This is a genomic window from Pseudomonas sp. Eqa60 (assembly GCF_018326405.1).
Taxonomy (GTDB): domain Bacteria; phylum Pseudomonadota; class Gammaproteobacteria; order Pseudomonadales; family Pseudomonadaceae; genus Aquipseudomonas; species Aquipseudomonas protegens.
This window is the reverse complement of record NZ_AP024342.1, coordinates 2,505,383-2,617,766: the sequence shown is the minus strand read 5'-3', so window position 1 is coordinate 2,617,766 and position 112,384 is coordinate 2,505,383. Positions and strand designations below refer to the sequence as shown.

The following is a 112,384-nucleotide window of genomic DNA, read 5'->3' as shown; positions in this document are numbered from 1 at the left end:
ATACCCTGCCGGCCAACGCCATCGAGCGCATCGAGGTGCTCAAGGGTGGCCAGAGCCTGCTGTTCGGTACACAGGCGGTGTCCGGGGTGATCAACATCGTCACCCGCAGCCCGCAGACCCGCGACGTCTCCGGCGAGGTCAACCTGGGCCTGGACAGTTTCATGGGCAGGAGCGGCGATGCCCGCGCCGAGCAGATCCTCAGCAACGGCCTGGGCGAGCTGGGGCTGTTGGCCTATGTCAGCCACAACGTCTCCGATGGCTACCAGCCATTTCGCAACAGCGCCTACAACGCCAACACCCGGGACAAGAAACGCGGCTATGAAGTGACCACCTTCGGCGCCAAGGCGATCCAGGGCCTTGGCGACGCTTCGCGGCTGGAACTGTTCTACCAGTACAGCGACGCCAACCTGGATTTCGCCCGCCCGGTGAACAACCGGAAAACCACCAACGACCGCATCCAGCAGATCGCCACCGCGACCTTCGAGCAGCGCCTGGACGAAGGCTTCAGCTACTTCGTCAAGGGCCATGTCAACGACTGGGACACCCGCTACACCAGGATCGACAGCCTCGACGACGCCAGCCTCAAGGTGCGCAACCACAACGACTACTGGGGCTTCACCGACTGGGGCCTGCAGGCCGAGGGCAAGGCCGAGCTGGACGGCGGCCACGTGCTGGTATTGGGCACCGACAACCAGTGGTTCAAGGGCCAGGACGACGTGCTCAAGATCGATAACAAGCAGGCCCAGGCCAATGCCCTGTACACCCAGCTGCGCCCGGTGTTCGACGCCCTGCCCGACTGGCACCCGAGCCTGGGCGTGCGCCACGAGAAAATCAGCGGCGGCGAAAGCGCCACCGTGGGCATGCTCACCTCGCTCTACGACCTGACGCCCCACTGGCAACTGCGCGGCCAGTACGGCAGCGCCTTCAAGCTGCCCAACGCCGAGCAGCTGTACGCCAACGAGGACTACGAAAAAGGCAACCCCGACCTCAAGCCGGAAAAGAGCCTCAATGCCGAGCTCGGCCTGGACTACAAGGGCAGCCTGCTGGCCGGCGAATTCAACGCCAGCGTCAGCGCCTTCCACCGCAAGATCGACGACCTGATCACCCTCGACGCCAACGATGTCTGGAGCAACGGCCAGGGCCGAATCAAGGTGCGCGGCATCGAACTCGACGGGCGCTGGCAGTTCAGCCCGCAATGGACCCTGCAGGCGGACATGACCCGCAACCTGTTGGAGTCGCGCAACGGCGTGACCCTGAGCAACATCCCCGGTTTCTTCGCCCGTTCGCGGCTGGGCTTCGAAGCCCCGGACCGGATGTGGGGCGTGGGTGGTGCGGTCCGCTACATCGGCCAGATCGACAGCCCAAAGAACGTCGACTACGGCCACTATTCGGTGGTCGACGCCGATGCCTATCGCTACCTGGATACGGCCCAGCAGCACCGCCTGAGCCTACTGGTGGAGAACCTGTTCGACCGCGACTACAGCACCAGCATGACCAGCACCTCGCCCTCGGTGGACAACCTGGGGCGCCCCTTCACCACCGAAGTGCGCTACACCTACCGCTTCTGAGGCCGACCGACATGCATGAGAACTATCAACGGGTGCTGTTCGTCGGCCCCGGCCTGCACGGCGGCGCCCTCGGCGAAGCCTTTCGCAAGGAGCTCGAGGCCCTGCGCGGCGACGGCGCCGACACCCGGGTGATCGACACCCTGGACGGCTTCGACAGCCTCTGGGCGGCGCTGGGCGAAGCCCTGCCCGAGGACGGCGCGAAGCTGCTGGTGGTGGACCTGGAACCCAGCTCCGACAGTGCCTACCTGGACTGGCTGCGCGATGAGCTGGGGCGCCTTTCCCAGGCCCACCCCCAGGCACCGCGGCTGTGGATCACCGCCCAGGCCCTGGGCCGGCGCGGGCTGGACGCGGCCCTGGCCTGCGCCAGCATCGGCCAGCGCGAGCGCCACCTGGCCTGCGACAACGTCAACGCGGTGCAGAGCGACCCGGACTGGTCGCGGGTGCCGCCCCATGCCCGCCAGGTGTTCCTGTGCACCGGCCCGCGCTGCGTGCGGCGCGGCGCCCTGGCGCTGTGGAAGACCCTGCGCCGCGAACTGCTGCGCCTGGAGCACATGGAGACGCCCGGTGGCGTGCTGCTGACCCGCACCGCCTGCCAGTTCCCGTGCAACCTGGGGCCGGTACTCACCGTGCACCCGGACGGCTGCTGGTACCGGGTGCGCGATGACGGCGAGGTGCTGCGCCTGGTGCAGCAGCACCTGGTCCAGGGCGAACCGGTGGCGGACCTACGGATTCCCGCGCCCTACGGAGGAACGGCGGATGCCTAGCAGACTGCTCGGCCTGCTGCTGTGGCTGGCGGCCCTGCCGGCCCTGGCGCACAGCTACCAGAACTGTGGCCGGACCTGGACGGTGGACGGCCCGCCCCAGCGCATCGTCGCCCTCAACCAGCACAGCGCCGACCTGCTGCTGGCCCTGGGTGCCGGGCCGTCGATGATCGGCGTCGCCTATCTGGACGACGATGGCCAGGCCCAGGCCGAAGGGCTTTACCACGGCGTGCCGGTCATCGCTCGCCAGTACCCGTCGGCAGAAGTGCTCTACAGCCTGAAACCCGACCTGGTGGTGGGCGGCTTCGCCTCGGCCTTCCCGGAAAACTTCAGCTCCCGGCAACGCCTGGGGGCCATAGGCGTGGGCAGCTACCTGCTGGAATCGGCCTGCGCCGGGCATGACCAGGACTACTTCGGGCATATCCGCCGCGACCTGCTGACCCTGGGCCGGCTGCTACGCCAGGAGGCCCGCGCGCAGCAACTGGTGGGCCAGATGGATGCCGACCTGGAGGCCGCCGCGGCCCTGTACCGCGGGCGCCCGACGCCTTCGGTGTTCTACCTGGACAGCGAAGTCAACGGCCTGGCCAGCCAGGGTCAGCGCGGGTTTGTCGGCGTGCTGCTGCAAGCGGCCGGTGCACGCAACAGCTTTGCCGCCATCGACCGCCCGCGCCTGACCGTGGACAGCGAGACCCTGCTGGCCAACGACCCCGACGCCATGCTCCTGGCCGACGCCCTGTGGTCCCCGGCCCGGCGCAAACGCCAGCTGCTGCACAGCGACCCTGTGCTGTCGCGATTGCGCGCAGTGCGCGAAGACCGGCTGATCGACATCCCCTTCGCCCGACTGGTGCCGGGCATCGCCAGCGGCCGCACCGCCCTGGAACTGGCCCGGCGCCTGCACCCCACCCACGACTGCCCCCCCCGTAGGAGCCGGCTTGCCGGCGAAGGGAACACCCCCGACCTCGCGGCGTACCCACAGACGCCTTCGCGGGCAAGCCCGCTCCTACAACCACCAGCGAGCCCCCCGTAGGAGCCGGCTTGCCGGCGAAGGGAACACCTCCGACCCCGAGGCGTACCCACAGACGCCTTCGCGGGACACAAGGAACAGCGGCTACAGGGAGTTGAGCAAACGCCTGGACGGCTGCTCCGGCGGGTGGCAGGTGACGTTGTTGCGGCCGCAGGTCTTGGCCGCATACAGGGCCTGGTCGGCATCGTTGAGCCAGCCCATGGCGTCGTCGTGCAGGGGGTTGAAGGCCGCCAGGCCGATGCTCAGGCTGACCTGCAGCGCCGGGCTCTGTTCATAGCCCAGGGCCCCAAAACGACCGCGCAGGGCCTCCATCAGTTCGGCGGCATGAGCCAGGGGCACGTCCGGCAGGATCACGCAGAACTCGTCGCCGCCATAACGCCCGGCCTGGTCGCTGACCCGCAGGTTCTGCCGCAGCAGCTTGCTCAACTGGCGCAGCACCACATCCCCGGCCACATGGCCGTAGGTGTCATTGATGGCCTTGAAGTGGTCGATGTCGATCAGGGCGATGGCACCACCATGGGCCTGGCGCTTGCAGCGCTGGAACTCGATCTCCAACTGGTCCTTCCAGGCGCCATGGTTGAGCAGCCCGGTCAGGCTGTCGGTGCGGCTCAGGGCCAGCAGCTCGCGCTTGTGCCGGCCCAGGGTCACCGCCTGCTGATAGCAGATGTAGCCCAGGGCCAGCGGGTACAGGGTCAGCATCGGCAGGCAGGCATACACCTGCTCAGGGGTGGTCTGGGCGACAAACGCCGGCCCGAACAGCCACAGGGCAACGCCCATGCCCAGCACTTGGGCCGCACTGCCGGCGAGGAAGAAACGTAACCCGCCCAGGGCCATGTTGTTCATGGCCATCATCCCCAGGGTGGTGGCCAGCGGCAGCGGATTGAAGTGCATGGCGCCGACCCAGAAGCCCCCCAGCAGCGAATCCACCAGCAGGTTGCGGTACTCGGCACGAAACGGCACCCGGGCCAGCCGCGCCCATTGGTAGGCCAGGTGCGGCCAGGCAAATGCATTGAACAGCATGAAGCCCCAGACCCAGGGCGCCGGTTGCAGGGGCGCCATCCCCGCGGCCACGCAGAAAAACCCCAGGGCCAGGCCCAGGGTCCGTGACCGATAAAGCCTCCTGGCCAATGACAGTCCCTTCCCTCTGGTGTCCTGCGCAGGGAGCAAGTCGCCTCCGATCAGCAATGGGTAAAGGTGGAACGAGCGGGTGGCAAGCAACCGGTGAAAGTCTATCAGTCGCGTTTCAAAGCGCCATCACTGCCAACGCCCAGTTTCGGCCTGCCAGCGCCAGCAGGTGGGGAATATTTGGCTATAACTGAGGGGCGGCCGATAACCGACTTCGCAGTGGCGAGCACGACGCGCGCCGCCCCTGAGCCGATCCACCCTGCCCCTGGAGGCCGCCGATGCTGGTGATCCTGGTCCTGCTGCTCCTTGCCGCACTCTGGTGCTACCGCACCTACCCGCGCATCGGCCACCTGCTGTACGACGCCAGCGTGGCCCTGGAAGCACGCCTGTACCGGCTGCAGAAAGTCCCGGTGCAGATCGGCGAAGAGACCCTGATGACCTACCAGGGCGGCCCGGCCCAGGCGCCGGTGATCCTGTTGCTGCACGGCCTGAGCGCGGACAAGAGCATCTGGCTGCGTTTTGCCCGGCACTTCAACCGCGACTACCGGTTGCTGATCCCGGACCTGGGCGGCCATGGCGAAACCGCCTATGCCGCCCACCAGGACTACCGTGTTCCGGCCCAGGCCCAGCGCCTTTTGCGCTTGCTCGACGCCTGCGGCATCCAGCGGGTGCAGGTGATCGGCAACTCCATGGGCGGCTATATCGCCGCCTGGCTGGCCGCCCACGCCCCGCAACGGATCAGCGGCCTGGCGCTGTTCGACCCGGCCGGCGTCGAAGCCCCCGAGACCAGCGACCTGCAGCACCTGCTGGAACAGGGCAAGAACCCCTTCCTGGTCCGCTCCCGCGCCGACTTCCAGCACTTCTACAGCCTGACCATGGCCGCCCCGCCCTGGGTGCCCGAAGCAGTGCTGGCGGCCATCGCCGAACGCTATCAGGCGCGCCGCGGGCAACTGGCGCGGATCTTCGCCGAGCTCCAGGCCAGCCCGCCCATGGAGCCCGAGCTGGCGAAGATCCAGGCCCCGACCCTGCTGCTCTGGGGCCGCGAGGACCGCCTGCTGCACCCCAGCAGCGCCCAGGTCTGGGCCAAGGGCCTGCCCCAGGCCCAGGTGCAACTCTGGGAGGGCATCGGGCATATGCCCATGGTCGAACGCCCGGTGCGCAGTGCCCGGCTGTACCAGCAGTTCCTGGAACGCCAGCGGCACTGACAGCGGCCCGCTCATGCATTCATTTGCAGAATGAAGTTCAGAGGAAACTTCGTTTGTCAGCCTCGGGCAGGCCCAGCAGAATCGAGGCCGACCCGCCCTTTCACGCCTCGCCCTCTGCCACGGGAAGCCTGTTCATGAGCAACCAGCACTTCGTCAGCCCGGACCTGATCCGCCAGGGATTTTCCCGGGCGATGTCGGACATGTACCGCGAGGAGGTGCCGCTCTACGGTGCCCTGATGGAGCTGGTGGCCGAAGTCAACGCCCAGGTCCTGGAGCGGCAGCCGGCGCTTGCCCGGCACCTGCAGAGCAGCGGTGAACTGCAGCGCCTGGACCTGGAGCGCCACGGCGCGATCCGCGTCGGCAGCGCCGCCGAGCTGGCGACCCTGGCCCGGCTGTTCGCGGTGATGGGCATGCAGCCGGTGGGCTACTACGACCTGACCCCCGCCGGGGTGCCGGTGCATTCCACGGCCTTTCGCGCGGTGCACGAAGCGGCCCTGCAAGTCAGCCCGTTCCGGGTCTTCACCTCGCTGCTGCGCCTGGAGCTGATCGACAACCCGGAGCTGCGCAGCTTTGCCGAACAGGTCCTGGCCCGGCGCCAGATCTTCACCCCCCAGGTGCTGGAACTGATCCAGCAGGCCGAGGCTGCCGGAGGCCTGGACGCCGAAGACGCCGAGCGCTTTATCCGCCAGGCCCTGGAAACCTTCCGCTGGCACCACCACGCCACGGTGACCGCCGCCCAGTACGCCAGCCTCAGCGCCCAGCACCGGCTGATCGCCGACGTGGTGGCCTTCAAGGGCCCGCACATCAACCACCTGACCCCGCGCACCCTGGAGATCGATGAAGTGCAACGGCTGATGCCTGCCCGCGGCATCACCCCCAAGGCGGTGATCGAAGGCCCGCCGCGCCGGGAATGCCCGATCCTGCTGCGCCAGACCAGCTTCAAGGCCCTGGAGGAGTCCGTGGCCTTCACCGACCAGGCCCAGAGCCAGGGCAGCCACAGCGCGCGTTTCGGCGAGATCGAACAGCGCGGCGCGGCCCTGACCCCCAAGGGCCGCGAGCTCTACGACCGCCTGCTGAACGCCGCCCGCGACGCCCTGGGCGACTTCCCCAACGAAGCCAATGCCCAACGCTACAACCAACTGATGCAAGAGCACTTCAGGGAATTTCCCGACAGCCACCCGGCCATGCGCGAACAGGGCCTGGCCTACTTTCGCTACTTCGTCAGCGAAACCGGGCTGGCCGCGCGCAACCAGCCCCAGCGGCCCACCACCCTGGCAGCGCTGCTGGCGGCCGGGCACCTGAGCGCCGAACCCCTGGTGTATGAAGATTTCCTGCCGGTCAGCGCCGCCGGGATCTTCCAGTCCAACCTGGGGGACGACAGCCAGAGCCACTACGCCGGGCAATCCAACCGCCAGGCGTTCGAAGCCGCCCTGGGCCGCCCCACCCTCGACGAACTGCAGCTCTACGCCCAGACCCAGCAGCGCTCCCTGGAGCACTGCGCCGCCACCCTGGGCCTGCCGGCGCTCTAAGGCGCAAGGCAGGCCCGCGGGTCGATGCCGGCCTTGCAGCCGGTGCGCTGCCCCCATGGTCATGGACCCGTCGCGGCGTTATTCTGCCGCCACTTGCGCCCCCATCAGCGGCGCGCCACCACCAGGGATGGACACGGCGAATGAGATTCGCGATCGGCCTGTTTTTATGCGCGGCACTCGGCGGCGCACTCACCACCCACGCCGCAGAAACCGTCAACGACATCACCCAGCTCAACCCCATAGTGGTAGACCAGGTGGTGCGCCCCACCCGCCTGGAGCAGATCGTCCAGCAGGTGGCCGAACACCCCGGCCCGATCGCCATTGGCGGCGGGCGCTACAGCATGGGCGGCCAGACCGCCACCGAACAGGCCTTGCAGATCGACATGCGCGGCTTCAACCGGGTGCTCGACTTCTCCAAGGAACGCAAGGAAATCACCGTGCAGCCGGGCATCACCTGGCGCGCCGTGCAGGACTACATCGACCCCCACGATCTGTCCGTGAGCATCATGCAGAGCTACGCCAACTTCACCGTCGGCGGCGCCCTGAGCGTCAACGCCCATGGCCGCTACATCGGCTACGGCCCGCTGGTGAGCTCGGTGAAATCCATCAAGCTGGTGCTGGCCGACGGCCAAGTGGTGGACGCCAGCCCGCAGCACAACCGCGACCTGTTCTACGGCGCCATCGGCGGCTACGGCGGCCTGGGGGTGATCGTCCAAGCCACCCTGCAACTGAGCGACAACGTGCGCCTGCTGCGTAGCGTCGACGAGATGCCCCTGGGGGACTACCGCCCCTACTTCCAGGCCCGGATCCAGAACAACCCCAAGGTCATCCTGCACAACGCCGTGCTCTACCCCGACCAGTACCAGACCCTGCGCGCGGTTTCCTACAGCCAGACCGACCTGCCGGTCACGGTCAAGGAACGCCTCACCCCCCTGGACCAGAACTACTGGAAAGAACAGAAGGCCCTGAAAGTGGTGAGCCAGTGGCCCGGCGGCAAGACCCTGCGCCAGGAAGTGATCGACCCCCTGGTGCTGAAAAAACCGCAAGTGTCCTGGCGCAACCACGAAGCCAGCCTCGATGTGCGTGAACTGGAACCCGACTCCCGGGCCAAGCGCACCTACGTGCTGCAGGAATACTTCGTGCCCCCCGACCAGCTGGAAAGCTTCGTCCAGGAGATGGGCGCGACCCTGCGGGCGCACAAGGTCAACGTGATCAACCTGTCGATCCGCCACGCCAAGGCCGACCCCGGCACCCTGCTGGCCTGGGCCAAGACCGAGGTCTTCGCCCTGGTGCTGTACTACCAGCAGAGCACCGCGCCAGAGGAACGGGAAAAAGTCGGCGTATGGACCCGCGCCCTGGTGGACAGCGCCATCGAGCGCGGCGGCAGCTACTACCTGCCGTACCAGATCCACGCCACGGCCCAGCAGTTTCGCGCGGCCTATCCACGGGCCGGGGAGTTCCTGGCGCTGAAGGCCCGGGTCGATCCGCAGAACAAGTTCCGCAACAAGTTGTGGGATGCCTATGGGCTGGGGGCCACAGGGGATGGGGCTGCCCAACCTTAAGGCTGGGTGCCATCAATGGGCCGCGGAGCGCAGTGGCGCCAATACCTTGCGTTGCTGCAGGTAAATCACTCCGTCACCGTCGAAGGCCAGCACCTTGTCGGTGGTCAGGGCGCTGGCGTCGCCGTCCTCGTACTTGAGCCAGCCCTCATCCCACAAGTCGCCACTTTCATGACGCACCTGCACAAAGAAATAAGGCGGCTCGGAGCGGGTGATCTCAATGTAATGCCCACCATCGGGGCCCCCCTGCCACCGCGCATCAGGGTGCTCGGCCAATACATGGGCCGGCGTCGTGGAGAAGCCGTTCTTGAACACGACCACCGCCAGCAATACCAGCGCCAGTACGCCCACCGACATGAGCAAACGTTTTAACCAGATCAATCCAGGATCTCCGCTATCATTCACCGCCCTCGACCTGTCCCGGTCGGGCAATCGCGCATTCTGTTGAAGGCCCGCGCAGTGTGCAATAACAAGCGCAGTGGCCGCTTGCCATCCAGCCCGGCCGCCCCCCGGAAAGCCGGCTGAACGCCTCTTGAATCCGCAGTACCAAGGAAAGGATTGGCCATGCGTATCACCCTCAACACCCTCCATGTAGAAGCCGACCATAGCCTGTGGGTCAATTTCAGCAGTGCGTTCGGCGAAGGCCGGGGCCAATGGCTGGGCACGCTGCCACAGACGGGCCAGGTGCATGAGGTGGAGTTGAGCCTGGAGGACGATTTTGTCTGGGATCACAACCTGTGGGCCGCGACCCAGGACAGGCCACGCATCAGCCGGGAACAGGCGGGGCTGCGGGTCACCGGGCAGTTGCTGCCCCGGGAAGACGAGGCTGTCGCGGCGCTGGTCATAGGTCCGAACATCATCCTGCTGTCGCTGCAGGGTGGCCACGCGCAGCCAGGCGGCTTCGTCAGCCTGCTTGCACGCCAGGTCAGCTTGAGTCCGGTGGCACTGTAGAGGGAGCACGGCAGGCTCGCGCCGGAGCATCCAGCCAGGGTCGATTCAGGGTGATGTAAAGCGGGAAAGTCGCAGGACGCGACAGGGAAGGTGTTCGCCCAGTGCTCTGGCCTTGGCAATCCTTGCACCGGTAAAGAGCCCTTGCACCGGGCGAACGGTTGGCATTCTAGTGCAACTGGCGGGGAAAGTCCGTGGGCAGATTCTGAATAAAACTGCACAGTGCAGTTAACCCGATTGCCCATTGCCTCCCCCGCTCAGTCCTGCCCCCTCAGCCTTCGTGGGCAGTGCTGACCTGCAGGATGTCGGTGTAGGTCACCAGCACGCTCTGGCCCACCTTGAGGTCCTTGAGGCGCTGCTGGACTTCGGGTTTCTCCACGCTCACCACTTTCTTGTTGCCCGCCGGGCCTTCGAAGGTCAGCTGGTTTTTCTTCAAGTCGATGGCGGTGATCTTCAACTGCACCTGCACCTGGCGATAGGCCGCGCCGCCGGGGTTGGGGTTGTCTGCGGTAGCGCGGACCACGCCGCTGGCTTCGCTGGAATCGGGCTTGCCCTTTTCAACGTCGGTGTCGAGCACCGCCACCACCGAGTGGGTGACCGTGACCTTGACCTGATCGCCGACCTTGAGGTGGCCCAGGTCCTTGGCCTGATCGCTCAATTGCACATGCACCGGCTTGCCCCCGGCGCCTTCGAGCACCACCTGGTGCTTGGCGGCGTCCACCGACAGGACCTTGGTCACCACCTGATCGGCCTCGATGGCCCCGGACAGCGGGATATCGGCGGCGTGTGCGGCAAGGCTGGCGGTGCCCAGCACAGTGGCCAGGGCGATGGCGCGGGCCAGGGTATTGAGGGTTTTCATCATGAACATTCCTTGTGGTTGAGAAACACACTGACTTTCAGTCAGGCCCTTGAGCATAGACGCCCTGCCAGCTTTCACCGGGGGATGGGTGCAAGCGTCGCGGCGCCCTCAATAACCGGTCATCTCCAGGTAGCCGCTGCCACTGTGGCTGCCAGCGAATTGCAGCGGCCCTTCCCAGTAGGGAATGCTCAGGTTCATCCAGGCCTGGGGGTTCAGGGCCCGGGTGGTGATATCCAGGCCCTTGGCGGGGATCCTCAGTTGCCAGGTGGTGGGCAGGCTGCGGCCCTGGACCCTGGACTGGGCCAGCGGCAGCAACTGGATCTGCTCCTTGCCCAGGCTCTGGGTGTGGCCATCGGTGCTGATCCACGTGCCGGTGATATAGGGCGCCTTGTCCCGCTCGCGAACCCGGAACAGCATCAGCCGCTCGCCGCTGTCCAGGTGCAGAGAGAACCAGTCCCAGCCGCTCTGGTCCGCGCCCAGGGGCTGGCTGCTCCATTCCCGGTCGAGCCAGGCCGGGCCGCTGACCTGATAGCGCTGGCCATCGATCTGCAACTCCCCCGCGGCCTGGAAGAACGGCTGGCTGTAGTAGTAGGAAGCCTGCCCCTGGTCGGACTTGCGGCTGTAGCCGCCCTCGCCCTGCAGCACCAGCGGCCGGCTGCTGGAAAGTTGCAGGCGATAGGCGAACCCCGGCCCCGCGGCCTGCACCTGCATCCGCGCCAGGGGGTCGCCGGCGCTGTTCAGGGTGCTCAACTGCCAGTCGTCGATCCAGGCCTGGAACGGCTGCGCGATCACCCCGGCCTGGCCGACGCCACCCCGGGCATAGCGCTCGGTGGCGTGGTGGCTCTGGGCCGACGTGGCCGCTGCATGGCCCAGCCACACCAGCGGCGCGCCCCAGCCCAGTTGTTCGGGAGCGGCCCGCAGGGCACTGCGAAACAGCGTCCACTGCACGCCGAAGTGGCGGCCCTGGGCGTCGCTCAGGTCTGCCGTGAGGTACCACCACTCGATGCGAAACCCGTCATGGGCACCGTGGTCGGCAGGAAAGCTGAAACTGCGCCCCGGCAACACCGGGGTGAAGGCCGCGGCCTCGCTGCCCAGGCCGGCAAAACCCTGGGGCGGCTCGGCGGGCTGTTCACAACCGGCCAGCAGCGCCAGCAGCAACCCCGCCAGGGCCCGGCCCAACACATCAGTCTTCATGGGCAAAAGTCCTCAGCAGGTCCGCCGGTTGCGCGCGGTACAAACGCAGCAGCGGCCAGGCCGATGCCAACAGAGTCGCCAGCATGGCCAGGCCCAAAAGTTGCAGAAGCTGCCCGGGGAACACCCGCAACGGCAGGCGCCAACCAAAGGCCTGGACATTGATCACGCTGTCCAGGCACCAGGCCAGGAGGATGCCCAGCGGCAGCGCCAGGACCAGGGTGAGCAAGGCCAGCAGCCAGGTCTGCCCGAGGTTCAGCAGCATCAGTTGACGCCGCCCCACCCCCAGGGCCCAGAGCGGCGCCAGCTGGCCCAGCCGGCTCTGGCTCTGGGTCAGCAGGCTGATGAACAGCGCCACCCCGGACACCCCCAGGGTCAGGCTGTTGAGGGCGGCGGTGGCGGCGAAGGTGCGTTCAAAGACCTGCTGCGACCAGCCCTTGAGCCGGGCCTGATCGATGATCCGGCTGTCGTCCAGGGCGAACTGCTGTTGCAAGGCGCCGACCAGCCCGGGCATCGCTCCCGGCGCCAGGCGCAGGTTGAAACGGCTCGGCGTCAGCGCTGGCCAATGCGCCAGCAAGTGCCCGGCATTCACCAGCAGGTGGCCCTTGGGGTTGCCATAGTCGGCGTAGATCCCCACCACCCGGGGCGCCCACTGCCCGGCGGGCACCGGCAGGCTCAGGCGGTCGCCGGGGCGCACCTTCAGGCGTCGGGCCAGCTGTTCACTGAGCATCAGGGTGTCCTGGCTCGCCAGTTGTGCCCAGGGCTCGGCGCCGTCGCTTTCCAGGAGCGGCCAGTGCTGGCGGTAGCTGGGATGGTCGATCACCCCATACAGGTCCGCCGGCCAACCCTGCACCTGCAACGCCACCTGCCAGCTGGGCAGCACCGCGGCAACCTGGGCCTGTTGCGGCAACCAGTCCAGCAACTGCCGGGCCTGCTCCGGGCTCTGCGGATTGACATACAACTCGGCGCTCAGGCGTTGCTCCAGCCAGTCGTTGAAGGTTTCGCGAAACCCTGCCGTCATGCTGCCGGCGCCGATATTCGCCGCCAGTGCCAGCAGCAGCGCCATCAGGGCCAGGCTCAGGGCCGGCAGTTGCTGGCGGCAATCGGCAAGAAACCACTGCCCCAGCACCCCACGCCGGCGCCCGAGCAAGGTTCCGAGCAGGGCATCGAGCAGCACCGGCAGGCCCAGGGCCGCCGCCAGCAGCAAGGCCGCCATCAGCACAAAGCCGCTGGCCAGGCTGTCGCCCCACTGCCACGCCGCCAGGGCCAGCAGCAGCGCCACTACGGCCACCGCACCCTGGCGGCGCAGCCAGCGGGCATGGGCCTGGTGCCAGGCCTGGGGGTTGGCCAGGGCCAGCAGCGGCAGGCGCGCCGCCCGCAGCAGGCTGGCGGCGCCGGCCAGCAAGGCCCCCAACAGGCTCAGGCCGATACCGCTGAACCACCACCCGGGGCTGAGGTTCAACTGCCCCGCCACCTCGGCGCCGTACAAGCCGCGCAGGCTGGCGGCCACGTCCGGCAGCAGCAGCCCGGCCAGCAGGTAGCCGCTGATGACCCCCGCCACTCCACCCAGCAGCGCCAGGGCCCCCAGTTCCAGAATCAGGCTGAAGATCAGCAGCCGCGCACTGACCCCGCAGGCGCGCAAGGTCCGCAGCAGGCCACGACGCTGCTCCAGGGCCAGGCCGATGGCGGCATGCACGATGAACAGCCCGACCACGAAGGACAGGAAACCCAAGGCATCCAGGTTCAGGTGAAAGCTCTCGGTCAGGCGCGCCAGGGTGTTTTCCGATTCGCCCGAATGCAGCACCAGTTGCCCCGCCAGCTCGGCCGGCAAGGGCGGCGCGCGGGCGGCAAAGTCCCGGGGCAGCAGCAGGCGGCTCAGTTGCCCCGGCTGGTCCAGTACCTGCTGGGCAAAGCCGATGTCCATCAGCAGCAGCCCCGGGGCCATGTCCGCCTGCACCTGCAACGGCGGCAGCAGCCGGCCATTGCTGGCACGGGGCTGCTGGCCCTCGCGGTAGCCGAGGCTGGCCAGGGTCTCTGGGGCAACCCAGGTACGCCCCGGCGGGCTGAAGAATTCCACCACCTGCTGCATCGCCAGTGGCTTGCCGGCCACTGCGGAACCGGCGGGCAAGGACAAAGGCTCGATGCCCATCAGTTGCAGGCGCAGCGCCTCGAAGCCCTGCAACTGCACCCGCCCTTGCAGCACCGGCGACACCGGCCAGCCGGCCCGGCGCAGGTCGACGAACCATTGCTGGGCAAAGCTTGCGCCAGTGGCCGTGCCCAGGCTGGCCTGGGGTTCACCGCCAATCAACTGGCTGGCCCGGGCATAGCTGTCCCGGGCCTGGCTGTTGAGGGCCAGGACCCCGGTCAGCAGGCTGGTGGCCAGCCACAAACCGGTGAGCACACTGAAGAACTGCACCGGGTGCTGGCGCCAGTGGCTCAACAGCGCCTGCAAGGTGCCACGCAGCACCCGCATCTCAGGCCCCGCCCGCTGCGGCCAGGCGGCCACGCTGCAGGACCACGGTGTGTTGCAAACGGCTGGCCACGCGCTGGCTGTGGGTCACCATCAGCAAACTGGTGGGGCTGTCGGCCAGCAATTCCAGCAGCAAATCCAGCACCTGGTCACTGGTGGTTTCATCGAGGCTGCCGGTGGGCTCATCGGCCAGCAACAGCCCGGGCCTCGACGCCAGGGCCCGGCCCAAAGCGACCCGCTGCTGCTGGCCGCCGGACAACTGTTCGGGGTAGCGGCGCAGCAAGTCCCCCAGGCCCAGGCGCTCCACCAACTGCGCCTGCCAGCGCGGATCGAAGCGCCCGGCCAGGCGCGCCTGGAAGCCCAGGTTGTCCTCGACCCGCAAGCTGCCGATCAGGTTGAACTGCTGGAACACCAGGCCGACTTCGGTGCGGCGCCAGTTGGCCAACTGGCTTTCGCTCATGCGCTCCAGGCGCTGGGCGCCGATGCGAATGCTGCCGCCATCCACCTGGTCCAGCCCGGCCACCAGATGCAGCAAGGTGCTCTTGCCGCTGCCGGATTCGCCCATCAGCGCCAGGCTGCTGCCCTGCCCCAGGTGCAAATCGACACCCTGCAGCACCGCCAGCGGCCCCTGGGGGGTGGCATAGCTCTTGAACACTCCTTGTACTTCCAGCATGGGCTGACTCGTCCGACCTGAAGGGGGCTCAAGGATAACCCGTGTCGCCCATGGCACCAGCGCAAACCTGCAACGCGGCAACCGATGAGCCAGGGCGCGCCCCTATCGCCCAGCGGCCACGGAATATAGTATTGCGGCCCTTTTGTTCATTGCAGGAAGCACCCATGACCTACACCAGGGCCCAATTGCAGTACCGGCTGTACATCGCCGCAGGCGCACTGTTGTTTACCGGTGCCTTGATCTCGACCTTTTTCTCGACCCTGAAAATGCTCTACTGGCGCCTGGACAGCTACACCACCATGGCCTCGACCATCAACCGCCCGATCAAGTATTTCGTGTACCAGGTCAATGCCAACACCCAGCCTTTGAACTGGTTCTGGGACAACAGCCCGACGCCCAGCTTCCTCGACCTGAGCTACTCCTCCCACTGGAAATTCCTGGTGATCTATCTGCTGATCTTCGTCGGCGCGGCGCTGTTCGCCACGGGCCGGGGGATGATACGCAAGGTCGAAGAAGTCGAGCCGCTGATCGAGGCCCAGCTCCAGGCCCCGGTGGAGGAAGGCGTCCCCGCCAAGACCCTGCAACAGCTGGAAGACTCGACCCTGGTGGGCAAAGCGCCGTCGTTCTTCAGCCAGACCCGCCTGCTGGTGGTCTGGCCCCTGGGCTGTGCAGCGGTCTACCTGGGCCTACTGTGGATGCTGCGCATCATCTGAGCCCCGCGCGGCGCATCGATTTAGCCGCCCCCCTTGCCACCACTAGCCCAGCAACTGGCTGAGCACGGCCCGCAACTTGCCCGGCTTCACCGGTTTGTTGAGCAGCGGCGCGCCCAGTTGCTGCAAGGCGCGGCGGCACTGGTCGCTGCGGTCGGCGGTGATGATCACCGCCGGCAGCGGTTGTTGGAAATGCTCGCGCAAGCGCCTGACCACCTGGCAGCCGGTGACCCCGTGATCCAGGTGGAAGTCCGCCAGGATCAACTCCGGCGCCCGGCCCTGCAGCACCTCCAGGGCCGCGGCCTGATCGGTGGCGGTCAGCACCTCGCAGCCCCACTGGCCGAGCAGCGCGGCCATGCTTTCAAGAATGCTCAACTCGTTGTCCAGCACCAGCAGGCGCCGCCCCGGCAGCGGGTTGCCGGTGCCCGGCTGCGGCGCCTGCTGGCTCAAGGGCAAGGGCACCCGGGCCGCCAGGGGCACCTCGATGCTGAACCGCGAACCGTGCCCCGGCCGCGACGCTACCTGCACCCGATAGCCGAGGATCTTGGCGATGCGCTCGACAATCGCCAGCCCCAGGCCCACCCCTTTGCGGTCGGCGGCGCGGCCTACATCTAGCTGGTTGAACTCAAGGAAAATCGACTCCAGGCGGTCGGCGGCAATGCCGCGCCCGGTGTCCCACACCTCCAGCCGCAACTGGTCGCCGCGACGGCGCGCCGCCAGCAGGATACTGCCGCGCTCGGTGTAGCGGCAGGCATTGCTGAGGAAGTTGCGCAGGATCCGCGTCATCAGCCGCAAGTCGGTGAACAGGGCAAAGTCACCGAAGCGCACCCGCAGCCCCAGCCCCGCCGCCTCGGCCACCGACTGGAACTCGGAGACCAGGGGCGCGAGCATTTCATCCAGGCGGTAGGTGGCCAGGTCCGGCTTCACCGCCGCCTGATCGAGCCTGGAAATATCCAGCAGGTCGGTGAGCAGGTCCTCGGCGCCTTCCAGGGCCTGGTGGGTGCGCTCCACCAGCAGTTGCTCCGGGGCCGGCAGGCTGCGCTCGCGCAGGGTGGAAATCAGCAGGCGTGCGGCATTCAGAGGTTGCAGCAGGTCGTGGCTGGCGGCGGCCAGGTACTTGTCCTTGCTGCGGTTGGCCGCCTCGGCGGCGTCCCGGGCCTCGCGCAGGTCGCGCTCAATGCGCTCGCGCCGGGCGATCTGCTGCTGCAGGTTGCGGTTGGCGTCCAGCAACTCATCGGTGCGCGCCGCCACCCGCTGCTCCAGCTGGTCGTTGAGCTGTTCCAGGTGCTGCTGGGCCAGCTTGCGCTCGGTGATGTCGGCGACGAACCCTTCAACCAGCCCGTCCTGGTCGGGCTTGAGCAACAGGTTCATCAGCACATCGATGCTGCTGCCGTCCTTGCGCCGCAGCTGGGTTTCGTAACCCAGCAGGCTGCGCTGGTTCTGCAACTGCTCGCCGATGGCCGCCAGTTCCCCGGCGCCGCCCACGAACAGGTTGCCCGCCAGGTCGGCCAGGGAAAACAGCACTTCCTGGGGGTCCTGATACCCCAGCATGCGCGCCAGGGCCGGGTTGGCGGCACGCATGCCGGCCTGCAGGCTGGCCTGGAAGATGCCGTGCACTGCGTTCTCGAACAGCCACTTGTAGCGGTTGCGCTCGGTTTCCAGGTCTTCCAGGCGCGCCGCCAGTTCCGGGTAATGGCTCTTGCGCGCCGAGTGGTTGCCCAGCCCCAGGAGCCCGGCCAGGGCCCGTTGCTGTTCGTCAGAGGGCCTCGCCATAGACCACCTCGACATCACGCTGGCTGGATTCACGAGGGTTGGTGAGGATGCATGGGTCGCCCATTGCGTGCTGCGAGAGGAACGGAATATCGCTGCTGCTGACCCCATGCAGGCCCAGGGTCTCGTGGAAGCCGATGGCGCGCTTGAGGGCGATCAGGTGCTCCACCAGGCGCCCGCAGATCTGCCGCTGGTTGAGCCCGCGGCAGTCGATGCCGAAAGTCTCGGCAATCACCTTGAAGCGCTCCGGCGCCGCGCTGTAGTTGAAGGCCACCACATGCTCCACCAGCACCGCGTTGCACAGCCCGTGAGGCAGGTCGAGAAAGCCCCCCAGGCTGTGGGACATGGCATGCACCGCGCCGAGGATCGCGTTGGAGAACGCCAGCCCGGCCTGCATGCTGCCGAGCATGATCTTCTCGCGCAGGGCGATGTCCGAGGGGTTGGCGATCATCTGCACCAGGTTGCCGTTGATCAGGCGCATGGCTTCCAGGGCGTGGGGATCGGTCAGCGGCCCGTGGCCGGTGGAAACGAAAGCCTCGATGGCATGCACCAGGGCGTCGATGCCGGTGCAGGCGGACAGGAACGGGTCCATGCCCTGGGTGGTTTCCGGGTCGATCAGCGACACATCAGGGACCACCGCCTTGCTGACGATGGAGAACTTCATCCGCTCCTGCTGGTTGGAGATGATCACGAACTGCGAGACATCCGCCGAGGTGCCGGCAGTGGTCGGGATCATGATCAGCGGGGGGCTGGGCATGCGGATGGTGTCCACCCCCTCGAACTCGAGGATGCTGCGCCCGTGGGCGGCGACGATGCCGATGCCCTTGCCGCAATCCATGGGGCTGCCGCCACCGACCGCGACGATCACATCGCAGGCGTTTTCCCGGTAGATCTGCGCGCCGTGCATCACCTCCTCCACCCGCGGGTTGGGCGACACCGCGCTGTACAGGCAGTACTCGACGCCCTGGGCCAGCAGGCTGGCCTCGACATCGGCGACCCAGCCGGCGGCGATCACCCCGGGGTCGGTGACCACCAGCACCTTGCGCGCACCGAAGGTCTTCGCATAGTTGCCGACATTGTGCCGGCAACCGGCGCCAAAGATGATTTCCGGAGAGACGAACTTGCGCAGCAGACTGAGATTCTGGCCCATTGGGGAAGCCTGTTTTCTTATTGTTCTGGAGAAGAACGCCAGCCTAAAGCATCCGTTGCTGAAAGCAATCCGACCATCGGCGGACTTCGCAGCCTCGGCAGCGGCTACAGGCCATGTAGCCGCTGCCGCAGGCTGCGAACGGCACGAAGGGCCGCAGCGTGCTTGAGGCCGCTGCGGGTTCGGTGGGAGATGGTCAGGCAAGGCCCTGCGGGCCTTTTCGCAGCTTCGCCAGGGCTCAGCAGCGGCTACAGGGCCAGTGCCGATCCGAGGTTGGTGTAGCCGCTGCCGCAGGCTGCGAACGGCACGAAGGGCCGCAGCGTTCTTGAGGCCGCTGCGGGTTTGGCGGGTGATCGCCAGGGCTCAGCAGCGGCTACAGGGCCAGTGTCGATCCGAGGTTGGTGTAGCCGCTGCCGCAGGCTGCGAACGGCACGAAGGGCCGCGGCGCTCTTGAGGTCGCTGCGGGTTTGGCGGGAGATGGTCAGGCAAGGCCCTGCGGGCCTTTGCGCAGCCTCGCGGGCTCGGCAGCGGCTACAGGGACCGGGTGGCGTCAGAGATGGATGTCCATGCCGTCATGCGCCACTTCGATGCCGCGGCGGGTCAGTTCGGCGCGCTCGGCGGAGTCCTCGTCGAGGATCGGGTTGGTGTTGTTGATGTGGATCAGCACCTTGCGCGCCCGGGGAAAGCGCTCCAGCACCTCAAGCATGCCGCCGGGGCCGCTTTGCGCCAGATGGCCCATCTCGCTGCCCAGCTTGTCGCCGACGCCACAGACGCGCATTTCATCGTCGCGCCACAAGGTGCCGTCCACCAGCAGGCAATCGGCGCGCTCCATCCACGCCAGCAGGGCCTCATCCACCTGCCCCAGACCCGGGGCATAGAACAGGCTGGCGCCGCTGCGCCGGTCCTCGATGAACAGGCCGATATTGTCCCCCGGGTGCGGGTTGCCGCGATGGGGCGAATACGGCGGCGCGCTGCTGCGCAGGGCAATCGCCCGCAGCGCGATGTCCGGGCAGGCCGGCAGGCTGAATTCCCGGCCATCGAGGTGGATGGGCTGCCACTGCAAGCCGCCGTTCCAGTGGCTGAGCATGTTGAACAGGGGGAAGCCGCTGCACAGGTCCTGGTGGACCATCTCGGTGCACCAGACCTGATGCGGGCAGCCTTCGCGCAGGCTGAGCAGGCCGGTGCAATGGTCGATCTGGCTGTCCAGCAGTATCACCCCGGCCAGGGCGGTGTCCCGAAGCTGTCGGGCCGGTTGCAGCACCGCAAAGGACTCCAGCTGCTGGCGAATGTCCGGGGAGGCGTTGCACAGGATCCACTCGCTGCCATGGTCGCTCAGGGCGATGGACGACTGGGTGCGGCGCCGGGCGCGCAGGCTGCCGTCGCGCACGCCGGCGCAGTTGCGGCAGTTGCAGTTCCACTGGGGAAAACCGCCCCCGCCGCGGACCCGAGAATGCGGATATGCATGAGGTGCTCCTGAAGGGCAAAAGGCTCCGGCCGACACCAGTACCGGCCGGAGCGGGACGGCTCAGCGGTTGGCGAAGTACATGGTCACTTCAAAGCCGATACGCAGGTCGGTGTACGCGGGTTTATGCCACATGGGGTCAAGCCTCTTGTTGTGCCGGGGGATTCCGGTAAAGGCATTAATGCACGGGGAGCGCGGGGGCCGAATGCTACTTTGGGACGAACCGGCGGGGTGCGTTGGTAGGGGGAAATGGGGGTGGTCTTGCGGGCCTCTTCGCCAGCAAGCTGGCTCCTACAGGGTTGGCGGTGCTGCGCCCACAACGCACACGGGGAGGTGCCCACCCATGAGCCCTCCCCGTGTCCGTCCCGCACAAGCGCGGTGGCACCCAACCCCCGCGCCTGTTGTTGCCCTTAGAAAAAGCCCAGGGGATTGATGTCGTAGCTCACCAGCAGGTTCTTGGTCTGCTGGTAGTGGTCGAGCATCATCTTGTGGGTCTCGCGGCCCACCCCGGATTTCTTGTAGCCACCGAACGCGGCGTGGGCCGGGTACAGGTGGTAGCAGTTGGTCCACACGCGGCCGGCCTTGATCGCCCGCCCCATGCGGTAGGCGCGGTTGATGTCGCGGGTCCACAGCCCGGCGCCCAGGCCGAACTCGCTGTCGTTGGCGATCGCCAGGGCCTCGGCTTCGTCCTTGAAGGTGGTCACGCCCACCACCGGGCCGAAGATCTCTTCCTGGAACACGCGCATCTTGTTGTGGCCCTTGAGCAGGGTCGGCTGGATGTAATAGCCGCTGGCCAGGTCACCTTCCAACAGCTCGGCGGCGCCACCGGTGAGCAGCTCGGCGCCCTCCTCCTGGGCGATCTGCAGGTAGGAGAGGATCTTCTCGTACTGCTGCTGCGACGCCTGGGCGCCGACCATGGTCTCGGTGTCCAGCGGGTTGCCGCGCTTGATCTTGACGATCTTCTTCATCACCTCGGCCATGAACGGCTCGTAGATCGACTCCTGGACCAGGGCCCGGGATGGGCAGGTGCAGACTTCCCCCTGGTTGAAGAACGCCAGCACCAGGCCTTCGGCGGCCTTTTCGATGAACTTGGGTTCGGCCTGCATGATGTCTTCGAAGAAGATGTTCGGCGACTTGCCGCCCAGTTCGACGGTGGACGGAATGATGTTCTCGGCGGCGCATTTCATGATGTGCGAGCCCACCGGGGTCGAGCCGGTGAAGGCGATCTTGGCGATGCGCTTGCTGGTGGCCAGGGCCTCGCCGGCTTCGCGGCCAAAGCCCTGGACGATGTTCAGCACCCCGGCCGGCAGCAGGTCGGCGATCAGCTCGGCGAAGACCATGATCGACAGCGGGGTCTGCTCGGCGGGCTTGAGCACCACGCAGTTGCCGGCGGCCAGGGCCGGGGCGAGTTTCCAGGCAGCCATCAGCAGCGGGAAGTTCCACGGGATGATCTGCCCGACCACGCCCAGGGGTTCGTGGAAATGGTAGGCGGTGGTCAGTTCGTTGATCTCTGCGGCGCCGCCTTCCTGGGCACGGATGCAACCGGCGAAGTAGCGGAAATGATCGGCGGCCAGGGGCACGTCGGCGTTGAGGGTTTCGCGCACGGCCTTGCCGTTGTCCCAGGTTTCGCTGACCGCGAGGATCTCCAGGTTCTGCTCGATGCGGTCGGCAATCTTCAGCAGCACCAGCGAACGGTCCTGGGCGCTGGTCTTGCCCCAGGCATCGGCGGCGGCATGGGCGGCGTCCAGGGCCTTGTCGATGTCCGCGGCAGTGGAGCGCGGGAATTCGGCGATCACCTCACCGTTGACCGGCGAGGTGTTGCTGAAGTACTGGCCGTCCACCGGCGGCACGAACTGGCCACCGATGAAATTGCCGTAGCGTGGCTTGAAGGACACGACGGCGCCTGGGGTTCCGGGTTGTGCGTAGATCATGCTGGGCCTCTGCTGGTCGATGCCTGTCCACGACAGGCGATGGCTCGATGGTAGAGAGCCCCGCGTGCCGGACGAATGCATCGTTGGCAGGGGGGCTCTCGTCATTTGGTCGTAGGTTGATTGCCCTGTGCGGGAGCCGGCTTGCCGGCGAAGGCGCTCTTGCGGGCCTCTTCGCCAGCAAGCTGGCTCCTACGGTCGGCAGGGATATCGCTAGGGCTTTGTAGGAGCCGGCTTGCCGGCGAAAGCGCTCTTGCGGGCCTCTTCGCCAGCAAGCTGGCTCCTACGGTCGGCAGGGATATCGCTAGGGCTTTGTAGGAGCCGGCTTGCCGGCGAAGGCGGTCGTGCGGGCGCCTTCGCCGGCAAGCTGGCGCCTACGATCAGCGTTTGCTCACCAGATCCTTGGGCAACTTGAAGGTCCAGAGCATGCCGCCCTGGTTGAAGTCCTTGACCCGTTTGGCCACTTCGCCGCCCCACAGCGGCACCGCGCCGCCCCAGCCGGAGAGCACCGAGACGTACTGCTCGCCGTCCATTTCCCAGGTCACGGGCGAGCCCAGGACCCCGGAGCCGGTCTGGAATTCCCAGACCTTCTCGCCGGTCTTGGCGTTGAACGCCTGGAGGAAACCCTCAGGCGTGCCGGTGAACACCAGGTTGCCCTTGGTGGTCAGCACCCCGCCCCACAGCGGCGCGAAGTTCTTGTGGCGCCAGACTTCCTTGCCGCTGATCGGGTCGATGGCCCGCAGCACGCCGATGTAATCCTCGTTCAGCGGCTTGATGGTGAAGCCCGCGCCGAGGAACGCCGCGCCCTTCTTGTAGGCGATGCCTTCGTTCCAGATGTCCATGCCCCATTCGTTGGACGGCACATAGAACAGCCCGGTGTCGCGGTTGTAGGCCATGGGCATCCAGTTCTTGGCGCCGAGGAAGGCCGGGGCGACGAACACCGAGCTGCCCTTGGCTTCGCTACCCGGGGCGCCAGGGCGGCTGGCCTCGTTGTAGATCGGCCGGCCGTTCTTATCCAGGCCGGTGGCCCAGGTGATCTTGTCGACAAAGGGGAAGCCGCGGATGAACTTGCCGTTGGTGCGATCGAGCACGTAGAAGAAGCCGTTGCGGTCGGCGGTGGCGGCGGCCTTGATCTCCTTGCCGCCTTCCTTGTAGTTGAAGGAGATCAGCTCGTTGACGCCGTCGAAGTCCCAGCCGTCGTGGGGGGTGCTCTGGAAGTGCCACTTGATGGTGCCGTCGTCCGGGTTCAGGGCCAGGCGCGACGAGGAATACAGGTTGTCGCCAGGGCGCAGGTGGGAGTTCCACGGCGCCGGGTTGCCGGTGCCGAACAGCAGCAGGTTGGTTTCCGGGTCGTAGTAGCCGCCGAGCCACGGCGCCGCGCCACCGGTCTTCCACAGGTCACCCGGCCAGGTCTTGCCCGCCTCGCCACCGGAAATGCCGTTCTCGATGGCCTTGCCGTCCTTGTACACGTAGCCCATGTGGCCTTCCACGGTGGGGCGCATCCACAGCAGCTCGCCGTTTTTCGGGTCGTAGGCCTGGATCTTGCCGACCACGCCGAACTCGCCGCCGGCCACCCCGGTGATCAGCTTGCCGTTGACCATCATCGGCGCCGCGCTGATGGAGTAACCCTCTTTGTGATCGGCGACCTTCTTGCTCCACACCACCTTGCCGGTGTCCTTGTTCAGGGCCACCAGCTTGGCGTCCAGGGTGCCGAAGAACACCAGGTCGCCGTACAGTGCCACGCCGCGGTTGATCACGTCGCAGCACGGACGGATGTCGTCCGGCAGGCGCGCGTCGTACTGCCAGAGTTTCTTGCCGGTGCGCGCATCCACGGCGAACACCCGGGAATAGGAACCGGTCATGTACATCACCCCGTCCTTGATCAGCGGCTGGGCCTGCTGGCCGCGCTGCTTCTCGCCGCCGAAGGAGAAGGCCCAGACCGGCCGCAGCTCCTTGACGTTATCGACGTTGAGGATATCCAGCGGGCTGTAGCGCTGGCCCTGGACGCCCAGGCCGTTGGTGACGATCTGCTGCGGGTTCTTCGGGTCCTGGAGGATCTCTTCATCGGTGACGGCGGCCAGGGCCGCGCTGGACAGAAGCATGGCGCTGAGCACCAGGCTCACGGCGAAAAAGGGACGACGTGGGGGTTGGGTCATGACGGCTACCTCGGCGGTTATTGTTGTTCCCGGGAAATTTTCCCGGTCTGCCGGGAATTCTTGGTCCCGGCCTGCCTGCCAACAATTGCCCGCAGTGCGGAGTTTTCTAGTTCCTTGGTACAGGAGCGGCCGCCGCCCCCTACAAAACCCCACGCGCTATCCCTGCCTACCGTAGGAGCTGGCTTGCCAGCGAAGAGGCCCACAAGATCGCCTTCGCCGGCAAGCCGGCTCCTACAAAGCCCCACGCGATATACCTGCCTACCGTAGGAGCTGGCTTGCCAGCGAAGAGGCCCAGCAAGACCGCCTTCGCCGGCAAGCCGGCTCCTACAGGCCGTCGATACGCTGCAGGCGCTGGCGTTCGTAACGCGGGTACAGGTGGCTGACGCTGCGGATCAGCTCATAGCGGGTCAGGCTGATGCCGGCAAAACGCTCGGGGATCGGGCGGCGGATCATCTCTGCCATGTCGTCGCCCTGGGCGGCGCCGTCGCGCATCAACCCGTCCAGCCAGCCCAGGTAGTCCCGCATCTGGTCAAAGGGCGCCGTATCGCTGGCCACCGGGCCATGGCCAGGCACGATCAGTTTCCACGGCAAGGCCTGCAAGGTGTCCAGGTCCTTGAGCCAGGCCCCGAGCCCCGGGCTGTTGGGGGTGGTCAGCGCGCGCTCGTAGAACACCAGGTCACCGGCAAACAGCACCCCGGTGTTCTCATCGAGAATCGCCAGATCAGCGCCGGTGTGCCCACTCAGGCCCAGCAAGCGCAAGCGATGCCCGCCCACCTCAAGCACCCCGGGCTCAAGCACCTGGGTCGGCAGCACCACCTCGGTGCCGCGCATCCAGTCGCCGACCATGCGGTACATGTTCTCGGCCATGGCCTCGCCCTGCTGGCGCAGCAGGTCGCCGGTGCCGGCCAGGGCGCCGATGGGCACGTCGCCAAAAGCCTGATTGCCCAGCACATGGTCGGGGTGATGGTGGGTCAGCAGCAACTGGATCACCGGCTTGTCGGTGGTGGCGGCAATCGCCCGGCGCAAGGCTTCGCCGTAGCGTTTCGACGGCCCGCTGTCGATCACCACCACCCCGCTGTCGGTGACGATGAAGCCGGTGTTGACGATGTTGCCGCCATTGGCCTTGGCGAAGTTGTCGGTGCTGCCTTCCAGCAGCCAGGTGCCCGCGGCGATCTGCCGGGGCTTGAGTGGATAGTCCAGGTCGGCCCGGGCCGGCAGGCCCAGGCAAAGCAGCAACAGCAGGATCCAACGCATGGCGCGCCTCGGCTCGGGTGGGTCAAAGGATGCGGTCAGGGCAGCCTGGCCTCGAACTGGTTGCCGCTGTTGTCGCGCAACAGCAAGCGGGTCTGCCCCGGCCCCTGGATATCGAACGCCAGGTTGGGGTTTTCGCTGACCGCCGGGAACAGTTCGAGGCTGGCCAGGCGCTGGTCGTTCTGGTCGCGCAATTCGGCGTGGTTGAGAAAGAACTCGGGGACGCCGCTGACCAGGCCGTTGTCCATCGGGTGGGACACTTGCAAGCGCAGGCGGCTGGCATCCCCACGGGGATAGCGCCCGCCCAGCACCTCGCCGATGTGCTCCTCCCAGCCGGGCTGGGTGCGCACCACGCTGGGGGCGGTACAGCCGCCGCCCGCGGCATCGATCAGGGTCGAGCCCACGTGCCACAGGCCATCGCGGGTCAGCACCGCGGCGCGCAGCGGCGTGGCCTGCTCGATACGGATGCGGATCGACAGCCAGGGCAGCACTCGCTCCCCCGGTTCGAAATCGACGATGCGCGGCAAGGGGTTGAGCTCGGCCCAGGCAAGGATGCGTACCACCTCGCCGCCAAAGGCCCGGGCGTCGATCTCCAGGGGCACCTGCCGCGCATCCTCGGCAAAGGGCGGCGCCAGCAGCTTGACCCGGTCATCGAAGACGAACGCCGCCTCCCCCAGCAATTGCTTGTGGTAGAAGGCCCACATCACCGAGGGCACCGGGTCCGGGCCCGGGGCCTGCGGATCGGCGGCCAGCACCGGGGTCGCCAAGGGCAGCCAGCACGCCAGCAGACAGGTCGCTCGCCAGTTCATCGCAGCTCCTATTGATACATCTCCGGGACCTCGTAACGCAGGCCATAACGGGCGTACAGCGCCTGCAGGCGACCGTCGCGGATCAGCCCTTCCAGGGCCTCTTCCACGGCATAGGCCAGCTGGCGGTTGCTTTCATGCACCGCCATGCCGATCTCCCACACCTGCTTGCCCATGTTCGGGTAGGCGTTTTCCGCCAGGGCCAACTGCGGATCAGCGGCCTTATGCAACTGCCAGTCGATCTCGCCGCGCATGGCCATCACCGCGTCCACCTGCCCGGCCCGCAAGGCGCCGAACGCCTGTTGCACGCTGGGGTAATGGTGGGTCTTGGCACTGAGCATGCCGTTGAACACCGAGGTCAGGTAGAACGACGGCACGCTGTCCACCTCGACGCCAATGGGGTGCTCCTGGAACACCGCGACACTGGCCACCGAATCCAGCCGGCGGCGGTCGAATGCCACCTGCCAGCGCTCCTCCTGATAGGGGCCGAACATCACCACGTGATCGTTGGCCAGCTCCCCCAGTTCGTTGCGCTTTTGCGCGTAGTCGTGGTCGTAGGGCACGCGCATCATCAGGTCGGCCAACTGCTGGTGGCGCAGCGGGCTGCCGCGCCAGATGTAGTCGCGCAAATCGTCGTCGAGCTTCTCCCCGGGGGGCGCCCAGATCAGTTGCAGGCGCACCCCCAGGGCCTCGGCCAGGGCTTGCGCCAGCTCCACATCGACGCCCCGCGGCTGGCCCTGGTCCTCGAAGCTGTAGGGGGCAAAATCCTGGTACACCGCCACCGTCAACTCACCGGAGGCGATCATCGTGTCGTAGTTGCGCACCTCGGCCTGGGCCGTGGCGCAACACAGCAGCAGGCCAGCCAGGAACAGGGCGAAGCGGCCCATGGCGATCACTCCTCGACGCGCACGCTGTCCAGGTAGGTGCGCACCGCCCACAGGGCTTCCTGGCTCAGGTAGTCGGCCATCTTCGGCATGTACACCCGGCCATCGCGCACCGCGCCGTGGCGCACCCGCTCGACGAACCATTCATCCCCGGCTTCGCCGGCGTCGAGCATGCGCAGGTCTGGAGCGATACCGCCGGACTTGGCTTCCAGGCCATGGCAGGCGGCGCAGTTCTGGTTGTAGGCCGAGGCGCCGATTTCCACCGCCTTGTCGCGCTCGGGCGAGGTGCGGTACGGGTTGACCGAAGCCCAGCCGTCGCCATCGACGCTCACCCCGGCGTCCTTGATCGGCGTCAGGCCCTTGGTTTCCACCGCCTGGGGCACCACGTTGCCATGGGCCCATACGGCACCGGTGGCCAAGGCACCGGTCAGCAGCCCTACCGCGAGCAAGGCGTTGCGTTTTGTTGTCATTGTTATGCCCTCAAGATTGCACGCAAGACCTCAGCTACAGAGGCCATGGCGCCATCTTAGAAACAGCCGGCGGGCGGCCGTATGCTGCTTTGGTGGCCGCGCCCTACTCCCTTGGTAGTAGGGCTTGTGGCGCGGGCCTAAATCAGGTGCCGCCCGGGAACTATTCCCGGCAAGGGCGGGACTTTTTCCGTATCTCAAAGCGCCTCGCGCGGCAGACCCTAGTCAGGCCAAAACCTCCACTGGGAACCGCAACCATGACAATAAGATCGCTACCCGCCCTCTCCCCCCTGAGCCTTGCCGTCCAGGCCCTGCTGCTGGCCGGCAGCCTGTCCCTGGGCGCGGCGGCCACAGCGGCCACCGCCCCGGCGGCACCTGCCGGCAAGAACGTGACCTGGGAAGACATCGCCAACGACCACCTGACCACCAAGGACGTACTGCAGTACGGCATGGGCACCAACGCCCAGCGCTGGAGCCCCCTGGCCCAGGTCAACGACAAGAACGTGTTCAAGCTGACCCCGGCCTGGTCCTACTCCTTCGGCGACGAGAAGCAGCGCGGCCAGGAATCCCAGGCCATCGTCAGCGACGGCGTGGTCTACGTCACCGGCTCCTACTCCCGGGTGTTCGCCCTGGACGCCAAGACCGGCAAGCGCCTGTGGACCTACAACCACCGCCTGCCGGACAACATTCGCCCGTGCTGCGACGTGGTCAACCGCGGCGCGGCGATCTACGGCGACAAGATCTACTTCGGCACCCTCGATGCCCGGGTCATCGCCCTGGACAAGAACACCGGCAAGGTGGTGTGGAACAAGAAGTTCGGCGACCACAGCGCCGGCTACACCATGACCGGCGCCCCGGTGCTGATCAAGGACAAGACCAGCGGCAAGGTGCTGCTGATCCACGGCAGCTCGGGCGATGAATTCGGCGTGGTCGGCCAGCTGTTCGCCCGCGACCCGGAGACCGGCGAAGAGGTGTGGATGCGGCCCTTCGTCGAAGGCCACATGGGCCGCCTGAACGGCAAGGACAGCACCCCCACCGGCGACGTCAAGGCGCCGTCCTGGCCCGACGACAAGACCACCGAAACCGGCAAGGTCGAAGCCTGGAGCCACGGCGGCGGCGCCCCTTGGCAGAGCGCCAGCTTCGATGCCGAAACCAACACCATCATCGTCGGCGCCGGCAACCCCGGGCCGTGGAACACCTGGGCGCGCACCGCCAAGGACGGCAACCCCCACGACTACGACAGCCTGTACACCTCGGGCCAGGTCGGCGTCGACCCGAGCACCGGCGAAGTGAAATGGTTCTACCAGCACACGCCGAACGACGCCTGGGACTTCTCCGGCAACAACGAACTGGTGCTGTTCGACTACAAGGGCAAGGACGGCAAGGTGGTCAAGGCCACCGGCCACGCCGACCGCAACGGCTTCTTCTACGTGGTGGACCGCAACAACGGCAAATTGCAGAACGCCTTCCCCTTCGTCGACAACATCACCTGGGCCAGCCACATCGACCTCAAGACCGGGCGCCCGGTGGAAAACCCAGGCCAGCGTCCGGCCAAGCCGCTGCCGGGTGAAACCAAGGGCAAGCCGGTGGAAGTCTCGCCGCCGTTCCTGGGTGGCAAGAACTGGAACCCCATGGCCTACAGCCAGGACACCGGGCTGTTCTACATCCCCGGCAACCAGTGGAAGGAGGAGTACTGGACCGAGGAAGTGAACTACAAGAAAGGCTCGGCCTACCTGGGGATGGGTTTCCGTATCAAGCGCATGTACGACGACCACGTCGGCACCCTGCGCGCCATGGACCCGACCACCGGCAAGCTGGTCTGGGAGCACAAGGAACACCTGCCGCTGTGGGCTGGCGTCCTGGCGACCAAGGGCAACCTGGTGTTCACCGGCACCGGCGACGGTTTCTTCAAGGCCTTCGACGCCAAGACCGGCAAGGAGCTGTGGAAATTCCAGACCGGCAGCGGCATCGTTTCGCCGCCCATCACCTGGGAACAGGATGGCGAGCAGTACATCGGCGTGACCGTGGGCTACGGCGGCGCGGTGCCGCTGTGGGGCGGCGACATGGCCGAACTGACCAAGCCGGTGGCCCAAGGCGGCTCGTTCTGGGTGTTCAAGATCCCGAGCTGGGATAACAAGACCGCCCAGCGCTGATCATCCCCGCCTTGTCTGTGGCGAGGGAGCCCGCTCCCTCGCCACACCCGCCTTCACTCCAGCCTGGAGAACCGCACCATGAACTACCTGCCCCTGGCCCTGCTGTTGGGCCTCTCCCCCGCCTTGGCAATGAATGTCGACGACGACGGCAACGATGTACCGCTGACCGTCAACGGCTGCCTGATCGCCGAAGCCAGCCAATGCCCCGGCGCCAACCTGCGTGGCGCCAACCTGGCCAACCAGGACCTGCGCAAGATGAACCTGGCCGGCGCCGACCTCTCCGGCGCCGACCTGCGCCACGCCCAACTGGACCTGGCCAACCTGGAAAAGGCCCGCCTGCAAGGCGCCAACCTGACCCGCGCCAGCCTGCAACAGAGCAACCTGCGGCTGGCGGACTTTACCGACGCCAAGCTGATGGCGATCCAGGGCTGGGGTCTGTTTGCCCAGGGCGCGCAATTCGAAAAAGCCGACCTCAGCGCGGCCTACCTGCAATTTGCCCGCCTGTCCGGGGCCAAGCTGCACCAGGCCAAACTGCGGGCGGCGGACCTGGAGATGGCCTGGTTGAGCAAGGCGGATCTGCAAGGGGCCGATCTGAGTGATGCCAATCTGCAGGAGGCGAAGTTTGGCGAGAGCAATCTGGAACGCGCCGACCTGCGCGGGGCGCGGCAGCACTATGGGAATTTTCAGGATGCCAATATGGAGGGGTGCCAGGGGTGTCCGGGGAGTTGGGATAAATAGGCCGTTGCCCCAGGCATGACCAAGCGCCTCGCTGTACCTGCTATTGGAACAATCGCCAGTTCAATAGCAGCTACAGCCACGCTAGCTGAGTCGCGCAAGGTTTTCGTCGATGCGCGCCTGAATCATGCTCAGGGTGTCCACGGTGATGCCACCCGGGAACCGGGACCGGGCGCTGCGGGTAAAGCCGCTGGCAACCTGGCAGATGTGCTCGATGATATCGGTGGCCTCCCTCACCGAGAGTTCCGCCTCCACCGCCGCGAGCCTGAGCAAGTGCTTGCGAGTGATGTGCAACGCCTCGCCCAATACGTCCATCTGGTGATAGCCGCCCGGCCCCTCGCAGAAGGTCACGTCGTAAGCCGGCGCCAGCTTCCACTGGCCGCTCGACGACATAAGGTAGGCAAAATTCTTCGGGTGGTCGTCACGGTTGTTGAACGCCACGTTGAACACAATCCGGGCAAAGGCCAGCGCCTTTTCCCGCACATCATTGCAGCAGTACTGGGTTGCCCGCAGGAAATTGCTGTAGTCCAGCGCCCCGGCTGCTCGGTAGTCCGCACCGGTAAAGGCGGCCAGGCTTTGCATGGGCACGCGCATGTCTTTGTGCCGGTCGAATCTTCGGGTGGCGAAGGCCGCCTGTCCATTGGGTAGCTCGAAGTGTTCACTGTCCGACGTTTCGATGGCGCATTCGCGCAAGCATTGTGCGTAGACAGCTTCGATAGCACAGACCTCGGGGTGTTCACCCGCTCCCGGGAACTTGATCAACCAGGCTTCCAGGCCAGATGCCGCCGCCGTGCTGAAACGCCCTCCCGCAGGGTCGCGATAGAGCAAGGCCTTGGGTCGAGCGCCCTGCGGCGAGCCGCCCATCCGCAGCAGTCGCTGCAGAAACTCCCCGCCCTGACCATGGAGCACCTCCTGAACTTCGGCAGCCAGTCGCTCAAGGGGAACCTCTTCAGGCGCCATGAACAGCTCCGGCGCCACAGGCTCGAACGACATCGCGCCCATGGCTTGGGTGCCGATATAGGTCAGTCGCTCCAAAGGACCAATCTGCGCGGGGTTGAGACCACGGCGTTTGAACAGGCGATCCATCAGCAACATGCCCCAACCGTCAGGCAGCGAGTCATAGACCGGCCCCGGCAGCCACAGTTGATGATCGGGAAAGTCCCGACGCAGCCTCGGGCCCTTGAGCGGCAAGCGCAAGGCCGACAGTTCCAGGCCGCGATCCTGTGCCTCCTCGCTGTACTCGAAGGCAATCAAGGGGCGGCCGGTCAGCGCCGTCGTGGATACCAGCGAACCCCAGCGCCAGTGCTCCCCCCAACCGTCGTAGTAGACATCGACTTGCTTAAGCATCGGCGGACTTCCTTTTGACGCGCTGCCGCTGGGCGCCCTGTTCATAACGGAGGATGTCGTCGAGGCTTTCCAGCTGCGGCAGGAATAATTGCTCCAGCTCGCGAAGACGCCCCAGCACCATCGCCACGCGAACCACGCTGTCGAATGCGACACTACGCCCGGCCTCCAGATTGGACAGGGTGCCAACCCCGATGCCGGCACGGGCGGCGACTTCGGCCTGAGTCATCTGCTGGGACAGGCGTTCCTGGCGCAGGCGGGTGCAAAGCAGCTTGAGCACCTCATCCGGCCTGGCAAGCGTTAAATTCAGCATATCGAGTGTTAAATCCTTAAATCTCACATAACACTCAAAATTATAGAGTTATGCTGGAAATTTATGAAGAACCCAATAACTTCATAAATCTGATTTTTATCCCGTGAATTAGCAAAATAATAAGCAAAATACTGAATTTATCTTGCCGCTTACCACTTGTAGCTAGCCGCTACTCACCCGCACCACCCCCATATCAATCCCCAAATGCACCAACTCCGCATGGGAGCTGACCTGCAACTTGCTCTTGAGCAAGGTCAAATGGTTGGACACGGTCTTGGCGCTGATGCACAACTGCTCGGCAATCACCCGCGCCGGGGTGCCCTTGGCCAGCATCACGAAGATCTCCAGCTCGCGCTGGGTCATGCTCTGCAAGCGCGGGTCGCTGGCGTTCTGCGCCGGGGTGCAGGCCAGTTGGGTGGCCAGGGGCTGCTCGATGTAGGCGTGCCCGGCCAGCACTCGGTGCACCGCTTCGATCAGCACCTGGGGCGCGGAGTTCTTGGTCAGGTAGCCCGAGGCTCCCGCCTCCAGGGCCTGGCGCACCAGGGGCAGTTCGTCGTGCATGCTGAAAAACAGCACCCGCAGCTGCGGCAGGCGCTGGCGCAGGCGGCGGGTGGTCTCCAGGCCGCTGATGCCCGGCAGGCCGAAATCCATGATCACCAGCTGCGGCACTTCTTCGGCGACCCGGGCCAGGGCCTCTTCGCCGCTGGCCGCTTCGCGCACCTGCATCGCCGGCAATACCGCGCGCAGCAGGCTGGCGTAACCCTGGCGGACCACGGCGTGGTCATCCACCAACAAGATGTTCATCAGGCCTCCATGGGCATGTTCAGGGGCATGTTCAAGGCCAGTGCCCAACCGGCGCCGGGACGGCTGAGGATGTGCAGTTCGCCGCCCAGGCTGCGGGCCCGTTCAGCCATCGAGTGCAGGCCGACGCCGGGGCGCTGGGGCTGGCGCGCGCCGCAACCGTTGTCGCGCACCAGCAGGCGCAAGCCCCGGGCGCTGCGTTGCAGGCGCACCCGTACCTGGCTGGCGCCGGCGTGCCGGGCGACATTGGTCAGCGCTTCTTGCAGCAGGCGGTAGAGGTGGGTCTTGCTGGCGCTGGGCAACGCTGGCAGGTCGGCGCCGACCCGCAATTGGCAGTCGATGCCCTGGCTGTCCTGCCATTGGCTCACCAGCAGGCTGAAGGCTTCGGCCAGCGGCAGGTGCTGCAGCACCACCGGGTACAGGTCCTGCACCAGGGCGCGAAAGCCTTGCTGCAAGCGCTCGCAGTTGAGCTCCAGGGCCTGGGCCGTGCGCTCCACCACCGTGGGCTGGTTGCTGACCATGCGCAGCAGGCAGGCCTGGGCGCGAATGCCCGCCAGGTATTGCCCGAGGTCGTCGTGCAGGGTCTGCGCCAGGTAGGTGCGCTCGCGCTCCTGCACCGCCAGCAGGGCCTGGGTCAGTTGCGCGTTGTCGGCGCGGGTCTGTTCCAGGGTCGCGGTCATGCGGTTGAAGTGCCCGGCCAGTTGCCGCGCTTCCGGCAGGCCGGCTTCGCGCAGGCGCACCGCCAGTTGCCCGCCGGACACCTGCTGCAAGGCCCGCAGCAAATCATCCAGCAAGCCCATGCCCCGACGTACTGCCCAGCGGATGGTCAGCAGGCTCAGGAGCAGGGCCAGGCCGCACAGGCTCAACAGCTGTTGCAGGGAATCCCAGACTTCATCGATCTCATCCCGCGCGTCCACGGCGATCAGCACTCGGCGGCCGTCGCCCAGGTCCAGCTCGCGGGCGCTGTGGCGGCGCTCGCTGAACAGCTGGCGGCCGAGCCAGGCGTCCAGCCCGGCCTCTTCCGGCATGCGGGCCGCCTCGTCCGCCGCCAGCCAGTGCACCCGTACATGGCGCAGGCTCTGGGTCAGGTGCGGTTGCAGGCCTGCCGGGTTGCGCGCGGCGCTGTCGCTCAAGTACTCCACCACCGCCTCGGCGGACTGCAACTCACGCTCGACATCGGCCACCGCCTGGTGCAGCAGCAAGCCGGCGCAGGCCAGGGTCACCACAGCAAAGAAGGCCGTCACCCACAGGTTGATCCGCCACAGCGCCGACATGCCTAGCGCCCCGGCACCAACGGCAGCGCTGGGGGCAGCACCGGGCGCGGGCCATGCAGACGGTCGACGCCGATCAGGCTGAGGATCAGCAGCAACGGCAACAGCAGCAATTTGAGGATGCGCATGACGGTGTTCTCCAGGGTCGAGGCCGCTGCAACCATGCTAAGACCGCCGCACCCGCGCCGGGCTACTACCTTGGTACTGCCCGGGCGCTACTTTCTGCATATTTCCCCGCCCCGGTACTCTTCCTATGCTGGCGCCACCTGCCGTGGAGCGCCCTATGCACCAGCCTGCCCCGCTTATCCCGACTTGCCTGCTGGCCCTGGCCTCGGTCCTGTTGCCCCTGGCCGCGAGCCAAGCCGGCGAGGAACCGCTGCAAGTGCGCATCGGCTACCTGGGCTATCGCCCCGACCCCGGCCCGCTGCTGTCCAACATCATTCCCGAGCCCGCCGACGCCGGGCTGCAGGGCGCCCAGCTGGCGATTGTCGACAGCAACAGCACCGGGCGCTTTCTCAAGCAGCAGTTCCAGCTCGACAGCGCCAGCGTCGACAGCCCGGAGGCGCTGCTGCAAGCCGCCAAGGCCCAGCATGACCAGGGCCTGCGGCTGTTCGTGGTGAATGCCCCGGCGGCCAGCCTGCGCGAGTTGTCCGCCGCCCTGCCCGACAGCCTCTTGTTCAACGCCGGCAGCCCCGACGATGCCCTGCGCAGCAGCCAGTGCCTGGGCAACGTGCTGCACAGCCTGCCCGGCCGGGCGATGCTGGCCGACGCCCTGGTGCAGTTCATGGTGCTGCGCAAATGGCAGCGGGCCTTGCTGATCGTTGGCCAGACCGAGGACGACCGGGCCTACGCCGACGCCTTGCGCCGGGCCACCCAGCGCTTCGGCGTGAAGCTGGTCGCCGAGAAAGCCTGGAGCTTCGACAACGACCAGCGCCGCAGCGCCCAGGCCGACATGCCGCTGTTCACCCAGACCGCCGAATACGACGTGGTGCTGGTGGCCGACGAGCGCGGCGACTTCGGCGAATACCTGCCCTACCAGACCTGGTACCCGCGCCCGGTGGCCGGCACCCAGGGCCTGACCCCCACCGGCTGGCACAAGAGCGTGGAAACCTTCGGCGCCGCGCAGCTGCAAAAGCGCTTCGAAGCCCAGGCCGGGCGCTGGATGAACGACCGCGACTTCGCCGCCTGGATGGCCGTGCGCAGCGTCGCCAGCGCGGTGAGCAAACTGCGCCAGACCGACCCTCGGGCCCTGCAAGCGCTGCTGCTCAGCGACCAGTTGCCCCTGGACGGGTTCAAGGGCCGCAAGCTCAGCTACCGGCCGTGGAACGGTGAACTGCGCCAGCCGATTCCCCTGGTGCAGCCCCGGGCCCTGGTCAGCACCTCGCCCCAGGACGGCTTCCTGCACCCCTTCAACGAAATGGACAGCCTGGGCTACGACCGCCCCGAAGTGACCTGCCGCTACCCCTGATCCCATAACCACAACAACAAGGAATCCGCCATGCGCCGCCCCCTTCTCTGCCGCTCCGCCCTGTGCGCGGGCCTGCTGCTCGCCGCCGGGCACGCCATGGCCGCCACCGCCTGGGTCTCCAATGAAAAGGACAACAGCCTGAGCCTGATCGACCTGCAGACCCTGGAAGTCACCCAGACCCTGCCGGTGGGCCAGCGCCCGCGCGGGCTGCTGCTGTCCCATGACAACAAGCTGCTGTACATCTGCGCCAGCGATTCGGACCGGGTCCAGGTGATGGAAGTGGCCACCCGCAAGATCATCAAGGAGCTGCCGTCCGGCAAGGACCCCGAGCAGTTCGCCCTGCACCCCAACAACCGCTGGCTGTACGTGTCCAACGAGGACGATGCGCTGGTCACGGTGATCGACACCGAGACCGCCAAGGTCCTCGGCCAGATCAACGTCGGGGTCGAGCCCGAAGGTATGGCGGTGAGCCCCGACGGCAAGTGGGCGGTGAACACCAGCGAAACCACCAACATGCTGCACTGGATCGACACCAGCACCCAGACCCTGGCCGACAGCACCCTGGTGGACCAGCGCCCGCGCTTCGTCGAGTTCAACCAGGACGGCTCAAGGCTCTGGGCCTCGGCGGAAATCGGCGGCACCGTGACCATCCTCGACGTGGCCACGCGCCAGATGCTCAAGACCCTGAACTTCAAGATCAAGGGCGTGCACCCGGACAAGGTGCAGCCGGTGGGCATCAAGCTCAGCGCCGATGGCAAATACGCCTTCGTCGCCCTGGGCCCGGCCAACCACGTGGCGGTGATCGACGCCAAGACCTACGAGATCCTCGACTACCTGCTGGTGGGGCGCCGGGTCTGGCAACTGGCATTCACCCCGGACCAGAGCCAGTTGCTGGCCACCAACGGGGTCAGCGGCGATGTTTCGGTGATCGATGTGAACAGCCTCAAGGTGCTCAAGTCGGTGAAGGTCGGGCGCTATCCCTGGGGCGTGGTGGTGACCCCATGAACGCCCTGGAGGTCAGCCATCTGAGCTTCGCCTATGGCCCGCGCCAGGCCCTCGATCAGGTCAGCCTGAGCCTGGCTCCCGGGCGCTTCGCCGCGCTCTTGGGCCCCAACGGCGCCGGCAAGTCGACCCTGATCGCCCTGCTCACAAGGCTCTACGACCTGCAGCAGGGCGACATCCGCGTCGGCGGCTGCTCGCTGCGCAACGCCGCCCGCGCCGCCCTGCGCCAGCTCGGCGTGGTGTTCCAGCAAAGCACCCTGGACCTGGACCTGAGCGTGGAGCAGAACCTGCACTACCACGCCGCGCTGCACGGTTTGTCGCGGCGCCAGGGGCAGGCGCGGATCGACGCCGAACTGGCGCGCCAGGGCTTGAGCGAACGGCGCCGGGATAGCGTGCGCGCCCTCAATGGCGGCCACCGCCGACGGGTGGAGATCGCCCGCGCCCTGCTGCATGAACCGCGCCTGCTGCTGCTCGATGAAGCCAGCGCCGGCCTCGACCCCGCCAGCCGCCTGGCGCTCAACCGGCACATTCGCCAGCTGTGCCAGGAACAACGCCTGAGCGTGCTCTGGACCACCCACCTGCTGGATGAGGTGCAGGCCGACGACCAGTTGCTGATCCTGCATCAGGGGCGCCTGGTGGCCAGTGGCGTGGCCGGCACCATCAGCCAGCAGCAGGGCGGCGACCTGGGCACAGCCTTCGCCCGCCTGACCCAGAATCCCCAGCCACGCCCGGCCCCGATCGGAGAACCGCTCGCATGAACGCCTACTGGCAATGCCTGCGCGGCATCGTGCTGCGCGAATGGCTGCGCTTCGTGCTGCAGCGCACGCGTTTTCTCAGCGCCCTGGTGCGCCCGCTACTGTGGCTGCTGGTGTTTGCCGCCGGCTTTCGCGCGGCCCTGGGCATCGCCATCATCGAGCCCTACAGCACCTACATTCCCTACGAGGTCTACATCGTCCCGGGGCTGGCCTGCATGATCCTGCTGTTCAACGGCATGCAGGGCTCGCTGTCGATGGTCTACGACCGGGAAATGGGCAGCATGCGCGTGCTGCTCACCAGCCCCCTGCCCCGGGCCTTCCTGCTGGCCAGCAAGCTGCTGGCCACCTCGCTGATCTCGCTGCTGCAGGTCTACGCCTTCCTCGCCGTGGCCTGGCTGTATGGCGTGCAACCGCCGGCCATGGGCCTGCTGGCCGCGCTGCCGGCGCTGCTGCTGGTGGCCCTGATGCTCAGCGCCCTGGGGCTGCTGCTGTCCAACGCCATCCGCCAGTTGGAGAACTTTGCCGGGGTGATGAACTTCGTGATCTTCCCGCTGTTTTTCCTGTCCTCGGCGCTGTACCCGCTGTGGAAGATGCTCGAAGCCAGCCCCTGGCTGTACTGGCTGTGCGCCCTCAACCCCTTCACCCACGCCGTGGAACTGGTGCGCTTCGCCCTGTATCAACGCCTCAACCTGCTGGCCCTGGCGGTGTGCCTGGGGCTGACCCTGGTGTTCTCCCTGCTGGCGGTGCTGACCTTCAACCCCCAGCACGCCGCCCTGCGCAAAAGCACCTGAGCCACAATCCTGCCACCCACCTCCACCCAACGTAGGAGCTGGCTTGCCAGCGAAGAGGCCCGCAATCCCAACGCCAGACCCCAGGCCCCTTTCGCCGGCAAGCCGGCTCCTACACAGCGCTTGCCCATGGGCGATCTACGACTTTGGTACTGCTTTTGCTGTCGATGGTCGCATTCACAAAAGGCCCTGCCCTGGCATGTAATGGGCCTATAACAAAAAGGATAAAAGCCTTATGCCCCGTGCCTTAGAGACCCTGGCCGCGCTAACCCTGAGCCTGGCGCTGGGCGCCGCCCATGCCGCTGCCCCGCTGTTTTCCGCCGAGGGCTATCGCACCAGCCTGTACCGCAGCCCGACCCCGCTGCAGATCGACCAGGGCCGGATCATCGACACCCCGGGCCTGCAAGAGCTGCTCAAGGAGCAACCGGCGCCCCTGCTGATCGACGTCTACCGTCGGCAATGGCTGCAAGGCCGCTTCATCGACAGCGAGCCCCACGCCAACCTCCCCGGCAGCCACTGGCTGGCCAACACCGGCGACGGCGAACTGAGCCCCGAGTGGCAGGCTTATTTCGCCGGCAACCTGCAACGGCTGAGCCACGCCGACCCGCAGCGCGCCCTGGTGTTCTATTGCCGTGCCGATTGCTGGCTGAGCTGGAACGCGGTAAAACGCGCGGCAGCCCTGGGCTATAAGAACATCTACTGGTACCGCGACGGCCTGGATGCCTGGGAGGCCGCCGGCCTGCCCGTGGAGGCGGCCCGGCCGCAACCCTTTCCCTGAGCGCCGCAGCACGGCGTTGCCGCCCCCATAACCACAATAACGAGGTGAAAGGCCATGTATAAAATTCTGATAGCCGACGATCACCCACTGTTTCGCGAAGCCATCCACAACGTCATCAGCGACGGATTTCCCGGCAGCGAGGTGATGGAAACCGCCGACCTGGACAGCGCCCTGGCCCTGACCCAGGAACACGACGACCTGGACCTGATCCTGCTGGACCTGAACATGCCCGGCATGCACGGCCTCAACGGCCTGATCACCCTGCGCAACGAAGCGCCGACCATTCCGGTGGTGATCGTTTCCGCCGAGCAGGACAAGCAGATCGTGCTCCAGGCCATCACCTACGGCGCCGTCGGCTTCATCACCAAATCCTCGGCGCGCTCGCAGATGACCGACGCCATCGAACAGATCCTCAATGGCAACGTGTACCTGCCGCCGGACATCATCCGCACCCAGAAAAGCCAGCCGGGGCGGCGCAGCAGCGAGACCCCGAGCTTCCCCCCGGAACTGCTCCAGGCCCTGACCCGCAAACAGCTGTTGGTGCTGGAACGCATGACCAAGGGCGAATCCAACAAGCAGATCGCCTACACCCTGGACATTGCCGAAACCACGGTGAAGGCCCACGTCTCGGCGATTCTGCGCAAGCTCAACGTGCACAACCGGGTGCAAGCGATCCTGAGTGCCGGGGACATCGATTTCGGTGCCTACCTGCGCCGCTGAATTGCGCTGATCGTGCACCGACCCTGTAGGAGCCGGCTTGCCGGCGAAGGCGATCTTGCGGGCCCCTTCGCTGGCAAGCCAGCGCCTACGGTTGTCAGGGATGCCGCGTTGGGCTCAGCAGGTGGCTGATGGCGGTCTTGAGTTTCATCGGGCGCACCGGTTTGTGCATCAGGGTGTGGCCCAGTTCGCGCAGTTGCTGTTTGAGCTCGTTGCTGTAGTTGGCGGTGATCATCATCGCCGGGATCGCCAGGGCGCGACGGGCGTTGATTCGCGCTACCGCATCGATGCCGTTCTGTTGCTGGTCCAGGTGGTAGTCGGCAATCAGCAGGTCGGCCTCGGCGCGGTAGTCGTCCACCTGGCGCGCCAGGTCTTCTTCGGACAAGGCGGTGATCACCTGGCAGCCCCAGCCTTCAAGCAAGGTGCGCATGCCGGCGCAGATCGCCGCGTCGTTATCCAGCACCCAGATCCGCGCGCCCTGCAAACGCTCCAGCAGGGCGTCGCCCAGCTCCGGGCGCGGCGCTGGCAAGGGCGCGCTGGCGCTGATCGGCACCTGCACGCTGAACACCGAACCACGCCCCGGCCAGGAGCGCACGCCAATGCGGTGCCCGAGAATCCCGGCAATCTTCTCGACGATGGCCAGCCCCAGGCCCAGGCCGCGGTCCTGGTCCGGGCGCTGTTCTTCGCCACGCTTGAACTCCTGGAAGATTTCCTCCAGGCGTTCGGCGGCGATACCCATGCCGCTGTCCCAGACTTGGATCGACAGCCAGCGCCCCTGGCGCCGACAGCCCAGCACCACCCGGCCCTGGCGGGTGTAGCGGATGGCGTTGCTCAACAGGTTGCGCAGAATCCGCGCCAGCAGCTGGATGTCGCTGCGCACCAGCGCCGAGCAGGCCACGAAGTGCAGTTCCAGGCCTTCGCTGCGGGCCACCTGGGCGTACTCGGCGGCGAGGTTTTCCAGCAGTTCGCTCAAGGCAAAGGGCGCGATATCGGCCTTGATCACCCCGGCATCGAGCTTGGAAATGTCCACCAGGGTACCCAGCAGGTTTTCCACGTCTTCCAGGGAGTTGCTGACATTGCGCACCAGGGCGCTGCTGGCCTGGGGATCGCGACGCTCCAGCAAGGCGCTGGTGAACAGCCGCGCGGCGTTCAGGGGTTGCAGCAAGTCATGGCTGACCGCGGCGAGGAACTTGGTCTTCGACAGGTTGGCCCGTTCGGCCTCGGCCTTGGCCTCGCGCAAGCGTGATTCGACCCGGCTGCGCTCTTCGATCTCGCGCAGCAGTTGCTGGTTGAGGGTGGTCAGCTCGGCGGTGCGTTCGCGCACCCGCAGCTCCAGGTTCTGGTAGGCCTGATGCAGCGCCTCGGCGGTGCGCCGGCGCTCGGTGATGTCGCGGATCAGCACGAAGATCCCCACCACCTCGCCATTGGCCAGGCGGTTGGGCACGTAGGAACGCAGCATGTAGCGCTCCTGATTGTTGATGTTGGTCTCGGCGAATTCGAAGGTCACGCTCTCCCCGGCCAGGGCCCGTTCCACATAGCTTTCCAGGCGCTGGTAGTGCTGCTCGCTGTGCACCTCGCGCAGGCTCTGGCCGAGCATCACGCCCCGGGGCCAGCAGTACCACTCCTCATAGACCTTGTTGGTGAACTCGTACACCAGGTCGGCATTGAGGTAGGCGATCAGCGCCGGCACATGGTCGGTGATCAGGCGGATCCAGCGTTCGCTTTCGCTCAGGGCCTCGGCGTGCTGGTAGCGCTCGGTGATGTCGGTGAAGGTGTTGACGAAACCGCCGGTGGGCAGCGGATGGGTGCGGATCTCCAGCACCCGGCCATCGCTAAGGCGCTGTTCGCATTCGTGGATCGGCCGGCCGTTGGCGTCGCGGCTGTCGGGGCTCAGCAGGCGCAGTTCGCTGTCGCCGATGACCTCGGCAAACAAGCGATGCGCGGCCACCGGGGCCAACCCGCTGAGTTCCAGGAAGCGCCGGTTCCAAAGTTCCAAGGTGCCCTCGGCGCTGACCATGGCCACGCCCTGGGACAGGTTGTCCACCGCCCGTTGCAGCAGGTGGGACTTCTGCGCCACCGCCTGTTCCCGGCGCAGGGTTTCGCTGTGCTTGACCTCGGTGATGTCGGTGAACAGGATCACCCGCCCGCCTTCCCGGGTCGGCCGCTCGCTGACCTGTAGCCAGCGGCCGTTATGCAGGCGATAGAGCAACTGCTCGTCACCGCCACTGCGCGGTTCTTCGCTGAACAACCCGGTGCTGGTCAGCAACCTGCGCACCTCCGAGAGGCGCATGCCGGCCATGATCCGCACCCGGCTGTGGCTCCAGAAGGCGCGGAAGCGGCTGTTGAACAGGACGATGCGCTGCTCCTGGTCGAACAGCACGAAGGCGTCGGAAATGCTCTCGATGGCATCGATCAGATGCTGGTGGGCAGTCTCGGCCCGCAGCCGCGCTTCGCTGAGCAAGTGGTTGCCGGCCTTGAGCTCGGCCATGGCCTGGTTCAGGGCGTCGGTACGTTCGCGCACCTGCTCGGCCAGCACCACCGAATGCTGGAACGCCGCATAAGGGTCGTTGCCCCGGGTGATGCCGGATTCGACCCGCTCGATCAGCGCGCTGTTGATCCGCCGCAGCTTGCGGTTCTCGCGCTGCAGGCAGGCGAGCTGCGCTTGCAGCTCAGCGGCGGGCCGGAGTTCGACTGCGGGCAATGGCGACCCCGGTGAAGGTCTGGTTGATGTGCATGCCATTGAACTGTTCTCCGTAGGTGTTGAACCCCATCACCCGTTGCTCCCGCAGAAAGGCGCCGATCTGCTCCAGGCTGCCGCGGTCCTCCAGCTCCAGGCGGCGCAAAAAGCAGTCGCAGCCGATGGTCAGCAACAGCCCGCCGAGGCGCTGCTGCAAGCCGTCGAACAGCTGTTGCAGGTTGGGCAGCAAAGGGCCGGGGGTCATGGCGGTGAGGACGATGCCGTTCTCCACCGCGCAGTAGAAACTCAGGCTCAGGTCCGGGTGCACCTGCTGCACGGCGCGCACGTAGTAGTGCTGGTTGATCCGCACCGCCAGCGGGTGGGCGGCAAACACCCGGTGGTCGAGCTGCGCAAGCGGCACGCCGATCAGCCGCGCATACTCTTCGGCGGCCGGCTCGGCGTTCAGTTCATAGACCCGGCGCAAGGTACTGTCGGCGCCGGTGACCACCAGTTTTTCTTCCCGGGGCAGGATGTGGTGGGTGGTGAACACCTCGAAATCCAGCCAGGTGTTGACCAGCACCACCACCGCCGCGCCGCTGTGAAATTCGCCACCGAAGTAGACGTGGGTATGGGTCAAGTAGTTGTCATCGCCGGCCGAACCGCCGAAATGCGGAATGTCTCCCAGGGCCGCGCTGAGGGCGGCCAGCACCATCTCTTCGCGGCTCGACAGGCCGTCCAGCAGGGTCAGGGCGAAGCTGTTGCCCTTGATCGGCGCCAGGGTGTTGCTGCGGCAATCCCCCACCAGACGTTCGACCATCTGCTGGGCGTCGATCAGGCTGAAGTGTTCCATCTGGTCGATCAGCTCGGCGGCGATGGAAAAGTGCCGGTGATCGAAGCCGATGGCGGTCACGCAATTGCGCCCGTAGCCCAGGGGGGTGATTTCCCCCGCGCTGGTGCAGCCCACCAGGGGGATGCCGCCAAAGCTGTGTTGCAGGGCCGGGCCGAGGGTTTGCAGGGGGTATTCGGCGGAACAGAAAAACAGCACGAAGCCCAGGTGCGGATGCAGCAACTGGCTGGCCAGGTCCTGGGCCACCTGCTGCGGATCGACGGCCTGGGACATGGCACTGACCACGCCCTCGCTCTGGGCTTGCTGCATCGTCGCCTCCGGCGCCGGTTATCTGAGGGATGAGTGTACGAAGCCGGCCCTGGGGCACGAATGCTACTTGGGTAGCGGGTAGCCGGTTCCATGGGCGTAGGTGCTGGCTTGCGAGCGAAAGTGTCGGCCGGTTTGGTGCAAGGCTGGCGGGCCTCTTCGCCGGCAAGCCGGCTCCTACAGGGGAAGGCGCAAATATGGGAGAAATGGGAATGCGCGGCGCCGGCCCGGGCGCGATGCGCACGCCAGGGCCGGCGCTGGGGTTACCAGGTCAGCACGGCACCCACGGCGAAGGTGTCGGTGTTTTCGTTCTGGGCACTGGTGTGGTGGCCGTCGATCTCGAACTGGTTGTACTCGGCCACCAGCTTGAGGTTGTCGTTGATGTCGTGGAACAGCGCCACGCCCCGGGTCTGGTAATCGGCGCCGCTGCCGACCACGCCGTTGCCGTCGTCCTTCGTCTTGCCATAGGACAGCGCCAGACGATTCTTGCCCAGCTTGTACGAGCCCTGCAGCAGGTAGCCCTTGCTGTCCACGTTGCGCAGCGTGGCTTCGCCGGCGTTGTTGGTGAAGAACGGATTGATGCCCTTGGCCTGGAACCCGGAACCGGTCAGGGACAGGCCGCCCATCTTGGCCTGCAGGCCGTAGCCCAGCCCCTTGGAAGTCACCGACTGCACGTTGGGGTCGGTGTTGTCGGAGGTCTGGTAGCTGCCGTTGAGCCAGCTGTAGAACTTGGCCCCGCCCAGGTCGAACTGGTAGGTGACCTCGCTCTCGGTGCGCGGGTTCTTCTGGTAGGCCTTGCCCAGGGCGCTGCTGTCGTTGGTGTCCACCGGGTCGAGGATGCCCACCGCCACCCGCAGGCCGTCCATCACCGGGCTGCGGTAAGTGATCTGCGACGAAGGAAAGGGATAGGGGTAACCGCTGCCGATGTTGCCGAACGACACCCCGCCGCCGTCCACCAGCCCCAGGCTGTCGCTGACCTGGCCGTACCCGGCAAGCATTTCATCGAGCAGGATGTTGGAACGGGCGAACAGGCCGAAGTCCTTGCCGATCAGCACCTCGCCCCACTCCGGGTTGGCCACGGTGCCGTAGAACTGGCGCACGTCGATGGCGGTGTCGGTGCCGTTGGTCTCGCTGTCGTTGATGGTCACCCAGAACGAGGCCCGGGCGCCGAGCTTGAGGTCGTCCACCTGCTTGCCCATGTTGAAACCCAGGTAGTTGGGCAGAAAGCCCATCTTCACCCGCGCCTGACGGCGGTCGTACTGGTCGCCGGCGCGGTCGACCTTGCTGTTGACGTAGAAGGCGTTGATGTAGCCATCGGTGGAAAAGGTGGTCTGGTCCTTGTCGTACAGCATGATCTCGGCTTCGGCGACAGAGCCCAGGCCAAGGGTCGACAGGCCGACAAGCAGGGCCGGAATCAGAGGGTACTGGCAGTTCTTATTGTTATGCATGGCGCGCTCCGCAAACGGGGGACGAAATGTCGGAGGCGATTATCGAAACGCGCCAAGGCCGCCCATAGGCTGCCTTGGGGGCAAATTCAGCATGCTTTGGAGGGGCTGGCAGGGACCGGCAAATCCGATCCACGACCGGCCCGCTACCGGGCCTACTACCTGGAGTAACACCAAGGGCTCATGGACCCGGGTGCGAAGGGATGAAGTCCTTAGTCGTCGCCCGTTCAGTCGTCGCCCGCCAGGGCCCGCAGCCGCGCCAGTTCGGCGGCGGCCAGGGGAATGCCTTCTTGCAGGGACTTGGCTCGGGTGCGGTAGCGCCGATCCCCCGGCATGCGCTCCAGGCCCACGGCCTGCATCTGCCGCACCAGCTCGCCGCTGCGCTGGGCAAAACGCCCGCCGCCCAGGTGGCTGGGGTCGATGACGATCAGCAGTTGCCCGGTCCAGGGCGTCTGCGCCCCCGGGTGTTGTGACCAGTCGAATTCGAAAGAGAAGTTGCCACCAGTGAGCGCCGCCGCCAGCAGCTCCACCATCATCGACAGCGCCGAGCCCTTGTGCCCGCCAAAGGGCAGCAAGGCGCCACCGTCGAGAGTCGCTGCCGGATCGCAAGTGGGCTGGCCGTCGCGGTCCACCCCCATGCCCGGTGGCAGCTGCTGGCCCTGGCGCTTGGCGATCTGCACATCGCCGTGGGCAATGGCGCTGGTGGCCAGGTCGAAGACGATGGGCTCGGCGCCTTCGCGGGGTGCGGCGAAGGCAATCGGGTTGGTGCCGAACAGCGGGCGCTGGGCGCCGTGGGGCACCACGCAGGTCATGCTGTTGACCAGGCTCAGGGCCACCAGGCCTTCTTCGGCGAAGGGCTCGACATCCGGCCACAGGGCGGCGAAATGGTGGGAATTGCGAATCGCCAGCACCGCGATTCCGGCGCTGCGGGCCTTGCTCAGCAGCAGCTCGCGGGCCGCCGCCAGGGCCGGCTGGGCGAAGCCGCCTGCGGCGTCCACCGCCACCACGCCGGGGGCCACATCCTCCACTTGCGGCAGCGCCTGCCCATTCACCCAGCCACTGGCCAGGGACGACAGGTAACCGGGAATGCGGAACACCCCGTGGCTGTGTGAACCGTCGCGCTCGGCGCGGGCGCAGTTGTCGGCCAGCACCCGGGCCACTTCGGCAGAGGTGCCGTGGCGAAGAAAAATGCGTTGCAGCAAGTCGGTCAAGGCAGGCAGGTCGAGGTACTCGACGGGTGCCTGCGCCAGGGTCGCCTGGTTCGCTTCGGTCATTGCAGCTCCATTGGAATTGTTATTGGAAGGTGCCTGACTATCGCGTCACGCCAGTTAACTGTCAAATGTTGACTTCATGACAGAAAACATTCATTTTCCATTGTCAACGGCCCACAAGAATGAAAACAACCATGAGCCAACCCATCAAGCAACGCCTTGAAAGCAGCCTGTCCAGCGCAACCGCGTCGGGCCGGGCGATTGCCAGCTACATGCTGGCCAACCTCTATGAACTGCCCTTCCAGACCGCCGCCGACATCGCCGAAAAACTCGGCGTCAGCGAATCCAGCGTCGGCCGCTTCTGCCGCGCCATCGGCTACAGCCATTTCAAGGACCTGAAAAACGACCTGAAGAACGACCTCGGCGAAGGCCCGTGGCTGGTGGGCGACCGCCTGCAGGAATTTCGCCAGCAGCCCAACCCGGCGGCCCAGGGCCTGCCCCGCAGCTTCGAGCTGGAAGTGGCGGCGCTGGTCAAGGTCTACGAATACAGCCTGACCCCCGCCTGGCAGACCGTGGTCCAGCGCCTAGCCAGCCGGCGCCGGGTGTACGTGGCGGGGTTCCAGACCGAGCGCGGCATCGCCGCCTCCATGGTCCACCTGCTGCAATACCTGCGCGACGGCGTGCACCTGGTGGACGGCGCCGCCGGGCATTTCGCCGACGTACTGCTGAGCCCCGCCGAGGACTGCGCCCTGGTGGTGTTCGAGGCAAGGCGCTACTCGCGCCACGCCCTGACCCTGTGCCACAAGGCCCGCGAGGCGGGAATTCCGGTGACCCTGGTCACCGATACCTTCTGCGACTGGGCCGAGCAGAACGCCGACGAGGTGTTCCGTGTGCCCACTGAATTCAACCTGTTCTGGGAATCCACCGCGGCCATGCTGTCGCTGGTGCACCTGTTGGTCAACGAGGTGTGCAAGCACCTGGGACCCGAGGTGGAAAAACGCCTGGAAGCCACCGCTGCCCTGCATAACGAGTTTGTTGGCTACACATCGTCCGCCCGACCAAAACAATAAATAACCGAGGTGCTCCATGAACAACGTCCTCCGCTTCGCCGGCGCTTGCGCCCTGGTCATCGCCGCCTCCACGGCCCAGGCCGAAACCTTGAAGATCGCCACCGAAGGCGCCTACCCGCCCTTCAACTACGTGGACTCCAACAACCAGCTGCACGGCTTTGACGTGGACATCGCCAACGCCCTGTGCAAGCAGATGCAGGTCGAGTGCCAGATCGTCGCCCAGGACTGGGAAGGCATCATCCCGGCGCTGCTGGCGAAGAAATACGACGCTGTGGTGGCCTCGATGATCGCCACCGACGAACGCAAGAAGAAGATCGCCTTCAGCAACCACTACTACCGCACCCCGCTGTCGGTGGCGGTGCCCAAGGACTCGGACATCACCGACGCCCAGACCAACTTCAAGGGCCGCACCGTGGGCGCCCAGGCCTCCTCGACCCAGGCCATCTACGCCGAGGACCACTACGGCCCGGCCGGTGCCGACGTGAAGTTCTACCCGACCCTGGACGAAGCCAACAGCGACCTGGCGGCCGGGCGCGTGGACGGGGTGATTGCCGACAAGTTCCCGCTGCTGGCCTGGGCTGAAAGCACCGGCAAGGATTGCTGCAAGATCATCGGCGACGTCAACGGCACCACCGCCGACGCTTCCATCGCCGTGCGCAAGGAAGACAACGCCCTGCGCGAGCGCCTGAACAAGGCCCTGGACGCGATCGTCGCCGACGGCACCTACAAGCAGATCTCCAGCCGCTACTTCGCCTTCGACATCTACTGACCGCCCGCCTTTGCCGCTGCCGTTGCCCCCGCGTTCCCCCGAGCGCGGCGGCGCCCTGCACGGTTCAATCCTCCAGAGGGTTCGCGCATGTTCGAACAGCTGTCACTCCTGTCCTTTGCCAGCGGCGGCTGGGGCTCGGCCCTGCTTGCCGGGGCCCTGGTGACCATCGCCCTGGCCCTGGCCTGCGTGCCCATCGGCCTGCCCCTGGGCTTGCTGGTAGCCCTGGCCGCGCGCTCGAAAAACCGCTGGGCGCGGGCCTGGGCCACGACCTTTTCCACGGTGTTTCGCGGCCTGCCGGAGCTGTTGACCCTGCTGATCATCTACTACGGCTGCCAGATCGCCGCGCAGAAGATCCTCGGCGCCCTGGGCTACCCCGGTGAAGTGGCGATCAATACCTTTGTCGCCGCGATGATCGCCTTCAGCCTGGTGTTCGCCGCCTTCTCCAGCGAGATCTGGCTGGCCGCGTTCAAGACCCTGCCCAAGGGCCAGTACGAAGCCGCCAGCGCCCTGAGCCTGTCGCGGCGCACCACCTTCACCCGGGTGCTGCTGCCGCAACTGACCCGCATCGCCCTGCCGGGGCTTTCCAACAACTGGCTGTCGCTGCTCAAGGACACCTCCCTGGTGTCGACCATTTCCCTGGTGGACCTGATGCGCCAGACCAACCTCGCGGTCAGCGTGACCAAGGAACCCATGCTGTTCTACAGCGTGGCCTGCTTTGGCTACCTGTTCTTCTCGGCGCTGTCCGGGCACCTGTTCAGCTTTCTTGAACGGCGCTTCAACCGTGCGCAACGGAGCCTGCAACCATGAGCCTGGATGACCTGCTGAACCTGTTCCTCAACCAGGACCTGCTGGAACGCTACGGCCCGCGCTTTATCGACGGCCTGCTGGTGACCGCCAAGCTGGTGGCGATTTCCTTCAGCCTGGGCGCCGTGCTCGGCCTGCTGATCGCCCTCGGGCGGCTGTCCAGCAATCAGTTCCTGCGGCGCTTCACCGGGGCCTACGTGTACTTCTTTCGCGGCTCGCCGCTGCTGGCCCAGCTGTTCATGCTGTATTACGGCCTGGGCTCGTTCAAAGGCTTCTGGCAGGACGTGGGCCTGTGGTGGTTCTTCCGCGATGCCTGGTTCTGCACCCTGCTGGCCTTCACCCTGAACACCGCCGCCTACCAGGCGGAGATCCTGCGCGGCAGCTTGCTGGCCGTCGCCCAGGGCCAGCGCGAAGCCTGCAAGGCCCTGAGCCTGTCGCGCTGGACCGCGTTTCGCAAAGTGATACTGCCGCAGTCGCTGCTGATCGCCATCGGGCCTCTGGGCAACGAGCTGATCTTGATGATCAAGGCCAGCGCCATCGCCTCCCTGGTGACCATCTACGACCTGATGGGGGTGACCAAGCTGGCCTTCTCCCGCAGCTTCGATTTCCAGATCTACCTGTGGGCCGCGGTGCTGTACCTGCTGATCGTCGAAGTGGTGCGGCGCAGCCTCAAATACCTGGAAGGCCGCCTGGGCCGGCACCTGAACTGAACCCTTGAGCGGGCCGCCCCGCGGCCCCTGTCATAAGGACTGAAACATGCATTGCCAAACCCTCGTTCTGGGCGCCGGAATCGTCGGCGTCAGCAGCGCCCTGCACCTGCAGGCCCGCGGCCGCCAAGTGGTCCTGCTGGACCGCCAGCCCCCGGGCAACGGCACCAGCCACGGCAACGCCGGGCTGATCGAACGCGCCAGCGTGATTCCCTACGCCTTCCCCCGGGAAGTGACCAAGCTGGTGCGCTACGGCCTCAACCAGCAATCGGACGTGCGCTACAGCCTGCGCCACCTGCCCAAGGCCGGCCCCTGGCTGCTGCAATACTGGCGCCACTCCTCGCCCAAGGGCCTGGCTGCCGCCACCCGCGCCATGCTGCCGCTGATCGAACGCTGCATCACCGAACACCTGGCCCTGGCCCGCCCGGCCAACATGCTGGAGCTGATCGCCGACGGCGGCTGGCTCGAAGCCTTCAACGACCAGGAGGCCTTCGACTTCGCCCAGCGCGCCGCCGCCGACCTGCGCGACTACCAGCTCAACTACCGGGTACTGGACCGCACTGCACTGCTGGCCCTGGAACCCGGCCTGCACCCCGAAGTAGTAGGCGGCCTGCACTGGCTCGACCCCAAGACCGTCAGCGACCCCGGCGGCCTGACCCGCGGCTACGCCGAACTGTTCAAGCAGCGCGGCGGCCAATTCGTCATCGGTGATGCCCTGAGCCTGACCCAGATCGAAGGCGGCTGGCAGGTGCACAGCGAACTCGGCCCCATCACCGCCCAGGAAGTGGTGGTGGCGCTGGGCCCGCAAGCCAGCGGCATCTTCGAACCCCTGGGCTACCGAATTCCCCTGGCGATCAAGCGCGGCTACCACATGCACTACGCCGCCCTGCCCGGCACCCGCTTGCAGCACCCGATCCTCGACCCGGTGGGCGGCTACGTCCTGGCGCCGATGGTGGGCGGCATCCGCCTGACCACCGGCATCGAATTCGCCGACCCGGACGAGCCGATCAACGAAATCCAACTGCGCCGCTGCGAAGCCCTGGCCCGGAACTTCTACCCCCTGGGCGAACGCCTCGACGCCGAACCCTGGCTGGGCCGCCGCCCGTGCCTGCCGGACATGTGCCCAGTGATCGGCCCCGCCCCGCGCCACCCCGGCCTGTGGTTCAACTTCGGCCACGCCCACCACGGCCTGACCCTGGGCCCGGTGAGCGGCCACCTGCTGGCGCAGATGGTCACCGGCGAAACGCCCTTCACCGACCCCACCCCCTACCGCGCCGAGCGCTTCAACTGACCGACGGAGAACCGCCATGCTGACCCAGACCGCCCCGCTTCCCGCCGCCTCCCAAGCGCCCATCCAGCCCATTGCCGACCCGCGTGAAGTGGTGATCGATATTGCCGGGCTGAACAAGTTCTACGGCGCCTTCCACGTCCTGCACGACATCGACCTCAAGGTGCGCCAGGGCGAACGCATCGTCCTCTGCGGGCCTTCCGGCTCCGGCAAATCGACCCTGATCCGCTGCATCAACCGCCTGGAAATCGCCGAAAAAGGCCAGATCCTGGTGGACCGCACCGACCTCTCGCAAAACACCCGCGAAGCAGCGCAAGTGCGCAGCCAAGTGGGCATGGTGTTCCAGCACTTCAACCTGTTCCCGCACATGAGCGTGCTGGACAACTGCACCCTGGCACCGATGACCGTGCGCGGGTTGTCGCGGAAAAAAGCTGAAGAACTGGCCCGGGGGTTTCTGGCCAAGGTGGGGATTGAGAATCAGGCGAATAAGTACCCGAGCCAGCTTTCAGGTGGGCAGCAACAGCGCGTGGCGATTGCCCGGGCGTTGTGCATGGAGCCGAAGATTATGTTGTTTGATGAACCGACTTCGGCGCTGGACCCGGAGATGGTGAGTGAGGTGTTGGATGTGATGGTGAAGTTGGCGGGGAGTGGCATGACGATGTTGTGCGTGACCCATGAGATGGGGTTTGCGCGGCAGGTGGCGGAGCGGGTGTTGTTTTTGGATGGGGGGCGGATTGTGGAGGATGCGCCGCCGGAGGAGTTTTTTGGGGCGCCGAAGAGTGAGAGGGCTAAGGCGTTTCTTGCGCAGATTGTGCATTGAGTGGATAGGCGCCGCGTATTGTGCGGCGCCTGTTTAGCTTAAGTAGAGGTATTTATTGCTGCACTTAGTGAAAGACTGCTATCGGCCAAAAGCGGACGTCTGCTTCCTACCCTTCCTCTTCCAAAAGCTCATTATCCGGCTGCATCTGGCCGTTTGGCAGATTCAGTTTGGCCATCTCGGCAAGGCAGACGGCGATGTAAGCTAGCTCCTGAGTCAGCTCATCTGCCCGCCTGCGCAAGAGTCTCAGGCGCGCCTCAGCGTCCTTTTGCACCCCTTCTGGGGCCTGGGCAAGTTTGGCAAGCTTCCCTACCCACTGATCGATCTTATCGTTCACTTCAACCAGCAATGCCTTACATGCAATTTCCTTCTTGAGAGGGAAAAGCTGGCATTCAAGTAAGCGAATCGCGTCGTAGATCCTGACCACTTCCTTACTGGTTTTTGAATGTACGAAGTTTAAACTTCCCTCATCAAATGCGTGGTGTTCTTGGTTCTGGCCGGCCCAGTTCACCAGATCATTTTTGATCAGATTGAAGTGGACAGGATCGTAAGCGAGCACCGGCTCGAGCAGTGAGAAGGTTCTCTCCAAGCTGACCTGCAGATATACGTTCTTCTTCAGCTGAGACTTACCGAACTGAGCAGTGATAAACACGGCATTTTCCAGGCAGTACTCGATCACAATCGACTCGAACCAAATCCGGCAATAGATCAATGCCTGCCTCACGTCATAAACGCGCAATGCATCGTGCACCTTGCCTTGAAACCCACCGGAGTGGTCGAGCGCCACGATGCCTTTGTTCGTATAACTCAAAACGCAACTTGTATGCTGATCGGCTTGAGGGTGCCGATCAGCGATGATGCAGAAGCGCTCCCAGAACAGACGGTCATGTGTCGTCACGACCATCTGAGTACGCCGAAGGTAACGGTCAGAGAAGAATAGATCGATGATGTTCGACCGATGATCGCTATCGATCGCGTTCACGACGTCATCGAAGACAATCAGTGGGAGCTGATTCTTCTCTGCCATTGCCAGCAGAAGCGAGAGGCCGAGCACACGAAGGTGCCCTTCGCTCAACACCGAGAAAGCATCCTGCACTGTGCCGTTTGCACCGCTGATCTTGATTCGATAGTTGTCGTTGATCTTCTCGAAGCGGATAGAATCAATACGCTCATGCTCATCGTCATGATCGTTGATGGCTTTGTAGTACTCAGCCGCTTTCGTCTCGATCCCAGTAATACGTGCTTTCTCAAGGTGTAGTTTGTACCCCTGCAGATCTTGATAGAGGTTGCTGTACTCATCCTGCAACTGACGAATGAGGGTATTGAACCGAGCCGTATCGGCATCATCACGTTTTAAACTATTTCGTCGAACAATGAGGCCCGCGATTTTTTTGCCTGCAGTCTCAATCAGTTTTCTGCAGGTATTTTTGGCACCAAACAGGTCTTTGATTGCATCTTGCTTCTGCTGGAGTAACTCGACCGAACTACCCAAGCGGGAGATCTCCTCCGAAGCTTGCGCAAACACTTCGGCCTTCTGTTCACAAGCCTGTAGGTAGGTCTCGATCTCGGCTGCCTCATCTCTAACAAGCGAGTCAAAGTGACTTAGCACGGATGCCGCACACGCTCCTCGATCGGCAGATGTCTGGAGGTTGGCCAGTTCGCTTTTGAGGTCGTCTAGATGAAGACGACAAGGGATATCCAGCCGGGTGTTCTTTTCGACTCCCATAAGCCCAGCGGCCACCGCTCTAACGACTTGAAGAATCTTCTCGTCATTGCGTTGGTCAGCAGCTCTTAAGCGCTCCAGCCGGCTTAAGGCCTGAAGCTCTCGTTTTGCCTTTTCAAATGGGTTCTCCACGACGAGTTGCAACGGAGTAGAGCATGCTGGACAGGTGCCATTTTCTTCCACTTGGCCCAGGTCTTTAATGGCCAAGTAAACGGCTTCGTAGTTAACATCCTTGGCACTTTTAAAAAAAAGAGCCTCGATCCTCGACTTTCGGGCAAGGAGGTAGCGAGCGGCACGTGCTGCGCGCTCGATTCGAACGAAAGAATCAACGACCGGAGCTTCTGCAAGTTTCAGTTGCTCAGCCTTGCGGATCTTCAGCTCAATCTCGCTCTTCAGCCGCAAAAATCTAATTCGAACAGCAGATTGCTGATCCGACTGCAGACCGAGCGCCTCGCATACTTGGTCATTGATCTCAGTCATGCTTTTGAAGTGACCCTGGCGTTCGGCAAGAAGGTCTTTTCGGTCTAATTCAACCTGGGTCAACGCTTCGGCCTGGTCTGGCTTCAAGTACTGGGTGAGATTGAAGCTCTCCGGTTTCACGAACCGCCCGATGACCTCTTGAAACTCTTCAAGGCCGAAGAGGCTGGCCACTACATCGCTTTCAGCGCTCCCAGTATCCTTAGAGCCGAGCAATGAGAACTCTTGAAGACGGTTGCGATCAATGAAGCACGCTGACCAAGCTAGACTCTTGGTCACGGCTTTTCTGTCCCGGCCCACCAACGACAGCGTCGGCTTTACACTGCCCCTCGCAATATAGGCCTTCACCTTCGTTTTCCGGCGATCTGCTTCTTTGATATGCCCGGTCGTGCCGTACTCAATCGCCTCGCAAAGCGAAGACTTCCCCCCACCATTAGGTGCGTAGAAGATGTTCTTCATTTTGCTAAAACGCAGAAAGCATCCCCTGTCATCCGCACTCAACTCGCCGAAGCCCCTGAAGTTTTTAACCTGCAAATCCAGCAATGGGCTGAGGCCTGAAAGCGCCACCCAGTCCAGTTCCGGCCTAGACTCCAGCCCCCTTTTAAACAGCGCACCAATACGTTGAAAATTAGTATTCAGTAGTTGGTCAGCGTTCGACGCGAGATAGGACTTGATGTGGTCTGAATAGCGTCCGCGATCCTGGCTCGCCTTGGCTATGCACCAGAGAAGGGCCAGATAACCATCCGATTTGCCACTCAAGTGGCTTCTGGCAAAGTTCAATAGATATTGACTCATTCGCATGCCCTCCCTGAAGTATCTTCAGCCTAGCCGGAGCGGGGCATCTCGCCATCAGGCAGGCACCTGCAGTAACTCAGCTCAGCAGTCCTACCGGCCGCTTTTGGCCGAAAGCTGCCTTTCAAGTCTGTCCACAAGGTCATGGGCAACTCACCTGATTCAACAGTCGCTAATTGTTACGACATAACCGCTCAAACATCTCACCAAATGCACGGTTGTCGCCCTCAAACCCCGCCCCTATAGTTCCCCCTCGCAGCAACATCCGCGACGACCTTGGCCGGTCGAATTACAACGCAACATCAGCGTCCACAACACCTTTGCAGTCGCCTTTCCGGTGCCGCGACAGGATGTTATGACGGCTGTGCGCGGTGATTCTCCGGTCGTCATAGGCGCGCACAGCGGTCATTTTCTTCGTCGTCGGCAACCCAGGTGATTGCTCCATAAACAGGAGCTGTACCGATGAATGACCAGCCACTCTCGCGCTTTACCGCCGTCGACACCCACGACGCCAACCAAGCCGTTTTCTACCTCGACACCCAAGCCTCTCTGAACGATCTGGCCAGCAGTGCGGCCCATCGTTTCACCGTGGTGCGGGATCTGATGGACACGCTGTCCACCCTTAACCTGAAAGACATTGCCGACTGCGATCTGACGCGGGTCACCCGAGGGGTGCATCTGCTCACCCGGGAGGGTTGCGCGGTGCTGGAGGTGATTCAGTGGCGAACAGCGCAAGAGGCTTGAAGGCCATTGAACTCAACCAGCGCGTAAAACGCGCTTGGCTTTGGCCCGGCCTTTGATCTTGCTTTGGCTTTTGATCTTGATCTTCCTGCCCCCTCCAGAAGGCCGAACGTAGGCGTTGCGCAGGGGGCAGCTCGGCATGGATGCCGAGCTAGCCGCCCCAGGCCATGGATGGCCTGTGGCGGCGTGCCCCCGGAGCAATGCCGGAGTGAGGGAACGCCGAGCCTAGGCGAGGCGCCGGATGCGGGGGCAGGAGCGTTTTGCTTACTTTTGCGCTCTTCAAAAGTGAGTCGCCGTAAGGGCGAAACCCTAAGCAGCCGTGACCGCAGCAACGGATATGTACACAAAACCGTATGCAGCCAGGTGAAAAGCATCGGCAGGTTTGGCGAGGACTGCGTCCTCGTGCGCAGCCTCACTGCGCTCGACAGCGGCTACAGGTTTCGAATGATGAGAGGCAGTGATCAACAAGCAGCTCATTCAACCGCGACACTGTACTCATCAACTACCCTCGCCCCTTGAAACTATGGGCCCATAACCAGGACCCTATTTGCAGCTATGCGCATGAGTATCGAAAGTAACGCAGCATCACCGAGCACCAAGGCTTTTCGTACAAAGCCTAAGGAAAGCGGACACTCGATCCAGAGGCTGCTGCCGACATGACCGCGTTACGCACGGGCAAAGGGGCTTGCTCGGGGTGTTGCTGCAAAAAATGCTTGATCGCTTGATCCTGGCGATCCACCACGCATACGTTCACGTTAGGGCTAGGGACGGTGCATTCGCCAAGCGCGAGGGCCCCGCAGTTCAATACGCCGTACACCGCAGCCGGTTGCGCGACGGCCGAGCAGCCGTAGACCATCTCGCCAAGGTAATTGAGCTGCCCTTGGGTGACGGTGAAACGCAGCGGTTTGGAGTAAGCCCCCATGGCCCCGCGACGGTGACCCAGGCGGCTCACTTCATAGTCACCGGCAGGTAGCCATGCCGAGTAGTCATCCTTGGGTCCCCAGCCATAAGTCTTGCCGCTCTTGATATCGCGAAACTCAAGGTAGGTTCCGTAGGGGCCGCCTTCCAGCAGCGCGCCGACCACTAGGCCCGCGTTTTGCGCGTTGTATACGGGTGAATTCAAGGCCATTTCAGTTGGCATTGACGAACAACCGGCCAGTAATCCAATCAGACCAATTGCAAAGATGTTGCGCGAGCCAAACATTCCGCTACCTCGGTGGGAGACAAAGAAAATCCCCAGAAAATTCAGGGACGACAGGCGCGCTGGACGGCGGCGACTGCCTTCTTTAGCATGATGGCCTTTCGCCCACTCGAGCATCAAGGACGATCTATCAACATGTTCTGTTTTTCCCAATGGCGCGTGCGTGGCGCTGTAAGCATTGCCGCGCTGGTACTTGGCGGGTGCAGTTTCAATGGCACCTACCCGGACGCCAGTGCCCCCGATGCGGCGAAGCTGCGCTTTATCAGCAGCAGTGACAGCTCGACGCTCGACTTGTTCGATGCCGAACACTGCGGCGGCCAAACCACGGGGCTGCTCAATAACCTGTTCAGCGCCAATACCCGGCGACGGGCAGACATGAGTGCCGCTGCACCCGAGGATGCCAAGGCCTACTTGGAAGTGCGGCTGCAACCGGGCCATGAGCTATTCGCGCGAGCCAATACCTTGAGCACCGGCAGCGTGTGCACCGTGGGGTTCAACTTCACCCCGCAGAGCGGCGGCGAGTACGAAGCGGACTTCCGCCAAGTAGGTCGCACTTGCCAGGTCACCCTTAGCCGTCTGCGCCAGATCGATGGCAAGACTGTGCGTTCGCCGATCGTGCTGACCAAGAAAGGCCTGCCCGCCTGCGCCGGCCACAACCCTATTTTCCCCAAGCCCACCGAAGCACAACCGCAGTCAGCGGAGCGTGCAGCGCTGATCGCGCAGATCGTCGACGCGAGTGTTATCGCGAAAATGAAGCCCGACGCCGAGGATTCCCCTTCGGTCCAGAAAACACTGCTCGACAAATCCATAGCGGAACGCAAACGGCGCCTCGACTTCAGCCTGCCCGATGCCTATTGGACTGAATACCAGCAGAACCTGGAGCAGTTCGCCAAAGAGATGAGTGGCACCAAGGCCCGTTCATTGCAGTTGTACAAGGACTACTACACCAACCGTCTGGGCCTGCTCGACACCCCGGCGATCAAGGAACTGCTGCCCGACAGCGAAGCGGCCGACCGTAGCAAGGCAATGTCGACCAATAATGAAATGCTGGAGTATTACTACCGAGCCCAGCAAGCACTGCTGAAGGAAACACTGAGCGCACATCAGGCACGCATGGCCGATCTGGATCAGCGCTTTGAGGTGTGCAAGCGTTTCGCGGCCTGCTGGCAACGTTGAAGCGGAGTGCGGCTTGAAACGCACGTATGCCGCCTTCGCCCTGAGCAGGGGCAGCTGGGCATGGATGGCCTGTGGCGGCGTGCCCCCGGGAGCAATGCCGAAGTGAGGGAACGCCGAGCCTAGGCGAGGCGCCGGATGCGGGGGCAGGAGCCCTTTGCTGACTTTGGGCTGGGCCGGCATTCCGGTTTTTTCCAAAGTGACCCGCTGTAAGAGCGAAACCCTAAGCGGCCATGACCGCAGCAACGGATATCTACACAGAACCGTATGAAGTCAGGTAGTGCTAGCGCCGACCATTCGAAAGCCCATGAGAGAAATCGTTATCTGGACGACCAGAACCAGACACAGCAATACCGCTGCCATTCCCCAGTCACCGTGGTCGGCGATAACCCCCAACGTCGCGATCATTATCGTGGCGCCAATATTGCCGACTAACCAGAAAATTGAGGTCGCCGTCCCAGACCTGGAGAGTCCGGCAGTGTCGGCTATCAGTTGCAGCAGAAGAGGCAGCGGAGATAACAGCGCGGCACCGATCACGATCCCTGCCAGGCTCAATATCCAAGGGGAACCCGAGGTGAAAAGCAGTACCGTGCCTCCCCCTGCCAACAATGAAACCCCGGACAGAATGCCCCCCACGCTTGCACCGCTGCGCACCAGTAAAGGCATGAACGTCATCCCCGCGATACCACCGGCCAACATCAGAACAACGATAAATCCTGAAACCTGGGCATCGATCCCCTGACGCAACAGGATCGGCTCCAGCCATGTCGTAATGGCGGAGAAATAGCCGTTGGTTAAAAAAATCATCAGCAAAACAGCCGTGAACGGAGCCGTGCGCAATAAATCGATACCCTCCGCCAGTAAACGCCCGCCGGACTTGGTCGAGGCGGACGTTGTTTGCACAAGAGGGCCATCTCGCGGGACATAAATGAAGGTCAATAGCGCAATCAGCCCCAGGATCGCGACGTCAATCAACAACGAACTGCTGACGTTCCCCTCCTCCGTCAACGGGACAATCATGAACGCGGAGCCTATACCCAGGAAAATCACCGTACTGAACAGCGTCGTGACCCGCACATGTTCATCTTCAGAAAACCAGGTGATCATCAACTTGACGAGCAACGACATGGTCAAGGGTTGAACAAACCCGAACAACAGTTGGCCGGCAAGCAGGTATTCATAATGGGGTTGTAACACCCGGATCAAGGCCGCCAACAACATGGCAATGGCGGTAATACGCAAGGCTGTTTGCACCGATATCCGATCAATCAGGCCACCGCTGGGAAGTGCCAGCGGTAATGCAAGTGCCGTCACAGCCAAAGACAGTGAACCGACTTCCCCATAAGTAATACCGTACTGGGTGGACACCTGATCCGTGATAGGCGCAAAGCGCATCCACTCATACTGGGTCAACGCCAGCATGCCGGAGTAAATACAAAGAATACGGTAACGTACTGGGATCACTTTAATCTCCCGCAAGAAGACACAAGTGAAGTCCGGGGCGAATGCGCCGGACATTGAGTTCACACTGTGCAATCAGAACGCCCTCTCAGGGCATTGGTTGTCAGCAACCTTAATACTTGATTCCGGTTGCCAGGCTCCAGTCACCGTATTGCGTGCGGGAAACTGTAATATCGCGAAAACCGGCGATCGTCAGCAGCTCCCTTATCTCGGTCTCTGACAATTGCTGACCCTGGGTCCACAGCAACATGTTCGCGTTATAAGCCGCGACATTATGTGGGCCGGTCTTGTCTTTATTAAAAAACATCTCATGAAGAATGATACGGCCGCCGCTGGGCAGTGCATCAAAACTCTTTTTGGCCAGAAACAGACACTTGTCCAGCGGCCAATCATGAAAGATATCACTGTAAAGATGCACATCGGCGGCTGGATACTCAGACGCCCAGATGTCTCCTTTATGGGTTGTGATGCGCCCCGCCATCCGGTACTGCTCGACGTAGGTATCGGCAATATCGCAGACATAGGGAAGATCAAAGATCACGGCATTCAGTTCAGGCCATTTCTCCAGCGCACAAATAGAGTGAACACCCGAACCACCGCCCACATCCAGAAGACAGCTATACCCGGACAGATCAATCCGACCCGACCAGGCCCTAGCCGGTCCTTTGCTTTTACTGTGCATCGCCTTGGTGAAAATTTCGCTGTGTAACTGGTCCTGCGCATTGTTCTCAAACAGATCAGTCTCACCAAACAACCCGGACTCTCCACTGAGCATCGACTCTTTGAAGAATGCATAAGAGAACGCATCTTCTTTGTGGCGTGCGGATTGCAGAACCCCACTGAACGAGGTCTCCGATTTTCGGGTCAGAAACGCTTGCGCCAAAGACGTCAGGCCATAGCACTCCCCACTCTTCTCAAGCAGCCCCTGACTGGTGCACATAGCCACAAGCGCCTGTGCTGCCCGAGGTGCCAGTTCCAATGCCGAGCCGATTTCACCCAGCCTCAGCGCTTTGCCTTCAAGCAGATCAAACAGTTTTACTTCATCCGCAAAAAACAAGGTGTAGGTATTGATAAACCCGAAGTAGATATCAAATATCTGTTTATCACTGTGATGCTCCGTGTGCCCTGTACTGTCCATGTAGATGCATATCCCATTTCAAAAATGCCGTTGAAGACCATCAACGATGCCGTGACAATAAAAACCCTCAACAACACGATCAAACGCCTGCCTGGCCTCATGCGAAGCGTTGCCCACCAGGTAACCATGTGAACAGGCCTTCAACATCTCGATGTCATTACAACTGTCCCCGAACGAGATGACTCTGGCGGGGGAAATCTCATGTTTCTTGACGATGAAATCGACCCCCTGCTTCTTTCCGCACCCCGGGTGCATGATGGCTACATCGTAGACATTCTCAGGGTCGCCGGCGGCGGCACTGGCGTAGGTAATCGAGGCCTCAAGACCCACCTGCAAACAGAGTCTATGGATCTGCTCGATGGCGATCGCTTCATTGCCATCGGCATTCAAGTAATAACCCCGAATGCGTTTTTGCTGGAAAGCCTCCGACTGCAACGTCAACTCAATACCCTCTTGCTCGAACAGGGTGCTCAGCCTTATGACCCGCTCTGGAAAGGTTCCTGTACCTTGTAACGGCCAACCCTCATCCTCCAGAACACTGTCCGGGTGATTCCAGTACAACTCGGTTCCCAGACTGGTCAGTGCAAAGTCCCAGGGAAACTCGGGGTATCTCTTCATCTTGTCCAGGACCACCGCTTGACTGTTTCCCGTGGCCCAACCAAACAACAGGTGGTGCTTGCGTTTCAGTTGATTCAAACAGCTTTCCAGTTTGTCTATCCCGGCATCCGCCTCTCGAGATGACAAGACCGGCATGAACGTCTCGTCAAAATCAGAAACTATCAACCAGGTGTCTTTGCTCGTCATACCTGCTCACTCTCTGATGAGTCCCATGGACTGTGAGGATATTTCAATCCGGGAAAACTCCCCGACCGCTCCCTCGGAAAAGGGCGACTGCACACTAAACCCGACGCGCACTTCATCCGGGCAGTTGCTCACATAGAACGCCCGATGAAACACCACCGCACCCTCAGAGCCACTCAGATAACACGAGAACACATCCCCACTTCGCGAAATGAACAGCCGCACAGGCTTATCGTTTACCTCGATGCCATTGACTTCATCGCTATAGGGCGATGAATGCACCGATACGATCTTCTTGTGGCTGCCGTACTCTTCAACACCGAACTTCAGCTTGTGCAGCCCGACTTCAAGAAAGAGCCCTGCAGCATCAAACTTGGCCAGGCTGAATAACTTGATGTCAGCGCCAAGGGCAAACTCTCCCGTCACCGACGTGAGCAAAGTGCCCAAGCTGTCCACCGTATGAAGCCCTGGAATATTGAACGAATCGCTACCGGGTTCGCTTCGCATTTTCAGAACCGGCGCTACATAACGCAGCTGTGCGCAATGCTCGGCAGCGAACACACGATCACTGATCCTCAGTACGGTGTTCGGGTCTTCGCGCAAAAGAGGCGTAGTGCCAACGGTGTCATCCATACAGGTTCATTCCGCCATCGACCGACAGGGATTGAGCCGTGATGTCTTCGTTCTCAAGCACCGCCAGACAGAACCGGGCAATGTTTTCCGGGATCTGTGTACGACCCAACGGGATCAGGCCCTCCATGCGAGCCCACAAGTCATCCAGCGACTCGTTGGGCTCGATGAGGCGGTTCTCCAGGTACTTCCACATATTGGTTTTGACGATGCCGGGGCAAACGCAGTTGACCCGGATATTGTGAGTGGCCAACTCCAGCGCCAAGGCGCCAGAGAAGCCCTGCAACCCGGCTTTCGCGGCGCAGTAGGAAGATATTCCAGGAAAGGCGACTTTTGCGGCAATGGAGCTGATGTTCAGGATCGCGCCGCCCTTGCCTCTCTGGATCAGTGCACGGGCAGCTTCACGCGACGTCAGGTAAGGTGCTGTAAGGTTGGTTTGCACGATCGCGTCAAACTCGCTCAGCGATGATTCAACCGTGTTGATCAGGTGGCTGCTGCCAATGGCGTTGACCAGGCCGTAAAAGTGCTCTGACTCATGGACAACGCCCGCTACGGCTTCTATGACCTGGGCTTCAGACGTTGCGTCGACCGCAATGGCCTTTGCCGAAAGCCCTTGCTCCACCAGATCCGCCGCCAGCGTGCGAGCCGCCTGATAACCACTGACATCCTGAGTTTGATAGTGGTTGATTGCATTGGGTGTCCGGTCGGTATCAAAGATGTAGACATGAACACCTTCTTTGGCCAGTACTTCAACAATCGCGGAGCCGATGCCTCTGGCACCGCCCACGACGATCATGGTTTTACCGGACAACTTGCCTTGCGCTTTATTTCCCTGCGTCATAAACCACTGCTCCTGAATCCATAGAAAGCCCGCCGAACCCTATACAGGGCTCAGAAAACCAATAAGTAGTTGAAACTGCATTTAAACGTGTGAAGTCTAATTAACTAATGCGTACGGCGGATCAGCCAACAATGCACCCAGTGCTCGAGGTGCAACATTTGCCTGGAAAGTCTCGGTTGTTGGCCACTCGTAGGCATCACTGAAGACCTTGCGAACTCGAACCAGCAACCTGGACTCAATGTATTCAGCCAGGTTGAAGCGACCACTGTTATGTTCTACGACAATAATTTCGGCACATTGGCTCAGCATCTCTTTAACCAGCTCAAGATCCGGCCGAACGGACAGGAACCGGATATGCGTGCATCTTTTTGTCGTGGCGACCTGAAAGGCTTCATACGCCATCGACTCCGATGACACTATCAATGAACCGGCGGCAAACTCGGGCTGAAAAATATAGATATCTTCAGACAGCTTCCGGTACTTCTCTCTCAGGGCACACACTCTTTCCATGGGCTGGTCGTACATTAAGTACAGGCCGTTTCCACCCTGTGCTTTCTGCCGATGAATACAGGCCAACAGATCGAGAGGGTCTGTCAGTTCGTATACGGTTTCTTCCGTCAGCAAGCTGAATACGGTTGAGGCGTACGTAGCGCCGCCCCACACACCGTTCTTCCGAGCGCCAATGACATGCAAATTACGACAGGCAATCAAAGCAGAGTGCAGTACATCTATCGCGTTGAGGTAATACTTGTCATCGGTCAGGACAAACTTCAGTTCATCATCCGGGCACCCCATCGCGCAGGTCAGCAACGCTGACTCGGCCAGGCCAGTGTTGCAATAACCGGACAATGACTTAAGGCCAAACCGAGCGGCCAGATCCGCGGTGAATACATGGACAGGTGCCCCTGAGCGAACTTCTTCGATAATGTCGGCCGTTCGACTGCAACTGGAAGCTTTCCTCAGATCATTCTTCTGCTGATCGTCCGTTGACGTCATCAAACTCTGATGGCTGGCACGTTTGAAGGAGTGAACGCCTTTTTCGGTATGACAGATGATCGCGGCCGAGCGATGGTCCTTCTCTGCCTGGCGAATGTGTTCACTGATCGCCTGGGTGTCGTGTCCATCCACTTCATAAACATCAGAGAAGTAGGCGGCCAAATACTCCGGCCTCAACTTCCCGGGAAGTGGGTCAATCCCTCTGCCATTGTTGTCCACTATCAACGTCAGGTTCTTGACCTCAAGTTCGCCAATCAGGCGAATCGCCTCGAAAGACACCCCTTCGTTCAACTCACCGTCACCCGCCACACAGATAACACGTGCATCACGATTGGTATTGGCCCGCCCCAACGCAATGCCCACTCCCTCGCCCAGGCTATGCCGCATGCTGTAGGCAAAACCGTAGTGTTTATTGACAACAGCCGGAATCTTGTCGTGAACCGCAGCCAAAAAAGCCAAAGGCATACCGTTGAGTAGATGACGATAAGCATAAAACAATGGCGCAATATGCCCCCTGCCAATCACCAGATCCTGATTGGCCACCCCTGCCGCATTGCAGAGTTCCAATGCAAACAGTGCTTCGGCAATGTTCAGTGACGACAGGCAAGATGCCAGGGTTCCGTAACCGGCAATTTCATGAATCCGCTCCAGGCACACCCTTACGTCTGAATAGAACGGCGTAAATTGTCTGGCGATGGCTACCGACAGTTCGTTGATCGTCTGGCACTTCGACGACTCGGCAATACCGACTTCAACTTCCTCATTGGCACGCACATACTCATCGTCCGTCAGGTACGCCTTCCGTTTATGCACGCTTTGACGAATGCCATATAACGGCGTCAACAGGCTGGCAACTGGCTCGAGGTCATAACTGACTAATTGATTCATTCAACACCTCGAACACGTCACTTAGCGTTTCTTCTGACATGATGTAGGCGGGCGCCAGGCAAGCCCAATCTTCCTCACCTCGGATAATCAACTTCCTTTCAAAGCACAGCCCACCCAACTTCTTGCCTGCCTGCTCCCCAAGGCTTGAGTCCAGGGTTATGCCGATCAGCAAGCCGTGGGATTCAATGCGGGCGATCCGCTCATTCCCGGCGATTTCCTGACACAGCGCCTGAGTCTTTGTAATGAGTTTTTGTAGCTGCCCTGCGGCCTCTATCTGTTCCAGCACGCGCATCGACGCATTGATGGCCGCGATCGAAACCGGGTTGCTTGCATAGGTATGCGAATAGGAAAACGGGATCCACGGCTCTGGCTTGTCAAACACCGAAGCGATTTTATGGGATGTCGCCATAGCGGATGCCGGGTAATAACCACCGCTGATGCCTTTCCCGAGCGCGACGATATCGGCAGAAACCCCAAACTGATGGGTATTCAAGAACTCTCCGGTTCGAGAGGCGCCGGTCACGATTTCATCGGTAATCATCACAATATCGTAACGGTCACACAGTTCACGAATACCGATCAGGTACTCGCCGGGAGTTTGCCGCATCCCTTTCAAATGGTTGACCGGCTCGAAAATAATGCAAGCGATCTGCTCCGCACCATAATGAAGAATAATATTCTCCACATCCGCCACGCTGTGCATTTCCAACGCCTGACCTTCGTGAACGACAGGGAATGGCGGGTTGATCCGAATCGTGTCGTAACCGCTGCAACGCAGGTCCTTGAAATCGTTCCTGCCGGTAATACTGTGGGCCCCCAAGGTGGCGCCGTGATAGGAGTGCTTGCGGCAGATCACTTTCTTCTTGAACGTATTGCCTTTGCGCTGGTGATATTCCAAGGCCATGGCAATCGACGACTCGATGGCTTCCGAGCCGCTGTTGACATACAGCAAGCCGCCATCTTCCATCTTGGCGCGTTTGAGCAGCAGCTCTGAAGTTTCAAACAGCTCGGACGAATAGAAATGATCCTTGGGGTGGAAAGGCAGATCCGTCAACGTTTTGGAAATATGCTGCTTGATGGGGTCGCACGAATACCCGAACGGTACGTTAAACATGCCCGAAATCGCATCCGTGTAGATGCCACCCTCTGCATGAACACTGACATCTTTAACAGAGCCAACAATTTGATCTTTCACGCGTGACTGATAGACAAACATCCCTTTATGCCCTCTATTGATTAGATCGGATAAACCTGAGAACCAGCGCCCAGCACTTTACTGTGTGGCGGAACCGACTTTGCCACGACAGCACCCGCACCGATAATTGACCCCTTACCCACTGTGACGCCCGGCAAGATTGTTGCGCCGCCGCCAATCCATACATCATCTTCAATGACTACAGGTGCACCCGATTCTATATAACGACGCCGCTGCTCAAGATCCTTGGCATGGTTAGAGGTATAAATACCGACATGAGGCCCGATAAACACACGGTTCCCGATGTTTATTTCAAACGCATCGAGGAACACCCCATTGGCGTTAATAAAAACACCGTCACCAATGTTTATGTTCGAACCAAACTCACAAAAGAAATTGCCCCACTGTTCAAACCCCTCACCCACTGACCCGAACAGGAGTTTATAAAGCGGCTCCCGACCATCAGGGTTATTGCTGATGGAGGAACACAAAGCACGGGCGATGCGCCTACGGGCAACTAAAGCAGGTTCCGCCGCATCGAATGTCATGAACTCACGCATACGCCACCCTGTACACACGGGCGTAACAGAGAGCACTCATGCCGTGCTGATCGGCAAGTAAACGGGGGCAAAAAAGACAATCATTAGTTCCATGAATGCCACTACCACCAACAACTAACGCCCACACTTCCCCAATAGCCTGATTCCCTTCAGCCATCATCATCTCCATCTACTATTTATTTTTTAAATATACTTCAGAACTTTCTGAAATTTTTCCACCTTCTACACTCGCCACCAGCGCTTTGCAAATTTGTTATTACGTCAGTCGTATTGTTCTGTCACTGTTTTCAGGGCCTGTTACTTCCCTTCTGGATTAAGTGTGACGGCGCCGATGGGCTGCCAATTACGCGTCGCACCTGACCAGCGATGCGTAGGCTGATAAGGGACTTGCTGCTACCGAGCCCAGCAAGCACTGCTGAAGGAAACACTGAGCGCACATCAGTCACGCATGGCCGATCTGGATCAGCGCTTTGAGGTGTGCAAGCGTTTCGCGGCCTGCTGGCAAAGTTGCTATGACGGCGCCATTTTCTACCTCGACACCCAAGCCTCCCTGAACGGCCAGCCCAACCGTCCAAGGCCAAAAACCACCCGGAACGACATGTCCCGACACATAACTCCAGACAGACAATTCAACCTGCGCCATTATGCGCCTGGAGTTATAAAGCACCTCTCGCCCCGATAAGGAGATGGAGGTGCAAAGCAGACAGTTGATCAAGGAGCTTGAAGCCACAGGATGGGTGCTGGAGCGAGTCACCGAAAGCCATCATCTGTTCAAGCATCCTTACAGGCCCAACACCGTTCCGGCGCCTCACCCGAAGAAGGATCTGCCACGGGGTACGGTCAGGGCCATCAGAAAACTGGCTGAACTGATCTAGCTCCCGCCACCTTCGCACCTATTGAGGAGATCCCCGTGCAATATCCCATCTGCATCGAATGGGGCGACGAACACACCGCCACCGGCATCCAGATTCCTGATATTCCCGGCGCAGTCACCGCCGGCGACACCTTCGAAACCGCCTACAGCGCCGCCATCGAGATTGCCCACGTCATGCTCGAAGAGCTGGCCCGAGCGGGGCACGCCATCCCCCTGCCCTCTCCCACCCGCAAGCACCGCGCCAACCCCGAGTTCGCGGGCATGGGCTGGGGCATGCTGGAGATCGACATCACGCCTTACCTGGGCAAGACCGAAAAGGTCAACGTGACCCTGCCGGGTTATGTCATCCAGCAAATCGACCGCTTTGTCCGCGAGCACAACATCAAGAGCCGTTCGTCCTTCCTGGCCGATGCCGCGCTGGAAAAGCTCGGACGCTGAAAGCGGCTGCAGAGAGCAGGCCGAGCGGTGTGAGGCCGGTTGTGGTTGCTGCGCAACCCAGCGGGAGCAAGCTCCCTTGCCACAGGGGTGTGGCCTGCCAAATGGTGAGCGCTGCCATAGGAGAGACTCCAGCCTCAGCGGCCACAACCCCCACCTCACCCAATCACCCGCCCCAACCGCACCGCCACGCTCACCGCCTGCTCCGCACTGACCACATTGGTAAACCCCATCACCAATCCCTGCCTCCCCCCGCCCCCCAGATACCACTGCGACAACGGCTCCACCGCAATCCCCACCGCCCGAGCCCGCCGGGCAATCTGCACATCGTCCCCCTCCCCCAGCCCAGCCACCACATGCATGCCCCCCGCCTGTGGGTCTATCTGCAAACGCCCCCCCAACGCCTGGTGCAACGCCTCCACCAGCCACTGCCGCCGACGCGCATACAGGCCGCGCATTTTGTTCAAGTGCCGGGCAAAGTGCCCCTCGTTGAGAAAGGCCGCGACCGTCGCCTGCTGCAGGTGCGGGCAGTGGTTGTGCAAACGATCCGCCTGGCGGGCGAACGCTGGGGTCTGTTCGGTGGGCACCACCAGGTAGGCCAGGCGCAGGCCTGGAAACAGGACTTTGCTGAAGGTGCCGGTGTAGAGCACGCGACCTTGCTGGTCGAGGCTCTTGAGCGCCGGCAAGGGCTTGCCCTGGTAGCGGTATTCGCTGTCGTAGTCGTCCTCGATGATCCAGCTGCCCTGCCGGTTGGCCCAGTCCAGCAGGGCCAGGCGCCGCGGCAGGGACAGCGACACCCCCAGCGGGCTCTGGTGGGTCGGGGTGACCACGGCAAAGCCGGCCTCCGGGGCGCGGGCGATGCCTTGGGCGACGTCCAGGCCTTGATCGTCCACGGGCACCGGCACCAACTGTGCGCCGGCTTCCAGCAGCGCGCTCCTGGCCATGAAGTAGCCGGGCTCTTCCAGCCAGCAGGTGGCGCCCGGGCGCATCAGCGTGTGGCTGATCAAGTCGAGGCAGGCGCGGTAGCCGGCGCAGACGAAAATCTGCTCCGGGTGGCAGCTGATGCCCCGGGAAATCCCCAGGTAGGAGGCAATGGCCGCCCGCAACGGGGCGTAGCCGCGCGCGTCCGGGTAGACCAGGCCTTCGACGCCCGCCTGGCGCAGTTGCCGGCCCGCCAGGCGGGTCCAGAGCTTGCGCGGAAAGGCATCCAGCGCTGGCAGGCCCATTTGCAGGGCCAGGGGCGAGGTGCCGGCATGGGTGGCCTGGTAGGTCGTGGGGGCCACTGGGGCGCGCTGCGTGGGCGCCGAAACCGGTGCCAGTTGCGGCGTGACAATGGTCCCGGCGGCCCCGCGAGCAGTCAGGTAGCCCTCGCCTATCAGCAGCTGGTAGGCCGCTTCCACGGTGCCCCGCGCCAGGTTGAGTTCCGCCGCCAAGGCGCGAACCGCCGGCACTCGGTCTCCAGGACGCAGGCGGCCATCGGCGATAGACTCGCGAAACCGCTGGTAAAGCTGGCGATAGATCGGCGCCGTCTGGCTGCGGTCCAATTCGAAAGGAAGGATCATGGCCTAGTCATTTATGCATTTTTTGGCCCTATAGCTTAAGCCATTGACCTTCTAAAGTGGCTCATCTCTTTTCAGCGGATGACGGACATGCCCTACACCCTTCAACACCTCGAAAGCGAAGCGGCCCTGGCGGCCAGTTTCGACTTGATGCGTGTCTTGCGCCCGCACCTCACCAGCCCGGCGGCCTATGTCGCCCAAGTAGCCCGGCAAACCGAGCAGGGCTACCGCTTGCTCGCCGTGTGGGACGCTGAGCGCATCGTCGGCCTGGCGGGTTACCGCGAGCTGGAAAACCTGCTCTACGGGCGCTTCATCTACGTCGATGACCTGGTCGTGAGCCCCGACCTTCAGCGCAGCGGCTTGGGTGCGCGGCTGTTGAGCGCCGTGCGGGAGGAGGCCGTGCAGCGTCAATGCGATCACCTGGTGCTGGATACCGGCCTGCATATGCCCCTGGCCCAGCGTTTCTATTTCCGTCAGGGGTTGCTGGCCCGTGGCATGCATTTCACTCAGCGACTTCAAGGTGGGGAGCCGGCATGAACAACCTTCTACTGATCAACGCCAGCCCCCGTGGGCAGGTTTCCCATGGCAACCAGTTGGCACTGGAACTGGTGAGTTCCCTGCGCCAACGCTATCCGCACCTCGAACTGGTCGAGCGCGATCTGGGGGCCAATCCGTTGCCACCCCTGGGCATGGACTACGCCCACGCCCTGACCACCCCCACGCCCTTCGACGCGCCACTGTTCGAGGTGTCCGAAGGGCTGATCGGCGAGTTGGAGCGCAGCGATGCCCTGCTCATTGCCACGCCCATGCACAACTTCACCCTGCCGGCCGCGCTCAAGCTGTGGATCGACTACGTGCTGCGCATTCACCGCACCTTCAGCTCCGGCCCGGAAGGCAAGGTCGGCCTGCTCAAGGACCGCCCGGTGCATGTGCTAGTGAGTTCCGGCGGCTTTCACCAGGGCGAACGGGCACGCCAACCGGATTTTCTCACGCCTTACCTGCGCCAGGTGCTGAACACCCTCGGCCTGTTCGACCTGCAGTTCACTTATCTGCAAGGGTTGGTGTTCGGTGACGAGGCCGTGCGTGCAACCCTCGACGAGGCCCGCAGCGCACTGTCCTTGCAGCCCCTGTTCAACCCTCTCGTTTGTGCCTGATCACTTTTTTCCCTATCGGAGTTTCACCATGAGCCAACTCAGACTGCCCTTTGCCACCCTGTCGCCAGCCGCCTATCAAGGCCTGCTCGCCACCAACACCGCCCTGGTCGCAAGCCCGCTGGGCTTGCCCCTGGTGGAACTGGTGTTTTTGCGCGTGTCGCAGATCAACGGCTGCTCGTTCTGCCTGGGCAAGCACTCACAGACCCTGCGCGAGTGTGGCGTGGCGCAAGACAAGCTGGATTGCCTGGCCGGCTGGCGCGTCAGCGAACTGTTCAGCGAACGCGAGCGCGCCGCGCTGGCCTGGACCGAAACCCTCACCTACGTCCACGACAAGGGCGCGCCGGACGAGCTCTACGAACCGCTGAAAGCGCACTTTAGCGACGTTGAAATTTCCGACCTGACCTTGGCCGTGTCCTTGATGAATGCCTTCAACCGGCTGGCGGTGGGCATGAAGCTCTGAGAGCGAAGCCATCGTTGGCGGTGTTGGCTGTTGATCTTCCTGCCCCTGCGCACAGGAGGGTCGAAGGCAGGCATTGAGCCGTGGCCAACCCGGCAGGATGCCGGGTTGGCCGCCACCCGCCCCCAGGTGCACGCGGTAAGAAGGTGGCTCCGCGTCTTCGTTGGCGAGCTTCGCTGGCAAGCCAGCCCCTACAGGGGAAGCGATATCAGGTCGGCTCGGGGTCGCCGTTTTGCCTCCCCCCTGCTCTATGCGAGAAAAGCTCCGCTGGCGCCGGCATCGGCCAATGCAAACAGCAGCGCTTCCAGCGCTTCTTCGGGCGCCGAGCCGAGGTCAATCTTGACCCTGTACCCCTCCTCCGTGGCCTCCGGGTCCGACACAAAGTGCAGCACCCCTTGCAGCCCTTCTTCGGTTGGCGGGTTTTCATCTTCGCCATCGAACCATTCAAAGAACCAGGTGCGAATAACCTCAGAGGCCTGTTCCAGGCTCAAGCCCCGCACCTCCAGCGGCAGCCAGTCCCAGCCAAAGGGCGAGATCACCACCGCCATCTGCTCGATCGCAAAGCGCACAGGCTCAAAGCCCAGCTCGGTTTCGGAATCGACCTGCACCGGCTCGCCGGCCGAAGCGCCCTCGGCCGCAATCACATCCACCCGGCAAGGCGTGGCCATGGCCCCTTCAAGCGCCAGCGAACCATCGCTGTTGCGGTAAGCGGGCTCGACATGCGCGGCCCCTTCTGCGGCGATACGCGCCAGGGTTTCGACATAGGGTTTACGAATGGCTGCAAGCAGTTCGCTGACGGTCATGGGTCTGATGACTTCCTTGGCAAGGGGTCGTCGAGGGTTCTGTCTTCGACGGGAGGGTGATGGGTGGCTGAAAGGCCGGCGCAATAGTGCAATGGGCGGCCGTGCAACGTCCATGAAAAGCCACGCTCCTCTGGCCGCTCCTCGCCGCAGGCCTGCGCCTCGAAAAATTTTGGCTTGCTCAATACATATGGATATTCGTATATTCGATTTTCCATATATAAGGAGCGAGCATGATCACGCCTCCCGAAGTCTTCAAAAGCCTGGCCGACGAAACCCGTGTGCGCGCCACTCTGCTGATCGCCGATCAGGGTGAGCTGTGTGTCTGCGAGCTGATGTGCGCACTCGACGACAGCCAGCCAAAAATCAGCCGCCACCTGGCGCAACTGCGCAGCAGTGGCTTGCTGCTCGATCGCCGCCAGGGCCAATGGGTGTATTACCGCCTCAACCCCCAGTTGCCGGGCTGGGTCCGGGAGATTCTGCAGGTGACGGCCAAGGCCAACGCCGCTTGGCTCAAGGACAACGCCGCGCGCCTGCAGAACATGGATGGCCGCCCCGTTCGCGAAGCCGCCTGTTGCTGACCCCTATCGAGTGAACCTGCATGTTTGTCGCTGTGGCTGTTTTTCTCTTCACCCTGATTCTCGTCATCTGGCAGCCCAAGGGCCTCGGCGTCGGTTGGAGCGCCACGCTCGGCGCAATCATCGCGCTGGCGGTGGGCGCGGTATCGCTGCAGGACATTCCCACGGTGTGGGCCATTGTCTGGAACGCCACCGCGACTTTCATCGCGGTGATCATCATCAGTCTGCTGCTGGACGAGGCCGGGTTCTTCGAATGGGCCGCCCTGCATGTGGCGCGCTGGGCCAGGGGCAGCGGCCATCGGCTGTTCGCTTTCTGCGTGCTGCTGGGGGCGGCGGTGTCGGCCCTGTTCGCCAATGACGGCGCAGCGCTGATCCTCACGCCCATCGTCATGTCGATGCTGCTGGCGCTGCGTTTCAGCCCCGGGGCGACCCTGGCCTTCGTCATGGCCGCGGGCTTCATTGCCGACACCGCGAGCCTGCCGCTGGTGGTGTCCAACCTGGTGAATATCGTGTCCGCCGACTACTTCCGGCTGGGGTTCGCCGAGTACGCGGCGGTGATGCTGCCGGTGAGCCTGGCCAGTGTCGCCATGACCTTGCTGGTGCTGTTCCTCTATTTCCGCAAGGACCTGCCGCCACGCTATGCCCTGGATGCGTTGCCGGAACCTTGCACGGCGATCCGTGACCGGGCCACCTTCAGGGTCGGGGGCTGGACCCTGCTGATGCTGCTGGTCGGGCTGTTCGCCCTGGAGCCCCTGGGCATCCCCATCAGCGCCGTGGCGGCGGCCTGTGCCGCACTGCTGTTTGCCGTCGCCGCCAAGGGCCACCGGATCTCCACGCGCCGGGTGCTGCGCGAGGCGCCGTGGCAGATCGTGGTGTTCTCGCTGGGCATGTACCTGGTGGTGTACGGCCTGAAGAATGCCGGCCTGACGGACCTGCTGGCCCAGGTGCTGAACCGCCTGGCCGAACAGGGGCTGTGGAGCGCCACCCTGGGCACCGGCCTGCTGTCGGCGCTGCTGTCCTCGGTGATGAACAACATGCCCAGCGTGCTGATCAGCGCACTGTCGATTCAGGCCAGCGAGGCGCAGGGGCTGGTACGCGAGGCGATGATCTACGCCAACGTCATCGGCTGCGACCTGGGCCCGAAAATCACCCCCATCGGCAGCCTCGCCACGCTGCTCTGGCTGCACGTGCTGGAGCGCAAGGGCCTGCGCATCACCTGGGGGTATTACTTCAAGGTCGGCGTGCTGCTGACCCTCCCGGTTCTGCTGGTCACCCTTTCGGCCCTGGCCCTGCGCCTGAGCCTCTGACAGCCGCCCAAAGCGGCAGGAGCCCCCCATGCGAGTCCTGTTCATGTGCACGGCCAACAGTTGCCGCAGCATTCTTTGCGAAGCCCTGTTCAACCATCTGGCGCCCAAGGGGTTCGCGGCGCTCAGCGCCGGCAGCTTCCCCAAGGGCCAGGTGCTGCCCCGCAGCCTGTCGACCTTGCAGCAGGCCGGCATCGCCACCGACGGCCTGTACAGCAAGGGCAATGACGCCTTCGCCGACAACCCGCCGGATATCGTCATCACCGTCTGCGACAAGGCGGCCGGTGAAAGCTGCCCGGTGTATTTCGGCCCGGCGCTGAAGGCCCATTGGGGGCTGGCGGACCCGTCCGATGTGCGCGGTGAAGAGGCAGCGATCGACGCCGCGTTCCGCGCCACCCAGGCGCAGATCGAACAGCGCTGCGCAGCCTTCTTCGCACTGCCCTTCGACCACCTCAGCCGCGATCAGCTCAAGACCGAGCTTGATCGCATCGGCACGCTTTAAGGAGGCCCCATGTCCGAGCACCTGCCCAACCTGGATTTGCGCCTGTTCGATGGCGCGCCCACTTCGACGCCAGACGAGCACAAGCCGCGCATCCTGTTGCTCTACGGTTCCACCCGCGAACGCTCCTTCAGCCGGCTGCTGGTCGAAGAGGCCGCGCGCCTGCTGGAGCATTTCGGTGCCCAGACGCGGATCTTCAACCCCTCCGGCTTGCCCTTGCCCGACGATGCCCCGGCGGACCATCCCAAGGTCCAGGAACTGCGGGAGCTGGTGCTGTGGTCAGAAGGCCAGGTCTGGTGTTCGCCAGAACGCCACGGGGCGATGTCGGCGGTGTTCAAGGCGCAGATCGACTGGGTTCCGCTGGAGCTCGGCGCGGTGCGTCCGACCCAGGGCAAAACCCTGGCAGTGATGCAGGTCTGCGGCGGCTCCCAGTCGTTCAACGTGGTCAATCAGTTGCGCGTGCTCGGGCGCTGGATGCGCATGTTCACCATCCCCAACCAATCCTCGGTGCCCAAGGCCTACATGGAGTTCGACGACGCCGGGCGGATGAAGCCTTCGCCGTTCTACGACCGGGTGGTGGATGTGATGGAAGAGCTAGTGAAGTTCACCGTGCTGCTGCGCGACCGCCAGGCGTTTCTGGTGGACCGCTATTCCGAGCGCAAGGAAAGCGCCGAGCAACTGATGGCCCGGGTCAACCAGCGTTCAATCTGAAGGGGCGCAAAGACCCCTTGGCGGCCTGAAGGAGAAGCCTGCCTAGCAAAAGCAAGATACATAACTCCAGACACACAATTCAACCTGCGCTATCATGCGCCTGGAGTTATAAAGCACCTCTCACCCCGACCAGGAGATGGAGGTGCAAAGCAGACTGTTGATCAAGGAGCTTGAAGCCGCAGGCTGGGTGCTGGAGCGAGTCACCGGCAGCCATCATCTGTTCCAGCATCCCTACCGGCCCAACACCGTTCCCGTGCCGCATCCGAAGAAGGATCTGCCACGGGGAACGGTCCGGGCCATCAGGAAACTGGCCGGGCTGCTCTAGCGCCCATCACCCTTCGCATCTGTTTTGAGGAGATCCCCGTGCAATATCCCATCTGCATCGAGTGGGGCGACGAGCACACGGCCACCGGCATCCAGATTCCCGACATTCCCGGCGCGGTCACCGCCGGCGACACCTTCGAGGCCGCCTACAGCGCCGCCGTCGAGATTGCCCACCTCATGCTCGAAGAGCTGGCCCGCGCCGGGCAGGCCATTCCCCTGCCCTCTGCCACCCAAACGCACCGCGCCCATCCTGATTACCAGGGGATGGGCTGGGGCATGCTGGAGATCGACATCACGCCTTACCTGGGCAAGACCGAGAAGGTCAACGTGACCTTGCCGGGGTACGTGATTCAGCAGATCGACCGCTTTGTCCGAGCGCACAACATCAAGAGCCGGTCGTCCTTTCTGGCGGATGCGGCGCTGGAAAAGCTCGGGCGCTAAGCACAGATTCAAGAGCGCACAGCACGAACGCAGAACGCCGTCGGGTAGGAGCCGGCTTGCCGGCGAAGCGGCCGTTAAGTCATGCAGCGCCTGGGCCGGCGCCTTCGCTGGCAAGCTAGCTCCTACGGAGGAACCAGACCACCGTAGGGCAAAAAACCGCGCTCAAACCTTGAACCGCGCCACCAGCCGGTTCAACTCGATCGCCAGATTGGCCATCTCCCCGCAGGCGCTGGCCGTCTGGCTGGCCCCCGCCGAGCTCTGGATCGACAGCTCGCGAATGCTGGTCAGGTTCTGGTCCGCCTCGCGCGCCACCTGGGCCTGTTCTTCCGAGGCGGTGGCAATCAGCAGGTTGCGTTCGTTGATCTGGGTAATCGCCTGGGCGATCTGCTTGAGGGACAGGTCGGCGTTCTGCGCCACGGAGATCGAGCTGCTGGCCATCTCGGCGCTGACGTTCATGGCGCTCACCGCGTGGGTCGAGTCGGCCTGGATCGCGGTGATCATCTGTTCGATTTCCTGGGTCGACTGCTGGGTGCGGTGGGCCAGGGCCCGCACTTCATCGGCCACCACCGCAAAGCCGCGGCCCTGCTCGCCGGCCCGCGCCGCTTCGATGGCGGCGTTGAGGGCCAGCAGGTTGGTCTGTTCGGCAATGGCGCGAATCACTTCCACCACTTTGCTGATGTCCTGGGCGCGGCTGGACAGCGCCTTGACCTGCTCGCCAGTGGTGGCGACGTTGCCGGCCAGGCCTTCGATGGCCTTGAGGGTCTGGGCCACGTTCTCGATGCCGGAGCGGGTGAACTCCATGGACTCGCGGGACGACTGGGCGGCGGCTTCGGCGTTGCGGGCCACCTCGTCCACCGCGGCGCTCATTTCGGTCACCGCGGTGGCCGCCTGGCTGACTTCGTCGTTCTGGCGCACCAGCCCGCGGCTGGCGTCTTCGGTCACGGCGGTCATTTCTTCCGAGGCCGAGGCCAGTTGGGTGGAGGAATCGGCGATGTGAGCGATGGTTTCCCGCAGGTTGGTCTGCATCTGCGCCAGGGCGGCCAGCAGGCGGCCGGCTTCATCGCGGCCACTGACGCCGATCTCCCGGGACAGGTCGCTGCCGGCAATGCGTTCGGCCACGGCCAGGGCGTCGCTGATGGGCGCGGTGATGCTGCGGGTCAGCACCGCCGCCAACACCACGGTGAGCACCACCGTCACCCCCATCAACACCAGCACCAGCGTCAGGCCACTGCTGTAAACCGACTCGGCAGTGATCCCCGCCTGCCTGGCGCCCTCGTCGTTGAAGTCCGAGAGTTTGTCCATCTTCTCCTGCATGGCGTTGGTCATGGGGCTGATGCGGGTGTTGATCAGGGTGATGGCCGCGGCGTTGTCGCCACTGCGCAGCAGCGGCTCCAGCTCGTCCACCAGCTTGAAGTAGGCCTGCACATCGGTCGCTACAGCCTGGTACAGCTCACGCTCCGCCGGCCCGGTGATCAGGGGTTCGTACTGGTTGATGGTGTTCTGCAGGTTGGATCGATAACCGCTCAACGAGGCGATGCGGGTCTGGCGCTGCTGTTCGTCGGTGGTCACGGTGATGCGGATGCTTTCCAGACGCAGGCGCAAGACGCTGCTCTTCATCTTGCCGATCTCGCGGATGCTGGTCATCCAGTTGGTCTCGACATCCTGCTCCGCGTCTCGCAGCTTGCCCATTTGCAGCACGGCGACAATGCCCAGGGCGAACACCACCAGGACAATGAGCGAGAAAAAGGCGGCAGACCTTGGAGCAAGATTCATTGTCCTGACGTTCATTTTTTATCTCTCTAATAGAATGGTCGGTACTTCCCTGCTGTCATTCCACGCTATCGACTGAGTGTCAGAGAGCTGCAAACAAGCCGACGACTGGGTTAGCGGCCCACCCGGCACGGCAACGTCGATACTCACTCGGGTCAATCCAGGCCTGTCGGGATCGCAGGCCCCACTGGGTCCTCCTGCGCCCATGTCCCCCTTGGCGGGTGAGCATCAGTTAAGTCGAATAACGCGGCCCGCGCCGTCTCGATTTTTCTGGGCAATGGCACCTGGAGCCCGGCATCTATCCACGGGGGGCCTAACAAGCCATAGCAGATGATGGCGTTTTGTCACTACCGTCGATCAGGCCGCTATTGAAAAGAGCACGCCGCCGCTCGATCAGGTTGCGCCTGAACGGGGCAAGCCCCGGCAGCCCACCCTGGCCTCGCCCACGGGCCGGAACCGCGACCACCGATTGCCCACTGAAGAAACCCATCGCTACGGCCTATAATGCCGCCACCCCCACGTTCTGAAGGATCAGCAATGTCCATCACCAATCCAAAAGTCATCGATATCTGGGCCATCCCCAAATCCGCGCCCGACAGCCTGCTGTTGATCATGGTCGACCCCCTCGAATGGGGTGACGAAGCGGCACACAGCGAACACCTGCTCCTGCTGCAAGAGAAGATCAACACCTACATCACCTTCATCGAAAGTGAAGAGATCTACAGCGAAATTCCCGATGCCTGCGGCAAGCACCTGATTATCCGGGTACTGGGTTTGCACGAACTGCCCGAGCAAGTCGATTGGTTTTTCAAACGCATTACCGAGATCCTCCATGAACGGAGCATCGGCTTCGATTTCGAGCTGAAAGTGAACGAAGAGGCTCCCAGCCTGTAGCTCGCCCCCTGCGCGCTCGCCGATTGAGCCGCGCGCAGGAACACCTTGTGCAGGCAGGATCAGCGCCCGATCAAGCGCAATGAAATCCACATGCGGCTCATGGAAAACGCGTCGAGCACCCCGCCAGCGTGACGGTGGGAGCCAGCAAAACGCATGGGGTCTTGCCTGTCGTCAGGCTGCCGGCCAGGGCACCGAGAGCGAGCCGGGCGCGAATGAACTTCTATTTGAACTCGAAATACTCTCTCATCATTTCAATTGGCTTCATCGGTTCCACTTTCAAGAAACCCAACACCTCAAGAAACCACGAGAGGTTATCTCCCAACACGGAAATATCGTCCTCATCATTCGACAGCAGACAAATGGCCAGTCGTGCCTTCAATACCTCCCGATCCTTGAACCCTCGTATTGCCCCTTGCTCATCGATTTTTGCCCACCAGAGTGCAGCCTGCGCCTTGCAGCGTTCAGCAGGAATTTCCCCGGCAACATAGGCTTTCGCCAGGCGCAGAGGATCCTGCTCGCAGTCGGAGAACTGGATATCCAGTTCCTCCAGAACCCTGATCAGGAATCCGAGCTGGTGTTTGAGCGCAGCAGAGCTTTGAGTGGCCCGAACAATGGAGCCGATATTGAATTTCTTGAAGTCATCCGGATTCATGCAGCAACCTTGAAACTGAGTAAAGGATCACGACGATGGGGGCCCGATCATCATCGGGAACGCGCACATCCTATGGCCAAATATCCATTACGCAACGGTTGTTGGAAAATCGCCGGGGCGGTTCTCGCCATCAGGGCCCGGCCCGGTCACTAGAACAGTTCCTGCATCGTGCGCTGCATGCCCATCCATGCCGCACGCGCAACAGCACCGCCACTAACCCCGGGGCACGTAATACAATCCCCACCCCCGCCGCCTGAAGGATCAGCCATGTCCGTCACCAATCCCAAAGTCATCGATTTCTGGGGGATCTCCAAGGAGGCTCCCAACGACCTGCTACTGGTGATGACCGACCACCTCGAATGGGGCGACAAAGCGGAACAAGGCGAGCACTTGCTCGTGCTGCAAGAGAAAATCAACAGCTACATCGCCTTCATCGAAAGTGGCGAGATCTACACCGAGATCCCCGGCGCCTATGGCAAGTACCCGATCATCCGGGTCATAGGCTTGTATGAATTGCCCGCGCAGGCCGAGTACTTCATGGCCCGGGTCACCGAAACCCTGAATGACGTGGGCATTGGCTTTGAGTTCGAGCTCAGGGCCGACGAGAGGATTCGCAACATGTAGCCGGGCCGGGCACGGCGCTGCCTCAGGCAGGCTTGATCACAGCCCGGTTGAGGGCAATCACATCCACATGCTGCTGGTGCGAGAAGTGCTCGATCACGTCTTGCAGGTGCACATGCTCCAGGCCATTGGCCGCCATGTCAGCTGAAGCGTTGATCAGGAACTCACCCAGTGCCCTGAGTGTGTCCGGCTCGGCGAGAACGGTCAGCAGCCTCCCTCAGCCCTCTTTCTGCAACCGCGCAATCAAGGTGTCGATAAAGAACGCCAGGCTTTCTGGCAATACCCGCTTGGGCATGGTCAGCACCTGAATGTCCCGATCGCCCAAGCGCGGGTTGGACAGGGGCACCGATACCAGCCCATCCATCCCCTGCCCTTCGCCGCTGATGGCGCTGGCAAAGGCCACCGTGTCGGACTGGCGCACAAACTCATGCAGGGCCCCGGAGAAGTTGCAGGTCATCACCTGATCGAAGCTCAGGCCGTCCATCTGGCACACCAGGTCCAGCAATTGCCGCTGTGTGGTGCCCTTGGGCGTCAAGGCCACGGGAAACGCCTGCACCTGCTCCAGTGACAGCACCCCGGCGCTGGCCAGCGGATGCCCGGCGCGCATCAGGGCGCGAATCGGCGAGCGGATCGAGTAGCACACGTTGACCCCCTCCACCGGCTCGGTGCTGAAGGTCAGCCCCACGTCCGCCTCGCCCCGGCGAATGCGCTGCACGCACTCGTGGGGCGAGATCACGTCCAGGCGGTACTCGGCTCCGGGCCGCAGGCGGTAATGCTCCAGCAGCACCCGGGGCAGGAAATACCGCGACAGGCCCTCGGTGGATACCAGGCGGATCACCTTGGCCCCCGGGTAACCCTCGCCCCGCAGTTCGGCGAGGATGTTCTCCTGTTCCAGCCAGGTGCGCCGGGCGTGTTCGGCCAGGGCTTCGCCAGCGGCGGTGAGTTGCATGCCCCGCGGGCGCCGCTCGAACAGCGCCACGCCAACGCTCTCTTCCAGTAGGGCGATCTGCCGGCTCACCGCGCTGGGGGCGATGTGCAAACGCTCCCCCGCCGCGGCCAGGGAGCCCGCATCGATCACCGCCAGAAAATACCGATAGTCCATCTGCATCCCCTTGCCAGGCATCCAATTTTTAGAATCATTCCTTCAAAAAACAGCAATATACAGATGCCTTTGCCAACTCCACCATGGGCCCGTTCCCTTGCCCGACCGGAGTTGCAATGACCAAGCAAGCTGCCCTCGCCGGCGTTCGCCAGTACCTGGACGACGGCCATTTTGAACAGGACCTGCGACGCCGGGTGGCGTTTCGCAGTGACAGCCAGGACCCGGCCCATGCCGATGAACTGCCGCGCTACCTGCTGGAGGAAATCCAGCCGCTGCTGCAGCGCCTGGGCTTCGACTGCCACATGCTGGCCAACCCCGAGGCCGGTGGGCCGTTCCTGATTGCAACGCGCCTGGAAGACCCAGCCCTGCACACAGTGCTCAGCTACGGCCACGGCGACGTGGTGCCGGGTTACGCCGAACAGTGGCGCACGGGCCTGAATCCCTGGCAGCTGACCCTGGAGGGCGAACGCTGGTACGGCCGTGGCACCGCCGACAACAAGGGCCAGCACAGCATCAACCTGACCGCCCTGGAGCAAGTGCTCAAGGCCCGCGACGGGCGCCTGGGCTTCAACCTCAAGCTGCTGTTCGAGATGGGCGAGGAAGCCGGTTCCCCGGGGTTGCGCCAGCTGTGCCAGGAGCAGCGAGAGTTGCTGCGGGCCGATGTGTTTATCGCCTCGGACGGCCCACGGCTGAATCAGGCCCGGCCGACGCTGTTCCTTGGCTCCCGCGGTTCAGCGCAGTTCCGCCTAGAGGTCAACACCCGGGACAAGGGCCTGCACTCGGGCAACTGGGGCGGGGTGATGAGCAACCCCGGCGTGGTACTGGCCAACGCCCTGGCCAGCCTGGTGGACCAGAACGGCCGCATCCGCTGCCGCGAACTGCTGCCGGCGAACATTCCCGACAACGTGCGCGCCGCCATCGCCGACCTGGAGATTGACCGCGACTCCCTGGGCCGCCCGCTGGACGAACACTGGGGCGAACCGGGGCTGACCCTGGGCGAGCGCCTGTTTGCCTGGAACACCCTGGAAATCCTCGCTTTCAGCACCGGCAATCCGCAAAAGCCGGTGAACGCGATTCCGCCCCGGGCCGTGGCCTTCTGCCAATTGCGCTTTGTCCTCGGCACGCCCTGGCAGCAGCTGGAAAGCCTGCTGCGGGCGCACCTGGACCGCGAAGGTTTCAGCCAGGTGGAGATCGTCATGGAGCGCTGCTCCCCGGCCACCCGCCTGGACCCGGACCACCCCTGGGTCAGGTTCGCCAAGACCTCGATTGCAGGTAGCAGTGCGCAGCGCCTGGCGCTGTTGCCGAACCTGGCGGGCACCCTGCCCAACGACATCTTCGCCGAAGTGCTAGGGCTGCCGACCCTGTGGATTCCCCACTCCTACCCCGGCTGCTCGCAGCACGCCCCGGACGAACACCTGCTGCTGCCGGTGATTCGTGAAGGCCTGGAGATCATGACGGCCCTGTTCTGGGACCTGGGGGACCTGCCCCGGACCTGAGGCATCGCTTACCCGGCCCGGCCCTGGCCGGGCACCTGTCGCTCAAAATCCAACAATAAGCAGGAGCGTCCTGTATGACAGCGTTAGCCACCACCTCGACCGCGACCCGGGTCGAACCCAAGGCCCTGTGGAAACCCATAGGCGCCGCCCTGATCGGCAACACCCTGGAGTGGTTCGACCTGTCGATCTACGCCTACTTCGCCCTGACCATCAGCCAGGTGTTCTTTCCCACCGCGGACCCGACCTTCTCCCTGCTGCTGGCCTTCGCCACCTTCGGCATCTCGTTCCTGATCCGCCCCCTGGGCGCGGCGGTACTGGGCTCCTACGCCGACCGCAAGGGCCGCAAGAAGGCCCTGACCCTGTCGATCCTGATCATGCTGACGGGCACCCTGCTGATCGCCATCATGCCCAGCTACGCCACCCTGGGCCTCGCCGCGCCGATCGGCATCCTCCTGGCCCGGCTGCTGCAAGGCTTCTCTGCCGGTGGCGAGTTCGGCACCTCGACCGCCTTCATGCTGGAACACGCGCCGCCGCGCACCCGGCACTTTGTCGCCAGCCTGCAATTCGCCAGCCAGGGCTTTGGCGTGGTCATCGCCTCGACCTTCGGCTACTTCCTGACCAAGCACCTCGATGCCCAGCAAATGCTCGACTGGGGCTGGCGCGTGCCGTTCTTCTTCGGCCTGCTGCTGGGCCCGGTGGGCCTGTACATCCGCCGTACGGTGGACGAGTCGCCGGACTTCAAGGCCAGCGAACCGGGGGAACGCCCTTTGCGCGAAGTGCTGGTGACCCAGAAGACCCTGCTGCTGATCGCCATGGGCACCCTGGTGGTGTCGACCGCCTCGAACTACATGATCCAGTACATGCCGTCCTACGCCGCCACCAGCCTGAACATCGCCCAGTCCTCGGGCTTTTTGGCGACCCTTACCGGCGGCCTGATCCTGACCATCATCACGCCCATCGTCGGCTACCTGTCCGGCCATATCGGTCGCCTGAAAATCATGCTGGCAGCGGCGGTGGTCTATGCCGTGGCGATCCTGCCGGCGTTCTTCTGGCTCAACAGCCGCCCCAGCGCCAGCTCCCTGCTGCTGGTGGTAGCACTGATGGCCCTGATCAAGGCGGTGTACTTCGCCCCGCTGCCGTCGCTGATGGCGGACATCTTCCCGGTGCGCACCCGGGTCACCGGCATGTCCCTGAGCTACAACCTGGGGGTCACGATCTTCGGCGGTTTTGCACCGGTGATCGCTACCGGATTAATTGCCCTGACCGGCTCACAGCTGGCACCGAGTTTCTACCTGATGCTGGCGGCAGCGTTGAGCGTCGTAGCCCTGTTGATGGCGCGCAAGAAACTCGGCATGACCTGAAATGCGACCGTTTTTTGCGCGGGGCAAAAGCGCCGCGTAGGGGCCGGCTTGCCGGCGAAGAGGCCCGCGAGACATGCAGCGCCTGGACGGACGCCTTCGCTGGCAAGCCAGCTCCTACAGCAGGCAGATAGTCCGTGCCGTTCCCCGTAGGAGCCGGCTTGCCGGCGAAGAGGCCCGCGAGACATGTAGCGCCTGGACGGGCGCCTTCGCTGGCAAGCCAGCTCCTACTGCACCGGCAAGAAATTCATCAGCAGCAGGCTCTGCGCGTAATTGAACCCCACCCGCCGGTAGCGCTCATCGAGAATCTGCGTGAGCAAATCCAGGCGCGCGACGATCTTGCCGAACTCCACGGCAAAACTCAGGTTGCTGCCCTCCTCGGAAATCTCGTTGGAGAACAGCAACAGCACCCCATTGGCATCCTGGCGCTGGCTCAGCAGCCAGGTGGCCTTCTCGATATTGCGCGCGGCGTTGCTGATGAACTGCGGGTCGATGGTATCGGTCATGTAGAACTCGGTGCGCCCGCCATGGGCGGTCACCAGCATGCTGCCAATGGCATAGATGAAGGCCCCCACCCGATCGCCCTGGAACTCAGGGCTCAGGGAATAGCTCAGGGCCGCCAGGTCGCGACGATCCCCCAGGGCCGGTAGCGGCTGGCGCTTTTCGATGGCATTGCGGATCTCGCGCTGGGCCGTGGTGCCATCGGGGAACCCCGACTTGCGCCACTGGCTGGGGTTGCGCAGGTAGAGCTTGCCCATCAGCAGGTACAGGCTCTGCAGGTTGTCGCGCATGCCGATGGTGGCCATGCGATCGACGCTGGTCTGGAAGAATTCGTCAGGCTTGCCTTCACGAAACTGTTTGGCAAAATCGCGCCCTTGCTGTTGGGTACAGGCCGTGGCGCCAAGCATCAGCAGCGCCACCAGGAACAGGCGCTGAAAGCGGGTTTGCATCATGCAAGAAGAGGGAGCGTAGGCCATCGGCACCGGGTCGAAATTCACGGGCTGCGGCGGGGATCGGCGCGGCCAGGCCTGGTGATAGAACGCAAAACTGTAAAAAAGTGCGATGGCCGCGGCCGGCCATCGCCAAATCGCTCGTTTACGAGCGTCGCAACTGACCGGGGGACACGATGATCTTGACGTTGTGCTCCTTGTTGTTGACCAGTTCCTCGAAGCCCTGGCCGACAATCTCTTCCAGCTGGATGCGCCCGGTCACCAGGGGCGAAATATCCAGCCGGCCATCGGCGATAAAGGCGATCACATCGGCGAACTCACCGTTGTAGGCCAGGGCCCCCAGCACCGTTTTCTCGGTGGCCACCAGCTCGAAGAAGTTGAACTCGCTGGGCTCTTCGAATATTCCCACCATCACGCACTTGCCGGCCTTGCGGATCAGGTCGATGGCCAGCTTGGCGGTGTGCTTGTTGCCTATGCACTCAAAGCTGACATCGGCCCCCAGCCCGCCGGTCAGGCGCTTGACCTCGGCCAGGGCGTCGCACTCCTTGGGGTCGAGCACGTGGGTCGCGCCCACCTCCAGGGCCTTGGCCTTGCGCGCGCCGGACATTTCCAGGGCGATCACCTGGGCCGCGCCGGCGGCCTTGGCGCACATGATGGTGCACAGGCCGATGGTGCCGGCGCCGACCACCACCACGTTCTGCCCCAACAAACTGCCGGCTTTTTTCACCGCGTGCATGCCCACCGCCAGCGGCTCGATCAGCGCTCCGGCCTCGGCGGGAAAGTTGGCCGGCAAGGCGTACAGCAGGTTGGCCGGCACGTTGACCAATTCGGCGAAGGCGCCGTTGTTCATCAGCCCGGTAAAGGCCAGGTTTTCGCAGATGTTGTACAGGCCGTGGGTGCAGTAGTAGCAGGTGCCGCAGTGCTGGCAGGCGTCGGCGGCCACCGGCTGGCCAACGCTGAAACCCTGGACCCCTTCGCCCAGGGCGACGATTTCGCCGCAGAACTCGTGGCCGAGGATGCACTGGCCCTTGATCCCGGTCAGCGGGTGCGGTGCGTCCACCGGAATGAACACCGGCCCGGCCACGTATTCGTGCAGGTCGGAGCCGCAGATGCCGCACCAATCGACGCGGATCTGCACCCAGCCGGCAGGCGGCGCGTCGGGCAGCGGTACGTCTTCGACGCGGATATCGTGGCGGCCGTGCCAGACCGCGGCACGCATGCTGGGAACAGGCTTGAGGGAAACACTCATCTTGGCTTCTCCTTATTCTTGTAGAGCTGCGACGGCCCCCTGGCCGCCGCAGAACACCTCAGTACTGCTGGATAAAGTCGAGGATCAGGCGGTTGACCTGCTCCGCCGCTTCCATCTGCAGCATGTGCCCCTGCCCCGGCAGCACCTCGATCTGCGCCTTGAGATCGGCGCTGTGGCTCACCGGAATGATCCGGTCGTCGCTGCCCCAGATCACCAGCACCGGCTGCGGGCCGTCCTGCACCACCGGGCGCAGGTCGGCCTGCTGGCGGCCGTCGGCAAACAGCTTGCCGGCCAATTGCCCGAGGGCCGCTTGCACCCCTTCCAGGCGCTTGTACTTGAGCATGTCGTCGAGCATCTGCCGATTCACCAGCTCGGCGTTGGAGAACAGCTGCACCAGCTGCGGCTTGAGGGCGTTGCGGTTGCTGGCCTCGACAAAACCTTGCAGGTAGTCGCCGTTGATTTCGCGGCCCAGCCCGGCGCTGCCGACCAGGGTCAGGGAACGCACGCGGTCCGGCGCCAGCCGCGCGGTGTTGAGGGACACCGCGCCGCCCATGGAGTGGCCCACCAGATGGGCCACGGGAATCTCCAGGTGATCCAGCAGCGCCAGCAGCACCAGGCTCAACTCGTCCAGGTCGCCCCGTTGCAGGGCCTTGGCCGACTCACCATGGCCCGGCAGGTCGAGGGCGATCACCCGGCGCCCGGCGGCCAGGGCTTCGTGGTTGAACAGCCAGTTGTTGAGGTCGCCGCCAAAGCCGTGCACCAGCAGCAGCGGCGTACCGCCTTCACCGCGCTCGAAATAGCGGATCAGGCGGCCGCCCAGTTCGACCTTCTGCGGGGCCGGGCCGCTGTCTTCATCGGCGCTGTCGCCGGGCACGAAGCTGGCCTGGAACTGCTCGATCACCGCGTCGATCTCGGCGTCACTGGCCTCGCCTTCGACCACGATGCCCAGCAGCGCGCCCACCGCCAGGGTCTCGTCCTGGCGGGCGATCTGCCGACGCAGGATGCCGGAGAACGGCGCCTCGACGCTGCTGGAGATCTTGTCGGTCTCCACGTCCAGCACTTCATCGCCCTTGCTGATGCTCTGGCCTTCTTCCTTGAGCCAGGCATCGACCCGGCCCTCGGTCATCGACAGGCCCCACTTGGGCATGGTCAGGGTATGGATCTGGCTCATCAGCGGCTCCACTCGATCACAGTGAGCACGGCTTTTTCGATCTTCGCCGCGTCGGGGATGTACAGGTCTTCCAGGGCGTCGGAGAACGGCACTGGGGTGTGGGGCGCGGTGACCATTTCAATCGGCGCCTTGAGGGAGGCGAAGGCTTTCTGCGCCACCAGGGCCGAGATGTCGGTGGCCATGGAGCAGCGTGGGTTGGCTTCGTCGATCACCACCAGGCGCCCGGTCTTCTCCACGCTTTCGAGGATGCTGTCTTCATCCAGCGGGCTGGTGGTGCGCAGGTCGATCACCTCGCAGTCGATGCCGCGCCCGGCCAAGCTGCGGGCCGCGTCCAGGGCGGTATTCACCGTGCGCCCGTAGGACACCAGGGTCACGTCCTTGCCGTCGCGCAGGAAGTTGGCCTCGCCGAAGGGAATCGCATAGGACTCTTCCGGCACTTCGCCCTGCAGGCTGTAGAGCATTTTGTGCTCGCAGAAGATCACCGGGTCATTGTCGCGGATCGCCTGGATCAGCAGGCCCTTGGCGTCGTAGGGCGACGAGGGGCAGACCACTTTCAGCCCGGGGATGTGGGTCCACAGCGAGGTCAGCATCTGCGAGTGCTGGGCCGCAGCGCGCAGCCCGGCGCCGACCATGGTGCGGATCACCAGCGGGGTCTGGGCCTTGCCGCCGAACATGTAGCGAAACTTCGCCGCCTGATTGAGGATCTGGTCCAGGCAGCAGCCGGCGAAGTCGACGAACATCAGCTCGCACACCGGGCGCACGCCACGGGTGGCGGCGCCGACTGCGGCGCCGACGTAGCCGATCTCCGACAGCGGGGTGTCCAGCACCCGCCCGGGGAATTGATGGTAGAGGCCCTTGGTCACCCCGAGCACGCCGCCCCAGGCGTCGTTGTCGCCGGGGGCGCCGGCGCCGCCCGCCACGTCTTCACCCATGATGAACACGCTGGGGTCGCGCCGCATTTCCTGGGCCAGGGCTTCGTTGATGGCCTGCTGGTAACTGATTTTTCTCGCCATGATGGTGGTCTCTTGTTGTTCTGTGGGGCGTTATGGATAAGCGACGTAGACGTCGCTGAGCAGGTCGGCGGGGCTCGGTTTGGGGTCGGACTTGGCCTTGCGCACCGCGTCTTCGATCAGCGCTTCCACGTCGGCATCGATCTGGTCCAGCTGGCTGGCCTGCACCAGGCCCGAACGGGTGGTGCGCTCGCGGAACTGCATCAGGCAGTCGTTGTGCTCGCGGTAATGCTTGACCTCATCCGGCGCGCGGTAGGTCTGGGCGTCGCCCTCGAAGTGGCCGTAGTAGCGGGTCAGTTTGACCTCGATCAGCGACGGCCCCTCCCCGGCCCGGGCCCGCTCCACGGCGGCGCCGGCAGCTTCGTGCACGGCGAAGAAATCAAAGCCGTCCACCGTCACCCCGGGCATGCCGAAGCCGGCGGCGCGGTCGGCGATGTGGTCGCAGGCCACCGACCAGTTGGAGGCCGTGGCCTCGGCGTAGCCGTTGTTCTCGGCGATGAACAGGCACGGCAGGTTCCACACCGAGGCCATGTTCATGGCCTCGAACACCGCGCCTTCGTTGGAGCCGCCGTCGCCGAAGAACACCACCGACACGCCGTCGGTGCCTTGCAGCCGGGCGGCCAGGGCCGCGCCCACCACCAGCGGCGCCCCGGCGCCGACGATGCCGTTGGCGCCGAGCATGCCCTTCTCGAAATCGGCGATGTGCATGGAGCCGCCCTTGCCCTGGCAGACCCCGGTCTTCTTGCCGTAGATCTCCGCCATCATCCCGAAGACGTCCACGCCCTTGGCGATGCAATGGCCGTGGCCCCGGTGGTTGGAGGCGATGCAGTCATCGTCCCGCAGGTGGGCCATGACCCCGGCGGCCGAGGCTTCCTCACCGGCATAGAGGTGGACAAAACCGGGGATCTCGCCGGTGGCGAATTCCACGTGCAGGCGTTCTTCGAATGCGCGGATGGTGCGCATCACCCGGTAGGCGTGGAGCAACTGATCAGTGGTCAGGGGTGTCGACATTTTTATTCTCCAGGGTGTCTTCGGACTGAAGGTTCACGGGGTGTTGCCGGTGATGGCGGTCGATGGCCAGCAGGCGCTGGCGCGCCGCGTGTTCCAGGACCGCGTTGACGTCGATGCTCAGCGGGCCGCCGGCATCCAGGGTGACCGTGGGCCGGTCGTGGGGGTTGAATTCGATCTCGCGCTCGCCGTCCAGGGCCAGGGTGCCGGCGCTCAGGCACAGGGCTTGGGGCACATCGGCTGGCAGGTAACCGGCCTCCAGCACCCCGCAGCCCTGCAGCAGGCCGGGAGCCAGGGGCACCAGCAGCGCCTCGGGGGATTGCGGGTCCAGGCGCATCCAGGCGCCGTGGGGTTCCTGGCGAGTCACCGGCAGCCACAGCCCGCAGAGCGCGGAAATGCCGATGGACTGCGGTTCGGCGAAGGTCACGAAGACCTCGGCCAGATCACTGGCGCGGCTGATGGCCCGGGCGCCGACAAAGGCCAGGGGCGACACCGCCACATCCACCAGGGCCACTTCGCACAGGCCCCGGGACGGTTCGCGCACCAGCAGGCGCTTGTTGCGCCGCAGGGCGATCTCGGCGGGCACCCGGCCGCTGGCGTAGAGCCCGCCGGCCAGCCCGGCGCTGGTGGCTTCGCGCAGCTCCGGAAAGGCGTTGTTGGTGCCGGTGGACAGGGTCAGCAGCGGAATGTCGCCGACCTCGGCGGCCACCGCCTTGTGGGTGCCGTCGCCACCGAGCACGGCGATCAGCGACACCTCGCGCTCGGCCATCCAGCGCGCCGCCCGGCGGGTGTCTTCGACGCTCTGGCGCAGGGTCAGGTCGAGGAATTCCAGGGCCGGCCAGTGCTGCTCCCGGGCCTGGCGGCTGCGGCTGCTCTTGTGCACCGCGGCGGCGATGCCGGTCATGTCGGTGGGCATCAGCACCTGCTCGATGCCGGTGGCGCCGAAGGCCGCCAGCAGGCGCTGGATCACCGAGACCTTGTCGGTACTGGAGAACAGGCCGGCGTTGGCGGTGAGGCGGCGCACATCACGGCCCGAAGCCGGGTTGGCGATGATGCCGACGGTGAGGGGGCGGCGGCTCATGGGCTCACCGCGGGCGGAGCACAGGCAGGAGAAAACATCGGGCACCTCGTTCTTATTCTTCGATGGGCCAGTCGGCGCGAGTTGCCGAGAACTGGTTGCCAAGAGCCAGAGCAAGGCCGGTGCCAGTTATGGAAAAACCGCTGCAAAGGCCCGTGGCAGAGCGGCTGTTGCACTCGCCTGCAGGTGTCGGGAAGCCCAGCGCCTGAGACGTTGCATGTCAGGCTGCACGGGGCCTTGGCGAGACCCTGAGACGTTGCGTCTCAGCGCCCCCACGGCGCCGCCCGGTGCTTGTCGGGAGCCGCGGATCGGCGCTTAATGCGCCCACAACGATAAGAAGCTGCAACCGGAGGCCTTCATGCTTTCCGCACATTCAAAAGCCCATGTGGACTGCGTCAGCCGGGTCCTGAAAAACGCCGATCACCTGCCCCAGGCGCCGGTGCCGAGCCTGATCCTCGATTCCTGGCGCCGCTCCATGGAGCAGCACCAACTGGACCCCGGCTCGCTGCAGGGGCCGCGCATTCTGTCCGAAAACGTGCTCAAGGAATGCCGCGAGCGTTCCGAGCTGTTCCTGCGCATCGCCAGCGAAGAAGTGGCCCGCCTGCATGGCCGGGTGCGCGACGCCGACTACTGCGTGCTGCTCACCGACGCCCAGGGCCAGACCATCGACTACCGGGTGGAGTCCACCCTGCGCAACGACTGCCGCAAGGCCGGGCTGTACCTGGGCACCTGCTGGTCGGAGGGTGAAGAAGGCACCTGCGGCGTGGCGGCGGTGCTTACCGCGCGCGCGCCGATCACCGTGCACAAGCGCGACCACTTTCGCGCCGCGTTCATCGGCCTGACCTGTTCCGCCGCCCCGGTGTTCGACCCCCAGGGCGAGTTGCTGGGGGTGCTGGACGTGTCGGCGGTGCGCTCCCCGGATGACCGCCGTTCCCAGCACCTGATCCGGCAGATGGTGGTGCAGAGCGCGCGGGAGATCGAACAGGCGTTCTTCATGAACAGCGCCCAGGGCTACTGGGTGCTGCGGGCCCATGCCAGCCCGGGCTATGTCGACAGCCAGCCGGATTACCTGCTGGCCTGGGACGACGACGGTTGCCTGCGGGCCCTGAACCCGGCGGCGCGCCATTACCTGCTGCGCCGCTATGGCCGCTTGCCGCAGCACATCGCCCAGGTGTTCGACCCGCAGCTGTTGCAGCGCGCCCGCGACGAAGCCCTGTGCCCCCTTTCCGATAACCTCCACGGCCGCCTGCAAGCGCCAAGGCGCCCGGCACAGCGCCCGCGCCTGAGCCTGGCCGGCGAACAGCTGGACCCGCGGGTGGAACAGAGCCTGCGCCTGGCGGTGCGGGTCAAGGACCGCCACCTGCCGGTGCTGATCCAGGGCGAGACCGGCTCCGGCAAGGAAGTCTTCGCCCGCCAGCTGCACCAGGCCAGCCAGCGTCGGGACCGGCCCTTTGTCGCGGTGAACTGCGCGGCGATTCCCGAGAACCTGATCGAAAGCGAACTGTTCGGCTACGTTGCCGGGGCCTTTACCGGCGCTTCGAACAAGGGCATGCAGGGCCTGCTGCAACAGGCCGATGGCGGCACCCTGTTCCTCGATGAGATCGGCGACATGCCCCTGGCCTTGCAGACCCGCCTGCTGCGGGTGCTGGCCGAGGGTGAAGTGGCGCCGCTGGGGGCCGCGCAGCGCAAGGCGGTGGATATCCAGGTGATCTGCGCTACCCACCGCGATCTGGAAGCGCTGGTGGCCGAGGGCAGCTTTCGCGAGGACCTGTATTTCCGCCTGGGGGGCGCGCGTTTTCAGTTGCCACCGCTGCGCGAGCGCAGCGACCGGCTGGCGCTGATCACCCGGATTGTCGAAGAGGAATCCAAGCGCTGCGGTGCGCCGGTGCAACTGGGCAATGCGGCGCTGGAATGCCTGCTGGGCTACCGCTGGCCGGGCAACGTGCGGCAATTGCGCCATGTGCTGCGCTATGCCTGCGCGGTGTGCGAAGGGCCGCTGATCCAACTGCATGACTTGCCCGAACAACTGCGCGGCGCCGAGGCCGAAGGCGCCCTGCCCGCCCTGGAAACCGCCACCAGCCCCGAGCGCCAGGCCCTGCTGGACGCCCTGGTGCGCCACCGCTGGAAACCCGTGGCGGCAGCCAAGGCCCTGGGCATTTCCCGCGCCACCCTGTACCGCCGCGTGCAGCAGCACGGCATCCAGATGCCCGGCCGCAGCCCGGCCTAATCCACACCGACCGTAGGCGCCGGCTTGCCGGCGAACAGGCCCTTGGATGGGGCGGTGATCTTGCGGGCGCCTTCGCTGGCAAGCCAGCTCCTACGGGGGGGCTGTGTGATGTGGCGAAATCCGTAGGAGCCGGGATGTCGTGGAATCAGGCGGGGGCTGGCTGGAAACGCGCGCGGTAGCGCCCGGGACTTTCGCCGGTCCATTTCTTGAACGCGCGGTGGAAGGCGCTGGGCTCCTGGAAGCCGGTGAGTTCGGCAATCTCGCTGATGCTGGCCGCCGAGCGGCGTAGCAGCTCGACGGCGACGCCGCGGCGCACTTCGTCCTTGATTTCCTGGTACGAGCCGCCCTCGCGCTCCAGGCGTCGGCGCAGGGTGCTGGCGCTCATCTGCACTTCGCGGGCGAAGGCTTCCAGGGTCGGCCACTGGCTGTAGTGGCTGCCCCGCAGGCGCTGGTGCACCTGGGTGGTCAGCCCGTGCTGGTTGCGAAAGCGGATCACCAGCCATTGCGGGGCGCTGCGCAGGAACACCTTGAGTGAGGCCAGGTCCTGGACCACCGGCAGGCGCAGGAAGCGGCTGGCGAATTCGATCTCGGTGCGCCCGGCGTTCCAGCTCAGGTTGCTGCCCCACAGCAGCGCATCGTCGCTGAGGCTCAGGCGCGAGTGGCGAAAGTCGGCACGGTCGATGGGAATCCGTCGCCCGCCGAGCCAGCACAGCAGGCTGATGATCAGCACCAGCAGGGTTTCCTCGGCGTAGTGGCTGCGCAGCGGGTCGGCGCAGCGGCTGTCGAGGCTGATCACCGCACGCTTGCCCCGCAGGCTGAGGCTGGCGCGGACGTCCCGCAGGAACAGGCCGAAGTTGTTCAGGCACTGGCGCAGGGCCTTTTCCAGGTTGGGCTCCTGGATCAGTCCGCGACAGATCAGGGCAAAGGCCCCCGGCGGCATGCCCCGGGAGTCGAGCTGGAAGAATTCGTCCTGCAACTCGCGGATCTGGATCAGCCACAGCGCGGCAAAGGCACTGCCGGGCACCCGCGCCCGGGGCTGGTCGAGCAACGTCGGGTCGATGCCGGCCTCGCGCAGCACGGCCGCCAGCCGCGCCGGCTGCTGGCGCAGGGCGTGGGTCATCACCCGGACAAAGTAGACCGCGACCGAATCCGATTCACGCATGTAGAGGCTGTGCTCCCGTAGCTGGACCTATGGCAAAAAACGCCAGCACGCTTGACCGCTTTCGGCATAGGCCGGCCACCGCGCCGGGCTCTAGACTCGCGCTGGATAATGCGCTGTGCAAGGCAACCGCGCCATGCTCCGCGAAGGCAATGAACAAAGGAAGAGCTGAAGATGAATCTTGCGAATATCGGGGTGATCGGCGCCGGCACCATGGGCAACGGCATCGCCCAGGTCTGCGCCCAGGCGGGCTTTGACGTGACCCTGCTGGACATCGCCCAGGGCGCCCTGGAAAAGGCCCTGGCCACCATCGGCAAGAACCTCGACCGCCAGGTGAGCAAGGGCACCCTCGGCGAAGACGACAAGCTCGCCGCCCTGGGCCGGATCCGCATCAGCACCGACTACGGCGTGCTCAAGGATGCGCAACTGGTGATCGAAGCCGCCACCGAGAACCTCGACCTCAAGCTCAAGGTGCTGCAGCAGATCGCCGCCCAGGTCAGCGCCGAGTGCGTGATCGCCTCCAACACCTCGTCGCTGTCGATCACCCAACTGGCCGCCAGCGTCAGCGCGCCCGAGCGGTTCATCGGCCTGCACTTCTTCAACCCGGTGCCGGTGATGGGCCTGATCGAGGTGATCCGCGGCCTGCAGACCAGCGACGCGACCCACGCCCTGGCCATGGACATGGCCCAGCGCCTGGGCAAGACCGCGATCACCGCCGGCAACCGCCCGGGTTTTGTGGTCAACCGCATCCTGGTGCCGATGATCAACGAGGCGATCCTGGTGTTCCAGGAAGGCCTGGCCAGCGCCGAGGACATCGACGCCGGCATGCGCCTGGGCTGCAACCAGCCGATCGGCCCGCTGGCCCTGGCCGACCTGATCGGCCTGGACACCCTGCTGGCGATCCTTGAAGCCTTCTACGACGGCTTCAACGACAGCAAGTACCGCCCCGCGCCGCTGCTCAAGGAAATGGTTGCCGCCGGCTACCTGGGGCGCAAGACCGGTCGGGGCTTCCATCACTATGGCTGAGCGCTGCTCACGCTTTGCCGAAAGCCGCGACAAGGCCCTGGAGCTGTTCGCCAGCAAGGGCTTCGGCCAGGTCGGCATGCGTGAGCTGGCGAGCCATCTGGGGCTGACCCCGGGCTCGCTGTACCACCATTACCCGAGCAAGCAGCACCTGTTGCTGGACCTGATCGAGGAGTTCTTCGATGAGCTGCACAGCACCCTCAAGCGCCTGCAACGGCGCAAGTTGCAGGGCGACTGCCTGCCGGCGCTGATCCGCGCCCACCTGAAGCTGCATCGGGAATTGCCGCGGCATTTCCGCCTGGTGGAGCGCGACAGCGGCTGCCTCAATCCCGACCAGCAACTGCGGGTCGGGCAATTGCGCGAACGCTACGAACAACAGCTGGTGCAGTTGCTGGGCACCCCGACCGGCCTTGGCCCACAGGCGCAGCGCGCCGCGGCCCATGCTTTGGCCAACCTGCTCAACAGCGCCCCCAGTTGGTTCAGCGAGCAACCCCTGGCCGAGCGGGAACGCGAAGCCCTGTTGGAAAACCTGCTGAGCGGCGCCATCGAGCGCCTGCTGGGCGGCATGCCCGTGCGCAGCGCGGTGGCCTGAGCCTCAGCGCAGGTGCAGCGGGTCTACCAGCCCGGCGGCAATGGCCATGCCCACCAGTTCCGGCAGGTGTTCGGCCTGCATGCGTTTCATCACCCGTGAGCGATACAGGTCGATGGTCTTGATGCTGACCCCCAGTTGCTCGGCAATTTCCCGGTTGGTGTAGCCCTGCACCAGCGGCAGCAACACGTCTTTCTCCCGTGGCGTCAGGCTTTCCAGCAACCGTTGCACCCGGGCCTGCCCGGCACTCTGGTTCTGATGGCGGTCGGCGCGGCTCAGGGCCTGCTGCACGCTGTCCAGCAACAGCTGTTCGTTGTAGGGCTTTTCAATGAAATCCACCGCCCCGGCCTTGAACGCGCGGACCACGATGGGCACGTCGGCGTGGCCGCTGACAAAGATCAGCGGCAGGCGGATATCGCGCTGGCGCAGCTCTTCCTGGACGTTCAGCCCGCCCATGCCGGGCATGCGCACATCCAGCAGCACGCAGGCATTGAGGCTCGGGTCGCAGTGTTCGAGAAACTCGCGGCCACTGGTGAAGGGCAGCGCCTTGAGCCCCACCGACTCCAGGAGCCAGACGGTGGAGTCGAGCATGCCCGGGTCGTCGTCGACCACATACACCAGTTGCTGCGCCACACTCGTCATTGCCTTGCTCCTGTCGTTGCGGGGGAAGTTGCCTGGGACGTTGCCGAGGGGTCGGCCGGGGCACTGGCCGGCAGCCGGCAGCACATGCGCAGGCCGACGGCCTGGGGCTGGGCCTGCAAGTCGCCGCCAAAGCCCTCGACGATGCTGCGGCTCATGGACAGCCCGAGCCCCAGGCCATTGGCCTTGCTGGTGTAGAACGGGGTGAACAGCTGCGGCAGTTGCTCGGCGCAGACACCGGGGCCCTGGTCGCTGACGCTGATCTGCACCCCGCCTTCGGCCGTCGCCTCGGCGGCCAGCACAATGTGCGAGCCCTGCTGCCCATGCACTTCGCGGTTGGCCTCGATGGCGTTGCGCAGCAGGTTCAGCAGCACCTGCTCCAACAGCACCCGGTCGGCGTACACCGGCGGCAGATTATCCGCCAGCTGCAAGTCGATCGTCACCTGGCTGGCCTGGGCTTCCCAGGCACACAGGCGCACGGTTTCCCGGGCCACTTCGGCGATGTCCAGGGCCTGCACCCGGCGCCCGCCCTTGCGCAAAAAGGCCCGCAGGCGCTTGATCACTTCGGCGGCGTGGGTCGCCTGCTCGGCAATCCGTTCCAGGCCCTGGGCCACCTTGCGGGCGGCCTCTGGCTGGGTGCCCAGGGCCTGCAAGTAGCGCTGGCTGGCATTGGCGTAGTTGACCACTGCGGCCAGCGGCTGGTTGATCTCGTGGGCGATACCCGAGGCCAGTTCGCCCAGGGTCACCAGGCGCGCGGTGTGGGCCAGTTCGTCCTGGTGATGGCGCTGCTGGGCTTCGCGCAGTTCGCGCTCGCTCTGGTCGTGGGCCACCAGGGAATAGAAACGCTCGCCACTGGCCGCGCGGTGGGCCAGGAGCATCAGCGAGACCGGAACCGAGGCGCCGCCGGCCGGCGGTTGCAGGCGCGCCTCGATGCTCCAGCGGCCGCTGTGTTCAGCGCGGTCCCAGCCTTCACGTTGCAGGCTATCGAGTACCGCAGCGCTGAGGATGGCCGCCAGTGGCGGCATTGCCTGCCCGTCGCCGAGCCCCAGGGTGCGCCGCGCCGCCGGGTTGAGGTAGGTCACCGCGCCGCCGGGCTGGATGAACAGCACCGGGTCGGGGTTGGCCTCTACCACTTCCGCCAGGCGCCGCTTGTTCTCTTCGGCCTGGACCCGGGCGGTGATGTCCCGGGACACCGCCACCACTTCCACCACGGTGCCGGTGTAGGTGTCGCGAATGCCGCGGCAGGCGGTTTCGAACCACAGGTAGTGGCCGTCGCGATGGCGGATGCGGTAGGTCATGGTGTGGTAGCCGTCCTGCTCCAGGGCATCGCGGGTGCGCTGCATCAGCCCGGCCAGGTCCTGGCTGTGGAACAGGCTGCGGGCCAGACGCCCGCGCAGTTGCTCGGGCCAGTAGCCGAGCAGGGTCCAGGAGGCCGGTGAGGCGTCGAGGAAGCTGCCGTCCGGGGTGTGCCGGGAAATCAGGTCAGTGGTGTTTTCGGTGATCAGGCGGTACAGGCGCCGGGCCTTGGCCGACTCGCGCTCGGCCCGGACCTGGGCCGTGGCTTCCTGGCAGCGCGCCAGCACCCGCTGGCGATGCGGATCGGGGATAAAGCTCCAGAGCAGGATGCGCTCGCCCCACTGGGCTTCCACCTGCTCGATGGCCCGCTGCTGTTCCAGGCAGGCCCGCACCAGGGCCGGGTGGTTGACCGGCAGCAGGGCCGCGAGATCGCCAGTGGCAGCATCGTCCAGCCACTGGCGCAGTGCCGGGTTGAGGTCCAGCGGCTGCGCCTGGGCGTCCAGCAGCAGGCTGGGTTGCGGGTCGTGGCCGAGCCAGGGCGAGTCCGGCAACTGGCCTTCACGCTGCAGGCGCAGCCAGTGACGCAGGTGGGTAGAGTCGGGCATGGTCGATCAGTCTCGCGGCCGGAAGGGTAGGTTCTTTTTATAGTACAACTACTATACAACTCAGGTAGTACTTCCATATCAATCGACAAACAGTATATAAAAGACCCCGGATAAGTCACCGAGCTTTCGCTGGGTGTGCTGCGTACCTGTAAGCAACGCCGAACGTAGGAGCTGGCTTGCCAGCGAAGAGGCCCGTGGGATCGCTTTCGCCGGCAAGCCGGCGCCTACAGTCAGTGCCCCCAGGTACACAGCACGCGCCACCCAAGCCTCGGCCAATAGAGCTAATAATCAGCCACCGGGTACCCGAACCATGTCCATCTACGAGCAAGGCCTAGCGCCGACTGCCGTCAACCATATCGCCCTCTCCCCCTTGAGCTTCATCGAGCGTACCGCTGCGGTTTACCCCGATTACCCGGCGGTGATCCACGGTTCGATCCGTCGCACCTGGGCCCAGACCTACAGCCGCTGCCGGCGCCTGGCCTCGGCCCTGGCCGGGCGCGGCATCGGCAAGAACGACACGGTGGCGGTGATGCTGCCTAACATCCCGGCGATGCTCGAAGCACACTTCGGCGTGCCGATGATCGGCGCCGTGCTCAATGCCCTCAATGTGCGCCTGGACGCCGAGGCCATCGCCTTCATGCTGGCCCACGGCGAAGCCAAGGTGCTGATCGCCGACCGCGAGTTCCATGAGGTGATCCACGCCGCCGTGGCCATGCTCGATCACCCGCCCCTGGTGATCGACCTCGACGACCCGGAGTACGGCGAGGGCCAGCCGGTCAGCGAGCTGGACTACGAAGCGTTCCTGGCCGAGGGCGATCCCGAGTTTGCCTGGCAGTGGCCCGATGACGAGTGGCAGGCCATCGCCCTGAACTACACCTCGGGCACCACCGGCAACCCCAAGGGCGTGGTCTACCACCACCGCGGCGCCTACCTCAACGCCCTGGGCAACCAGATGACCTGGGCCATGGGCAACCACCCGGTGTACCTGTGGACCCTGCCGATGTTCCACTGCAACGGCTGGTGCTACCCCTGGACCGTCACCGCCCTGGCCGGGGTGCATGTGTTTTTGCGCCGGGTCGACCCGCAGAAGATCCTCGACCTGATCCGCGAGCATCAGGTCACGCACCTGTGCGGCGCGCCCATCGTGCTCAATGCCCTGGTGAACATGCCCGACACCGCCAAGGCGGCCATCGACCACCCGGTCAACGCCATGGTGGCCGGGGCCGCGCCGCCGGCCAAGGTGATCGGCGCGGTGGAGGAAATGGGCATCAAGGTGACCCACGTCTACGGCCTGACCGAGGTCTATGGCCCGGTGACCCTGTGCGCCTGGCACGCCGCCTGGGATGAACTGCCCCTGGAACAGCGGGCGCAGATCAAGTCGCGCCAGGGCGTGCGCTACCCGACCCTGGAAGGGGTGATGGTGGCCGACCCGAAAACCCTCGAACCCACGCCCCGGGACGGCCAGACCATCGGCGAGATCTTCATGCGCGGCAACACCGTGATGAAGGGCTACCTGAAGAACCCCACGGCCACCGCCGAAGCCTTCGAGGGCGGCTGGTTCCACACCGGCGACCTGGGGGTGACCCACCCGGACGGCTACGTGGAGATCCGCGACCGGCTCAAGGACATCATCATTTCCGGGGGCGAGAACATTTCCACCATCGAACTGGAAGGCGTGCTCTATCGCCACCCGGCGGTGCTGGAAGCGGCGGTGGTGGCCCGGCCCGATGAAAAGTGGGGTGAGACGCCCTGCGCCTTCATCACCCTCAAGGCCGATCATCAGGACGTGCGCGAAGCCGAGATCATCGCCTTCTGTCGCGAGCACCTGGCAGGCTTCAAGGTACCGCGTACCGTGGTCTTCAGCCCGTTGCCCAAGACCTCCACCGGCAAGATCCAGAAGTTCGTCCTGCGCGACATGGCGAAAAACTTCTAGCCTGAATACACCTACCCAGCCCTTGTAGGAGCTGGCCGGGCGGCGCTCCGCTTGCCAGCGAAGGCGTCGGCCAGGGCGATGCATGGCTTGCGGGCCTCTTCGCCGGCAAGCCGGCTCCTACAAGGTGGCGGGGTTTTCGTTGTCGATTCATGCGGCCGAGGCCGCTCAACCTCCACTTTTGCCCGAGGTTCCTGCAATGCCCGAATTCAACGCTCCGCTGCGCGACATGCGCTTTGTCCTGCATGAAGTGTTCAACGCACCCAAGCTCTGGGCGCGCCTGCCGGCCCTGGCCGATACCGTGGACGGCGACACCGCCGACGCCATTCTCGAAGAAGCGGCCAAGGTCACCGGCAACCTGATCGCCCCGCTCAACCGCAGCGGCGACGAGGAAGGCGCCAGCTGGCACGCCGGGCAGGTGCGCACCCCGGCCGGTTTCAAGGAGGCCTACAGCACCTATATCCAGGGCGGCTGGGTCGGCCTGAGCGGCAACCCGGCCTACGGCGGCATGGGCATGCCGAAGATGCTCGCGGTGCAGTTCGAGGAAATGCTCTACGCCGCCAACTCCAGCTTCGCCCTGTACTCGGCCCTGAGTTCCGGGGCCTGCCTGGCCATCGACGCCCACGCCAGCGAAGCGCTGAAACAGCTGTACCTGCCGCCGATGTACGAAGGCCGCTGGGCCGGCTCCATGTGCCTCACCGAGGCCCACGCCGGCACCGACCTGGGGATCATCCGCACCCGCGCCGAGCCCCAGGCCGACGGCAGCTACCGCATCAGCGGCAGCAAGATCTTCATCACCGGCGGCGAGCAGGACCTGACCGAGAACATCATCCACCTGGTGCTGGCCAAGCTGCCGGACGCCCCGGCCGGGCCCAAGGGCATCTCGCTGTTCCTGGTGCCGAAGATCCATGTGGACGCCAACGGCAATCTCGGCGCGGCCAACGCGGTGAGCTGCGGTTCCATCGAGCACAAGATGGGCATCAAGGCCTCGGCCACCTGCGTGCTGAACTTCGACGGCGCCACCGGCTGGCTGATCGGCGAGGCCAACAAGGGCCTGGCGGCGATGTTCACCATGATGAACTACGAGCGCCTGTCCATCGGCATCCAGGGTATCGGCTGCGCCGAGAACTCCTACCAGAACGCCCGCACCTACGCCCGCGAGCGTATCCAGAGCCGCTCCCCGGCCGGCCCGGTGGCCAAGGACAAGATCGCCGACCCGATCATCGTCCACCCCGATGTGCGGCGCATGCTGCTGACCATGAAGGCCATGACCGAAGGCGGCCGCGCCTTCGCCAGCTACGTCGGCCAGCAGCTGGACCTGGCCAAGTTCGCCGACCAGCCCCATGAGCGGCACAACGCCGAGGCCCTGGTGGCGCTGCTGACCCCGGTGGCCAAGGCGTTCTTCACCGACACCGGCCTGGACAGCTGCGTGCTGGGCCAGCAGATCTTCGGCGGCCACGGCTACATCCGCGAATGGGGCCAGGAGCAACTGGTGCGGGATGTACGCATCGCCCAGATCTACGAAGGCACCAACGGCATCCAGGCCCTGGACCTGCTGGGGCGCAAGGTGGTGGGCAACGGCGGCGTGGCCCTGCGCCTGTTCACCGGCGAGATCCGCGACTACGCCTACCTGCCCGGCGCCGCCTACGCCGCCGAGCTGCTGGACGCGGTGCAACGCCTGGAAGACCTCAGCGACTGGCTGCGTGAACAGGCGGCGCAGAACCCCCACGCGGTGGGCAGCGCCTGCGTCGAATACCTGCAGCTGTTCGGCTACGTGGCCTACGCCTACCTGTGGGCGCGCATGGCCCAGGTGGCCGAGCACAAGCGTTCCGAGGACGACGGTTTCTACGGTGCCAAGCTGGCCACCGCGCGCTTCTACTTCAGTCGCATGCTGCCGCGCATCCTCAGCCTGGAGCAGAGCATCCGCGCCGGCAGCGCCTCCTTGTTCGGCCTCGACGCCGAGCACTTCTGAGCCCCTGGGCAGGGCGCCCGGCGCCCTGCCCCGTGCCGGTAAAAAAGCCGCGCCCGCAGGTGCAAAACCCCGGGCGGCCCGGCATACTCCGCGCACCCGAGCACCGCCCAAGGAAGAAACGTGTTGGCCCCCGCCCTGATCATCGCCAGCTCAGCCATCGTGCTGCTGCTCGGCACCCTGCACCTGATCTACACCTTCGCCACCGACAAATTCCAGCCCCGGGACCCGGCCCTGGCCGAACGCATGCGCCAGGTGTCACCGATGATCACCCGCCAGACCAGCCTGTGGCGGGCCTGGGTCGGCTTCAACGCCAGCCACAGCCTGGGCGCCATGCTGTTCGGCCTGGTCTATGGCTACCTCGCCTGGCTGCACCCGGCCCTGCTGCTGGAGGCCCGTGGCTTGCTGCTGATCGGCCTGGGGTTTCTCGCCAGCCTGTGGGTGCTGGCCATCCGTTACTGGTTTCGCATTCCCCTGGCGGGCATCAGCATCGCCCTGGTGCTGTTCGCGGTTGCCTGCGGTTTGCTGTTGGTTTGAACCCAGCCCACCACACACTCTCATCGGCCCTGTTTTTTTCGAGTCTCTGCATGTCGCCCCTGCACACTTTCTGGTCCCGGCTCTACTACCTCCTGTGCTGGATCGCCGTGGCCGCACAATTGGCCACCATGATCCGTTGCAACCTGCACCTGATCGTCCCCCGGGAAGTCGGCGGCACGCTGTTCGGCGGCTCCATGGGTTTCATGCTGTACCTGGGCGGCTGGGCCTTCAGCGTCATCGGCCTGGGCCTGGCCGTGCTGACCCGGGTGCCCGGCGCCCGCCTGGCCTGGATCATCGGTGGGCTGGTGCAGTTGCTGCTGGGCCTGTGGTGGCGGATCCACTACCCGGACGATTTCGACGGCAACCTGATCTTCAGCATCCAGGCCCGGGAGCTGGACTATGTGATGGTCTTCGGTTTCGCCCTGGTCTACAGCGGCATCTACCTGATGCACCAGCAGCGGCTCAAGCCGAGAGCCCCCGCCACCCTCCGTGAGCTGTCGTTGCGGATTGCATGGGCGGTATTGCTGGGGGGCTTCTTCATCCCCCCTTGGTCAATGCCAGCAAGGCGCCCCTGCCGTACTGCGCCTTCAACCGGGCCGGCGAACAGTTGAGCCTGTGCCTGGGCCCTGGCAACCGGGTCATTGTCGACTGACCGCCAACCCCGCCTCTTTCTTGCTTCACCAAACCTCGATGAGTGTGCCCATGTCTCGCCTGTTTACCCTGTGGTTGTGGCTCTACCGCCCTCTGTGCTGGATCGTCGTTGCCGCGCCCTTGTCGCTGATGCTGCTGTGCGACGTGCAGATGATGCAGCCGCGGGATGTCAGCAGCACGCTGTTCGGTGGGGCCATGGGCTTTCAGCTGTACCTCTTTGTCTGGGTGCTGTGCCTGATCGGCCTGGCCGTGACCCTGCTGACCCGGATGCCCGGCGCGCGCCTGGCCTGGCTCCTGGCCGGGCTGGTGCCGCTGCTGCTGGGCGCCTGGTGGCGGTTCGACTACCCGGATGACCAGGACGGCAGCCTGGCCATCAGCCCCCAGAAGTGGGAGCTGGAGTACATGATGGGCATCACCTGTGTGTTCGTGGTCAGCGGCCTGTACTTCTACTGGCGCCGCCGCCTCGCCCCGCGGCCCGCCGCCGACAACGCCGATGAGCTGTTTCTGCAGACCCTGTGGGCACTGGCCCTGGCAGCAGCCTTCATCCTCCCGCTGCTGAGTTTCATGCAGCCGTAACTGCGCCCCGCTGCGCCCTCGCCCCGTCCGGCCATGCCCCCGGCCAGGCATAAAAAAAGCCCCGAACCGGTCGGGGCTTTTTTCCTGCCTGGGCGCTAGCCACCGGTGGCGGCCGGTCGTTGCCTGCGCGCCGGCAGGGCGGCGGCAAAGGCCATGGCCTCTTCCCGGGTGCCGAAGGTAGCAAGCCGGTCACCCGGCGTGCAGACCTTCCAGGGCCCATGGTTGACGCTCAAGACCTGATAGCCGTTGATCTGCAGTTTGTTCAGCAGCGGCGTGCTCATGGACACCTCCTTTTTCCTCGGCGAGCCTGGGGCTTGGGCGTTTTACCTTACACCCGCCACACCGCCCGGCGACTGCCGCATGTCGGCGCGCCGGGTCACTTCTTCAGGTTGGCCAGGGGATCGTAGGCCCGCGAGCGCTTGCGCCGGTGCTCGGGTTCAGGGCGGTCCAGGGGTGCCCTGGCCGGGCCTACCGGGTCTACCTGGGGGTCGGCCAGGTCTGGCGAATCGGGGTCGAAACCCGGGTCATGATGATTCGAGGCATGCTCGGACGAGCGCGGCCCCGTGGGGTTCTTGGCAGTCATGGGCAGCTCCTGTGCCAGCCTGGAAAAGGCCGGATACAGGGGTTGGATCACGATTCGTGGCCAGGGTGCCGCCGAGCGGACCAGCGGCCAGCGGCAAATTGCATTGTGCTGCCGGGCGTCGCAGGATGGCGCCTGGCCCATAACCGCTCAAAAGGACGTGTTCATGACGATTCGTGCCGTGGTTTTCGATTTTGGTGGCGTGCTGTTCGACTGGAGCCCGCACCACCTGTACCGCCAGCTGATCCCCGACGATGAGCGCCGCCAGTGGTTCCTCGACACCATCTGCACCCAGGCCTGGAATACCCGGCAGGACGCCGGCCGCAGCCTGGCCGAGGCGACCCGCAGCCTGGTGGCCGAGCACCCCGACCATGCCCCCTTGATCGAGGCCTATTACGGGCGCTGGCCGGAAATGCTCAAGGGGCCACTGGATCAGGGCGTGGCCCTGCTGGAAGAACTGCACCAGGCGCAGGTGCCCCTGTTCGGGCTGACCAACTGGTCCCGGGAAACCTTTCCCTATGCCTGGGACAATTACCCGTTTCTGCAGCGCTTTCGCGACATCGTGGTGTCGGGGCAAGAGCGCCAGATCAAGCCGGATGCCGAGATCTATCACACGACCCTGGGGCGCATTCGTGCGCATTTGCCGGGGGTGGCCCCCGAGGAACTGGTGTTCATTGACGACCATGCGCCCAATATCGTCGCCGCAACGGCGCTGGGGTGGCATGGGATTCATCATGTGACGGCGGCCGAGACGCGGCGCCGGCTGGAGGAGTTGGGGGTGGTCCGAGCGCACTGACACCCCGTAAGGGCTGGCTTGCCAGCGAAGGCGCCGGCCAGGGCGATGCATGGCTGTCGAGGGCCTCTTCGCCGGCAGCCGGTGCCTACGCTCGCCCCCCTTTCTCACCCCCTCCTATCGCCATCCGCAATCACCTCCCGCCTGCATATCGCCCTTTGGAATGTCTCCAAAATCAACCCTTTACCGACCGTGAATCCACCGGTCGGAAACCCACAAAATCAATGTGCCATTACCCTGCCAATTCCACCCGCGCTGCTTAACTGCAAAAGCTGCCGAGTAGCGCAGCACCCCATCCACACCCACGGAAGGCAAACGCCATGAGCAATGCATCCCAACATGTGATCCCCCCTACGGAGTCGCCATCCAGTCGGCCATCAGCGAAGGCAAGCTGCCGGAGATGAAAGCCCTGCTGGCCAAGCGCGATCCGGCCAGGAACGAACCCAAGGATCTGCACAACGCCTACGAACAGCTGGCCAAGGAAGTCGCCCGCCTGGAACGCCGCTGATCGCGGCTCCCCTGTCATTGAATGGAGGCAAAGCAAATGTCCGGCAACTACTCGCAAGCCGAAGGCCTGTTCCCCCTGAGCTACCGCATCGGCACCTCGCAACCCGGCGCGCCCACCCTGATCCTCAACCTGCTGGTCTATACCCCGGAACACAGTGTGCGCGGCACTTCCAGCATCACCCAGGCGGTCAACCCGCCCCTGGACCTGCACAGCGATGTCTGGGGCCAGTACACCTACCTCACCGTCATGCCGCCCAGCACCAGCAAGATCCTCATCACGGCCCAGGGCAACCAGGGCGGCCCGGGGTCGAACTCGGTGATCAACTTCAAGCTGCACCTGGTGGTCAGCGACGACTGGAAGGAAGGCGTGGCCAACTATCAGTACTACAACGGCCACAGCTGGGTGACGGTCAACCAGGTGCCCGCCCACCTGCAGGAAACCGTGCAGTCCAGCACCCTGTCGGCCCCTCTGCACCGCGGCCAGCCCAACCATCCGCTGCCGCCGATCTCGGCGCTGTACGGGGCGCCGATCCACGGTGCCATCGCCAGCGGTGACCTGGCGCAGATGAAGAGCCTGCACAAGGTCGCCACCCAGCAACTGGAACAGCTGCCGCTGATCCGCACCGCACTGGTGGCCGCCAAGGCCGAGATCAGCCAGCAGGAGCGGCGCTGAGCCCGGCCGTCCATCGAACCTGATGTCTTCAAGAAGATAAGGAGTTGCAGCATGACAATCGGACTGTTCCATACCCGCCTCATCGTCGCCAACCCCGTGATCGGTGGGCCGGTGCTGACCCTCGACCTGCTGGTCGATACCCCGAAGAAACGCGTCAGCGGCGTTGCCCGCGTGACCCAGAGCACCTCGCCACCGGTGCAGTTCCACGCCGACGTGTGGGGCGACTACTCCCAGGTCAAGCTCGACCCCTCCAGCGAGGGGCACATCATCCTCAGCCTGGCCGGCAATCCCAGCGGCCCCACCAGCCAGATCGCCGAGACCTTCCATCTGCAGGGCATCCTCGGCCTGGACTGGGCCAGCGGTTTCGCCAGCTACAAGTACCAGTTCCAGGGGCACTGGCACGTGGTGCAACACGCCGCCGTGAGCCCGGCCCCGGTGGAGCAGGCGCAGGCAGCGGACTACGCCAGCCAGGCCGGCCCGGCCGCCGAAGTGCGCCACCCGCTGTACGCCGTGGCGCTGCAGCAGGCCCAGGCCAGCGGCGACCTGGCGCGGCTCAAGGCACTGGTGGCCCAGGGCGAGCAGCAACTGGCCAACGCTGACAACCTGACCCAGGCGGTGCAGCAGTTGCAGGCAGAAATCAGCCGCCTGGAACAGCGCTGACCACCAGCCCCCGGGCCGCCCGCCGCGGCCCCGGGGGCTGCCACAAAACGACCGCGCCATTGCGACACAAGGAAGGCGCGCCTATTTCGATGGGTTGGTGCCGCGCACCGCCGGGTGCGCAAGGAACTCTCATGTCAGACCGTCTCCCCGCCCGCTACCTCAGCGAAACCGACCTCAAGCGCTTTGTCCCGGTGCATGTGGTCTGGGAAATCACCCTCGCCTGCGACCTCAAGTGCCTGCATTGCGGCTCCCGCGCCGGGCATCGGCGCCCGGGCGAACTCAATACCCAGGAATGCCTGTCGGTGATAGATTCGATCGCCGCCCTGGGCACCCGGGAAGTCACCCTGATCGGTGGCGAAGCCTATCTGCGCAAGGACTGGACGCGGCTGATCCAGGCCATCCACGACCACGGCATGTACGTGGCGATCCAGACCGGCGGGCGCAACCTGACCACGGCCAAGATGCAGGCCGCGGTGGATGCCGGGCTCAATGGCGTCGGCGTCTCTCTAGATGGCCTGGCGCCGCTGCATGACGCGGTGCGCAATGTCCCCGGCTCCTTCGACAAGGCCCTGGATACCCTGCGCCGGGCCAAGCAGGCCGGGCTCAAGGTCAGCGTCAACACGCAGATCGGCGCCGCCACCCTGCCCGACCTGCCGGCCCTGATGGAGCTGATCATCGATGCCGGCGCCAGCCACTGGCAGATCCAGCTGACCGTGGCCATGGGCAATGCGGTGGATCACCCCGAGCTGCTGCTGCAGCCCTACCAGTTGCTGGAGGTGATGCCGCTGCTGGCGCGCCTGTACCGCGAAGGCGCCGAGCGCGGGCTGCTGATGAATGTGGGCAACAACATCGGCTACTACGGCCCCTACGAGCACATGTGGCGCGGTTTCGGCGACGATCGCGTGCACTGGAGCGGATGCGCCGCCGGGCAGACGGTCCTGGCCCTGGAGGCCGACGGCACGGTCAAGGGCTGCCCGTCCCTGGCCACCGTGGGTTTCTCCGGTGGCAACGTGCGCAGCATGAGCCTGCACGACATCTGGCACTACAGCGAAGGCATCCACTTCGGCCGCCTGCGCTCGGTGGACGACCTGTGGGGCTACTGCCGCACCTGTTACTACAACGATGTCTGCCGCGGCGGGTGCACCTGGACCTCTCACTCGCTGCTGGGCAAGCCGGGGAACAATCCCTACTGCCACTACCGGACCCTGGACCTGGCGAAAAAGGGCCTGCGCGAACGCATCGTCAAGCTCGAAGACGCCGGCCCGGCGTCGTTCTCGGTGGGCCGTTTCGACCTGATCACCGAACGCATCGACACCGGCGAGGCGGTATCGAGCGTCAACGACAGCGGCCAGGTGATCAAGCTGGCCTGGGTCAACCAGGGCCAGGCGTCGCCCGAGGAAGGCCGCATCCCGCCGCGCCTGGCCCTGTGTCGCAATTGCCTGGAGTACATCCACGCCCATGAAAGCACCTGCCCGCACTGCAACGCCGATGTCGCCGCCGCCGAAGCCCGGCACCAGCAAGACCGGCTGCGCCAGCAGGCGCTGATCAATACCCTGCACCGGTTGCTCGGCACGCCCCAGGAGCAGCCGCGCCTGTAACCCCCTCCCGCACCGCCGCCGCGCCCCCAATGGCGCGGCGACGGTTATATCGCCACGGGCGAGCATGGAAAAACCATCTATAAAAAAACCTCCGCGCAGGGCCGATAGCGGCTTTGCTATGGAAGATCGACCACAGGCCCGCGTGCCTGCCCGTTACCTGCGACCGGAGCACAGCATGAAAATCAACCCCTACCTGGTGTTCAACGGCACCTGCAAGGCCGCCTTCACCTTCTATGCCCAATGCCTGAACGGCACCCTGGAAATGATGATGACCTTCGGTGAAAGCCCGGCCCGTGATCACATCTCTGCCGACTGTCACGAACGCATCATGCACACCCGCCTGAGCGTCGGCGACCAGGTGCTGATGGGCTCGGACACCACCCCTGAGCTGCCCTACCTGGGCATCCACGGCTGTTCGATCTCGCTGAACATCGACAACGCCGCCGAAGCCGAACGGGTATTCGCCGCCCTGGCCGAACAGGGCAACGTGCAGATGCCCCTGGAAGCCACCTTCTGGGCCGAGCGCTTCGGCATGCTGGTGGACCGCTTTGGTGTGCCATGGATGGTCAATTGCGAGAAGCGCCAGTAACCCTGGCCCACCTGACTACCAACATTGCCCTCCTCCAGGAAGTTCTGGGTGGCTTCCCGGGGAGGTCAATCCGTTGCGGAGGTAGCAGCCAAACCAATTGTCGGAAGCGGATATTCCTGCGACCAATGAGGACGAAGACCAGATCAGTTTGCTGTTTCGCTCCGAAAACAGCACTCGTGGGCCAACAATAGAGGACTCCCTAGAGGGACTGAGGGTATACTCGCCGCCAAATTTACCTCTCGCCCCTTAGCTTGACGGGGACTTGGGCCTATAAGGTCCGGCAGCAGGACGATGCTCTTGAACCTAAAACAGAAAGTAAAACAGGAACAGATTCTGAACACGAAAATCAAAACATCATCGTCGTCAATAAACCATTGACTCAGTGCGACCCAGAATTACTTTATCACTTAAACATATGCAAAAAACATAGACCAACCCAAAGACCAACTCATTCCGGCAAGATTAAATAGAACACCAAAACCACTCCAAGAATAGATTCCTGTAAAAACCAGAATAAAATAGGCGAGAGCGAATGACAGACGACAACATAAGCGAAACATATCCAGCACCAGATAAAAACCGCCAACACCACACTCGCGCCTACTTCATACTACTTGCATTTACTTTCATCACCTTCACCCCCCTTATATATAAGCTCTCAACAATTGGCGGCGACTATGTTGCACACCTGAAATGGGCGAGCGATATGGAAGATAACGGCACTCTCATGCTGCCGCACCCGCTATACCATCTACTCACGATCCTCACTAAAAATATTCTAAGTGTCAATTACGCCATAGCCTCCACCATCATCATAGTTTCCGCCATTTACCTGCTGGCGATCTTAAACTATAAAGTCCTCAGCCGGTACACCTCAGCTAAAATAGCCACGCTTGTGTCAGTATGTTTACTAGTGGCCAGCCCCCTCCAGATCCTTGCGGTATTTGACCATCATTTCTATTTTGGCTATGTGGGGCTTACGATTTATCATAGTCCAACAATGCTCCTGCTCAAGCCACTAGCCCTCATCGCTTTTTGCTACACATTAAAATCTTTCACCGAAACCTCAGGCAACACACTCTCAAGAGGCACGCTACTGGCAATTTCAATTTTTTTCTGCGGAATATCAAAGCCAAATTTCCTTATTATCATTTTGCCAGCACTGATTTTATTTCTCATCGCAACCCAGCAACTGAAAAGCAGCCTGAAAAGCGCATATATTTACTGGGCTTTTTTCCTGCCGACAGTATTCGTGCTCAGTCTTCAGTTTCTGCACACCTACTTCTACCAAAGCCTTTCAATAGAAACCGCAAATGAGGAAAGCCACGTTTTATTTCTTCCTTTTGAAAGCATGGCCCACTACTCAAAATACTTATTCATCAAGCTGATTCTATCTATCGCATTCCCACTTCTTGTACTCTGCTACTACCCTAAAGAGTTCATCAAAGACAAGGCACTGCTTCTCGCATCGCTCTGTCTCTTGATGGGGTTAATTTTGACTTACTTCTTTTCTGAAAGTGGCTACCGGATGTATGCCGGAAATTTTTGGTGGAGCGGTCAGATTGGCCTATACTTGACTTTCCTTTTCTCTGCAGCATTCCTGCTAAAAAACAAAGAAGCTTTTACAACAACAATAAGCAACGTAAAAAAATATAAACGTTGCGTCATCTTGTTTTTCGCACACACTGCATTCGGAGCACTCTACTACTTCCTAGAGCTCTGTTTTCGCTATCAAAAATTCTGGTAAATCCCGAACTCCCCTTTAAACCTATAAATGATAAGCACAGTGGAAAATCCAAAAGAAAAACCTCACATTTCTGTCGTCGTACCTGTTTACAAGGCTGAAAATTCGCTGATGGAGCTTTATGCGCGATTGAAAACATCGCTGGAAGAGATCACACCAAATTTTGAAATCCTGTTGATTGAGGACTGCGGCGGCGATCGCTCCTGGGATTTAATAAAACAGTTGGCAAAGGTCGATCCAAGAGTGCGGGGAATTCAGCTAAGCCGGAACTTCGGCCAGCATTACGGCATCACTGCGGGTCTCGATAGTTCCCGAGGAGATTGGGTTGTGGTCATGGACTGCGACCTACAGGATCGTCCTGAAGAAATTCCCCGGTTATATGCCAAGGCACAGGAAGGGTACGACATTGTCCTGGCTCTACGAGGTTTAAGAAAAGACTCTGCAATAAAGCGCCTAGGCTCGTGGTTTTTTTACAAGACGTTCAGTTATCTTGCCGACTTTGAGTATGACGGGAATAGCGGTAACTTTCGAATAATTTCCCGCCAAGTTACTGACAATCTGTGCCAAATGCGTGAACAGTTGCGTTTTTTTGGCGCCTTGGTCCACTGGATGGGCTTTACCAGCACCGGCATTGATGTCGAGCACTGCGAACGTGGCCACGGCAAAAGCACTTACACTTTCTCCAAACTTTGGAGTCTGGCCATGGATACCATTATCGCCTATTCGGACAAACCACTTAGGCTTGCAGTAAAGCTCGGCTTTACAATGGCCTCACTTTCATTCATCTATGGTATCTACCTTATGATCACCACCTACTTTCATGGCACGGTAGTACAAGGTTGGACCAGCCTCATGGTATCTATTTTCTTCATTGGCGGAATTGTCATCTCCATTCAGGGCGTAGTCGGCATATATATAGGCAAGACATTCGACGAGACTAAAAAGCGTCCGCTTTATATCGTCGGACGAAAAACCTTCTAGTCTGAATACTGGCAGTTCCACTACCCCTTCAACTCCAAAGCCAAATAGAATGCCATAGTGAACACTATCCCTACCCATACCATCATTCAGCTGATTCGCTACGGAATTATTGGCGTAACCAGCAATGCCTTGGCTTACGCTGGTTACTTACTGATCGTGTATGCCGGTTGCGGAGAAAAATTGTCTATGACGCTTATGTATCTGGCAGGAGCCACCTACAGCTATTCTGTCAACTACCGTTGGACTTTCAAAAAAAGCGGGCGAGCTGGCGCACCATTTCGCTACATACAAATGCATGTATCAGGCTATGTGATAAACCTGATATTACTGTATGTATTTTTCGACCAACTCCACTACCCACATGAAATAGTCCAAGCATCGGCCATAATATTATTAGCGGCGTACAGTTTTCTCGCATGCAAGTACTACGTGTTCAGGGAAAACCCTGTCACCCCCTTAAACTCTTAATACTTATCTCTTTGTAAAACAGCAATTAACTTAAACATCGAGAGAGCAATGGATATAGAAAAGCTTGAGTGGGACACCGATTTTTTTCAGACCCCAGTCTATCGAATCAGCAACCCCACACTTTCGAAGGCCCATCTGCAAGAGCAGTTAAGCAAGGCGCTAAAACTAGGTGCCAGCTTAGTTTACTGGCAATCAGAAAAAGAGCTGAGTGAGCTGGACTCACTCCCCATGAAAGGCAGCCTAGTAGATCTTAAGGCTACGTTCATCACCAACCTCGCCACCACCAAGGGCAAGAGATATTCGTCACTGGTGGAAACCTACCATCCATCAATGAAAGTTGAAGAGTTGATCGACCTCGCTGTTCAAAGCGGCGAGTACTCAAGGTTTTCAGTTGACCCTAATATCGACCTGGAAAAATTCCATGAGCTCTACAGCATCTGGGCCAGAAGGTCAGCAGCCAAGGAAATCGCTCTCGAGGTATTTGTGATACGCAGTAACACTAAAATAGTGGCGATGTTGACCGCTGGCACAAAGAACGGCATTGCAGACATAGGGCTACTCGCCGTTGATTCATCAGTTCGCGGACAAGGACATGGTCAAACGCTGGTCAGACACGCTCAACAATGGTTCCAGGACCGAGGTTTCAAGCAATGTCAGGTTGTTACCCAAAAGAACAACCTGTCCGCATGTGGGCTTTACCAGAAATGCGAATTTCAGATTCAGAAGATCGAACCTTTTTATCACTTCTGGAAAAAACCCAGTACTAGCGCCTGAGAATGTGATGAGCAGAACACTATCAGCCTCATTGGCCCAGCTAGGACCAGAGGAATGAGGCCATCGATGTATTGTGGTCCAGACCGATTTCAAGCTGCTCCCCCTCTACAGCGATTGATGGTGCGATCCTTCTTTAACCAGCCCC

At 63.7% G+C, this 112,384-nt stretch carries 107 protein-coding genes and 2 pseudogenes (1 of these 109 only partly in view); 57 read left to right on the top strand and 52 right to left on the bottom strand.

Annotated features, from left to right (window positions below; genetic code table 11):
- The 3 genes in view from KI242_RS11970 to KI242_RS11960 are tightly spaced (at most 11 nt apart) and all read left to right on the top strand, a layout consistent with a single transcriptional unit that may run on beyond the window.
- Positions 1–1,568: the 3' portion of a TonB-dependent receptor gene (locus tag KI242_RS11970; protein ID WP_212806375.1), read on the top strand. Its footprint begins 358 nt before the window's first position; the window shows 1,568 of its 1,926 coding nt (coding positions 359–1,926); its start codon lies beyond the left edge, outside the window; its stop codon occupies positions 1,566–1,568.
- A gap of 11 nt (positions 1,569–1,579) precedes the next feature.
- On the top strand, positions 1,580–2,332 hold the full coding sequence (locus tag KI242_RS11965; protein WP_212806185.1) for a (2Fe-2S) ferredoxin domain-containing protein: 753 nt from the start codon (positions 1,580–1,582) through the stop codon (positions 2,330–2,332).
- Complete coding sequence (locus tag KI242_RS11960; protein ID WP_244868189.1) at positions 2,325–3,356, top strand: ABC transporter substrate-binding protein; 1,032 nt, start codon at positions 2,325–2,327, stop codon at positions 3,354–3,356. Before KI242_RS11965 ends, KI242_RS11960 begins: the two co-directional genes overlap by 8 nt.
- A gap of 81 nt (positions 3,357–3,437) precedes the next feature.
- Here the strand turns inward: KI242_RS11960 and KI242_RS11955 are convergent, their stop codons facing one another.
- Entirely contained in the window at positions 3,438–4,520 is a 1,083-nt protein-coding gene (locus tag KI242_RS11955) for a diguanylate cyclase (RefSeq protein ID WP_050783808.1), read from the bottom strand.
- A gap of 236 nt (positions 4,521–4,756) precedes the next feature.
- On the opposite strand from KI242_RS11955, the gene KI242_RS11950 reads away from it, so the two are divergent.
- The 3 genes from KI242_RS11950 to KI242_RS11940 all read left to right on the top strand — a co-directional run bounded on the left by KI242_RS11950 (position 4,757) and on the right by KI242_RS11940 (position 8,774).
- Positions 4,757–5,683: an alpha/beta fold hydrolase gene (locus KI242_RS11950; protein ID WP_011060534.1), complete on the top strand. Its 927-nt coding sequence runs from the start codon at positions 4,757–4,759 to the stop codon at positions 5,681–5,683.
- A 134-nt stretch (positions 5,684–5,817) separates the two neighbouring features.
- On the top strand, positions 5,818–7,212 hold the full coding sequence (locus KI242_RS11945) for a VOC family protein (RefSeq protein ID WP_212806184.1): 1,395 nt from the start codon (positions 5,818–5,820) through the stop codon (positions 7,210–7,212).
- A 140-nt stretch (positions 7,213–7,352) separates the two neighbouring features.
- The gene (locus KI242_RS11940; protein WP_212806183.1) at positions 7,353–8,774 is read left to right on the top strand and encodes an FAD-binding oxidoreductase; all 1,422 of its coding nucleotides are present in this window, start codon (positions 7,353–7,355) and stop codon (positions 8,772–8,774) included.
- 12 nt (positions 8,775–8,786) lie between these two features.
- Here KI242_RS11940 and KI242_RS11935 read toward each other — a convergent pair whose 3' ends face one another.
- Entirely contained in the window at positions 8,787–9,152 is a 366-nt protein-coding gene (locus tag KI242_RS11935; protein WP_011060531.1) for a hypothetical protein, read from the bottom strand.
- 183 nt (positions 9,153–9,335) lie between these two features.
- Here KI242_RS11935 and KI242_RS11930 point away from each other — a divergent pair, with 183 nt between their 5' ends.
- Positions 9,336–9,722 carry a hypothetical protein gene (locus KI242_RS11930; RefSeq protein WP_212806182.1) on the top strand — a complete coding sequence of 129 codons (387 nt, stop codon included), beginning with the start codon at positions 9,336–9,338 and terminating at the stop codon, positions 9,720–9,722.
- Positions 9,723–9,990: 268 nt separating this feature from the next.
- On the opposite strand, the gene KI242_RS11925 is transcribed toward KI242_RS11930, so the two are convergent.
- The 4 genes from KI242_RS11925 to KI242_RS11910 form a co-directional block, all read right to left on the bottom strand.
- Entirely contained in the window at positions 9,991–10,578 is a 588-nt protein-coding gene (locus KI242_RS11925) for a hypothetical protein (protein WP_026020035.1), read from the bottom strand.
- Between the two features lie 108 nt (positions 10,579–10,686).
- Positions 10,687–11,772 carry a lipocalin-like domain-containing protein gene (locus KI242_RS11920; protein ID WP_123473638.1) on the bottom strand — a complete coding sequence of 362 codons (1,086 nt, stop codon included), beginning with the start codon at positions 11,770–11,772 and terminating at the stop codon, positions 10,687–10,689.
- Positions 11,762–14,242, bottom strand: coding sequence for an FtsX-like permease family protein (locus KI242_RS11915; RefSeq protein ID WP_212806181.1), 2,481 nt, complete (start codon positions 14,240–14,242; stop codon positions 11,762–11,764). Before KI242_RS11915 ends, KI242_RS11920 begins: the two co-directional genes overlap by 11 nt.
- Before the next feature lies 1 nt (position 14,243).
- Complete coding sequence (locus KI242_RS11910; RefSeq protein WP_011060526.1) at positions 14,244–14,912, bottom strand: ABC transporter ATP-binding protein; 669 nt, start codon at positions 14,910–14,912, stop codon at positions 14,244–14,246.
- 164 nt (positions 14,913–15,076) lie between these two features.
- On the opposite strand from KI242_RS11910, the gene KI242_RS11905 reads away from it, so the two are divergent.
- Positions 15,077–15,625: a YniB family protein gene (locus KI242_RS11905; protein ID WP_019093656.1), complete on the top strand. Its 549-nt coding sequence runs from the start codon at positions 15,077–15,079 to the stop codon at positions 15,623–15,625.
- A 42-nt stretch (positions 15,626–15,667) separates the two neighbouring features.
- Here the strand turns inward: KI242_RS11905 and KI242_RS11900 are convergent, their stop codons facing one another.
- The 10 genes and pseudogenes from KI242_RS11900 to pedF all read right to left on the bottom strand — a co-directional run bounded on the left by KI242_RS11900 (position 15,668) and on the right by pedF (position 27,496).
- The gene (locus KI242_RS11900) at positions 15,668–17,395 is read right to left on the bottom strand and encodes a NahK/ErcS family hybrid sensor histidine kinase/response regulator (protein WP_015635023.1); all 1,728 of its coding nucleotides are present in this window, start codon (positions 17,393–17,395) and stop codon (positions 15,668–15,670) included.
- Entirely contained in the window at positions 17,379–18,542 is a 1,164-nt protein-coding gene (gene ercA / locus KI242_RS11895; RefSeq protein ID WP_011060523.1) for an alcohol dehydrogenase-like regulatory protein ErcA, read from the bottom strand. Before ercA ends, KI242_RS11900 begins: the two co-directional genes overlap by 17 nt.
- 547 nt (positions 18,543–19,089) lie before the next feature.
- A pseudogene (pqqB, locus tag KI242_RS11890) lies at positions 19,090–20,003 on the bottom strand (pyrroloquinoline quinone biosynthesis protein PqqB).
- A gap of 61 nt (positions 20,004–20,064) precedes the next feature.
- On the bottom strand, positions 20,065–20,136 hold the full coding sequence (gene pqqA / locus KI242_RS11885) for a pyrroloquinoline quinone precursor peptide PqqA (RefSeq protein WP_011060521.1): 72 nt from the start codon (positions 20,134–20,136) through the stop codon (positions 20,065–20,067).
- A 275-nt stretch (positions 20,137–20,411) separates the two neighbouring features.
- On the bottom strand, positions 20,412–21,932 hold the full coding sequence (locus KI242_RS11880) for an aldehyde dehydrogenase family protein (protein WP_015635021.1): 1,521 nt from the start codon (positions 21,930–21,932) through the stop codon (positions 20,412–20,414).
- Positions 21,933–22,309: 377 nt separating this feature from the next.
- Positions 22,310–24,085, bottom strand: coding sequence for a PQQ-dependent alcohol dehydrogenase PedH (gene pedH, locus KI242_RS11875; RefSeq protein ID WP_011060519.1), 1,776 nt, complete (start codon positions 24,083–24,085; stop codon positions 22,310–22,312).
- Between the two features lie 324 nt (positions 24,086–24,409).
- Positions 24,410–25,339 (bottom strand): quinoprotein relay system zinc metallohydrolase 1, encoded by a 930-nt coding sequence (locus tag KI242_RS11870; RefSeq protein WP_212806180.1) that lies wholly within the window; start codon positions 25,337–25,339, stop codon positions 24,410–24,412.
- Positions 25,340–25,374: 35 nt separating this feature from the next.
- Positions 25,375–26,145 carry a quinoprotein dehydrogenase-associated SoxYZ-like carrier gene (locus KI242_RS11865; RefSeq protein ID WP_053157523.1) on the bottom strand — a complete coding sequence of 257 codons (771 nt, stop codon included), beginning with the start codon at positions 26,143–26,145 and terminating at the stop codon, positions 25,375–25,377.
- A gap of 8 nt (positions 26,146–26,153) precedes the next feature.
- Positions 26,154–27,029, bottom strand: a complete 876-nt coding sequence (locus KI242_RS11860) for a transporter substrate-binding domain-containing protein (protein WP_212806179.1) — start codon at positions 27,027–27,029, stop codon at positions 26,154–26,156.
- Positions 27,030–27,034: 5 nt separating this feature from the next.
- A complete protein-coding gene (gene pedF, locus KI242_RS11855) occupies positions 27,035–27,496 on the bottom strand; it encodes a cytochrome c-550 PedF (RefSeq protein WP_212806178.1) in 462 nt (153 codons plus the stop codon).
- A gap of 254 nt (positions 27,497–27,750) precedes the next feature.
- Between pedF and exaA the strand changes: the two genes are divergently transcribed.
- Positions 27,751–29,646, top strand: coding sequence for a quinoprotein ethanol dehydrogenase (gene exaA, locus KI242_RS11850; RefSeq protein WP_123473644.1), 1,896 nt, complete (start codon positions 27,751–27,753; stop codon positions 29,644–29,646).
- A 78-nt stretch (positions 29,647–29,724) separates the two neighbouring features.
- On the top strand, positions 29,725–30,384 hold the full coding sequence (locus KI242_RS11845) for a pentapeptide repeat-containing protein (protein WP_210672610.1): 660 nt from the start codon (positions 29,725–29,727) through the stop codon (positions 30,382–30,384).
- A gap of 81 nt (positions 30,385–30,465) precedes the next feature.
- Here KI242_RS11845 and KI242_RS11840 read toward each other — a convergent pair whose 3' ends face one another.
- From KI242_RS11840 to KI242_RS11820, 5 genes are all read right to left on the bottom strand, one after another.
- Positions 30,466–31,728 (bottom strand): type II toxin-antitoxin system HipA family toxin, encoded by a 1,263-nt coding sequence (locus tag KI242_RS11840; RefSeq protein ID WP_053157510.1) that lies wholly within the window; start codon positions 31,726–31,728, stop codon positions 30,466–30,468.
- Positions 31,721–32,038, bottom strand: a complete 318-nt coding sequence (locus tag KI242_RS11835; protein ID WP_053150465.1) for a helix-turn-helix transcriptional regulator — start codon at positions 32,036–32,038, stop codon at positions 31,721–31,723. The genes KI242_RS11840 and KI242_RS11835 overlap by 8 nt, the downstream gene beginning before the upstream one ends.
- Before the next feature lie 162 nt (positions 32,039–32,200).
- Positions 32,201–32,842 (bottom strand): response regulator transcription factor, encoded by a 642-nt coding sequence (locus KI242_RS11830; protein ID WP_210671287.1) that lies wholly within the window; start codon positions 32,840–32,842, stop codon positions 32,201–32,203.
- Complete coding sequence (locus KI242_RS11825; RefSeq protein ID WP_212806177.1) at positions 32,842–34,113, bottom strand: HAMP domain-containing sensor histidine kinase; 1,272 nt, start codon at positions 34,111–34,113, stop codon at positions 32,842–32,844. Before KI242_RS11825 ends, KI242_RS11830 begins: the two co-directional genes overlap by 1 nt.
- Positions 34,114–34,115: 2 nt before the next feature.
- On the bottom strand, positions 34,116–34,274 hold the full coding sequence (locus KI242_RS11820; protein ID WP_212806408.1) for a hypothetical protein: 159 nt from the start codon (positions 34,272–34,274) through the stop codon (positions 34,116–34,118).
- 119 nt (positions 34,275–34,393) lie between these two features.
- Here KI242_RS11820 and KI242_RS11815 point away from each other — a divergent pair, with 119 nt between their 5' ends.
- From KI242_RS11815 to KI242_RS11790, 6 genes are all read left to right on the top strand, one after another.
- The gene (locus KI242_RS11815) at positions 34,394–35,578 is read left to right on the top strand and encodes an ABC transporter substrate-binding protein (protein WP_212806176.1); all 1,185 of its coding nucleotides are present in this window, start codon (positions 34,394–34,396) and stop codon (positions 35,576–35,578) included.
- Between the two features lie 30 nt (positions 35,579–35,608).
- Positions 35,609–36,583 (top strand): YVTN family beta-propeller repeat protein, encoded by a 975-nt coding sequence (locus KI242_RS11810; RefSeq protein ID WP_212806175.1) that lies wholly within the window; start codon positions 35,609–35,611, stop codon positions 36,581–36,583.
- A complete protein-coding gene (locus KI242_RS11805; RefSeq protein ID WP_212806174.1) occupies positions 36,580–37,338 on the top strand; it encodes an ABC transporter ATP-binding protein in 759 nt (252 codons plus the stop codon). Before KI242_RS11810 ends, KI242_RS11805 begins: the two co-directional genes overlap by 4 nt.
- Positions 37,335–38,126 (top strand): ABC transporter permease, encoded by a 792-nt coding sequence (locus KI242_RS11800; protein WP_072444720.1) that lies wholly within the window; start codon positions 37,335–37,337, stop codon positions 38,124–38,126. Before KI242_RS11805 ends, KI242_RS11800 begins: the two co-directional genes overlap by 4 nt.
- A gap of 232 nt (positions 38,127–38,358) precedes the next feature.
- A complete protein-coding gene (locus KI242_RS11795) occupies positions 38,359–38,901 on the top strand; it encodes a PQQ-dependent catabolism-associated CXXCW motif protein (RefSeq protein ID WP_011060505.1) in 543 nt (180 codons plus the stop codon).
- Positions 38,902–38,955: 54 nt separating this feature from the next.
- Entirely contained in the window at positions 38,956–39,621 is a 666-nt protein-coding gene (locus KI242_RS11790) for a response regulator transcription factor (RefSeq protein WP_015635003.1), read from the top strand.
- 94 nt (positions 39,622–39,715) lie between these two features.
- On the opposite strand, the gene nahK is transcribed toward KI242_RS11790, so the two are convergent.
- From nahK to KI242_RS11770, 4 genes are all read right to left on the bottom strand, one after another.
- A complete protein-coding gene (gene nahK / locus KI242_RS11785; RefSeq protein WP_212806173.1) occupies positions 39,716–42,358 on the bottom strand; it encodes a hybrid sensor histidine kinase/response regulator NahK/ErcS' in 2,643 nt (880 codons plus the stop codon).
- Positions 42,288–43,451: a nitric oxide-sensing protein NosP gene (gene nosP, locus KI242_RS11780; RefSeq protein ID WP_212806172.1), complete on the bottom strand. Its 1,164-nt coding sequence runs from the start codon at positions 43,449–43,451 to the stop codon at positions 42,288–42,290. The genes nahK and nosP overlap by 71 nt, the downstream gene beginning before the upstream one ends.
- A 260-nt stretch (positions 43,452–43,711) precedes the next feature.
- The gene (locus tag KI242_RS11775; RefSeq protein ID WP_212806171.1) at positions 43,712–44,896 is read right to left on the bottom strand and encodes a porin; all 1,185 of its coding nucleotides are present in this window, start codon (positions 44,894–44,896) and stop codon (positions 43,712–43,714) included.
- Between the two features lie 224 nt (positions 44,897–45,120).
- Positions 45,121–46,167 (bottom strand): Ldh family oxidoreductase, encoded by a 1,047-nt coding sequence (locus KI242_RS11770; RefSeq protein WP_212806170.1) that lies wholly within the window; start codon positions 46,165–46,167, stop codon positions 45,121–45,123.
- A gap of 131 nt (positions 46,168–46,298) precedes the next feature.
- On the opposite strand from KI242_RS11770, the gene KI242_RS11765 reads away from it, so the two are divergent.
- The 6 genes from KI242_RS11765 (at position 46,299) to KI242_RS11740 (ending at position 51,562) form a co-directional block, all read left to right on the top strand.
- Positions 46,299–47,174 carry a MurR/RpiR family transcriptional regulator gene (locus KI242_RS11765; RefSeq protein WP_047285528.1) on the top strand — a complete coding sequence of 292 codons (876 nt, stop codon included), beginning with the start codon at positions 46,299–46,301 and terminating at the stop codon, positions 47,172–47,174.
- Positions 47,175–47,190: 16 nt separating this feature from the next.
- Positions 47,191–47,943, top strand: coding sequence for a transporter substrate-binding domain-containing protein (locus tag KI242_RS11760; protein ID WP_123473647.1), 753 nt, complete (start codon positions 47,191–47,193; stop codon positions 47,941–47,943).
- Between the two features lie 87 nt (positions 47,944–48,030).
- Complete coding sequence (locus tag KI242_RS11755) at positions 48,031–48,750, top strand: ABC transporter permease subunit (protein WP_025130068.1); 720 nt, start codon at positions 48,031–48,033, stop codon at positions 48,748–48,750.
- Positions 48,747–49,457 (top strand): ABC transporter permease, encoded by a 711-nt coding sequence (locus tag KI242_RS11750; RefSeq protein ID WP_041117194.1) that lies wholly within the window; start codon positions 48,747–48,749, stop codon positions 49,455–49,457. The genes KI242_RS11755 and KI242_RS11750 overlap by 4 nt, the downstream gene beginning before the upstream one ends.
- A gap of 46 nt (positions 49,458–49,503) precedes the next feature.
- Positions 49,504–50,745, top strand: a complete 1,242-nt coding sequence (locus KI242_RS11745) for an FAD-binding oxidoreductase (RefSeq protein ID WP_212806169.1) — start codon at positions 49,504–49,506, stop codon at positions 50,743–50,745.
- Positions 50,746–50,761: 16 nt separating this feature from the next.
- Positions 50,762–51,562: an amino acid ABC transporter ATP-binding protein gene (locus KI242_RS11740; RefSeq protein WP_053157479.1), complete on the top strand. Its 801-nt coding sequence runs from the start codon at positions 50,762–50,764 to the stop codon at positions 51,560–51,562.
- Positions 51,563–51,668: 106 nt separating this feature from the next.
- Here the strand turns inward: KI242_RS11740 and KI242_RS11735 are convergent, their stop codons facing one another.
- Positions 51,669–54,554, bottom strand: a complete 2,886-nt coding sequence (locus tag KI242_RS11735) for an AAA family ATPase (RefSeq protein ID WP_169894013.1) — start codon at positions 54,552–54,554, stop codon at positions 51,669–51,671.
- A gap of 459 nt (positions 54,555–55,013) precedes the next feature.
- Between KI242_RS11735 and KI242_RS11730 the strand changes: the two genes are divergently transcribed.
- Positions 55,014–55,295: a hypothetical protein gene (locus KI242_RS11730; RefSeq protein WP_169894011.1), complete on the top strand. Its 282-nt coding sequence runs from the start codon at positions 55,014–55,016 to the stop codon at positions 55,293–55,295.
- 613 nt (positions 55,296–55,908) lie between these two features.
- Here KI242_RS11730 and KI242_RS11725 read toward each other — a convergent pair.
- Positions 55,909–56,496, bottom strand: coding sequence for a hypothetical protein (locus tag KI242_RS11725; RefSeq protein ID WP_042942434.1), 588 nt, complete (start codon positions 56,494–56,496; stop codon positions 55,909–55,911).
- 12 nt (positions 56,497–56,508) lie between these two features.
- Here KI242_RS11725 and KI242_RS31755 point away from each other — a divergent pair, with 12 nt between their 5' ends.
- Positions 56,509–57,669, top strand: a complete 1,161-nt coding sequence (locus tag KI242_RS31755; RefSeq protein WP_244868188.1) for a hypothetical protein — start codon at positions 56,509–56,511, stop codon at positions 57,667–57,669.
- 270 nt (positions 57,670–57,939) lie between these two features.
- On the opposite strand, the gene KI242_RS11715 is transcribed toward KI242_RS31755, so the two are convergent.
- The 9 genes from KI242_RS11715 to KI242_RS11675 all read right to left on the bottom strand — a co-directional run bounded on the left by KI242_RS11715 (position 57,940) and on the right by KI242_RS11675 (position 66,819).
- Complete coding sequence (locus KI242_RS11715) at positions 57,940–59,184, bottom strand: MFS transporter (RefSeq protein ID WP_244868187.1); 1,245 nt, start codon at positions 59,182–59,184, stop codon at positions 57,940–57,942.
- Positions 59,185–59,239: 55 nt separating this feature from the next.
- The gene (locus tag KI242_RS11710; protein WP_015634989.1) at positions 59,240–60,265 is read right to left on the bottom strand and encodes a methyltransferase; all 1,026 of its coding nucleotides are present in this window, start codon (positions 60,263–60,265) and stop codon (positions 59,240–59,242) included.
- An 18-nt stretch (positions 60,266–60,283) separates the two neighbouring features.
- Positions 60,284–61,069, bottom strand: a complete 786-nt coding sequence (locus KI242_RS11705) for an HAD-IIB family hydrolase (RefSeq protein ID WP_123397578.1) — start codon at positions 61,067–61,069, stop codon at positions 60,284–60,286.
- 6 nt (positions 61,070–61,075) lie between these two features.
- Complete coding sequence (locus KI242_RS11700; RefSeq protein ID WP_053157465.1) at positions 61,076–61,699, bottom strand: DUF1349 domain-containing protein; 624 nt, start codon at positions 61,697–61,699, stop codon at positions 61,076–61,078.
- Complete coding sequence (locus tag KI242_RS11695) at positions 61,692–62,537, bottom strand: SDR family NAD(P)-dependent oxidoreductase (protein WP_212806168.1); 846 nt, start codon at positions 62,535–62,537, stop codon at positions 61,692–61,694. Before KI242_RS11695 ends, KI242_RS11700 begins: the two co-directional genes overlap by 8 nt.
- A gap of 96 nt (positions 62,538–62,633) precedes the next feature.
- The gene (locus KI242_RS11690; protein WP_220802792.1) at positions 62,634–64,421 is read right to left on the bottom strand and encodes a 1-deoxy-D-xylulose-5-phosphate synthase N-terminal domain-containing protein; all 1,788 of its coding nucleotides are present in this window, start codon (positions 64,419–64,421) and stop codon (positions 62,634–62,636) included.
- On the bottom strand, positions 64,399–65,637 hold the full coding sequence (locus KI242_RS11685; RefSeq protein WP_041117182.1) for an aminotransferase class III-fold pyridoxal phosphate-dependent enzyme: 1,239 nt from the start codon (positions 65,635–65,637) through the stop codon (positions 64,399–64,401). The genes KI242_RS11690 and KI242_RS11685 overlap by 23 nt, the downstream gene beginning before the upstream one ends.
- Before the next feature lie 20 nt (positions 65,638–65,657).
- On the bottom strand, positions 65,658–66,176 hold the full coding sequence (locus KI242_RS11680; protein ID WP_053150430.1) for a sugar O-acetyltransferase: 519 nt from the start codon (positions 66,174–66,176) through the stop codon (positions 65,658–65,660).
- A 442-nt stretch (positions 66,177–66,618) separates the two neighbouring features.
- Complete coding sequence (locus KI242_RS11675) at positions 66,619–66,819, bottom strand: hypothetical protein (RefSeq protein ID WP_212806167.1); 201 nt, start codon at positions 66,817–66,819, stop codon at positions 66,619–66,621.
- Positions 66,820–66,868: 49 nt separating this feature from the next.
- Between KI242_RS11675 and KI242_RS11670 the strand changes: the two genes are divergently transcribed.
- Both KI242_RS11670 and KI242_RS11665 read left to right on the top strand, forming a co-directional pair.
- Complete coding sequence (locus tag KI242_RS11670; RefSeq protein ID WP_041752740.1) at positions 66,869–67,051, top strand: type II toxin-antitoxin system HicA family toxin; 183 nt, start codon at positions 66,869–66,871, stop codon at positions 67,049–67,051.
- A gap of 35 nt (positions 67,052–67,086) precedes the next feature.
- Complete coding sequence (locus KI242_RS11665; RefSeq protein WP_182999911.1) at positions 67,087–67,488, top strand: type II toxin-antitoxin system HicB family antitoxin; 402 nt, start codon at positions 67,087–67,089, stop codon at positions 67,486–67,488.
- A 155-nt stretch (positions 67,489–67,643) separates the two neighbouring features.
- Here the strand turns inward: KI242_RS11665 and KI242_RS11660 are convergent, their stop codons facing one another.
- A complete protein-coding gene (locus KI242_RS11660) occupies positions 67,644–69,047 on the bottom strand; it encodes a PLP-dependent aminotransferase family protein (RefSeq protein ID WP_212806166.1) in 1,404 nt (467 codons plus the stop codon).
- A gap of 87 nt (positions 69,048–69,134) precedes the next feature.
- Here KI242_RS11660 and KI242_RS11655 point away from each other — a divergent pair, with 87 nt between their 5' ends.
- From KI242_RS11655 to KI242_RS11645, 3 genes are read left to right on the top strand one after another with little or no spacing between them, the layout of a single operon-like run.
- Positions 69,135–69,581 (top strand): GNAT family N-acetyltransferase, encoded by a 447-nt coding sequence (locus KI242_RS11655; protein WP_123430368.1) that lies wholly within the window; start codon positions 69,135–69,137, stop codon positions 69,579–69,581.
- A complete protein-coding gene (locus KI242_RS11650) occupies positions 69,578–70,198 on the top strand; it encodes an NAD(P)H-dependent oxidoreductase (RefSeq protein ID WP_103408227.1) in 621 nt (206 codons plus the stop codon). The genes KI242_RS11655 and KI242_RS11650 overlap by 4 nt, the downstream gene beginning before the upstream one ends.
- Positions 70,199–70,226: 28 nt before the next feature.
- Positions 70,227–70,658 (top strand): carboxymuconolactone decarboxylase family protein, encoded by a 432-nt coding sequence (locus tag KI242_RS11645; RefSeq protein WP_011060488.1) that lies wholly within the window; start codon positions 70,227–70,229, stop codon positions 70,656–70,658.
- Between the two features lie 245 nt (positions 70,659–70,903).
- Here the strand turns inward: KI242_RS11645 and KI242_RS11640 are convergent, their stop codons facing one another.
- Positions 70,904–71,458, bottom strand: coding sequence for a hypothetical protein (locus tag KI242_RS11640; protein WP_212806165.1), 555 nt, complete (start codon positions 71,456–71,458; stop codon positions 70,904–70,906).
- Positions 71,459–71,688: 230 nt separating this feature from the next.
- On the opposite strand from KI242_RS11640, the gene KI242_RS11635 reads away from it, so the two are divergent.
- From KI242_RS11635 to KI242_RS11610, 6 genes are all read left to right on the top strand, one after another.
- Positions 71,689–72,036, top strand: coding sequence for a metalloregulator ArsR/SmtB family transcription factor (locus tag KI242_RS11635; RefSeq protein ID WP_015634975.1), 348 nt, complete (start codon positions 71,689–71,691; stop codon positions 72,034–72,036).
- Between the two features lie 20 nt (positions 72,037–72,056).
- Positions 72,057–73,340, top strand: a complete 1,284-nt coding sequence (locus KI242_RS11630; protein WP_212806164.1) for an arsenic transporter — start codon at positions 72,057–72,059, stop codon at positions 73,338–73,340.
- Positions 73,341–73,368: 28 nt separating this feature from the next.
- Positions 73,369–73,839, top strand: coding sequence for an arsenate reductase ArsC (locus tag KI242_RS11625; protein WP_015634973.1), 471 nt, complete (start codon positions 73,369–73,371; stop codon positions 73,837–73,839).
- 9 nt (positions 73,840–73,848) lie between these two features.
- Entirely contained in the window at positions 73,849–74,547 is a 699-nt protein-coding gene (gene arsH / locus KI242_RS11620; RefSeq protein ID WP_041117166.1) for an arsenical resistance protein ArsH, read from the top strand.
- Positions 74,548–74,689: 142 nt separating this feature from the next.
- Complete coding sequence (locus KI242_RS11615) at positions 74,690–74,872, top strand: type II toxin-antitoxin system HicA family toxin (RefSeq protein WP_077935001.1); 183 nt, start codon at positions 74,690–74,692, stop codon at positions 74,870–74,872.
- 38 nt (positions 74,873–74,910) lie between these two features.
- On the top strand, positions 74,911–75,312 hold the full coding sequence (locus KI242_RS11610) for a type II toxin-antitoxin system HicB family antitoxin (protein WP_077933771.1): 402 nt from the start codon (positions 74,911–74,913) through the stop codon (positions 75,310–75,312).
- A gap of 162 nt (positions 75,313–75,474) precedes the next feature.
- On the opposite strand, the gene KI242_RS11605 is transcribed toward KI242_RS11610, so the two are convergent.
- Positions 75,475–77,100 carry a methyl-accepting chemotaxis protein gene (locus KI242_RS11605; RefSeq protein ID WP_212806163.1) on the bottom strand — a complete coding sequence of 542 codons (1,626 nt, stop codon included), beginning with the start codon at positions 77,098–77,100 and terminating at the stop codon, positions 75,475–75,477.
- A gap of 519 nt (positions 77,101–77,619) precedes the next feature.
- On the opposite strand from KI242_RS11605, the gene KI242_RS11600 reads away from it, so the two are divergent.
- Positions 77,620–77,976, top strand: a complete 357-nt coding sequence (locus tag KI242_RS11600) for a DUF6572 domain-containing protein (RefSeq protein ID WP_015634967.1) — start codon at positions 77,620–77,622, stop codon at positions 77,974–77,976.
- A gap of 220 nt (positions 77,977–78,196) precedes the next feature.
- On the opposite strand, the gene KI242_RS11595 is transcribed toward KI242_RS11600, so the two are convergent.
- On the bottom strand, positions 78,197–78,628 hold the full coding sequence (locus KI242_RS11595) for a hypothetical protein (RefSeq protein WP_011060480.1): 432 nt from the start codon (positions 78,626–78,628) through the stop codon (positions 78,197–78,199).
- A 267-nt stretch (positions 78,629–78,895) separates the two neighbouring features.
- Here KI242_RS11595 and KI242_RS11590 point away from each other — a divergent pair, with 267 nt between their 5' ends.
- Positions 78,896–79,252 (top strand): DUF6572 domain-containing protein, encoded by a 357-nt coding sequence (locus tag KI242_RS11590; protein ID WP_015634966.1) that lies wholly within the window; start codon positions 78,896–78,898, stop codon positions 79,250–79,252.
- A 214-nt stretch (positions 79,253–79,466) separates the two neighbouring features.
- On the opposite strand, the gene KI242_RS11585 is transcribed toward KI242_RS11590, so the two are convergent.
- Positions 79,467–80,351 (bottom strand): LysR family transcriptional regulator, encoded by an 885-nt coding sequence (locus tag KI242_RS11585; protein WP_011060477.1) that lies wholly within the window; start codon positions 80,349–80,351, stop codon positions 79,467–79,469.
- A gap of 116 nt (positions 80,352–80,467) precedes the next feature.
- Between KI242_RS11585 and KI242_RS11580 the strand changes: the two genes are divergently transcribed.
- Both KI242_RS11580 and KI242_RS11575 read left to right on the top strand, forming a co-directional pair.
- The gene (locus KI242_RS11580; RefSeq protein ID WP_212806162.1) at positions 80,468–81,847 is read left to right on the top strand and encodes a M20 family metallopeptidase; all 1,380 of its coding nucleotides are present in this window, start codon (positions 80,468–80,470) and stop codon (positions 81,845–81,847) included.
- A gap of 74 nt (positions 81,848–81,921) precedes the next feature.
- Positions 81,922–83,208 (top strand): MFS transporter, encoded by a 1,287-nt coding sequence (locus KI242_RS11575; RefSeq protein ID WP_015634964.1) that lies wholly within the window; start codon positions 81,922–81,924, stop codon positions 83,206–83,208.
- Positions 83,209–83,432: 224 nt separating this feature from the next.
- Here KI242_RS11575 and KI242_RS11570 read toward each other — a convergent pair whose 3' ends face one another.
- The 6 genes from KI242_RS11570 to KI242_RS11545 form a co-directional block, all read right to left on the bottom strand.
- The gene (locus KI242_RS11570) at positions 83,433–84,158 is read right to left on the bottom strand and encodes a hypothetical protein (RefSeq protein WP_026020167.1); all 726 of its coding nucleotides are present in this window, start codon (positions 84,156–84,158) and stop codon (positions 83,433–83,435) included.
- 142 nt (positions 84,159–84,300) lie between these two features.
- On the bottom strand, positions 84,301–85,374 hold the full coding sequence (locus KI242_RS11565; protein ID WP_228102375.1) for a 2,3-butanediol dehydrogenase: 1,074 nt from the start codon (positions 85,372–85,374) through the stop codon (positions 84,301–84,303).
- An 88-nt stretch (positions 85,375–85,462) separates the two neighbouring features.
- A complete protein-coding gene (locus KI242_RS11560) occupies positions 85,463–86,575 on the bottom strand; it encodes an acetoin dehydrogenase dihydrolipoyllysine-residue acetyltransferase subunit (RefSeq protein WP_212806161.1) in 1,113 nt (370 codons plus the stop codon).
- Positions 86,575–87,588, bottom strand: coding sequence for an alpha-ketoacid dehydrogenase subunit beta (locus tag KI242_RS11555; protein ID WP_041117135.1), 1,014 nt, complete (start codon positions 87,586–87,588; stop codon positions 86,575–86,577). Before KI242_RS11555 ends, KI242_RS11560 begins: the two co-directional genes overlap by 1 nt.
- 30 nt (positions 87,589–87,618) lie before the next feature.
- Positions 87,619–88,596 (bottom strand): thiamine pyrophosphate-dependent dehydrogenase E1 component subunit alpha, encoded by a 978-nt coding sequence (locus KI242_RS11550; RefSeq protein ID WP_065363509.1) that lies wholly within the window; start codon positions 88,594–88,596, stop codon positions 87,619–87,621.
- Positions 88,574–89,674, bottom strand: coding sequence for an NAD(+)/NADH kinase (locus tag KI242_RS11545; RefSeq protein ID WP_212806160.1), 1,101 nt, complete (start codon positions 89,672–89,674; stop codon positions 88,574–88,576). The genes KI242_RS11550 and KI242_RS11545 overlap by 23 nt, the downstream gene beginning before the upstream one ends.
- 355 nt (positions 89,675–90,029) lie before the next feature.
- Here KI242_RS11545 and KI242_RS11540 point away from each other — a divergent pair, with 355 nt between their 5' ends.
- The gene (locus KI242_RS11540) at positions 90,030–91,898 is read left to right on the top strand and encodes a sigma-54-dependent Fis family transcriptional regulator (protein WP_212806159.1); all 1,869 of its coding nucleotides are present in this window, start codon (positions 90,030–90,032) and stop codon (positions 91,896–91,898) included.
- Between the two features lie 145 nt (positions 91,899–92,043).
- Here KI242_RS11540 and KI242_RS11535 read toward each other — a convergent pair whose 3' ends face one another.
- Positions 92,044–93,060: an AraC family transcriptional regulator gene (locus tag KI242_RS11535; protein WP_212806158.1), complete on the bottom strand. Its 1,017-nt coding sequence runs from the start codon at positions 93,058–93,060 to the stop codon at positions 92,044–92,046.
- 171 nt (positions 93,061–93,231) lie between these two features.
- Between KI242_RS11535 and KI242_RS11530 the strand changes: the two genes are divergently transcribed.
- Both KI242_RS11530 and KI242_RS11525 read left to right on the top strand, forming a co-directional pair.
- Complete coding sequence (locus KI242_RS11530; protein WP_011060466.1) at positions 93,232–94,083, top strand: 3-hydroxybutyryl-CoA dehydrogenase; 852 nt, start codon at positions 93,232–93,234, stop codon at positions 94,081–94,083.
- A complete protein-coding gene (locus KI242_RS11525; RefSeq protein ID WP_161467367.1) occupies positions 94,076–94,672 on the top strand; it encodes a TetR/AcrR family transcriptional regulator in 597 nt (198 codons plus the stop codon). Before KI242_RS11530 ends, KI242_RS11525 begins: the two co-directional genes overlap by 8 nt.
- 3 nt (positions 94,673–94,675) lie before the next feature.
- Here KI242_RS11525 and KI242_RS11520 read toward each other — a convergent pair whose 3' ends face one another.
- Both KI242_RS11520 and KI242_RS11515 read right to left on the bottom strand, forming a co-directional pair.
- The gene (locus KI242_RS11520) at positions 94,676–95,311 is read right to left on the bottom strand and encodes a response regulator transcription factor (protein WP_015634952.1); all 636 of its coding nucleotides are present in this window, start codon (positions 95,309–95,311) and stop codon (positions 94,676–94,678) included.
- On the bottom strand, positions 95,308–97,209 hold the full coding sequence (locus KI242_RS11515; RefSeq protein ID WP_053157412.1) for a PAS domain S-box protein: 1,902 nt from the start codon (positions 97,207–97,209) through the stop codon (positions 95,308–95,310). Before KI242_RS11515 ends, KI242_RS11520 begins: the two co-directional genes overlap by 4 nt.
- A gap of 310 nt (positions 97,210–97,519) precedes the next feature.
- On the opposite strand from KI242_RS11515, the gene KI242_RS11510 reads away from it, so the two are divergent.
- The 5 genes from KI242_RS11510 to KI242_RS11490 all read left to right on the top strand — a co-directional run bounded on the left by KI242_RS11510 (position 97,520) and on the right by KI242_RS11490 (position 102,872).
- Positions 97,520–99,142, top strand: a complete 1,623-nt coding sequence (locus KI242_RS11510) for an acyl-CoA synthetase (RefSeq protein WP_123430356.1) — start codon at positions 97,520–97,522, stop codon at positions 99,140–99,142.
- Between the two features lie 196 nt (positions 99,143–99,338).
- Positions 99,339–101,111, top strand: coding sequence for an acyl-CoA dehydrogenase C-terminal domain-containing protein (locus tag KI242_RS11505; RefSeq protein ID WP_015634949.1), 1,773 nt, complete (start codon positions 99,339–99,341; stop codon positions 101,109–101,111).
- A gap of 120 nt (positions 101,112–101,231) precedes the next feature.
- The gene (locus KI242_RS11500) at positions 101,232–101,645 is read left to right on the top strand and encodes a hypothetical protein (protein ID WP_015634948.1); all 414 of its coding nucleotides are present in this window, start codon (positions 101,232–101,234) and stop codon (positions 101,643–101,645) included.
- A gap of 50 nt (positions 101,646–101,695) precedes the next feature.
- On the top strand, positions 101,696–102,256 hold the full coding sequence (locus tag KI242_RS11495; protein ID WP_244868186.1) for a hypothetical protein: 561 nt from the start codon (positions 101,696–101,698) through the stop codon (positions 102,254–102,256).
- Between the two features lie 91 nt (positions 102,257–102,347).
- Positions 102,348–102,872: a hypothetical protein gene (locus tag KI242_RS11490; protein ID WP_194237916.1), complete on the top strand. Its 525-nt coding sequence runs from the start codon at positions 102,348–102,350 to the stop codon at positions 102,870–102,872.
- A gap of 95 nt (positions 102,873–102,967) precedes the next feature.
- Here the strand turns inward: KI242_RS11490 and KI242_RS11485 are convergent, their stop codons facing one another.
- Together KI242_RS11485 and KI242_RS11480 are read right to left on the bottom strand one after the other, a co-directional pair.
- A complete protein-coding gene (locus tag KI242_RS11485) occupies positions 102,968–103,153 on the bottom strand; it encodes a DUF2188 domain-containing protein (protein WP_011060459.1) in 186 nt (61 codons plus the stop codon).
- Between the two features lie 95 nt (positions 103,154–103,248).
- Positions 103,249–103,455 (bottom strand): DUF6021 family protein, encoded by a 207-nt coding sequence (locus tag KI242_RS11480; protein ID WP_015634945.1) that lies wholly within the window; start codon positions 103,453–103,455, stop codon positions 103,249–103,251.
- Between the two features lie 163 nt (positions 103,456–103,618).
- On the opposite strand from KI242_RS11480, the gene KI242_RS11475 reads away from it, so the two are divergent.
- From KI242_RS11475 to KI242_RS11430, 10 genes and pseudogenes are all read left to right on the top strand, one after another.
- Positions 103,619–104,248, top strand: coding sequence for an HAD family phosphatase (locus tag KI242_RS11475; protein WP_212806157.1), 630 nt, complete (start codon positions 103,619–103,621; stop codon positions 104,246–104,248).
- A 317-nt stretch (positions 104,249–104,565) separates the two neighbouring features.
- Positions 104,566–104,753 (top strand): annotated as a pseudogene (locus KI242_RS11470) (DUF1843 domain-containing protein).
- 36 nt (positions 104,754–104,789) lie between these two features.
- A complete protein-coding gene (locus KI242_RS11465; protein WP_065363504.1) occupies positions 104,790–105,425 on the top strand; it encodes a DUF1842 domain-containing protein in 636 nt (211 codons plus the stop codon).
- A 51-nt stretch (positions 105,426–105,476) separates the two neighbouring features.
- A complete protein-coding gene (locus KI242_RS11460) occupies positions 105,477–106,085 on the top strand; it encodes a DUF1842 domain-containing protein (protein WP_011060454.1) in 609 nt (202 codons plus the stop codon).
- 131 nt (positions 106,086–106,216) lie between these two features.
- Positions 106,217–107,683, top strand: a complete 1,467-nt coding sequence (locus KI242_RS11455; protein WP_212806156.1) for a GDL motif peptide-associated radical SAM/SPASM maturase — start codon at positions 106,217–106,219, stop codon at positions 107,681–107,683.
- Positions 107,684–107,858: 175 nt separating this feature from the next.
- On the top strand, positions 107,859–108,272 hold the full coding sequence (locus tag KI242_RS11450; RefSeq protein ID WP_041117105.1) for a VOC family protein: 414 nt from the start codon (positions 107,859–107,861) through the stop codon (positions 108,270–108,272).
- Positions 108,273–108,804: 532 nt separating this feature from the next.
- Entirely contained in the window at positions 108,805–110,019 is a 1,215-nt protein-coding gene (locus tag KI242_RS11445) for a hypothetical protein (RefSeq protein WP_212806155.1), read from the top strand.
- 39 nt (positions 110,020–110,058) lie between these two features.
- Positions 110,059–110,997, top strand: coding sequence for a glycosyltransferase family 2 protein (locus tag KI242_RS11440; RefSeq protein WP_197731928.1), 939 nt, complete (start codon positions 110,059–110,061; stop codon positions 110,995–110,997).
- A 57-nt stretch (positions 110,998–111,054) separates the two neighbouring features.
- Complete coding sequence (locus tag KI242_RS11435; protein WP_051167105.1) at positions 111,055–111,465, top strand: GtrA family protein; 411 nt, start codon at positions 111,055–111,057, stop codon at positions 111,463–111,465.
- A gap of 48 nt (positions 111,466–111,513) precedes the next feature.
- The gene (locus tag KI242_RS11430; protein ID WP_041117100.1) at positions 111,514–112,239 is read left to right on the top strand and encodes a GNAT family N-acetyltransferase; all 726 of its coding nucleotides are present in this window, start codon (positions 111,514–111,516) and stop codon (positions 112,237–112,239) included.
- Positions 112,240–112,384 lie beyond the last annotated feature (145 nt).

What these genes read in the sequence shown, in the direction of transcription:
- KI242_RS11965 (WP_212806185.1), top strand. Translation starts at nt 1,580, where the DNA reads ATGCATGAGAACTATCAACGGGTGCTGTTCGTCGGCCCCGGCCTGCAC.
- KI242_RS11960 (WP_244868189.1), top strand. Translation starts at nt 2,325, where the DNA reads ATGCCTAGCAGACTGCTCGGCCTGCTGCTGTGGCTGGCGGCCCTGCCG.
- KI242_RS11950 (WP_011060534.1), top strand. Translation starts at nt 4,757, where the DNA reads ATGCTGGTGATCCTGGTCCTGCTGCTCCTTGCCGCACTCTGGTGCTAC.
- KI242_RS11945 (WP_212806184.1), top strand. Translation starts at nt 5,818, where the DNA reads ATGAGCAACCAGCACTTCGTCAGCCCGGACCTGATCCGCCAGGGATTT.
- KI242_RS11940 (WP_212806183.1), top strand. Translation starts at nt 7,353, where the DNA reads ATGAGATTCGCGATCGGCCTGTTTTTATGCGCGGCACTCGGCGGCGCA.
- KI242_RS11930 (WP_212806182.1), top strand. Translation starts at nt 9,336, where the DNA reads ATGCGTATCACCCTCAACACCCTCCATGTAGAAGCCGACCATAGCCTG.
- KI242_RS11925 (WP_026020035.1), bottom strand. Translation starts at nt 10,578, where the DNA reads ATGAAAACCCTCAATACCCTGGCCCGCGCCATCGCCCTGGCCACTGTG.
- KI242_RS11920 (WP_123473638.1), bottom strand. Translation starts at nt 11,772, where the DNA reads ATGAAGACTGATGTGTTGGGCCGGGCCCTGGCGGGGTTGCTGCTGGCG.
- KI242_RS11915 (WP_212806181.1), bottom strand. Translation starts at nt 14,242, where the DNA reads ATGCGGGTGCTGCGTGGCACCTTGCAGGCGCTGTTGAGCCACTGGCGC.
- KI242_RS11910 (WP_011060526.1), bottom strand. Translation starts at nt 14,912, where the DNA reads ATGCTGGAAGTACAAGGAGTGTTCAAGAGCTATGCCACCCCCCAGGGG.
- KI242_RS11905 (WP_019093656.1), top strand. Translation starts at nt 15,077, where the DNA reads ATGACCTACACCAGGGCCCAATTGCAGTACCGGCTGTACATCGCCGCA.
- KI242_RS11900 (WP_015635023.1), bottom strand. Translation starts at nt 17,395, where the DNA reads ATGGCGAGGCCCTCTGACGAACAGCAACGGGCCCTGGCCGGGCTCCTG.
- ercA (WP_011060523.1), bottom strand. Translation starts at nt 18,542, where the DNA reads ATGGGCCAGAATCTCAGTCTGCTGCGCAAGTTCGTCTCTCCGGAAATC.
- KI242_RS11880 (WP_015635021.1), bottom strand. Translation starts at nt 21,932, where the DNA reads ATGATCTACGCACAACCCGGAACCCCAGGCGCCGTCGTGTCCTTCAAG.
- pedH (WP_011060519.1), bottom strand. Translation starts at nt 24,085, where the DNA reads ATGACCCAACCCCCACGTCGTCCCTTTTTCGCCGTGAGCCTGGTGCTC.
- KI242_RS11870 (WP_212806180.1), bottom strand. Translation starts at nt 25,339, where the DNA reads ATGCGTTGGATCCTGCTGTTGCTGCTTTGCCTGGGCCTGCCGGCCCGG.
- KI242_RS11865 (WP_053157523.1), bottom strand. Translation starts at nt 26,145, where the DNA reads ATGAACTGGCGAGCGACCTGTCTGCTGGCGTGCTGGCTGCCCTTGGCG.
- KI242_RS11860 (WP_212806179.1), bottom strand. Translation starts at nt 27,029, where the DNA reads ATGGGCCGCTTCGCCCTGTTCCTGGCTGGCCTGCTGCTGTGTTGCGCC.
- pedF (WP_212806178.1), bottom strand. Translation starts at nt 27,496, where the DNA reads ATGACAACAAAACGCAACGCCTTGCTCGCGGTAGGGCTGCTGACCGGT.
- exaA (WP_123473644.1), top strand. Translation starts at nt 27,751, where the DNA reads ATGACAATAAGATCGCTACCCGCCCTCTCCCCCCTGAGCCTTGCCGTC.
- KI242_RS11845 (WP_210672610.1), top strand. Translation starts at nt 29,725, where the DNA reads ATGAACTACCTGCCCCTGGCCCTGCTGTTGGGCCTCTCCCCCGCCTTG.
- KI242_RS11840 (WP_053157510.1), bottom strand. Translation starts at nt 31,728, where the DNA reads ATGCTTAAGCAAGTCGATGTCTACTACGACGGTTGGGGGGAGCACTGG.
- KI242_RS11835 (WP_053150465.1), bottom strand. Translation starts at nt 32,038, where the DNA reads ATGCTGAATTTAACGCTTGCCAGGCCGGATGAGGTGCTCAAGCTGCTT.
- KI242_RS11830 (WP_210671287.1), bottom strand. Translation starts at nt 32,842, where the DNA reads ATGAACATCTTGTTGGTGGATGACCACGCCGTGGTCCGCCAGGGTTAC.
- KI242_RS11825 (WP_212806177.1), bottom strand. Translation starts at nt 34,113, where the DNA reads ATGTCGGCGCTGTGGCGGATCAACCTGTGGGTGACGGCCTTCTTTGCT.
- KI242_RS11820 (WP_212806408.1), bottom strand. Translation starts at nt 34,274, where the DNA reads ATGGTTGCAGCGGCCTCGACCCTGGAGAACACCGTCATGCGCATCCTC.
- KI242_RS11815 (WP_212806176.1), top strand. Translation starts at nt 34,394, where the DNA reads ATGCACCAGCCTGCCCCGCTTATCCCGACTTGCCTGCTGGCCCTGGCC.
- KI242_RS11810 (WP_212806175.1), top strand. Translation starts at nt 35,609, where the DNA reads ATGCGCCGCCCCCTTCTCTGCCGCTCCGCCCTGTGCGCGGGCCTGCTG.
- KI242_RS11805 (WP_212806174.1), top strand. Translation starts at nt 36,580, where the DNA reads ATGAACGCCCTGGAGGTCAGCCATCTGAGCTTCGCCTATGGCCCGCGC.
- KI242_RS11800 (WP_072444720.1), top strand. Translation starts at nt 37,335, where the DNA reads ATGAACGCCTACTGGCAATGCCTGCGCGGCATCGTGCTGCGCGAATGG.
- KI242_RS11795 (WP_011060505.1), top strand. Translation starts at nt 38,359, where the DNA reads ATGCCCCGTGCCTTAGAGACCCTGGCCGCGCTAACCCTGAGCCTGGCG.
- KI242_RS11790 (WP_015635003.1), top strand. Translation starts at nt 38,956, where the DNA reads ATGTATAAAATTCTGATAGCCGACGATCACCCACTGTTTCGCGAAGCC.
- nahK (WP_212806173.1), bottom strand. Translation starts at nt 42,358, where the DNA reads ATGGCATGCACATCAACCAGACCTTCACCGGGGTCGCCATTGCCCGCA.
- nosP (WP_212806172.1), bottom strand. Translation starts at nt 43,451, where the DNA reads ATGCAGCAAGCCCAGAGCGAGGGCGTGGTCAGTGCCATGTCCCAGGCC.
- KI242_RS11775 (WP_212806171.1), bottom strand. Translation starts at nt 44,896, where the DNA reads ATGCATAACAATAAGAACTGCCAGTACCCTCTGATTCCGGCCCTGCTT.
- KI242_RS11770 (WP_212806170.1), bottom strand. Translation starts at nt 46,167, where the DNA reads ATGACCGAAGCGAACCAGGCGACCCTGGCGCAGGCACCCGTCGAGTAC.
- KI242_RS11765 (WP_047285528.1), top strand. Translation starts at nt 46,299, where the DNA reads ATGAGCCAACCCATCAAGCAACGCCTTGAAAGCAGCCTGTCCAGCGCA.
- KI242_RS11760 (WP_123473647.1), top strand. Translation starts at nt 47,191, where the DNA reads ATGAACAACGTCCTCCGCTTCGCCGGCGCTTGCGCCCTGGTCATCGCC.
- KI242_RS11755 (WP_025130068.1), top strand. Translation starts at nt 48,031, where the DNA reads ATGTTCGAACAGCTGTCACTCCTGTCCTTTGCCAGCGGCGGCTGGGGC.
- KI242_RS11750 (WP_041117194.1), top strand. Translation starts at nt 48,747, where the DNA reads ATGAGCCTGGATGACCTGCTGAACCTGTTCCTCAACCAGGACCTGCTG.
- KI242_RS11745 (WP_212806169.1), top strand. Translation starts at nt 49,504, where the DNA reads ATGCATTGCCAAACCCTCGTTCTGGGCGCCGGAATCGTCGGCGTCAGC.
- KI242_RS11740 (WP_053157479.1), top strand. Translation starts at nt 50,762, where the DNA reads ATGCTGACCCAGACCGCCCCGCTTCCCGCCGCCTCCCAAGCGCCCATC.
- KI242_RS11735 (WP_169894013.1), bottom strand. Translation starts at nt 54,554, where the DNA reads ATGAGTCAATATCTATTGAACTTTGCCAGAAGCCACTTGAGTGGCAAA.
- KI242_RS11730 (WP_169894011.1), top strand. Translation starts at nt 55,014, where the DNA reads ATGAATGACCAGCCACTCTCGCGCTTTACCGCCGTCGACACCCACGAC.
- KI242_RS11725 (WP_042942434.1), bottom strand. Translation starts at nt 56,496, where the DNA reads ATGTTTGGCTCGCGCAACATCTTTGCAATTGGTCTGATTGGATTACTG.
- KI242_RS11715 (WP_244868187.1), bottom strand. Translation starts at nt 59,184, where the DNA reads ATGTCCGGCGCATTCGCCCCGGACTTCACTTGTGTCTTCTTGCGGGAG.
- KI242_RS11710 (WP_015634989.1), bottom strand. Translation starts at nt 60,265, where the DNA reads ATGGACAGTACAGGGCACACGGAGCATCACAGTGATAAACAGATATTT.
- KI242_RS11705 (WP_123397578.1), bottom strand. Translation starts at nt 61,069, where the DNA reads ATGACGAGCAAAGACACCTGGTTGATAGTTTCTGATTTTGACGAGACG.
- KI242_RS11700 (WP_053157465.1), bottom strand. Translation starts at nt 61,699, where the DNA reads ATGGATGACACCGTTGGCACTACGCCTCTTTTGCGCGAAGACCCGAAC.
- KI242_RS11695 (WP_212806168.1), bottom strand. Translation starts at nt 62,537, where the DNA reads ATGACGCAGGGAAATAAAGCGCAAGGCAAGTTGTCCGGTAAAACCATG.
- KI242_RS11690 (WP_220802792.1), bottom strand. Translation starts at nt 64,421, where the DNA reads ATGAATCAATTAGTCAGTTATGACCTCGAGCCAGTTGCCAGCCTGTTG.
- KI242_RS11685 (WP_041117182.1), bottom strand. Translation starts at nt 65,637, where the DNA reads ATGTTTGTCTATCAGTCACGCGTGAAAGATCAAATTGTTGGCTCTGTT.
- KI242_RS11680 (WP_053150430.1), bottom strand. Translation starts at nt 66,176, where the DNA reads ATGCGTGAGTTCATGACATTCGATGCGGCGGAACCTGCTTTAGTTGCC.
- KI242_RS11675 (WP_212806167.1), bottom strand. Translation starts at nt 66,819, where the DNA reads ATGGCGCAGGTTGAATTGTCTGTCTGGAGTTATGTGTCGGGACATGTC.
- KI242_RS11660 (WP_212806166.1), bottom strand. Translation starts at nt 69,047, where the DNA reads ATGATCCTTCCTTTCGAATTGGACCGCAGCCAGACGGCGCCGATCTAT.
- KI242_RS11655 (WP_123430368.1), top strand. Translation starts at nt 69,135, where the DNA reads ATGCCCTACACCCTTCAACACCTCGAAAGCGAAGCGGCCCTGGCGGCC.
- KI242_RS11650 (WP_103408227.1), top strand. Translation starts at nt 69,578, where the DNA reads ATGAACAACCTTCTACTGATCAACGCCAGCCCCCGTGGGCAGGTTTCC.
- KI242_RS11645 (WP_011060488.1), top strand. Translation starts at nt 70,227, where the DNA reads ATGAGCCAACTCAGACTGCCCTTTGCCACCCTGTCGCCAGCCGCCTAT.
- KI242_RS11640 (WP_212806165.1), bottom strand. Translation starts at nt 71,458, where the DNA reads ATGACCGTCAGCGAACTGCTTGCAGCCATTCGTAAACCCTATGTCGAA.
- KI242_RS11635 (WP_015634975.1), top strand. Translation starts at nt 71,689, where the DNA reads ATGATCACGCCTCCCGAAGTCTTCAAAAGCCTGGCCGACGAAACCCGT.
- KI242_RS11630 (WP_212806164.1), top strand. Translation starts at nt 72,057, where the DNA reads ATGTTTGTCGCTGTGGCTGTTTTTCTCTTCACCCTGATTCTCGTCATC.
- KI242_RS11625 (WP_015634973.1), top strand. Translation starts at nt 73,369, where the DNA reads ATGCGAGTCCTGTTCATGTGCACGGCCAACAGTTGCCGCAGCATTCTT.
- arsH (WP_041117166.1), top strand. Translation starts at nt 73,849, where the DNA reads ATGTCCGAGCACCTGCCCAACCTGGATTTGCGCCTGTTCGATGGCGCG.
- KI242_RS11605 (WP_212806163.1), bottom strand. Translation starts at nt 77,100, where the DNA reads ATGAACGTCAGGACAATGAATCTTGCTCCAAGGTCTGCCGCCTTTTTC.
- KI242_RS11600 (WP_015634967.1), top strand. Translation starts at nt 77,620, where the DNA reads ATGTCCATCACCAATCCAAAAGTCATCGATATCTGGGCCATCCCCAAA.
- KI242_RS11595 (WP_011060480.1), bottom strand. Translation starts at nt 78,628, where the DNA reads ATGAATCCGGATGACTTCAAGAAATTCAATATCGGCTCCATTGTTCGG.
- KI242_RS11590 (WP_015634966.1), top strand. Translation starts at nt 78,896, where the DNA reads ATGTCCGTCACCAATCCCAAAGTCATCGATTTCTGGGGGATCTCCAAG.
- KI242_RS11585 (WP_011060477.1), bottom strand. Translation starts at nt 80,351, where the DNA reads ATGGACTATCGGTATTTTCTGGCGGTGATCGATGCGGGCTCCCTGGCC.
- KI242_RS11580 (WP_212806162.1), top strand. Translation starts at nt 80,468, where the DNA reads ATGACCAAGCAAGCTGCCCTCGCCGGCGTTCGCCAGTACCTGGACGAC.
- KI242_RS11575 (WP_015634964.1), top strand. Translation starts at nt 81,922, where the DNA reads ATGACAGCGTTAGCCACCACCTCGACCGCGACCCGGGTCGAACCCAAG.
- KI242_RS11570 (WP_026020167.1), bottom strand. Translation starts at nt 84,158, where the DNA reads ATGATGCAAACCCGCTTTCAGCGCCTGTTCCTGGTGGCGCTGCTGATG.
- KI242_RS11565 (WP_228102375.1), bottom strand. Translation starts at nt 85,374, where the DNA reads ATGCGTGCCGCGGTCTGGCACGGCCGCCACGATATCCGCGTCGAAGAC.
- KI242_RS11560 (WP_212806161.1), bottom strand. Translation starts at nt 86,575, where the DNA reads ATGAGCCAGATCCATACCCTGACCATGCCCAAGTGGGGCCTGTCGATG.
- KI242_RS11555 (WP_041117135.1), bottom strand. Translation starts at nt 87,588, where the DNA reads ATGGCGAGAAAAATCAGTTACCAGCAGGCCATCAACGAAGCCCTGGCC.
- KI242_RS11550 (WP_065363509.1), bottom strand. Translation starts at nt 88,596, where the DNA reads ATGTCGACACCCCTGACCACTGATCAGTTGCTCCACGCCTACCGGGTG.
- KI242_RS11545 (WP_212806160.1), bottom strand. Translation starts at nt 89,674, where the DNA reads ATGAGCCGCCGCCCCCTCACCGTCGGCATCATCGCCAACCCGGCTTCG.
- KI242_RS11540 (WP_212806159.1), top strand. Translation starts at nt 90,030, where the DNA reads ATGCTTTCCGCACATTCAAAAGCCCATGTGGACTGCGTCAGCCGGGTC.
- KI242_RS11535 (WP_212806158.1), bottom strand. Translation starts at nt 93,060, where the DNA reads ATGCGTGAATCGGATTCGGTCGCGGTCTACTTTGTCCGGGTGATGACC.
- KI242_RS11530 (WP_011060466.1), top strand. Translation starts at nt 93,232, where the DNA reads ATGAATCTTGCGAATATCGGGGTGATCGGCGCCGGCACCATGGGCAAC.
- KI242_RS11525 (WP_161467367.1), top strand. Translation starts at nt 94,076, where the DNA reads ATGGCTGAGCGCTGCTCACGCTTTGCCGAAAGCCGCGACAAGGCCCTG.
- KI242_RS11520 (WP_015634952.1), bottom strand. Translation starts at nt 95,311, where the DNA reads ATGACGAGTGTGGCGCAGCAACTGGTGTATGTGGTCGACGACGACCCG.
- KI242_RS11515 (WP_053157412.1), bottom strand. Translation starts at nt 97,209, where the DNA reads ATGCCCGACTCTACCCACCTGCGTCACTGGCTGCGCCTGCAGCGTGAA.
- KI242_RS11510 (WP_123430356.1), top strand. Translation starts at nt 97,520, where the DNA reads ATGTCCATCTACGAGCAAGGCCTAGCGCCGACTGCCGTCAACCATATC.
- KI242_RS11505 (WP_015634949.1), top strand. Translation starts at nt 99,339, where the DNA reads ATGCCCGAATTCAACGCTCCGCTGCGCGACATGCGCTTTGTCCTGCAT.
- KI242_RS11495 (WP_244868186.1), top strand. Translation starts at nt 101,696, where the DNA reads ATGTCGCCCCTGCACACTTTCTGGTCCCGGCTCTACTACCTCCTGTGC.
- KI242_RS11490 (WP_194237916.1), top strand. Translation starts at nt 102,348, where the DNA reads ATGTCTCGCCTGTTTACCCTGTGGTTGTGGCTCTACCGCCCTCTGTGC.
- KI242_RS11485 (WP_011060459.1), bottom strand. Translation starts at nt 103,153, where the DNA reads ATGAGCACGCCGCTGCTGAACAAACTGCAGATCAACGGCTATCAGGTC.
- KI242_RS11480 (WP_015634945.1), bottom strand. Translation starts at nt 103,455, where the DNA reads ATGACTGCCAAGAACCCCACGGGGCCGCGCTCGTCCGAGCATGCCTCG.
- KI242_RS11475 (WP_212806157.1), top strand. Translation starts at nt 103,619, where the DNA reads ATGACGATTCGTGCCGTGGTTTTCGATTTTGGTGGCGTGCTGTTCGAC.
- KI242_RS11465 (WP_065363504.1), top strand. Translation starts at nt 104,790, where the DNA reads ATGTCCGGCAACTACTCGCAAGCCGAAGGCCTGTTCCCCCTGAGCTAC.
- KI242_RS11460 (WP_011060454.1), top strand. Translation starts at nt 105,477, where the DNA reads ATGACAATCGGACTGTTCCATACCCGCCTCATCGTCGCCAACCCCGTG.
- KI242_RS11455 (WP_212806156.1), top strand. Translation starts at nt 106,217, where the DNA reads ATGTCAGACCGTCTCCCCGCCCGCTACCTCAGCGAAACCGACCTCAAG.
- KI242_RS11450 (WP_041117105.1), top strand. Translation starts at nt 107,859, where the DNA reads ATGAAAATCAACCCCTACCTGGTGTTCAACGGCACCTGCAAGGCCGCC.
- KI242_RS11445 (WP_212806155.1), top strand. Translation starts at nt 108,805, where the DNA reads ATGACAGACGACAACATAAGCGAAACATATCCAGCACCAGATAAAAAC.
- KI242_RS11430 (WP_041117100.1), top strand. Translation starts at nt 111,514, where the DNA reads ATGGATATAGAAAAGCTTGAGTGGGACACCGATTTTTTTCAGACCCCA.